This window comes from Streptomyces cyanogenus (genome assembly GCF_017526105.1).
Classification (GTDB): Bacteria; Actinomycetota; Actinomycetes; order Streptomycetales; family Streptomycetaceae; genus Streptomyces; species Streptomyces cyanogenus.
The window spans coordinates 3,478,810-3,594,152 of sequence record NZ_CP071839.1 but is presented as its reverse complement, the minus strand read 5'-3'; the positions used below and the strand labels follow the sequence as shown (position 1 = coordinate 3,594,152).

General features: G+C 71.9%; 101 protein-coding genes, 2 tRNA genes, 1 other RNA gene and 1 pseudogene. 70 read left to right on the top strand and 35 right to left on the bottom strand.

All coding sequences use genetic code 11. The annotated features are described in order from the left end of the window. Positions 1-36: 36 nt before the first annotated feature. The 4 genes from S1361_RS16090 to S1361_RS16075 form a co-directional block, all read right to left on the bottom strand. Positions 37-945, bottom strand: coding sequence for a carbohydrate ABC transporter permease (locus tag S1361_RS16090; protein WP_208032535.1), 909 nt, complete (start codon positions 943-945; stop codon positions 37-39). Further along, the gene (locus tag S1361_RS16085) at positions 942-2,285 is read right to left on the bottom strand and encodes a carbohydrate ABC transporter permease (protein WP_208032534.1); all 1,344 of its coding nucleotides are present in this window, start codon (positions 2,283-2,285) and stop codon (positions 942-944) included. Before S1361_RS16085 ends, S1361_RS16090 begins: the two co-directional genes overlap by 4 nt. Before the next feature lie 7 nt (positions 2,286-2,292). Next, positions 2,293-3,672 carry an ABC transporter substrate-binding protein gene (locus tag S1361_RS16080; RefSeq protein WP_208032533.1) on the bottom strand — a complete coding sequence of 460 codons (1,380 nt, stop codon included), beginning with the start codon at positions 3,670-3,672 and terminating at the stop codon, positions 2,293-2,295. 262 nt (positions 3,673-3,934) lie between these two features. Continuing rightward, positions 3,935-7,735: an FHA domain-containing protein gene (locus S1361_RS16075; RefSeq protein ID WP_208032532.1), complete on the bottom strand. Its 3,801-nt coding sequence runs from the start codon at positions 7,733-7,735 to the stop codon at positions 3,935-3,937. Between the two features lie 421 nt (positions 7,736-8,156). On the opposite strand from S1361_RS16075, the gene S1361_RS16070 reads away from it, so the two are divergent. From S1361_RS16070 to S1361_RS16055, 4 genes are all read left to right on the top strand, one after another. After that, complete coding sequence (locus S1361_RS16070; RefSeq protein WP_208032531.1) at positions 8,157-9,839, top strand: serine/threonine-protein kinase; 1,683 nt, start codon at positions 8,157-8,159, stop codon at positions 9,837-9,839. A gap of 124 nt (positions 9,840-9,963) precedes the next feature. After that, entirely contained in the window at positions 9,964-11,190 is a 1,227-nt protein-coding gene (locus S1361_RS16065) for a serine/threonine-protein kinase (RefSeq protein WP_208032530.1), read from the top strand. Between the two features lie 166 nt (positions 11,191-11,356). Next, on the top strand, positions 11,357-12,463 hold the full coding sequence (gene prfB / locus S1361_RS16060; RefSeq protein WP_208032529.1) for a peptide chain release factor 2: 1,107 nt from the start codon (positions 11,357-11,359) through the stop codon (positions 12,461-12,463). 296 nt (positions 12,464-12,759) lie between these two features. Next, entirely contained in the window at positions 12,760-13,662 is a 903-nt protein-coding gene (locus S1361_RS16055; protein WP_208032528.1) for a hypothetical protein, read from the top strand. Between the two features lie 103 nt (positions 13,663-13,765). On the opposite strand, the gene S1361_RS16050 is transcribed toward S1361_RS16055, so the two are convergent. Beyond that, positions 13,766-13,966, bottom strand: a complete 201-nt coding sequence (locus S1361_RS16050) for a hypothetical protein (protein ID WP_208032527.1) — start codon at positions 13,964-13,966, stop codon at positions 13,766-13,768. Between the two features lie 262 nt (positions 13,967-14,228). Between S1361_RS16050 and ftsE the strand changes: the two genes are divergently transcribed. From ftsE to ssrA, 5 genes are all read left to right on the top strand, one after another. Then, entirely contained in the window at positions 14,229-14,918 is a 690-nt protein-coding gene (gene ftsE / locus S1361_RS16045; RefSeq protein ID WP_030610589.1) for a cell division ATP-binding protein FtsE, read from the top strand. Between the two features lie 40 nt (positions 14,919-14,958). Continuing rightward, positions 14,959-15,876 (top strand): permease-like cell division protein FtsX, encoded by a 918-nt coding sequence (gene ftsX / locus S1361_RS16040; RefSeq protein WP_189813635.1) that lies wholly within the window; start codon positions 14,959-14,961, stop codon positions 15,874-15,876. Between the two features lie 68 nt (positions 15,877-15,944). Further along, positions 15,945-17,114, top strand: coding sequence for a S41 family peptidase (locus S1361_RS16035; RefSeq protein ID WP_208032526.1), 1,170 nt, complete (start codon positions 15,945-15,947; stop codon positions 17,112-17,114). A gap of 94 nt (positions 17,115-17,208) precedes the next feature. Then, entirely contained in the window at positions 17,209-17,751 is a 543-nt protein-coding gene (smpB, locus tag S1361_RS16030; protein ID WP_243769524.1) for an SsrA-binding protein SmpB, read from the top strand. 112 nt (positions 17,752-17,863) lie between these two features. Next, positions 17,864-18,233, top strand: a transfer-messenger RNA (tmRNA) gene (ssrA, locus tag S1361_RS16025). A gap of 64 nt (positions 18,234-18,297) precedes the next feature. Here ssrA and S1361_RS16020 read toward each other — a convergent pair. Beyond that, complete coding sequence (locus S1361_RS16020; RefSeq protein ID WP_243769185.1) at positions 18,298-19,587, bottom strand: MFS transporter; 1,290 nt, start codon at positions 19,585-19,587, stop codon at positions 18,298-18,300. Between the two features lie 84 nt (positions 19,588-19,671). Between S1361_RS16020 and S1361_RS16015 the strand changes: the two genes are divergently transcribed. From S1361_RS16015 to S1361_RS16005, 3 genes are all read left to right on the top strand, one after another. Beyond that, positions 19,672-20,673, top strand: a complete 1,002-nt coding sequence (locus S1361_RS16015) for a LysR family transcriptional regulator (protein WP_208032525.1) — start codon at positions 19,672-19,674, stop codon at positions 20,671-20,673. A 177-nt stretch (positions 20,674-20,850) separates the two neighbouring features. Further along, positions 20,851-22,086 (top strand): hypothetical protein, encoded by a 1,236-nt coding sequence (locus S1361_RS39220; RefSeq protein ID WP_243769184.1) that lies wholly within the window; start codon positions 20,851-20,853, stop codon positions 22,084-22,086. A gap of 19 nt (positions 22,087-22,105) precedes the next feature. Beyond that, positions 22,106-24,247: a bifunctional polysaccharide deacetylase/glycosyltransferase family 2 protein gene (locus S1361_RS16005; RefSeq protein ID WP_208032524.1), complete on the top strand. Its 2,142-nt coding sequence runs from the start codon at positions 22,106-22,108 to the stop codon at positions 24,245-24,247. 13 nt (positions 24,248-24,260) lie between these two features. On the opposite strand, the gene S1361_RS16000 is transcribed toward S1361_RS16005, so the two are convergent. Continuing rightward, positions 24,261-24,596, bottom strand: coding sequence for a hypothetical protein (locus S1361_RS16000; RefSeq protein ID WP_208032523.1), 336 nt, complete (start codon positions 24,594-24,596; stop codon positions 24,261-24,263). Between the two features lie 215 nt (positions 24,597-24,811). Between S1361_RS16000 and S1361_RS15995 the strand changes: the two genes are divergently transcribed. The 8 genes from S1361_RS15995 (at position 24,812) to S1361_RS15960 (ending at position 34,684) form a co-directional block, all read left to right on the top strand. Further along, complete coding sequence (locus S1361_RS15995; protein WP_208032522.1) at positions 24,812-26,185, top strand: nitrate/nitrite transporter; 1,374 nt, start codon at positions 24,812-24,814, stop codon at positions 26,183-26,185. Positions 26,186-26,272: 87 nt separating this feature from the next. Beyond that, the gene (locus S1361_RS15990; protein ID WP_208032521.1) at positions 26,273-27,424 is read left to right on the top strand and encodes a uroporphyrinogen-III synthase; all 1,152 of its coding nucleotides are present in this window, start codon (positions 26,273-26,275) and stop codon (positions 27,422-27,424) included. 178 nt (positions 27,425-27,602) lie between these two features. Then, on the top strand, positions 27,603-28,199 hold the full coding sequence (locus S1361_RS15985) for a CGNR zinc finger domain-containing protein (RefSeq protein WP_208032520.1): 597 nt from the start codon (positions 27,603-27,605) through the stop codon (positions 28,197-28,199). 228 nt (positions 28,200-28,427) lie between these two features. Further along, on the top strand, positions 28,428-29,015 hold the full coding sequence (locus S1361_RS15980) for a sigma-70 family RNA polymerase sigma factor (RefSeq protein ID WP_030348495.1): 588 nt from the start codon (positions 28,428-28,430) through the stop codon (positions 29,013-29,015). Positions 29,016-29,065: 50 nt separating this feature from the next. Beyond that, positions 29,066-29,845, top strand: a complete 780-nt coding sequence (locus tag S1361_RS15975; RefSeq protein ID WP_279577613.1) for an anti-sigma factor family protein — start codon at positions 29,066-29,068, stop codon at positions 29,843-29,845. A gap of 117 nt (positions 29,846-29,962) precedes the next feature. Next, the gene (locus S1361_RS15970) at positions 29,963-32,320 is read left to right on the top strand and encodes a HelD family protein (RefSeq protein WP_208032518.1); all 2,358 of its coding nucleotides are present in this window, start codon (positions 29,963-29,965) and stop codon (positions 32,318-32,320) included. 345 nt (positions 32,321-32,665) lie between these two features. Further along, entirely contained in the window at positions 32,666-34,081 is a 1,416-nt protein-coding gene (locus S1361_RS15965) for an NAD-dependent malic enzyme (protein WP_208032517.1), read from the top strand. Between the two features lie 321 nt (positions 34,082-34,402). Then, a complete protein-coding gene (locus S1361_RS15960) occupies positions 34,403-34,684 on the top strand; it encodes an HU family DNA-binding protein (RefSeq protein WP_023550134.1) in 282 nt (93 codons plus the stop codon). Between the two features lie 180 nt (positions 34,685-34,864). Here the strand turns inward: S1361_RS15960 and murA are convergent, their stop codons facing one another. Continuing rightward, on the bottom strand, positions 34,865-36,205 hold the full coding sequence (gene murA / locus S1361_RS15955) for a UDP-N-acetylglucosamine 1-carboxyvinyltransferase (protein ID WP_208032516.1): 1,341 nt from the start codon (positions 36,203-36,205) through the stop codon (positions 34,865-34,867). A 278-nt stretch (positions 36,206-36,483) separates the two neighbouring features. Between murA and S1361_RS15950 the strand changes: the two genes are divergently transcribed. The 10 genes from S1361_RS15950 to S1361_RS15910 all read left to right on the top strand — a co-directional run bounded on the left by S1361_RS15950 (position 36,484) and on the right by S1361_RS15910 (position 47,370). Then, positions 36,484-37,056, top strand: coding sequence for a YqgE/AlgH family protein (locus S1361_RS15950; RefSeq protein ID WP_208032515.1), 573 nt, complete (start codon positions 36,484-36,486; stop codon positions 37,054-37,056). Between the two features lie 29 nt (positions 37,057-37,085). Next, a complete protein-coding gene (locus S1361_RS15945) occupies positions 37,086-37,370 on the top strand; it encodes a DUF3039 domain-containing protein (protein ID WP_208032514.1) in 285 nt (94 codons plus the stop codon). Between the two features lie 196 nt (positions 37,371-37,566). Beyond that, a complete protein-coding gene (locus S1361_RS15940; RefSeq protein WP_208032513.1) occupies positions 37,567-39,204 on the top strand; it encodes a beta-N-acetylhexosaminidase in 1,638 nt (545 codons plus the stop codon). 252 nt (positions 39,205-39,456) lie between these two features. Then, complete coding sequence (locus S1361_RS15935) at positions 39,457-40,350, top strand: FAD binding domain-containing protein (RefSeq protein WP_208032512.1); 894 nt, start codon at positions 39,457-39,459, stop codon at positions 40,348-40,350. Beyond that, complete coding sequence (locus S1361_RS15930; protein ID WP_208032511.1) at positions 40,347-42,338, top strand: 2Fe-2S iron-sulfur cluster-binding protein; 1,992 nt, start codon at positions 40,347-40,349, stop codon at positions 42,336-42,338. The genes S1361_RS15935 and S1361_RS15930 overlap by 4 nt, the downstream gene beginning before the upstream one ends. After that, positions 42,335-44,644 carry a xanthine dehydrogenase family protein molybdopterin-binding subunit gene (locus tag S1361_RS15925; protein WP_208032510.1) on the top strand — a complete coding sequence of 770 codons (2,310 nt, stop codon included), beginning with the start codon at positions 42,335-42,337 and terminating at the stop codon, positions 44,642-44,644. The genes S1361_RS15930 and S1361_RS15925 overlap by 4 nt, the downstream gene beginning before the upstream one ends. Then, positions 44,641-44,766 carry a hypothetical protein gene (locus S1361_RS39870; RefSeq protein ID WP_279577612.1) on the top strand — a complete coding sequence of 42 codons (126 nt, stop codon included), beginning with the start codon at positions 44,641-44,643 and terminating at the stop codon, positions 44,764-44,766. The genes S1361_RS15925 and S1361_RS39870 overlap by 4 nt, the downstream gene beginning before the upstream one ends. A gap of 258 nt (positions 44,767-45,024) precedes the next feature. Continuing rightward, positions 45,025-46,182 (top strand): SUKH-4 family immunity protein, encoded by a 1,158-nt coding sequence (locus tag S1361_RS15920; protein ID WP_208032509.1) that lies wholly within the window; start codon positions 45,025-45,027, stop codon positions 46,180-46,182. Positions 46,183-46,288: 106 nt separating this feature from the next. Beyond that, positions 46,289-47,164 (top strand): helix-turn-helix domain-containing protein, encoded by an 876-nt coding sequence (locus S1361_RS15915; protein ID WP_208032508.1) that lies wholly within the window; start codon positions 46,289-46,291, stop codon positions 47,162-47,164. Next, positions 47,161-47,370, top strand: coding sequence for a DUF397 domain-containing protein (locus S1361_RS15910; RefSeq protein WP_208032507.1), 210 nt, complete (start codon positions 47,161-47,163; stop codon positions 47,368-47,370). The genes S1361_RS15915 and S1361_RS15910 overlap by 4 nt, the downstream gene beginning before the upstream one ends. Positions 47,371-47,475: 105 nt before the next feature. Here the strand turns inward: S1361_RS15910 and S1361_RS15905 are convergent, their stop codons facing one another. Continuing rightward, on the bottom strand, positions 47,476-48,120 hold the full coding sequence (locus S1361_RS15905; RefSeq protein ID WP_208032506.1) for a LysE family translocator: 645 nt from the start codon (positions 48,118-48,120) through the stop codon (positions 47,476-47,478). A gap of 252 nt (positions 48,121-48,372) precedes the next feature. After that, positions 48,373-48,444: transfer RNA gene (locus S1361_RS15900), tRNA-Cys, on the bottom strand. A gap of 177 nt (positions 48,445-48,621) precedes the next feature. On the opposite strand from S1361_RS15900, the gene S1361_RS15895 reads away from it, so the two are divergent. From S1361_RS15895 to dapE, 5 genes are all read left to right on the top strand, one after another. After that, positions 48,622-50,070, top strand: coding sequence for an MFS transporter (locus tag S1361_RS15895; protein ID WP_208032505.1), 1,449 nt, complete (start codon positions 48,622-48,624; stop codon positions 50,068-50,070). A gap of 151 nt (positions 50,071-50,221) precedes the next feature. Continuing rightward, positions 50,222-52,030 (top strand): DEAD/DEAH box helicase, encoded by a 1,809-nt coding sequence (locus tag S1361_RS15890; protein ID WP_208032504.1) that lies wholly within the window; start codon positions 50,222-50,224, stop codon positions 52,028-52,030. A 627-nt stretch (positions 52,031-52,657) separates the two neighbouring features. Beyond that, a complete protein-coding gene (locus tag S1361_RS15885) occupies positions 52,658-53,299 on the top strand; it encodes an IclR family transcriptional regulator (protein WP_059249803.1) in 642 nt (213 codons plus the stop codon). Positions 53,300-53,501: 202 nt separating this feature from the next. After that, on the top strand, positions 53,502-54,953 hold the full coding sequence (locus S1361_RS15880) for an amino acid permease (RefSeq protein WP_208032503.1): 1,452 nt from the start codon (positions 53,502-53,504) through the stop codon (positions 54,951-54,953). Continuing rightward, positions 54,950-56,005: a succinyl-diaminopimelate desuccinylase gene (gene dapE, locus S1361_RS15875; protein ID WP_208032502.1), complete on the top strand. Its 1,056-nt coding sequence runs from the start codon at positions 54,950-54,952 to the stop codon at positions 56,003-56,005. Before S1361_RS15880 ends, dapE begins: the two co-directional genes overlap by 4 nt. Here the strand turns inward: dapE and S1361_RS15870 are convergent. Then, entirely contained in the window at positions 55,986-57,533 is a 1,548-nt protein-coding gene (locus S1361_RS15870) for a PucR family transcriptional regulator (protein ID WP_208032501.1), read from the bottom strand. The two genes, dapE and S1361_RS15870, sit on opposite strands and share 20 nt — an antisense overlap. Positions 57,534-57,663: 130 nt before the next feature. Here S1361_RS15870 and S1361_RS15865 point away from each other — a divergent pair, with 130 nt between their 5' ends. Genes S1361_RS15865 through S1361_RS15855 form a run of 3 tightly spaced genes read left to right on the top strand, consistent with a single transcriptional unit; the run spans position 57,664 to position 60,365 of the window. Continuing rightward, complete coding sequence (locus S1361_RS15865; protein WP_208032500.1) at positions 57,664-58,413, top strand: chorismate synthase; 750 nt, start codon at positions 57,664-57,666, stop codon at positions 58,411-58,413. Beyond that, complete coding sequence (gene menC, locus S1361_RS15860; protein ID WP_208032499.1) at positions 58,410-59,519, top strand: o-succinylbenzoate synthase; 1,110 nt, start codon at positions 58,410-58,412, stop codon at positions 59,517-59,519. Before S1361_RS15865 ends, menC begins: the two co-directional genes overlap by 4 nt. Before the next feature lie 54 nt (positions 59,520-59,573). Then, positions 59,574-60,365: a YlbL family protein gene (locus tag S1361_RS15855; protein ID WP_208032498.1), complete on the top strand. Its 792-nt coding sequence runs from the start codon at positions 59,574-59,576 to the stop codon at positions 60,363-60,365. Between the two features lie 196 nt (positions 60,366-60,561). On the opposite strand, the gene S1361_RS15850 is transcribed toward S1361_RS15855, so the two are convergent. Continuing rightward, positions 60,562-61,089 (bottom strand): Lrp/AsnC family transcriptional regulator, encoded by a 528-nt coding sequence (locus tag S1361_RS15850; RefSeq protein ID WP_208032497.1) that lies wholly within the window; start codon positions 61,087-61,089, stop codon positions 60,562-60,564. A 122-nt stretch (positions 61,090-61,211) separates the two neighbouring features. On the opposite strand from S1361_RS15850, the gene hppD reads away from it, so the two are divergent. Together hppD and S1361_RS15840 are read left to right on the top strand one after the other, a co-directional pair. After that, positions 61,212-62,360: a 4-hydroxyphenylpyruvate dioxygenase gene (gene hppD, locus S1361_RS15845; protein ID WP_208032496.1), complete on the top strand. Its 1,149-nt coding sequence runs from the start codon at positions 61,212-61,214 to the stop codon at positions 62,358-62,360. Positions 62,361-62,396: 36 nt separating this feature from the next. Beyond that, a complete protein-coding gene (locus tag S1361_RS15840) occupies positions 62,397-63,245 on the top strand; it encodes a phage baseplate protein (RefSeq protein ID WP_208032495.1) in 849 nt (282 codons plus the stop codon). A 4-nt stretch (positions 63,246-63,249) separates the two neighbouring features. Here S1361_RS15840 and S1361_RS15835 read toward each other — a convergent pair whose 3' ends face one another. Beyond that, the gene (locus S1361_RS15835; protein ID WP_208032494.1) at positions 63,250-64,713 is read right to left on the bottom strand and encodes a tetratricopeptide repeat protein; all 1,464 of its coding nucleotides are present in this window, start codon (positions 64,711-64,713) and stop codon (positions 63,250-63,252) included. A 92-nt stretch (positions 64,714-64,805) separates the two neighbouring features. On the opposite strand from S1361_RS15835, the gene S1361_RS15830 reads away from it, so the two are divergent. Beyond that, the gene (locus tag S1361_RS15830; RefSeq protein ID WP_208036618.1) at positions 64,806-66,212 is read left to right on the top strand and encodes an FAD-binding oxidoreductase; all 1,407 of its coding nucleotides are present in this window, start codon (positions 64,806-64,808) and stop codon (positions 66,210-66,212) included. An 8-nt stretch (positions 66,213-66,220) separates the two neighbouring features. Here S1361_RS15830 and S1361_RS15825 read toward each other — a convergent pair whose 3' ends face one another. After that, positions 66,221-66,634, bottom strand: a complete 414-nt coding sequence (locus tag S1361_RS15825; RefSeq protein WP_208032493.1) for an SsgA family sporulation/cell division regulator — start codon at positions 66,632-66,634, stop codon at positions 66,221-66,223. Between the two features lie 233 nt (positions 66,635-66,867). Here S1361_RS15825 and S1361_RS15820 point away from each other — a divergent pair, with 233 nt between their 5' ends. After that, positions 66,868-68,718: an RDD family protein gene (locus S1361_RS15820; protein ID WP_208032492.1), complete on the top strand. Its 1,851-nt coding sequence runs from the start codon at positions 66,868-66,870 to the stop codon at positions 68,716-68,718. A gap of 76 nt (positions 68,719-68,794) precedes the next feature. Further along, positions 68,795-69,499, top strand: a complete 705-nt coding sequence (locus S1361_RS15815; protein ID WP_208032491.1) for an RDD family protein — start codon at positions 68,795-68,797, stop codon at positions 69,497-69,499. 106 nt (positions 69,500-69,605) lie between these two features. On the opposite strand, the gene S1361_RS15810 is transcribed toward S1361_RS15815, so the two are convergent. Further along, a complete protein-coding gene (locus S1361_RS15810) occupies positions 69,606-69,842 on the bottom strand; it encodes a hypothetical protein (RefSeq protein ID WP_208032490.1) in 237 nt (78 codons plus the stop codon). Positions 69,843-70,207: 365 nt separating this feature from the next. On the opposite strand from S1361_RS15810, the gene S1361_RS15805 reads away from it, so the two are divergent. Continuing rightward, entirely contained in the window at positions 70,208-72,565 is a 2,358-nt protein-coding gene (locus S1361_RS15805; protein WP_208032489.1) for an immune inhibitor A domain-containing protein, read from the top strand. Positions 72,566-72,686: 121 nt separating this feature from the next. Further along, positions 72,687-73,007 carry a hypothetical protein gene (locus tag S1361_RS15800; RefSeq protein ID WP_208032488.1) on the top strand — a complete coding sequence of 107 codons (321 nt, stop codon included), beginning with the start codon at positions 72,687-72,689 and terminating at the stop codon, positions 73,005-73,007. A gap of 241 nt (positions 73,008-73,248) precedes the next feature. Here S1361_RS15800 and S1361_RS15795 read toward each other — a convergent pair whose 3' ends face one another. Then, the gene (locus tag S1361_RS15795; protein WP_208032487.1) at positions 73,249-73,842 is read right to left on the bottom strand and encodes an isochorismatase family protein; all 594 of its coding nucleotides are present in this window, start codon (positions 73,840-73,842) and stop codon (positions 73,249-73,251) included. A gap of 95 nt (positions 73,843-73,937) precedes the next feature. Further along, positions 73,938-75,284: a nicotinate phosphoribosyltransferase gene (locus S1361_RS15790; protein WP_208032486.1), complete on the bottom strand. Its 1,347-nt coding sequence runs from the start codon at positions 75,282-75,284 to the stop codon at positions 73,938-73,940. Positions 75,285-75,349: 65 nt separating this feature from the next. On the opposite strand from S1361_RS15790, the gene clpS reads away from it, so the two are divergent. From clpS to S1361_RS15755, 8 genes are all read left to right on the top strand, one after another. Continuing rightward, positions 75,350-75,658 (top strand): ATP-dependent Clp protease adapter ClpS, encoded by a 309-nt coding sequence (gene clpS / locus S1361_RS15785; protein ID WP_189294522.1) that lies wholly within the window; start codon positions 75,350-75,352, stop codon positions 75,656-75,658. 10 nt (positions 75,659-75,668) lie between these two features. Further along, positions 75,669-76,274, top strand: coding sequence for a DUF2017 domain-containing protein (locus tag S1361_RS15780; RefSeq protein WP_208032485.1), 606 nt, complete (start codon positions 75,669-75,671; stop codon positions 76,272-76,274). A 343-nt stretch (positions 76,275-76,617) separates the two neighbouring features. Further along, positions 76,618-78,036, top strand: a complete 1,419-nt coding sequence (locus S1361_RS15775; protein WP_208032484.1) for an amino acid permease — start codon at positions 76,618-76,620, stop codon at positions 78,034-78,036. A 144-nt stretch (positions 78,037-78,180) separates the two neighbouring features. Beyond that, positions 78,181-78,603 (top strand): M67 family metallopeptidase, encoded by a 423-nt coding sequence (locus tag S1361_RS15770; RefSeq protein WP_208032483.1) that lies wholly within the window; start codon positions 78,181-78,183, stop codon positions 78,601-78,603. Positions 78,604-78,682: 79 nt separating this feature from the next. Beyond that, on the top strand, positions 78,683-78,778 hold the full coding sequence (locus tag S1361_RS40055) for a putative leader peptide (protein WP_317774922.1): 96 nt from the start codon (positions 78,683-78,685) through the stop codon (positions 78,776-78,778). A gap of 127 nt (positions 78,779-78,905) precedes the next feature. Beyond that, entirely contained in the window at positions 78,906-79,184 is a 279-nt protein-coding gene (locus tag S1361_RS15765; RefSeq protein ID WP_208032482.1) for a MoaD/ThiS family protein, read from the top strand. A gap of 17 nt (positions 79,185-79,201) precedes the next feature. Continuing rightward, positions 79,202-80,152 carry a PLP-dependent cysteine synthase family protein gene (locus S1361_RS15760; protein ID WP_208032481.1) on the top strand — a complete coding sequence of 317 codons (951 nt, stop codon included), beginning with the start codon at positions 79,202-79,204 and terminating at the stop codon, positions 80,150-80,152. 70 nt (positions 80,153-80,222) lie between these two features. After that, a complete protein-coding gene (locus S1361_RS15755) occupies positions 80,223-80,684 on the top strand; it encodes a hypothetical protein (protein ID WP_208032480.1) in 462 nt (153 codons plus the stop codon). Here S1361_RS15755 and S1361_RS15750 read toward each other — a convergent pair. Next, positions 80,681-81,139 (bottom strand): type II toxin-antitoxin system PemK/MazF family toxin, encoded by a 459-nt coding sequence (locus S1361_RS15750; protein WP_208032479.1) that lies wholly within the window; start codon positions 81,137-81,139, stop codon positions 80,681-80,683. The genes S1361_RS15755 and S1361_RS15750 overlap by 4 nt on opposite strands. A gap of 237 nt (positions 81,140-81,376) precedes the next feature. Between S1361_RS15750 and S1361_RS15745 the strand changes: the two genes are divergently transcribed. After that, on the top strand, positions 81,377-82,129 hold the full coding sequence (locus S1361_RS15745) for an MBL fold metallo-hydrolase (RefSeq protein ID WP_208032478.1): 753 nt from the start codon (positions 81,377-81,379) through the stop codon (positions 82,127-82,129). A gap of 57 nt (positions 82,130-82,186) precedes the next feature. On the opposite strand, the gene S1361_RS15740 is transcribed toward S1361_RS15745, so the two are convergent. Both S1361_RS15740 and S1361_RS15735 read right to left on the bottom strand, forming a co-directional pair. Then, complete coding sequence (locus S1361_RS15740) at positions 82,187-83,452, bottom strand: PTS transporter subunit EIIC (RefSeq protein WP_208032477.1); 1,266 nt, start codon at positions 83,450-83,452, stop codon at positions 82,187-82,189. A 189-nt stretch (positions 83,453-83,641) separates the two neighbouring features. Beyond that, positions 83,642-84,928 carry a PTS transporter subunit EIIC gene (locus S1361_RS15735; protein ID WP_208032476.1) on the bottom strand — a complete coding sequence of 429 codons (1,287 nt, stop codon included), beginning with the start codon at positions 84,926-84,928 and terminating at the stop codon, positions 83,642-83,644. A gap of 155 nt (positions 84,929-85,083) precedes the next feature. Here S1361_RS15735 and S1361_RS15730 point away from each other — a divergent pair, with 155 nt between their 5' ends. The 3 genes from S1361_RS15730 to S1361_RS15720 all read left to right on the top strand — a co-directional run bounded on the left by S1361_RS15730 (position 85,084) and on the right by S1361_RS15720 (position 86,646). Beyond that, positions 85,084-85,317, top strand: a complete 234-nt coding sequence (locus S1361_RS15730; protein ID WP_189813583.1) for a PTS sugar transporter subunit IIB — start codon at positions 85,084-85,086, stop codon at positions 85,315-85,317. A gap of 77 nt (positions 85,318-85,394) precedes the next feature. Beyond that, positions 85,395-86,129, top strand: coding sequence for a ribonuclease PH (gene rph / locus S1361_RS15725; RefSeq protein ID WP_208032475.1), 735 nt, complete (start codon positions 85,395-85,397; stop codon positions 86,127-86,129). A gap of 115 nt (positions 86,130-86,244) precedes the next feature. Further along, positions 86,245-86,646, top strand: coding sequence for a prefoldin domain-containing protein (locus S1361_RS15720; protein ID WP_208032474.1), 402 nt, complete (start codon positions 86,245-86,247; stop codon positions 86,644-86,646). A 61-nt stretch (positions 86,647-86,707) separates the two neighbouring features. Here the strand turns inward: S1361_RS15720 and S1361_RS15715 are convergent. From S1361_RS15715 to S1361_RS15700, 4 genes and pseudogenes are all read right to left on the bottom strand, one after another. Further along, a pseudogene (locus S1361_RS15715) lies at positions 86,708-87,349 on the bottom strand (DUF1707 SHOCT-like domain-containing protein); the annotation flags it as partial. A gap of 9 nt (positions 87,350-87,358) precedes the next feature. After that, on the bottom strand, positions 87,359-88,339 hold the full coding sequence (locus tag S1361_RS15710) for an ABC transporter ATP-binding protein (RefSeq protein WP_208032472.1): 981 nt from the start codon (positions 88,337-88,339) through the stop codon (positions 87,359-87,361). A 1-nt stretch (position 88,340) separates the two neighbouring features. Beyond that, on the bottom strand, positions 88,341-89,168 hold the full coding sequence (locus S1361_RS15705; protein WP_243769183.1) for an ABC transporter permease: 828 nt from the start codon (positions 89,166-89,168) through the stop codon (positions 88,341-88,343). Next, on the bottom strand, positions 89,161-89,961 hold the full coding sequence (locus S1361_RS15700) for an ABC transporter permease (protein ID WP_208032471.1): 801 nt from the start codon (positions 89,959-89,961) through the stop codon (positions 89,161-89,163). Before S1361_RS15700 ends, S1361_RS15705 begins: the two co-directional genes overlap by 8 nt. Positions 89,962-91,143: 1,182 nt before the next feature. Between S1361_RS15700 and S1361_RS15695 the strand changes: the two genes are divergently transcribed. Continuing rightward, entirely contained in the window at positions 91,144-93,972 is a 2,829-nt protein-coding gene (locus S1361_RS15695; RefSeq protein ID WP_208032470.1) for a transglycosylase domain-containing protein, read from the top strand. A gap of 158 nt (positions 93,973-94,130) precedes the next feature. Here S1361_RS15695 and S1361_RS15690 read toward each other — a convergent pair whose 3' ends face one another. Both S1361_RS15690 and S1361_RS15685 read right to left on the bottom strand, forming a co-directional pair. After that, positions 94,131-94,490, bottom strand: coding sequence for a GroES family chaperonin (locus S1361_RS15690; protein ID WP_208032469.1), 360 nt, complete (start codon positions 94,488-94,490; stop codon positions 94,131-94,133). Positions 94,491-94,512: 22 nt separating this feature from the next. Beyond that, positions 94,513-94,842 carry a DUF3618 domain-containing protein gene (locus S1361_RS15685; protein ID WP_208032468.1) on the bottom strand — a complete coding sequence of 110 codons (330 nt, stop codon included), beginning with the start codon at positions 94,840-94,842 and terminating at the stop codon, positions 94,513-94,515. A 93-nt stretch (positions 94,843-94,935) separates the two neighbouring features. Between S1361_RS15685 and bcp the strand changes: the two genes are divergently transcribed. The 4 genes from bcp to S1361_RS15665 all read left to right on the top strand — a co-directional run bounded on the left by bcp (position 94,936) and on the right by S1361_RS15665 (position 96,961). After that, complete coding sequence (gene bcp, locus S1361_RS15680) at positions 94,936-95,403, top strand: thioredoxin-dependent thiol peroxidase (RefSeq protein WP_208032467.1); 468 nt, start codon at positions 94,936-94,938, stop codon at positions 95,401-95,403. Between the two features lie 138 nt (positions 95,404-95,541). After that, positions 95,542-96,204 carry an HNH endonuclease signature motif containing protein gene (locus tag S1361_RS15675; RefSeq protein ID WP_208032466.1) on the top strand — a complete coding sequence of 221 codons (663 nt, stop codon included), beginning with the start codon at positions 95,542-95,544 and terminating at the stop codon, positions 96,202-96,204. Continuing rightward, entirely contained in the window at positions 96,201-96,878 is a 678-nt protein-coding gene (locus S1361_RS15670) for an HNH endonuclease signature motif containing protein (RefSeq protein WP_208032465.1), read from the top strand. Before S1361_RS15675 ends, S1361_RS15670 begins: the two co-directional genes overlap by 4 nt. Further along, positions 96,878-96,961, top strand: a tRNA-Leu gene (locus tag S1361_RS15665). Before S1361_RS15670 ends, S1361_RS15665 begins: the two co-directional genes overlap by 1 nt. Positions 96,962-97,011: 50 nt before the next feature. On the opposite strand, the gene rdgB is transcribed toward S1361_RS15665, so the two are convergent. Together rdgB and S1361_RS15655 are read right to left on the bottom strand one after the other, a co-directional pair. Further along, positions 97,012-97,614 carry an RdgB/HAM1 family non-canonical purine NTP pyrophosphatase gene (gene rdgB / locus S1361_RS15660; RefSeq protein WP_208032464.1) on the bottom strand — a complete coding sequence of 201 codons (603 nt, stop codon included), beginning with the start codon at positions 97,612-97,614 and terminating at the stop codon, positions 97,012-97,014. A 26-nt stretch (positions 97,615-97,640) separates the two neighbouring features. Further along, positions 97,641-98,975, bottom strand: coding sequence for an SGNH/GDSL hydrolase family protein (locus tag S1361_RS15655; RefSeq protein ID WP_208032463.1), 1,335 nt, complete (start codon positions 98,973-98,975; stop codon positions 97,641-97,643). Positions 98,976-99,169: 194 nt separating this feature from the next. On the opposite strand from S1361_RS15655, the gene S1361_RS15650 reads away from it, so the two are divergent. Further along, complete coding sequence (locus S1361_RS15650) at positions 99,170-100,483, top strand: DUF445 domain-containing protein (RefSeq protein ID WP_243769182.1); 1,314 nt, start codon at positions 99,170-99,172, stop codon at positions 100,481-100,483. A gap of 61 nt (positions 100,484-100,544) precedes the next feature. Further along, a complete protein-coding gene (locus tag S1361_RS15645) occupies positions 100,545-102,119 on the top strand; it encodes an MFS transporter (RefSeq protein WP_208032462.1) in 1,575 nt (524 codons plus the stop codon). A gap of 33 nt (positions 102,120-102,152) precedes the next feature. Here the strand turns inward: S1361_RS15645 and S1361_RS15640 are convergent, their stop codons facing one another. Next, positions 102,153-102,623: a hypothetical protein gene (locus tag S1361_RS15640; protein ID WP_208032461.1), complete on the bottom strand. Its 471-nt coding sequence runs from the start codon at positions 102,621-102,623 to the stop codon at positions 102,153-102,155. A 304-nt stretch (positions 102,624-102,927) separates the two neighbouring features. On the opposite strand from S1361_RS15640, the gene S1361_RS15635 reads away from it, so the two are divergent. Beyond that, complete coding sequence (locus S1361_RS15635) at positions 102,928-103,878, top strand: GlxA family transcriptional regulator (RefSeq protein WP_208032460.1); 951 nt, start codon at positions 102,928-102,930, stop codon at positions 103,876-103,878. Between the two features lie 25 nt (positions 103,879-103,903). Here the strand turns inward: S1361_RS15635 and S1361_RS15630 are convergent, their stop codons facing one another. Continuing rightward, entirely contained in the window at positions 103,904-104,209 is a 306-nt protein-coding gene (locus S1361_RS15630) for a hypothetical protein (protein WP_208032459.1), read from the bottom strand. 158 nt (positions 104,210-104,367) lie between these two features. On the opposite strand from S1361_RS15630, the gene S1361_RS15625 reads away from it, so the two are divergent. After that, a complete protein-coding gene (locus tag S1361_RS15625; protein WP_208032458.1) occupies positions 104,368-104,793 on the top strand; it encodes an Hsp20/alpha crystallin family protein in 426 nt (141 codons plus the stop codon). Between the two features lie 695 nt (positions 104,794-105,488). Continuing rightward, positions 105,489-105,974, top strand: a complete 486-nt coding sequence (locus tag S1361_RS15620; protein ID WP_208032457.1) for a DUF2267 domain-containing protein — start codon at positions 105,489-105,491, stop codon at positions 105,972-105,974. 65 nt (positions 105,975-106,039) lie between these two features. Here the strand turns inward: S1361_RS15620 and S1361_RS15615 are convergent, their stop codons facing one another. From S1361_RS15615 to S1361_RS15600, 4 genes are all read right to left on the bottom strand, one after another. Then, positions 106,040-107,005: a hypothetical protein gene (locus tag S1361_RS15615; RefSeq protein WP_208032456.1), complete on the bottom strand. Its 966-nt coding sequence runs from the start codon at positions 107,003-107,005 to the stop codon at positions 106,040-106,042. Between the two features lie 27 nt (positions 107,006-107,032). Continuing rightward, entirely contained in the window at positions 107,033-108,043 is a 1,011-nt protein-coding gene (locus tag S1361_RS15610) for an SRA domain-containing endonuclease (RefSeq protein ID WP_208032455.1), read from the bottom strand. 42 nt (positions 108,044-108,085) lie between these two features. Further along, positions 108,086-111,145 (bottom strand): DEAD/DEAH box helicase, encoded by a 3,060-nt coding sequence (locus tag S1361_RS15605; RefSeq protein WP_208036615.1) that lies wholly within the window; start codon positions 111,143-111,145, stop codon positions 108,086-108,088. Between the two features lie 192 nt (positions 111,146-111,337). Next, positions 111,338-112,348, bottom strand: coding sequence for a tetratricopeptide repeat protein (locus tag S1361_RS15600; RefSeq protein WP_208032454.1), 1,011 nt, complete (start codon positions 112,346-112,348; stop codon positions 111,338-111,340). Positions 112,349-112,464: 116 nt separating this feature from the next. On the opposite strand from S1361_RS15600, the gene S1361_RS15595 reads away from it, so the two are divergent. Then, positions 112,465-113,481, top strand: coding sequence for a permease (locus S1361_RS15595; RefSeq protein WP_208032453.1), 1,017 nt, complete (start codon positions 112,465-112,467; stop codon positions 113,479-113,481). Positions 113,482-113,516: 35 nt separating this feature from the next. Further along, on the top strand, positions 113,517-114,230 hold the full coding sequence (locus tag S1361_RS15590) for a TIGR03943 family putative permease subunit (RefSeq protein WP_208032452.1): 714 nt from the start codon (positions 113,517-113,519) through the stop codon (positions 114,228-114,230). A gap of 9 nt (positions 114,231-114,239) precedes the next feature. On the opposite strand, the gene S1361_RS15585 is transcribed toward S1361_RS15590, so the two are convergent. Beyond that, entirely contained in the window at positions 114,240-114,452 is a 213-nt protein-coding gene (locus tag S1361_RS15585) for a hypothetical protein (RefSeq protein WP_208036977.1), read from the bottom strand. Positions 114,453-114,542: 90 nt separating this feature from the next. On the opposite strand from S1361_RS15585, the gene S1361_RS15580 reads away from it, so the two are divergent. Continuing rightward, positions 114,543-115,334 (top strand): class E sortase, encoded by a 792-nt coding sequence (locus S1361_RS15580; protein WP_208032451.1) that lies wholly within the window; start codon positions 114,543-114,545, stop codon positions 115,332-115,334. Positions 115,335-115,343 lie beyond the last annotated feature (9 nt).

Here is a 115,343-nt window from a genome sequence, read left to right as displayed (position 1 = left end):
CGACGGCCCGCCCCACGCGAGATGTCCCTTCCGTGGCTACTTGACCGCGCCCGCCATCACCCCGGACACGAACTGCCGCTGGAACGCGAAGAACACGGCCAGCGGGATCACCATGGAGATGAACGCGCCGGGCGCCAGCACGTCGATGTTGTTGCCGAACTGCCGTACCTGCGTCTGCAACGCCACCGTGATCGGCTGGGTGCCCGACTTGGTGAACACCAGCGCCACCAGCATGTCGTTCCACACCCACAGGAACTGGAAGATGCCGAGGCTTGCGATGGCCGGCCCGCCGAGCGGCATCACCACCCGGGCGAACAGCCGGAGTTCACCCGCGCCGTCCAGCCGGGCCGCCTCCAGCAGCTCGCGCGGGATCTCCGCGAAGAAGTTCCGCAGCAGGAACACCGCGAACGGCAGGCCGAAGCCGGTGTGGAACAGGATCACCCCGAGGATCGTCCCGAACAGCCCGATCCTGCCGAAGAGTTCGGCGATCGGGATCAGCGCCACCTGCACGGGCACCACCAGCAGGCTCACCACGCCCAGGAACCACCAGTCCCGGCCCGGGAACTCCATCCACGCGAACGCGTACCCGGCCAGCGCCCCGATCACCACGACCAGCACGGTCGCCGGGACCGTGATCAGCACCGTGTTCACCAGGGAGTTGGTGATGTCGGAGTTCTCCAGCAGCTTCTGGTAACTGTCCACGGTCAGCTGGGACGGCTTGGTGAACACCGTCCACCAGCCGCTCGCGCTCATGTCCTGCGGGGTGCGCAGGGACGAGACGAGCAGACCGATGGTCGGCACCAGCCAGAACAGGCCCACCAGGATCAGGACCACCCGGACCAGCCCGCCGCTCAGCCGCTCCGCGATCCGGGACGCGACCGACTGCCCTGCCTTCGCCGTCCGGACCGGTTCGGCCTTGCCGATGCTTCCGGCGGTCGCCGTCATCGCCGTACCTCCCGCCGCAGCCGACGCACGTTGAACAGCATCACCGGGATCACCAGCAGCAGGAGGAACACCGAGATCGCGCTGGCGACGCCCGGCTGGCCCTCCGCGAAGCCCTTGCGGTACAGCTCCAGCGCCAGCACGTTCGCGTCGTCCTGGGAGGAGCCCGGCGCGATGATGAACACCAGGTCGAACACCTTCAGCACGTTGATCATCAGGGTGACGACCACGACCGCCAGCACCGGCGCCAGCAGCGGCACGGTGACCTTGCGGAACACCTGCCACTCGGTGGCGCCGTCCACCCGCGCCGCCTCCAGCAGTTCCCGGGGCACGCCCGCGAGCCCGGCCGCGATCAGCACCATCGCGAAGCCCGCCCACATCCACACGTACGATCCGATGATCGCCGGGGTGACCAGCGCCGGGCCGAGCCAGTCGACACCGTTGTACGGCTCCCTGAAGTTGCTCGCGGGCAGCCGGAGCCGCGCCCCGTCGGCCGCCGCGGGCAGGGTGAAGGTGCCGTCGCCGGACGCCTTCGTGGAAGCGACCACCGTGCCGTCCTTGACCGCCTCGATCCGCATCCCGGCATAGCCCACCTCGGACGGATCGGGCGCGCCGAGCTTGCCGACGCCCTTGCCGCGGGTGAAGTCCTGCCAGGTGGTGCCGGTGACCTTCCCCGGCTCCGGCTGCGCGGCGACGGCCCTCTTCGCGTCGTCCGGCAGCTGGTCCGGCGCGACACCGACCAGCGGCAGGGTCACCGGCCGCCCGGCGTGCACGGCGGCCTTGGTGACGAAGCCTCCGCCTTCGGCCACGAGCGGCGACTCGCGGCCCGGGTGCGCCTTCGGGAACGCCGACGACTGCGCGAACGTGTCGTGCACGCCCACCCACACCGCGTTCGCGACCCCCTTGTCCGGGTCCTGGTCGTACACCAGCCGGAAGATGATCCCGGCGGCCAGCATCGAGATCGCCATCGGCATGAAGACGACCAGCTTGAACGCCGTTCCCCAGCGCACCCGTTCGGTCAGCACCGCGAAGACCAGGCCCAGCGCGGTGGCGATCGTCGGCGCGAAAACCACCCACAGCACGTTGTTCTTCAGGGCGGTGCGGATGCCGTCGTCGGTGAAGAGGGTCGCGTAGTTGTCGAAGCCGGCGAAGCCGTCGCCGGAGGCGTTGTAGAAGCTGCGGACGACCGAGTACCCGATCGGGTAGACCACGAGCGCGCCGAGCAGCACCAGCGCGGGCAGCAGGAACAGCGCTGCCACGATCCTGCGGGTGCCGGTCACGCTCTTGCGACTGCGGGGCGCGGCGGGGCCCGGTGGGGCCCCGGCCGCCGCTGCCGACGCCATGGCCGGATCAGCCCCCGTTCCCGTAGGCCGCTGCCGCGTCCTTCTCCAGCTTCGCCTGGGCGCCCGCGACGTCCGTGGGGTTCTTCAGGAAGTCCTGGAGGTCCTTCCACTCGCCCTTGCCGGGCGTCCCGCCGAAGGCCTGCGGGGCCTGGTCGGACATGTCGAAGCGGAAGTCGTCGCCGGACGCGATCAGCGCCTTGGCGATCTTCTGCTGCACCGCGTTCGGGTACGCCGAGATCGGCACGTTCTTGTTCGGCGAGAGATACCCGCCGAGCTTCGCCTGGATCGTGGCCGCGTCCGGGGAGGCGAGGAACGTGACCAGGGCCTGTGCCGCCTTGGAGTCCTTCAGGATCACCGCCGCGTCACCGCCGGAGACCACCGGCGCGCTCGAACCGACCGCCGGGAACGGGAACACCTTCGCGTCCGTGCCCACCTTCGCCTTGGTCTCCCCGATGTTCACCTGCACGAAGTCGCCCTCGTACACCATCGCGGACTTCGGCTGGTCGCCGCCGGTGAAGGTCTGGGTGACCGACTGCGGGAACTCCGTCTGGAGCGCACCGGTCTGGCCGCCGGCCAGGTAGTCCTTCTTTCCCCAGATCTGGGCGAGTGTGGTCAGCGCCTGTTTCACCGACGGATCGGTCCACTTGATCTTGTGCTGGGCGAGCTGGTCGTACTTCTCCGGGCCCGCCTGCGACAGGTACACGTTCTCGAACCAGTCGGTCAGCGGCCAGCCGTCCGCGCCGGCCACCGAGAACGGGGTGACACCCGAGTCGTACACCGCGCGCGAGGCGGTCAGCAGGTTCTGCCAGGTCTTCGGCTCCTGGGCGCCCGCGTTCTCGAAGACCTTGGCGTTGTACCAGATCAGCGACTTGTTGGCGGCCTTGTAGTAGACGCCGTACGGTTTGCCGCCGACCTTGCCGATGTCCTGCCAGCCCTGCGCGTAGTTCTCGGCCAGCTCCTTGCGCGCCTCCGGTCCGAGGGGTTTGGCCCAGCCCTTCTCGACCGCCTGCTTGATGGCGCCGGGCTGCGGGAGCAGCGCGACGTCCGGCGGCTGACCGCCCGCGATCTTCGAACCGAGGAAGTTGATGATCGGGTCCTGCGCGGGTACGAACGTGACGTGGGCGCCGGTCCGCTTCTCGAACTCGGCGAGCACCTTCTTGAAGTTGGCCTGCTCCCCGCCGGTCCAGACGGCGGCCACCTCCAGACGGGCGCCGTTCAGCTTCGGCAGGGTCACGGTGGAGCCGGTGGCTCCGCTGCTCCTGTCCCCGTTGCCCTTCTTGTCGTTGTCACTGCCGGAGCAGGCGGAGAGCGCGAGCGCTCCCGCGAGCAGTGCGGCGAGTGTGGTGACGGCCCTGTGTGTCCGGAACGTGCTGCTCTTGCTGTGCATCACTTCCCCGTTCGTCGTTCTTCGTTGAACGCTGCTGAACGTCAGAACTCTGTCCCGTGCGCTCCGGTGTACGCCGGGCCGCTCGGGGCGGGCAAGAGCGCCTGCCCTGTCCACCGGCTCATCGTGACCGGCTCGTGACCAGGGGTGTATGCGTGCGGGTTCGCGGGGGCCAGGGGCGGGGCGGTCCCGCCGGGGAGGCGGCAGGTTCACCTGGAGGGATGACGGGCCTCCGCCGACTTCCCCGAGCGCCTTCCCGGAAGCCTCAGAGCAGGGACGGCACCTGCGCCGCCGCGACCTCGCGGGCGGCCCGCTCCACGGCGCTCGCCAGCAGCGCCAGGTCGGTCGGGCCGTTGCCCAGCTCCCGCACGGGCCGGCGGGCCGGCGGATCGCCCATGCGCTGCCAGTCCAGCGGGACGACCGTGGGCCGCTGGGTCGCGGTACGCGGGATACGGCCCGTCACCCGGCCGCCCTGGAAGCCCACGGTCCGCCCGTCCGCGTACGCCAGCGTGCCCCGCCCCGGCGCCGGCTGGTCCGGCCCCGGCTGCGGGGTGTCCAGCGTGACCCGCAGGGACGCCCGGCGCGCCGGCTCGGACTCCGCCGTACGGCCGCCGGTCCCGGCCGCCGCCACCAGGTGCACGCCGAGCCGCTCGCCGTCGCGGGCCACCGCCTCCAGCGCGCGTATCACCGAGCCGGCGGCGGGCCGGCCCGGCGAGCCGAGGGCGGGGGAGACCAGCGCGTCCAGATCGTCGACGACCACCACCAGCCGGGGCAACGGCGGTGCGGCCGCGGCCTGCTGCCGGGACGCCGCGCCCGGCCGCAGCCGCAGGGTGGAGCTGGGCGGCGACTCGATGTCACCGGAGGCGGAACCGGAAACAGAGCCGGATGCGGAACCGGCGTGGCCGGCGGCGGATGCGGTACCGGAGACGGAGCCGGGTGCGGAACCGGCGTGGCCGGATGCGGAACCGGCGTGGCCCGAGGTGGGCGTGCGCTGGGCCACCAGCCGGCCGGACACCTCCTGCCCGGCGTGCCACCGGGCGAAGTCCGTCCGGCCCAGCAACTCCGCCCGGCGCTTCAGCTCGGCGGCCAGCGACTGGGCGAACTCCCGCATGCGCACGGGGTCGTTGGCGATCAGGTGCGTGGTGACATGCGGTATGTCGGTGCACACACGCAGGCCCTCACCACGGCCGGCGCCCGTGCCGACGCCGTCCCGGCCGTCGAGCAGCACCATCGCCAGCCGGTCCGGGCGCTCGGCGGCGGCCAGCGAGGCGACCACGGCCCGCAGCAGTTCGGTACGGCCACTGCCGGCCGGGCCCTCGATCAGCAGGTGCGGGCCCTCGGCCACCAGGTCCGCGGTGACCGGACCGCGCGGCCCGGCGCCCAGCACCGCCCGCGCCCGCCCGCCCAGCGACTCCGTGTCGTCGGCCGCGTCCGCCCAGCGCGCCATCAGCGACGCCGGGGTGGCGCGGGCCAGGCCCAGCTCGTCCAGCAGCCGCGCCGACCGGGGCAGCGGCGTGGTCACGCGCGCGTGCCGCTCATCGGGCGGGCCGTCCGGGCGCAGCGGCGCCAGCGCCCGCGCGAACCGCTCCGCCCAGGCGGCGGAGACCGCGTCGACGGCGGCGCGCGTGCCGGTGCCGACAGGACCGCCCGGCGCCACCCGCAGCAGTTGCAGCGCGGCCGCGACGTCCCCGCTCAGCAGCGCCACGGCACCGCAGTGCCGGAACGTCGGCGTCACCGCGCAGGCGGCCTCGTACGTCCGTGTCACCGGGGAGGCCGGCGAGGCGGTCTCGGTCTCGGCGAGACACACCACGTGGATACCGGCCCGCGGCCCGGCCACGGCCAGCCGCGCGAGCGCGTCCCGCAGCGCCGAGCCGCCCGGATCCCCGTCCACGACGACGATCGTGTAGGGCCCCGCGAAGCCTCGGGCACCGCCGGCACCGGCGTCCTCCTTGGCCCAGGAGGGCCGCCGGGGCGAGGTGGCCTCCCGGTCGGCGGTGCTGCCGGGGGAGGGAGCGCCCTGGGCGGGGGTGCCGGTGTCCGCGGGGCGCGGGGCGTGTCCGGGGGTGACCGGCGTCCCGGCGGGGGTGCCGGAGGGTGCGGTCGGTCCCTGGTGGGCGGGGGCCGGCGTGGGGCCGGTGGCGCGGGCCGGGGCGGGGTGGGCCGCGGTGCGGCCCGTGGCCGCGTGGTCGTCCAGGCGGCGCAGCAGCTCCTCGGTGCGGGCCGCCGCCTGTTCGCGGTCGTAGGCCAGCAGCAGACGGCAGTCCTGGCCGTGCCCCGGCCGGACGTGCGGCAGCCAGCCCAGCCAGGCCCACTCGGCCGTGCGGTCCGCCACAGGCCGCGAGTGGTCCGCGCTGATCAGCACGATTTCGAGCAGGTCGGGGGAGTGCAGCGCGGCGAGCTGGGCCAGCACCGCGCGGGCCAGCCCGGACAGCCGGGGACGCGGGCCGGCCAGGCCCAGCGCGCCCGCCTCGCGCAGCGCGGCGGTCACCGGTACCGCAGGCAGCAGACCCGAGCCGTCCGGGGCGCTGCGGTCGGCCGTGCCGAGGCGCACGGTCAGCGCCTCGGGGTGTCCTGGCCCGCGCTCCCACAGGCGGGGCCCGGGGCCCAGCGCGGTCAGCAGCAGGGCGGCCGGGTCCGGCCAGGCCTCCGGCTGCCTCGGGACACCGGCTGTCGGTGCCGCGCCGGCGCGGGCGGCCGTGCCGGCGTACGTCCCGGGGCCGGCCGGCTGCTCGCCGCGTCCGCCGGCCAGCCGGCGCGCCCAGGCCCCGAGGCCGCGTCGCCGGGCGGCCTGCGGGGCGTCGGTACCCCTGAGGGGCGTCCCCTCGCGCCCGCCCGCCCGCGGATCCTCACCGGCGACCCCGTAGCGCCCCGCGTGGGTGTCCCCGCCGGCCGCCCCGCTCCGGCTCTCCGCACTCGGCGCGCCGGCCTGCCCGGGCACCACCGCAGACGGCCCCCGCCGGTGCTCCTGCGCCCCCGCGTCCCAGCCGGCGGCGCCATCGGGACCGTAGGCATGCTGCGCGGCCGCCCGACCGGAAGGGGCTCCCGCCCCACCGGAAGCGGACGCGTCCCCTCGGGACCGCCCCGCACCGGCCGACGAGACACCTTCCGCCCGGCCGAGGCGCCCCTCACCGGCGAGCGGCGACGCCTCGGTCCCGCCGGTCGGGTGCCCGGCACCGGCCGAAGGGGAAAGCCGTGCCCCGGAGCCTCCCGAGCCGTCCACCGCGGCCGGCCCCTCGCCGAAACCACCGGCACCGGGAGACGCATCCCTCGCGGCAGCACCGGCAGCACCGGCAGCACCGGCAGCACCGGCAGCACCAAGCGCACCGGCAGCACCGGCAGCACCAAGCGCACCGGGAGTACCGGAGGCACCGGACGCTGCAGCTGATCCGCCACCCGCTACGACCCGTATGCAGCCCTCCCCGTCGGCGACCGTCCGCACCCGCATCCCGGGACCCCCGCACGGGGCGACCCGCAGCGCCGACTCCCCTATCCGCAGCAGACCCCCGGCGGGAACCCGCACCGGCTGCTCCGAGACCCGCACGCCGTCGAGCGACGTGCCGTTCGTGGAGCCGAGGTCGGCGACGGAGACCCGGCCGTCCGCGTCGACGGTGACCACGCAGTGCAGGCGGGACACGTCGGGGTCGTCCAGCGGGACGTCCGCGTCGGCGGAGCGTCCGACGGTGATCCGGCCGCCGTGCAGCAGATGCACCCCGCCCGCGTCCGGTCCGGCGACCACGTGCAGCTGGGTCGGGGCCTCGTCCAGCTCGGGGTGGGGCTCGGGGGCGGCCGGCGCGCCGAGGGAGAGCACGGCGCCGTCGGTCAGCGGCGGTTCGCCGAGGGTGCTGCGCCGGGGGTCGAGCCGCTCGGTGCCCGCGTACAGCACCACGGACGCGCCGCCGGCCTCCCGCCCCGCTCCGCCCTCGCCGGTGACCGCCCCGGCCAGCGCCGACGCGACCGCGGCCAGCTCCGTGCCCGCGGGCGCCGTGACCAGCACGTCGCGGCTCACGGCGCGGCCCCGCTGCGGGGCCGGGCCGAGCGGGTCTACGACGGTCAGCCGGATCTGCATCGGCGTCAGCGGTCCCTTCTGCGCGGGTCTGCGCGGGCGCGGACTTCCCCCCACCCCACACGAGCACGTCGGCCAGCAGCCACCGGAGGCGTCCCAGCGGGCTGCTGGCAGCATCCTCGCACCTGCCACCGACAACGCGCCCCGGACCCGGGCACAAGTGATCTTGATTGGTCGGCTCTGCCCCCAAAAGTGCCTGACCAGTGCGCCGACGGCGATCAGTTGAGATCGGTCACGTCCGGTCCCGGCAACCGTGCGACCGCGACGTGCGTCTTCCCGTCCAGCCCGCCGCCGGACCGGTCCGGACCCCTCGAACATCCTCGGGAACGCTTACGTAGTGCCTCCAAGGACCCCACTACAGTGGTGCGGAACACCGGACACCGGAACGCAGGCAAGCAACAGCAAGCAGCAGGGAGCGCGTGACGTGCGGCCAGTCGGCAGCAAGTACCTGCTTGAGGAGCCGCTCGGACGCGGCGCCACAGGCACCGTCTGGCGTGCCCGCCAGCGCGAGACCGCGGGCGCCGAGGCGGCCGTGCCCGGCCAGCCGGGAGAGACGGTCGCGATCAAGGTCCTGAAGGAGGAGCTGGCGAGCGACCCGGACATCGTGATGCGCTTCCTGCGCGAGCGCTCCGTACTGCTCCGGCTCACCCACCCCAACATCGTCCGGGTCCGCGACCTGGTAGTCGAAGGCGATCTGCTGGCGCTGGTCATGGACCTCGTCGAGGGCCCCGACCTGCACCGCTACCTGCGCGAGAACGGCCCCTTCACGCCCGTCGCCGCCGCCCTGCTGACCGCCCAGATCGCCGACGCGCTGGCCGCGAGCCACGCCGACGGGGTCGTCCACCGCGACCTGAAGCCGGCCAACGTGCTGCTCCAGCAGCGCGACGGCCAGATGCACCCGATGCTGACCGACTTCGGCATCGCCCGCCTGGCCGACTCCCCGGGCCTGACCCGCACCAGCGAGTTCGTCGGCACGCCCGCCTACGTCGCCCCGGAGTCCGCCGAGGGCCGCCCGCAGACCTCCGCCGTCGACGTCTACGGCGCCGGCATCCTGCTGTACGAGCTGGTCACCGGCCGTCCGCCGTTCGCCGGCGGCTCCGCCCTCGAAGTGCTGCACCAGCACCTGAGCGCCGAGCCGCGCCGCCCCTCCACCGTTCCGGACCCGCTGTGGACGGTCATAGAGCGCTGCCTGCGCAAGAACCCCGACGAGCGGCCGAGCGCGGAGAACCTCGCGCGCGGGCTGCGGGTCGTCGCCGAGGGCGTCGGCGTGCACGCGAACGCCGCGCAGATCGCCGCCGCCGAGGGCGTCGGCGCGCTGCTCGCCCCGGACCCGGACCCGACCGCCGTCCCGGGCGTGCCCGGCGCCGCCGACCCCACCCAGGTGCTGCCGACGAACGCGCCGCAGGGGGCGTACGGCCAGCACGATCCCAATGCGGCGACCAGCGTGCTCCCGCACACCGGCGGCCCGGCCGGCGCCGCCGACCCCACCGCCGTCCTGCCCCCCGTCGGACCGGGACAGTACGGTCGGCAGGACCAGCAGCAGGACCAGCAGCCCGAGCAGCCGCACCCCTGGCAGACGCAGCTGCGGGCCGCGCGCGACCGCAACGAGCAGACCCAGATCCAGTACCTGGACCCGGACGAGGACCCGCTGCGCCGCCGCCCCCAGCGGCAGGTCGCCCGGCCCCAGCAGCAGCCCCGCCCGGCCCCGCAGCCCCGGCCCCAGCAGCCGCAGCCGCGCGGCCGGCAGCGGGCGCCGCAGGCCCCCGGCTACGGCTATCCGCAACAGCAGCCCCAGCAGTACGCCCCGCCGCAGCCGCAGCAGTACGCGCCGCCCGCCCGGCCAGAGCCGCAGCGGCCCGTACGAGAGCCCCGCGCGCCGCGGCAGCGCAGCGCCAACCCGATGAAGATCCCCGGTCTCGGCTGTCTGAAGGGCTGCCTGTTCACGATCGTCATCCTGATCGTGGCGAGCTGGCTGATCTGGGAGCTGACCCCGCTGCAGGACTGGATCGGCACCGGCAAGGGCTACTGGGACCAGATGAGCGACTGGGTCGGCAAGGTGGGCGGCTGGGTCAAGGATCTCGGCGGTTCGTCCGGCAGCGGGAACTGATCGCCGATTCAGGCGCCTGGTTCGGAGATTTGTCGACATCTGCCGGGTGATTTCCGTCTCCGCGGTGAAGGTTGGCTCGGCGGACGCGTAGTTTTGGCGACAACACGCGTCTGTAGGAGCAGTCTTGGCACGGAAGATCGGCAGCCGGTACACCGCGAACCAGATCCTGGGGCGGGGGAGCGCCGGCACGGTGTGGCTGGGCGAGGGACCGGACGGCCCCGTCGCCATCAAGCTGCTGCGCGAGGACCTCGCCTGCGACCAGGAACTCGTCGGACGCTTCGTGCAGGAGCGCACCGCGCTGCTCGGGCTGGAGCACCCGAACATCGTCACCGTGCGCGACCTCGTGGTCGACGGCAACGACCTGGCCCTGGTCATGGACCTCGTGCGCGGCACCGACCTGCGCACCCGGCTGGAGCGGGAGCGGCGGCTCGCCCCCGAGGCGGCCGTGGCGATCGTCGCCGACGTCGCCGACGCGCTGGCCGCGGCCCACGCGGCCGGGGTCGTCCACCGGGACGTCAAGCCCGAGAACGTCCTGCTCGACATGCAGGGCCCGCTCGGGCCGGGCGGCGCCCACCCGGCACTGCTCACCGACTTCGGCGTCGCCAAGCTGATCGACTCGCCGCGGCGGACCCGCGCCACGAAGATCATCGGTACGCCGGACTACCTGGCCCCGGAGATCGTGGAGGGCCTGCCGCCCCGGGCCGCCGTGGACATCTACGCGCTGGCGACCGTCCTGTACGAGCTGCTGGCCGGCTTCACGCCCTTCGGCGGCGGGCACCCCGGCGCGGTCCTGCGGCGGCACGTGACCGAGACCGTCGTACCGCTGCCCGGCATCCCCGAGGAGCTGTGGCAGCTGCTCGTGCAGTGCCTGGCCAAGGCCCCCGCCTCCCGGCTGCGCGCCTCGGAGCTGGCGGCGCGGCTGCGTGAGCAGCTGCCCATGCTGGCCGGGATGCCGCCGCTGGACGTGGACGAGCCGGACCTCTCCGAGGAAGCCGCCGAGGAGTCCGTGCCGTCGGCCCCGCAGGACGAGCCGGTACGGCGGCGGGGGGCGGTGTCCCTCGTCCCGGGAGCCAAGCCCGACTCCAACCGGGACACGCACACCTCGATGCGGGTGCCGGGGCCGGACGAGCTGGCCGGCGGGGCGCACGGGACCGCCCGCGTCCCCCGGGCCCCCGGTACGCCCCGCCCCGGCTCGGCCCGCCACAAGGCCGCGGTGCGGCGGCGCAGGGTGACGCTGGGGGTGGCCGGTGTGGTGGTGGCCGCCGTCGTGGCCGTCGGCGCGTGGCTCGCTTCCTCCGGCGGGGACGAGGACCGGCCGGCGCCGGCCACCCACAGCACGTCGGCCCCCTGACCCACCCGGGGGCTCCGCCCCTGACCCACCCGGGGGCTCCGCCCTCCTGGACCCCCGTTTTCCACCCACCCGCATCTTGCGGCCGGGCGGGCACGGCGGGAGGGGGCGTGCAGCGCCGGGCACCGTTCGGCCGAGGTCGCTTGCCACAGCCGTTACGCTGGAAGGCGTGGCAGTCGTCGATGTATCCGAAGAGCTGAAGTCCCTCTCCTCGACCATGGAGTCGATCGAGGCCGTCCTGGACCTCGACAGGATGAGGGCAGACATCGCCGTGCTCGAGGAGCAGGCGGCCGCGCCGTCCCTCTGGGACAACCCGGACGAGGCGCAGAAGATCACCAGCAAGCTCTCCCACCTCCAGGCCGAGGTCAGGAAGGCGGAGGCGCTGCGCGGCCGGATCGACGACCTCGCGGTCCTCTTCGAGATGGCCGAGGAGGAGAACGACCCGGACACCCGTGCCGAGGCCGAGTCGGAGCTGGCCGCCGTGCGCAAGGCGCTGGACGAGATGGAGGTCCGGACCCTCCTGTCCGGCGAGTACGACTCCCGTGAGGCGCTCGTCAACATCCGCGCCGAGGCCGGCGGCGTCGACGCCGCCGACTTCGCCGAGAAGCTCCAGCGCATGTACCTGCGCTGGGCCGAGCAGCGCGGCTACAAGACGGAGCTGATCGAGACCTCGTACGCCGAAGAGGCCGGCATCAAGTCGACCACCTTCGCCGTGCACTCGCCGTACGCCTACGGCACCCTCTCCGTCGAGCAGGGCACCCACCGCCTCGTGCGCATCTCGCCCTTCGACAACCAGGGCCGCCGGCAGACCTCCTTCGCCGGCGTCGAGGTGCTCCCCGTCGTCGAGCAGTCCGACCACGTCGACATCGACGAGTCCGAGCTGCGCATCGACGTCTACCGGTCCTCCGGCCCCGGCGGCCAGGGCGTGAACACGACCGACTCCGCGGTCCGCATCACGCACCTCCCGACCGGCATCGTGGTCTCCTGCCAGAACGAGCGCTCGCAGATCCAGAACAAGGCCACCGCGATGAACGTCCTCCAGGCCAAGCTGCTGGAGCGGCGCCGGCAGGAGGAGCAGGCCAAGATGGACGCCCTCAAGGGCGACGGCGGCAACTCCTGGGGCAACCAGATGCGTTCGTACGTGCTGCACCCGTACCAGATGGTCAAGGACCTGCGCACCGAGTACGAGGTGGGCAACCCGGAGGCCGTGTTCAACGGCGAGATCGACGGGTTCCTGGAGGCCGGGATTCGCTGGCGCAAGCAGCAGGAGAAGTAACTTTGTCGACATGACAACTGCCGCCTGAAGGGCGGCAGTTGTCTTATGTCTGGGTTTTACATCACACTCACAGGCTTCAACTCGCCGCAAAAACCGCCTCATTGGACATTGCGCCCGCAACGGCCTTGACGTTGCTTTGAAAAATGGGGAAGGGTGAGGCGCGGCATGCGTACTCGAGGGGCGCATGTGAACCGGGGGATCGAGTTGACGCGCTTCGTCACCAGCTGCCTCCGTCGATCACGGCACGCCCCATCGCGCCGCCTCATTGACGAACAGCTACTGGGGGTAGCAACCATATGACGAAGAAGACGCGGATCCGGGTCGCGCGGATAGCCGCCGGCGCCGTGATCGCGGCCGGTGCGTCGCTGACCGCCGCCGGCGCGGCTTCCGCGCTGGACCTCGATGTCCAGGCGGGTCCGATCAGCCTGGGCGTGAGCGGTGTCGGCGCCGACGGCGGCAACACCGACGGCGGCGGTGGCTGCCCGATCGGCATCTGCACCGACGGCGGCACCGACGGCGGTTCCACCACGACCGACGGTGGTTCCACTACCACTGACGGCGGCACCACCGACGGCGGCACGACCGACGGTGGGACCACCACGACCGACGGCGGCACCACCGACGGCGGCACGACCGACGGTGGGACCACCACGACCGACGGCGGCACCACCGACGGCGGCACCACCGACGGCGGCACGACCGACGGTGGGACCACCACGACCGACGGCGGCACCACCGACGGCGGCACGACCGATGGTGGGACCACCACCACGACCGACGGTGGCAACGGCAACTCGGGCGGCAACGGCAACTCCGGCGGCAACGGCAACTCGGGGGGCAACGGCAACTCGGGCGGCCACAGCACCGGCGGCGACAACGGCAACTCGGGCGGCAACGGCAACTCGGGTGGCAACGGCACCTCCGGCGGCGGCTCCACCGACGGCGGCTCCGGCAGCACCGGCGGCAACAACACCTCTCCCGAGGGCGGCAACAACAACGTCCCCCAGAACGAGGGCTCCTCGGCGCTGACCGCGACCGGCTCCGACGACTCGGCCCAGGGCGGCGGCAAGCAGCTCGCCGAGACCGGTGCCGGCCAGACCGCGTTCCTGCTCGTCGGTGCCGCGACCATGATCGCCGGCGGTATCGGCTTCCGTATCCTGCCCCGCCTGGTGAGCGGCCGGGGCGGCGCCGCCGCCTGACCGTAGCCACACGGTCACGCACGGCACGCGTACAGCACACGTAAGGGCCCGGAGCTTGGCGCTCCGGGCCCTTACGACGCTTTGTGCGGGCTCTTCCGCCCGGTCACACCGTCTGGTGCGCCAGCAGCGCCACAGCGGCGATCAGTACCGCGAGCAGCGCGATCAGCGCCATGGGGTTCAGTCCGTTCAGGCCTCCGAGGAGGCCCTCCTGCTGCAGTCGCTCGCGATTGGCACGGCACACCGGGCACCGGCCCTCACTCACAGGCGACGCGCAGTTCGCGCACACCAACCGGTCGTACGTCATGCGCTCGCCCTCCTTGCACCGGCCATCACATGTACAACGTTCGCCGGAACGAGAACGTTCCCCTTCGCTCCCGTTCTCCTTCGCTTCCCTCCCACTGTGCCAGGTTCCAGCGGAGCGTGCGCGGGACCCCGGAGAACGGGGCACGGGAAGGGGCCGGTACAAAAACGTACAAGTCTTGCCCAACCTCAACCTGCGACTGCACTTGCACACCGGGTTCGCGTATGGTCACGCTCATCTACCCCCGGCGACCCGTGGTGCATCCGTGATCCGATTCGACAACGTCTCCAAGGTCTACCCCAAGCAGACCCGCCCCGCACTCAGGGATGTCTCCCTGGAGGTGGAGAAGGGCGAGTTCGTCTTCCTCGTGGGGTCCTCCGGCTCCGGAAAGTCCACCTTCCTGCGGCTCATCCTCCGCGAGGAGCGGTGCAGCCACGGGCAGGTGCACGTGCTGGGCAAGGACCTCGCGCGGCTGTCCAACTGGAAGGTGCCGCAGATGCGCCGCCAGCTGGGCACCGTCTTCCAGGACTTCCGGCTGCTGCCGAACAAGACGGTCGCGGAGAACGTGGCCTTCGCCCAGGAGGTCATCGGCAAGTCCCGCGGCGAGATCCGCAAGTCCGTGCCGCAGGTGCTCGACCTCGTCGGGCTCGGCGGCAAGGAGGACCGCAGGCCCGGCGAGCTGTCCGGTGGTGAGCAGCAGCGCGTCGCCATCGCGCGCGCGTTCGTCAACCGCCCCAAGCTGCTCATCGCCGACGAGCCCACCGGCAACCTCGACCCGCAGACCTCCGTCGGCATCATGAAGCTGCTCGACCGCATCAACCGGACGGGCACCACCGTCATCATGGCGACGCACGACCAGAACATCGTGGACCAGATGCGCAAGCGCGTCATCGAGCTGGAGAAGGGCCGCCTCGTCCGCGACCAGGCCCGCGGCGTCTACGGCTACCAGCACTGACCGCAAGCACCCAGTTCCCGAAAGGCCTGAAGACCCCGCCATGCGCGCCCAGTTCGTCCTGTCGGAGATCGGTGTCGGTCTCCGCCGCAATCTGACGATGACCTTCGCCGTCATCGTCTCCGTCGCCCTGTCCCTGGCCCTGTTCGGCGGCTCGCTGCTGATGAGCGACCAGGTGAGCACCATGAAGGGCTACTGGTACGACAAGGTCAACGTCTCGATCTTCCTGTGCAACAAGCACGACGCGGAGAACGACGTGCACTGCGCCAAGGGCGCGGTCACCGAGGACCAGAAGAAGCAGATCCTCGTCGACCTCGACAAGATGCCGGTCGTCGAGAAGGTGACCTACGAGTCGCAGGACGAGGCGTACAAGCACTACAAGGAGCAGTTCGGCAACTCCCCGCTGGCCGGCTCGCTCACGCCGGACCAGATGCAGGAGTCGTACCGGATCAAGCTCAAGGACCCGCAGAAGTACCAGGTGATCGCGTCCGCGTTCAACGGGCGTGACGGCGTGCAGTCGGTGCAGGACCAGAAGGGCATCCTGGACAACCTCTTCCAGCTGCTGAACCTGATGAACCGGGGCGCGCTCGGCGTGATGGCGATGATGCTGATCGTCGCCCTGCTGCTGATCGTCAACACCGTGCGCGTCTCGGCGTTCAGCCGACGGCGCGAAACCGGCATCATGCGCCTGGTCGGTGCCTCGGGCTTCTACATCCAGGCGCCGTTCATCGCCGAGGCCGCGGTCGCCGGACTCATCGGCGGCGGCCTCGCCTGCGTCGCCCTCGTCGTCGGCCGGTACTTCACCATCGACCACGGCATGGAGCTGTCCCACAAGCTCACGCTGATCAACTTCGTCGGCTGGGACGCGGTGTTGACCAAGCTGCCGCTGATCCTGGCCACCAGTGTGCTGATGCCGTCGCTTGCCGCGTTCTTCGCGCTGCGCAAGTACCTGAAGGTGTGACGCATACCAAGGGGGCCGCACCGGCATCCGGCCGTACGGCCCCTTCGCGTTGCCCTAGACTCGCCGCCATGTCAGGCCGTGACCTGTTCTGTCAGCCCCGCCGCATCCGCCGTGGGGCCGCCCTGACATTGATCTTCGCCGGGGTGCTGGTCGCCGGTGCCGCCACCGGCTTCTTCCCGGAGTCCGACGGACCCGCGCGCCGGACCGCCGTCGGCCCGGCGGGTACGGCCACCCGCCACGAGGCCGTCGAGAAGGCCGCCGCCGAGGCGATGGCCGACGGCAAGTCCCCCATGGAGGCCGCCGAACGGGCCGTCAGCCGCAGCGGGGACCGCTGGGCCGCGGTCTACTCCGAGGGCGAGTACGAGGAGTTCCGGGACGCGCTCGACGGCCGCTACACCGGCGTCGGCCTGTGGGCGCGGCAGGAGCCGGACGGCCGGATCGTGGTGACCCGGGTGCAGCCCGGCTCGCCCGCCGCGGACGCCGGGATCCGCACCGGCGACCGGCTGCGCAGCGTCGACGGCGGCAAGGTCGACGGGCGGCCGGTCACCGAGGTGGTCGCCTTACTGCGCGGCGACGCCGAGGACGCCCCGGCCGGTACGACGGTCACCCTCGGTCTGGAGCGCGGTACGCGCGCGTGGACCGAGAAGCTGCACCGGGCCCGGCTGTCGACCGACTCCGTGACCGTGCGCCGGCTGCCCGACGGGGTCACCGTCCTCAAGATCGCCGCCTTCACCAAGGGTTCCGCCGACGCGGTCCGCGAGGCCCTGCGCACGGCACCGGCCGACGGCCGGACCGTCCTCGACCTGCGCGGCAACTCCGGCGGCCTGGTCACCGAGGCGGTGGACACCGCCTCCGCGTTCCTGGACGGCGGCCTGGTCGCCACCTACGACGTCGACGGCGTCCAGCGCCCCTTGCACGCCGCGCCAGGCGGCGACACCACCCGGCCCCTGGTCGTCCTCGTGGACGGCGGCACCATGAGCGCGGCCGAGCTGCTCACCGGCGCCCTGCAGGACCGGGGACGCGCGGTGGTGATCGGCTCGCGCACCTTCGGCAAGGGCTCCGTCCAGATGCCGACGAAGCTGCCCGACGGCTCGGTGGCCGAGCTGACCGTCGGCCACTACCGCACCCCCTCCGGGCACACGGTCGACGGCCGCGGCATCACCCCCGACCTGGAGGCGGGCGCGCACGCCCTGGAGCGGGCCGAGACGGTCCTCGCCGGCCTGGGGGACCCCTCGTAGCCACGGCTCGTGGCCACGCCACGTGGCCCCGCGTAATCGGCTGTACTCAGACCCCCTCTGTGGTGCGAAAATGGTCGGCACTATGAGCAAGGGAATGTACGTACCGAAGGAGTCCCAGCCCAAGCAGGGCGGCGGGGCCGCCAAGGCCAGGGACGGCGAGAAGGGCGGCAAGCGCAAGATCGTCGCCCAGAACAAGAAGGCCCGGCACGACTACGCGATCATCGACACCTACGAGGCCGGGCTCGTGCTCATGGGCACGGAGGTCAAGTCGCTGCGCGAGGGACGGACCTCGCTGACCGACGGCTTCGTCCAGATCGACCGGGGCGAGGCGTGGCTGCACAACGCCCACATCCCCGAGTATCACCAGGGCAGCTGGACCAACCACTCCGCGCGCCGCAAGCGCAAGCTGCTCCTGCACCGCGAGGAGATCGACAAGCTGGAGTCGAAGTCCCAGGAGACGGGACACACGATCGTGCCCCTCGCCATCTACTTCAAGGACGGCCGGGCGAAGGCCGAGATCGCTCTCGCACGGGGCAAGAAGGAGTACGACAAGCGGCAGACGCTGCGGGAGAAGCAGGACCGCCGGGAGTCGGAGCGGGCGATCGCGGCGGCGAAGCGCAGGCAGCGCGGTCTCTAGGCGGCCCGGCCGCCGGGAATAGGCTGGCATCGTCGGGCGTTGGTCACGTACGATGGCAGTGCACTCCACAGAGGGTGCGCGCCCCGCTCAGGCGGGATTGAAAAAACAACATGGGGATGATCGGTTTCGACAGCGGCTGTCGAAGCAGGGGAAGCGTGTCGAGGAAGCGGCAATGATCTCGTAAACCATATGTCGCAAAAAATAATCGCCAACACCAAGCGCGATTCCTTCGCCCTCGCTGCCTAAGTAGCGACTCGCGAAGTGTCAGCCCGGGGCTGTTCCCGACCCGGATCCTGGCATCAGCTAGGGAACTAAACCTCTAGACCCGGTCACGGGGTGTAGAGGGAAATCAAACAGTGACTGAGCCCGTCGGAGACTTGTCCGCGTGATCTCCGGGGCCGAGAAAATCGCAGCGGACTGCACACGGAGAAGCCCTGATTCCGCACCGTTGGACGCGGGTTCGATTCCCGCCATCTCCACGAGGCCCCTCCGGGGGTCGACCCCATGTGGGCGAAGGCCCCGTCGCTGGAAGCGACGGGGCCTTCGTCATGGGGTGGCGCCCCGTGGGTGCGGGTCAGGGGTCGGCTGCGGGTGCGTCGTGGCTGGTCGCGCCTTTTCCCGCGCCCCTTCGGGGCCGGTGAGCGTGGCCAACCCCAGGGCGAGGGCAGCGGCGGCGACCGGTGCGGCGTACGCGCCGGTGGGGGAGAGGTGTTCCGCCGCCCAGCCGCCCGTCGCCGAACCGCACGCGATGCCGGTGAGCAGTCCCGTCACCATCAGGCTCATCCCCTCGTTGAGCCGGCCGGCCGGGGTGCGCCGCTGTACCAGCGTCATGGCCGTCACCATGGTCGGCGCCGTCGCCATCCCGGCCACCAGCAGCGCTCCCGCCAGCACCGGAAGGGACCCGGTGGTGGCCGCGGCCCAGGGAAGGGCCATGAGCCCGGCCATGGCTGCCAGACACCAGGTGAAGCGCACCCTCGCCGGCCTCAGCGCGCCGTACGCCAGGCCCGCCGCGCACGACCCCGCCGCCTGGAGCGCGAGCACGGCACCGGCCGCCGCGCGATGCCCCTGCGCGTCGGCGTACGCGATCGTGACGACCTCCATCGAGCCGAACACCGCGCCGGTCGCGAGGAAGCAGGCCAGCAGCGGCGGGATGCCCGGGCTGCGCAGCGGCGAGGGCGCCAGCGAACGGGCCGTCGGCGGCGGCTCGGTCGCCCGCTGGGCGGTGAACAGCAGCATGCCCGCCAGGAGCAGCGCCGCCGCCGCGAGCGTGCCCGCCTCCGGGAAGAACGTGCCGGTCAGAAAGGACGCCAGCACCGGCCCGAGCATGAAGCACAGCTCGTCCGCGGCCTGCTCGAAGGCGTTCGCGGTGTGCAGCGCGCCGGGCTCGTCGCGCAGCAGATGGGCCCAGCGGGCGCGGGACAGACCGCCGATGTTGGGGGTGGCCGCGGTGCCGGCGTAGGCGGCGAACAGGGTCCAGTCGGGGGCGTCGTAGCGGACACACAGCAGCAACGCGAGGCTGCCCAGCACCGCGACGACCGTGGCCGGCAGCGCGACCCGGGCCTGCCCGTGCCGGTCCACCAGCCGGGCGAGCCAGGGCCCGGCCACCCCGGTCGCCGCGAGCCCGGTCGCCGAGACGGCACCGGCGAGGGCGTACGAGCCACGGGAACCGGCGATCATCACGACCGCGCTCACGCTGAACATGCCCATGGGCAGGCGGGCGAGCAGGTTGCCGGTGGTGAAGGCGCGGGCGCCGGGCAGGGCGAACAGGCGGCGGTATCCAGTGGAGCGCGGGGCTTTGGCGGCTATCGGGCTGTCTTCGGTGGTCTGTTGCGGCATGGCTCCACGGTCACCCGGAGTGGATCACCGGGTCCAACACCTTCCGCGTGCCGATTCACGCGCCGGCGTTGTAAGTTCGCGGCCATGTCCGCTCCCGTCCACTTGGACCCCCGCCTGCTGCGCGCCTTCGTCGCCGTCGCCGAGGAACTGCACTTCACCCGGGCCGCGGCCCGGCTGTACGTCGCCCAGCAGGCGCTCAGCCGGGACGTACGGCGGCTGGAGCGGGAGCTGGGTGCCGAGCTGTTCGTACGGACCACCCGGCAGGTCACGCTGACCCCCGACGGCGAGCGCCTGCTGCCCCACGCCCGCCGCGTCCTCGCCGCCCAGGACGACCTGCTGAGCGTGTTCGCCGCCGGCCAGGCCCGTCCGCTGCTGGTCGACATCAACACGCCGGGCCTGGTCACCGGCCGCCGGGTGCTGTACCGGGCCCGCGAACTCGCCCCCGACTGCGAGCTGATGGCCCGCTACGAGAGCGGCCTCACCGGAGCCGCGGCCGAACTGCTGGCCGGCCGCCTCGACGCGTCCTTCGGCCGGTTCGCCGGCCTCGACCCGGCGCTCCGCTCCGGCCTGGAGCAGCAGCCGGTGCGGTACGAGCCGATGGCTGTGGTCCTGCCCGAGGACCATCCGCTGGCCGGGTCGGCCCGGGTGCCGCTGTCCGCGCTCGCCGGGGAGACGGTGTACGCCGGGGCCGGCAACCCGCGGACCCGGGAGTGGACCGACCTGGCCCTGCGCCTGTTCACGGACCACGCCATCCGGCTCGCCCCGCCGCTCCCGCTGGCCGTCGGGGACGAGGAGTTCGGCCGCATCATGGCGAAGACGCGGACGCCGGTGCTGGCCGTCGTGGACTTCCCGCCCCTGCCCGGCACGGTACGGCGTCCCCTCGTCGACCCCGTTCCGCTGTCGCCCGTCTCCCTGGTGTGGCGGAAGGGGCTGGTCCATCCCGGACTGACCGCGCTGCGGACGGCGGTGGCCGAGATCGCGCGGGGGGAGGGGTGGCTGCGGCGGCCTGCCGGTGGATGGATTCCGGCCATGGATACGGAGGTGATGAACCAGGGCGTGCCGGACGGGACCGGCGCCCGCCCGTGACGACCCGGCGAACGGCACCCCTCCGCGTGCGCTACATTCATGGCCCGGGCACAGGTGGCAATGGATCGTGAGCGCGCCCGGAACTGTCCCGTGGGGGGATGCAAGCGCGTGAAAGAGTGGCCGGAAGGCGCCCAACCCGAAGAGCAGACAGCGGCGTCCGCGGGGCGAGGTGTGCCGGTGGACGAGGGCGACGAGCAGATGAATCCGGACGCGGCTGCGGACGTGGACGAGACGGCGGCCTCCGCGGAGCCCACCGACACCACCGAGCCCGACCCCTCCCAGCCGGCCGACCCTGCTGACGCCGAGCCCGCGCAGTCCGGGTCCCCGGAACCCGTCGCTTCCACGGAGTCCGCCGCGCCCGCCGAGCCTGCTGACGCCGTGGAGTCCTCCGAGGTGGCTGAGCCCGCGCAGTCCGGGTCCCCGGAATCCGGTGCTTCGGCGGAGTCCGCCGCGCCTGCTGACGGCGTGGAGTCCTCGCAGGTGCCCGGGCCTGCGCAGTGCGAGGCCGTGGAATCCGGTGCTTCGGTGGAGTCCGCCGGGCCTGCTGAGCCTGCTGACGTGGAGTTCTCCGAGGTGGCTGAGCCTGCGCAGTCCGGGGCCCCGGAATCCGGTGCTTCCGCGGAGTCCGCCGGGCCCGCTGAGCCTGCTGGCGCCGTGGAGTCCTCCGAGGCGCCCGGCCCCGCGCAGTCCGAGGGCGGGGAATCCGGTGCTTCGGCGGAGTCCGCCGCGCCCGTCGAGCCGGAGGGCTCCTCCGGGAGCGTCGGCGATTCGGTGGTGCCCGTAGCGGGGCCGGACGACGCGACCGTCCAGTTGGACGACGTACGGCTCGGTGCGCCGCGCGCGGGGGCGGCCGTGGGCGATCCGCGGGCCTCCGACGGGCCGGTCTTCGTGGACGAGTCGGGCCGTCGCAGCCGCCGTTTCCGCCGGCTCGGCCAGGCCGTGGCCGTCGCCTGCGCGGCCTACGCCGCCGTCATCGTGGCCACCTTGCTGTCCGGCAACTCCGCCGCCCCCTGGCTGCCCGTGCCGGGCCAGCACGAGGACAAGCCGGCCGGCAAGGTGGAGACCTCCCCGCTGCCCAGCGCCTCCACGACCCAGGTCCCGCCGGGTACCGGCGCGGTGACCGGGCCGGCCGCGGGCACCGTGGCGACCGGCACCGCCGTACCGGGCAGCGCGGCGCCCGCCGACGCCCCGGCCGACGTCTCCGCCTCGGGCGAGCCGTCGGCCGGCACCGCCTCCGCGCCCGGCACCTCGGCCGCCCCGTCCCCGTCCCCGGCCGTGCCCTCCACCGGCGAGAGCCCGGCACCGTCCGCCTCGGGCACCGCGACCGCTCCGGCGCCCACGCCGACCCCGCCGGGCCCCGCCCACACCCCGCCCGGCCGAACCCGGCACCCGCACCCCAAGCTCTCCCTCTGACCAGGCGGAACACCCTCAGATGGCTTCACACCCCCGGCGCCGTGCCCGGCTGCCGCTGCGCTACCTGCTGCCCCTCCTGGTCCTGGGCGCGACCCTGGCGATGCTGATGCTGCGCGGCTACGTGCACAACGAGATCCTCGCCGACCACCGGGTCCGGCCCGCCGCGGCCAACGACGAGGTGCCGCGGCGGATCCTCGACGGCGGCCCGGTCATCGACACCCGCCACGGCCGCAGCACCAGCCTGCGCATCCCCGACCACCGCATCGTCCTCACCTTCGACGACGGCCCCGACCCGACCTGGACCCCGAAGGTGCTCGACGTCCTGAGGAAGCACCACGCGCACGCGGTCTTCTTCGTCACCGGCACCATGACCTCCCGCCACCCCGAGCTGGTCCGGCGCATGGTCGCCGAGGGCCACGAGGTCGGCCTGCACACCTTCGACCACCCCGACCTGTCGTACCACTCCACGAAGCGCATCGACTGGGAGCTGTCCCAGAACCAGCTGGCGCTCGCCGGCGCGGCCGGCATCCGCAGCTCGCTGTTCCGGCCGCCGTACTCCTCCTCCGCCGACGCCCTCGACAACCGCTCCTGGCCCGTCACCCGGTACATCGGCGGCCGTGGCTACCTCACCGTCGTGGACGACGCCGACAGCGAGGACTGGCGCAGGCCGGGCGTCGCGCGGATCATCCGGAACGCCACCCCGCACGGCGGCCGGGGCGCGGTCGTCCTCATGCACGACTCGGGCGGTGACCGGCACCAGACCGTGCAGGCCCTGGACACGCTCCTGCCCCGCCTCCAGCAGCAGGGCTACACCTTCCAGACGCTCACCGGCGCGCTGCGGGCGCCGAGCGCGGACACCCCCGTCACCGGCCTCGACCTGTGGAAGGGGAAGGCCTGGGTCCTGCTGGTGAAGGGCGCCGACAACCTCACCGCCGTCCTGGTGGTGGGCCTCGCGGTCGTCGGCTGCCTCGTCCTCGCCCGCTTCGGGCTGATGCTGCTGCTTTCCGGCGTGCACGCCCGCCGCACCCGGCGCCCCGGCTTCCGCTGGGGCGAGGGGCCGGTCACCGAACCGGTGTCGGTGCTGGTGCCGGCGTACAACGAGGCCAAGTGCATCGAGAACACCGTCCGGTCACTGACCCGCAGCGAGCACCCCGTCGAGGTGCTCGTCATCGACGACGGCTCCGGCGACGGCACGGCGGACCTCGTCGAGGCACTCGGCCTGCCCGAGGTCCGGGTGATCCGCCAGGCCAACGCGGGCAAGCCGGCCGCCCTCAACCGGGGCCTGGCGAACGCCCGGTACGACCTGGTCGTGATGATGGACGGCGACACCGTCTTCGAACCGGCCACCGTCCGCGAACTCGTCCAGCCCTTCGCCGACCCGCGCGTCGGCGCCGTCGCCGGCAACGCCAAGGTCGGCAACAAGAACCGGCTCATCGGCTCCTGGCAGCACATCGAGTACGTGATGGGCTTCAACCTCGACCGGCGGATGTACGACGTCCTGCGGTGCATGCCGACCATCCCCGGCGCGGTCGGCGCGTTCCGGAAGTCCGCGCTGCAGCGCGTCGGCGGCATGAGTGACGACACGCTCGCCGAGGACACCGACGTCACGATGGCCCTCCACCGCGACGGCTGGCGCGTGGTGTACGCCGAGAAGGCCCGCGCGTGGACGGAGGCGCCGGAGTCGGTCCAGCAGCTGTGGTCCCAGCGCTACCGCTGGTCGTACGGCACCATGCAGGCGATCTGGAAGCACCGCCGCGCCCTGTTCGAACGGGGCCCGTCGGGCCGCTTCGGCCGGGTCGGCCTGCCCCTGGTCTCCCTGTTCATGGTCGTCGCCCCGCTGCTGGCCCCGCTGATCGACCTGTTCCTCGTCTACGGCCTGGTCTTCGGCCCGACCGGGAAGACGATCGCGGCCTGGTTCGCCGTCCTCGCCGTCCAGGCGGTCTGCGCGGCCTACGCCTTCCGCCTGGACCGCGAACCCCTCACCCCGCTCCTGTCCCTCCCGCTCCAGCAGATCCTCTACCGCCAGCTCATGTACGTCGTCCTGCTCCAGTCCTGGATCACCGCCCTGACCGGCGGACGGCTGCGCTGGCAGAAACTCCGCCGCACGGGAGGGGTGGCGGCACCGCCCGCCGAGCACCGGTCCGCGGCCCCGGTGGGATGACGGCGGGCCCGCCCTACTCGGGGTGGGTCACCGCTTCCTTCTGCAACTGGACGGCAGCCAGCAGGCTCAGCCCCGGTTCGGCCTGGCGCAGCGCCCTCACCGCGGCGACCGAGGCGATGTCCCCGGTGAAGCCGACACCGGCCAGTCTGGCGCGGACCCACTCGGCACGCAGCCGCCCCTCACTGGCGCCGGCGGTGGCCCCGACGAGCGCGACCGCCCGCTCCAGCCCCGGCCGCTCCTCCTCCGGGGCCCCGGCCAGCGCCTCCCGCAGCGCCGCCGCGACCAGGTCGGAGTCTCGGATGACCAGCACGTGGTCCTGCTTCCTGCCCAGCCCTGTCAATCCCTTCATACGGATCATGCTGACGCCCCCGCCCCGCCCGCTCCAAACGACTTGAGGAGATCCAGAGGCTTGTCGGCGGTGGGCCTCACCGGCCGGTTCCCGGCCGAGTGAGAGCAAAGTTCCCTTCCGGTCACCCACAGCCACAGGGCCGAAACCCGGCCTCCCTACCTTCGGGCTCAGTCAGTGGTTGGCAGACCGAGCAGCCGGAGCCCCGTGGAGGCGTGATGACACCCCCAGCCCCAACCCGTCGCAGTGGCCGCTGGATCGAGCGCTGGGATCCGGAGGACGAGGGATTCTGGAAGTCGACCGGGGAACGGATCGCCCGCCGGAACCTGTGGTTCTCCGTGCTCTCCGAGCACATCGGTTTCTCCGTCTGGACCCTGTGGTCCGTGCTGGTCCTGTTCATGGGCCCGGAGTACGGCCTCACCCCGGCCGACAAGTTCCTGCTGACCTCGGTGGTCACCCTGGTCGGCGCGGTGGTCCGGGTGCCGTACACCTTCGCCGTGGCCGTCTTCGGCGGCCGCAACTGGACGATCGTCTCGGCCGGCCTGCTGCTGGTCCCGACCACCGCCGCGTTCGTGGTGATGGAGCCCGGGACGTCGTACTCCACCTTCCTCCTGGTGGGCCTGCTCGCCGGCATCGGCGGCGGCAACTTCGCGTCCTCCATGACCAACATCAACGCCTTCTTCCCGCTGCGGAAGAAGGGCTGGGCGCTCGGGCTCAACGCGGGCGGCGGCAACATCGGCGTGCCCGTCATCCAGCTCATCGCGCTCGCCATCATCGGCGCGAGCGGCGGCCCGCGCGTGCTGCTCGGGATCTACATCCCGCTGATCGTCGTGGCCGCGGTGCTGGCCGCGCTGTTCATGGACAACCTGGCCTCGGTGAAGAACGACACCGGCGCGGCCAAGGACGCCGCCCGGGACGCCCACACCTGGATCATGGCCTTCCTCTACATCGGCACCTTCGGCTCGTTCATCGGCTACAGCTTCGCCTTCGGCCAGGTCCTGACGAACGGGTTCGGCCGGACCCCGCTGCAGGCCGCGTACCTCACCTTCATCGGCCCGCTGCTCGGCTCCCTCATCCGCCCGCTCGGCGGCTGGCTCGCCGACCGCTACGGCGGCGCCCGCATCACCCTGTGGAACTACGTCGGCATGGCCGCGGCCACCGCCGTACTCGTCGTCGCCAGCATGCAGAAGTCGCTGCCGCTGTTCGTGTCCGTCTTCGTCGTCCTGTTCGTGCTGAGCGGGCTCGGCAACGGCTCGACGTTCAAGATGATCCCCGGCATCTTCCAGGCCAAGGCGCTGGCCAAGGGCCTGGAGGGCGAGGCGGCCGTCGCCCACGGCCGGCGGCTGTCCGGCGCGTCGATGGGCCTGATCGGCGCGGTCGGCGCGCTCGGCGGTGTCGGCATCAACCTCGCCTTCCGCCAGTCCTTCCTCTCCTACGGCTCCGGGACCGGCGCGTTCGTCGCCTTCCTCGCCTACTACGGTGTCTGCTTCGCGGTCACCTGGGCCGTATACCTTCGCCGCCCGGTCGGCCGGATTCCGGCGACGGCGGCCACCTCCCCGGAGAAGGCCGAGCTCAACTACGCCGAGGTGTGACGTAACACCGGTGACATCAAGTCGAACCGAGCCTGTCACGCATCGTTGACAGGCTCGTTCGGCGCGCCGGTCAGCTAGGAGAGCCCCATGTACGACGAAGAGCAGCAACCCGAGCACGGCCCCCTCGCCGGGTTCACGGTGGGTGTCACCGCCGCGCGCCGGGCCGAGGAACTGGGCGCCCTGCTCCAGCGGCGCGGTGCCACCGTCCTGCACGCTCCCGCGCTGCGGATCGTGCCGCTCGCGGACGACGGCGAACTGCTCGCCGCCACGAAGGAGATCATCGACCAGGTGCCGGACGTGGTCGTGGCCACCACCGCGATCGGCTTCCGGGGCTGGGTCGAGGCCGCCGACGGCTGGGGTCTCGGCGAGCAGCTCCTCGGCCGGCTGCGCGGGGTACGGCTGCTGGCGCGCGGCCCGAAGGTCAAGGGCGCGATCCGCGCGGCGGGCCTCACCGAGGAGTGGTCGCCCTCCTCGGAATCGCTGGCCGAAGTTCTCGACCGGCTCCTGGAGGAGGGCGTCGACGGCGACCGCATCGCCGTACAGCTCCACGGCGAACCGCTCCCCGGCTTCGTCGAGTCGCTGCGGGCCGCCGGGGCGGAGGTCGTTCCGGTCCCGGTCTACCGCTGGATGCCGCCCGAGGACATCAGCCCGCTGGACCGCCTCCTGGACGCGGCCGTCACCCGCGGCCTGGACGCCCTCACCTTCACCAGCGCCCCCGCCGCGGCCTCGCTCCTGTCCCGCGCGGAGGACCGGGGGCTGCTGGACGAGCTGCTGGCGGCCCTGGCCCACGACGTCCTGCCGGCCTGCGTCGGCCCCGTCACCGCGATCCCCCTCCAGGCCGTCGGGGTGGACACGGTCCAGCCGGAGCGCTTCCGCCTCGGCCCCCTGGTCCAGCTCCTGTGCCAGGAACTCCCGGCCCGCGCACGGTCGTTGCCCGTCGCAGGCCACATGGTGGAGATCCGCGGCCACGCTGTCCTGGTCGACGGCGAGCTCAAGCCGGTCCCGCCGGCCGGCATGTCCCTGCTGCGCGCCCTCTCCCGCCGCCCCGGCTGGGTGGTGGCCCGTGCCGACCTGCTCCGCGCGCTGCCGGGCGCGGGCCGCGACGAGCACGCCGTCGAGACGGCGATGGCCCGCCTCCGCACGGCACTCGGCGCGCCGAAGCTGATCCAGACGGTGGTCAAGCGGGGGTACCGCCTGGCCCTGGACCCGGCGGCGGACGCGAAGTACGCGGACGCCTGAGGCGGGGCCCGGTCCACGCTCCGGACACCGAAGTCCCCGCCGGGGGCGGGCCGGACGGGCCGGCGCGGCGGCGAGCGGTGCCTCGTGCGGTACGGGGGGTTCCGGAGACGTGTGCGGGAGGGCACTGTGAGAGGGGGAGACGGCTCCCACCCTGGTGACCCTAGGCGGTGACAGGCACATGGCGCTGGGTACGGCCTCCAAGCCCTCGTACGAGCCGCGGTTCGACGCCGGACGGATCTGTCTGGACCTGCTCGCGACCAGCCATCCGGCGGAACGGCTGGACGGGATCGGGGCGTTGCGCGCCTGGATCGCCGGTGCGGGGCTCGTGCCGGCCGCGGTGCACCTGGCGCATGCCGACGACTCGTGGCTGCTCGGGTTCCGGGAACTGCGGGGGCACGTGGGGCTGTTGGTGCGCGGGATGCAAGGCGTGGAGACGCCGTCGTACGGACGTGCGCTGGCCCGGGTGAACGAGGCCGCGCGGGCCGCGACCCCGGCGCCCCTCGCCGTACGCGGGGAGGACGGCCGCCTCGTACGGGAGTTGGCCGGGCCGCCCGGCTGTGCCGCGCTGCTCGCGGTGGTCGCCCGGGACGCCGTCGAGCTGCTCACCGATCCCGTCGCGCGGGCCGCCGTACGCGAGTGCGAGGGGGACCACTGTCCGCTCGTCTACCTCGACACCTCCCGTGGCCGGCGCCGCCGCTGGTGCTCCAGCGAGGTGTGCGGCAACCGGGAGCGGGTGGCCCGGCACCGGCGGCGGGCGGCGCTGGCGCGAGCCTGAGACGGAAGTGATTTCCGTAACACCGGGTTTGGGTGGCCCGTACACGGGGATCGCGCACCGGCTCCGGCGATGTGTCGGAAATGTAAAGATCATGCGGTGGGAATGTGCGCCCATGTCCCGCTCGTCACGTCACCTCGGAGAAATCTGTCACTCCGGTTTGAACGCTCGCGCACCGGGGTCCGTACAGGTGGGCGAGCGACCGACTGGGGGAACCCCCGGACACCGGAGGTGGGCGTGCGCAAGGATGCGGCCGTGGCCAATGAACGTGGAGCGAGGGCCCGACATCGCATGTCCTCATCGCAGCCTTCCGAACCCGACGAGGAGCTGATGCGTGCCCTGTACCGGGAGCACGCGGGGCCCCTGCTCGCGTATGTCCTGCGGCTGGTCGCCGGTGACCGGCAGCGTGCCGAGGACGTCGTACAGGAAACGCTCATCCGTGCCTGGAAGAACGCCGGTCAGCTCAATCGGGCGACCGGTTCGGTACGCCCCTGGCTGGTGACGGTCGCGCGCCGCATCGTCATCGACGGCCACCGCAGCCGGCAGGCCCGGCCGCAGGAGGTCGATCCGTCGCCGCTGGAGGTCATCCCCGCGGAGGACGAGATCGACAAGGCGCTGTGGCTGATGACGCTGTCGGACGCGCTCGACGACCTGACCCCGGCCCACCGGGAGGTGCTCGTCGAGACGTACTTCAAGGGGCGTACCGTCAATGAGGCGGCCGAAACACTGGGCATACCGAGCGGAACCGTCCGTTCCCGGGTGTTCTACGCCCTGCGATCGATGAAGCTGGCACTGGAGGAGCGGGGGGTGACGGCGTGATGAGCAACGGGTACGGGGGGATGCAGGGATTCGGACCGACTGGTCCGGGTATGTCTGGGCCCATGAACCCCAGTCAGGGATCTTCGGTGCCGAGTGAGCACGAGACCGTCGGCGCCTACGCCCTCGGGATTCTCGACGACGCCGAGGCAACCGCTTTCGAAGCGCATCTCGCCGGCTGCGAGTGGTGCGCCCAGCAGCTGGACGAGCTGGCCGGGATGGAGCCGATGCTCGCCGCGCTCGCCGACCTGCCCGGCTCCGGCAGCACGCCCGCGATCGGCGAGTCGCTGTCCGCCAAGCCCAGCCCGCGGCTGGTGGAGAAGCTGGTCGACGAGGTCGCCGAGAAGCGCGCCCAGAAGCGCCGGCGCAGCTTCTACATGATCGCTGCTGCGGCCGCGCTGATCATCGCCGGACCGCTGGCCGCGGTCGCGGTGAACGGCGGCTCGGACGGCGGGCAGCAGGTCGCGGCGACGCCCGCCCAGCAGACCTTCCGGACCATGGCCGACAAGAAGTCCGCCACGGACGCGTCGACCCAGGTCAGCGCGACCGTCGGCATGGCGTCGAAGGAGTGGGGGACCCAGGCCGTTCTGGAGCTGAAGAACGTCAAGGGGCCGCTCAAGTGCTCCCTGGTCCTGGTCGCCAAGAACGGGCAGCGCGTGACCATGTCGTCCTGGTCCGTGCCGAACTGGGGATACGGCATCCCGGACGCCAAGACCGAGGACGCCAAGAAGCCGCTGTACATCGGTGGTGCCGCGGCCTTCCAGCCGAACGAGATCGACCACTTCGAGGTCGTGACGTTCGAGGGGAAGAAGCTCGTGCAGGTACAGGCGTAGCGCGACCCGCCTCGCCTCCCGGGGCGTTGCAGCCTCCGCGGCTGCGGCGCCCCGTAGCTTTGACGGGTCCCCTTCGCGTACGGTTGACGGCTGCCCAGCACGTCAGAAGGGGGCCAGGTGGCCGCTCAGGTTCAGCAGTCCGCGGTCGGCTCGGTACACGACGCACACGATTCCGTCCGTGACCGGGAGATCAGCGTCGAGCAGGAACACCTGGACCGGGTGTACCGGCGGCTGGAGGAGAAGATCCACGAGGCCGAGTTCCTGATGCACGACGCGGCCAAGCGCGGTCAGGTCGGCACCCCGGGCGCACTCGCCGAGCGGGACGCGCAGGTCTTCCGGGCCGGCGTCCACCTCAACCGGCTGAACAACGAGTTCGAGGACTTCCTCTTCGGACGGATCGACCTGCTCCACGGCAAGGACGGCAGGAAGGGGCCGGACGGGGCCTACACCGCGGTGGAGCCGGCCGAGGGGGCGGTGCGGCCGGACAACACCGCCGACATCGCCGAGACCCTGCACATCGGCCGTATCGGCGTCCTCGACGAGGACTACTCCCCGCTGGTCATCGACTGGCGCGCCCCCGCCGCCGCCCCCTTCTACCGGGCCACGCCCGTGGACCCGGGGCGGGTGGTGCGGCGCCGGGTCATCCGTTCCAAGGGACGCCGGGTGCTGGGCGTCGAGGACGATCTGATGCGGCCGGAACTGACGGCCTTCCTCGACGGCCGCGAGCTGCCCGTCATCGGCGACGGCGCCCTGATGGCCGCCCTCGGCCAGGCCCGCAGCCACACCATGCGGGACATCGTCTCGTCCATCCAGGCCGAGCAGGACCTGGTCATCCGGGCCCCCGCCGCCTCCGTCACCTACGTGGAGGGCGGTCCGGGCACCGGGAAGACCGCCGTCGCCCTGCACCGCGCCGCCTACCTGCTCTACCAGGACCGCAGACGCTACGCCGGCGGCATCCTGATCGTCTCGCCGACCCCGCTGCTCGTCGCCTACACCGAGGGCGTGCTGCCCTCGCTGGGCGAGGAGGGCCAGGTCGCGATCCGCGCGATCGGCTCGCTGGTCGACGGCGCGGAGGCCACCCTGTACGACTCCCCGGCCGTGGCCCGCGCCAAGGGCTCGTACCGGATGCTGAAGGTGCTGCGCAAGGCCGCCCGGGGAGCCCTGGAGCTGGGCCCGGCCGCCGCGGAGGGGGACACGGTCACCGGTCCGCCGGCCCGGCTGCGGGTCGTCGCCTTCGGGCGCCGGATCGAACTGGAGGCCGACGAGCTGGAACGTATCCGCCGTACCGCCCTCGGCGGCACCGCGCCCGTCAACCTGCTCCGCCCGCGCGCCCGCAAACTGCTGCTGGACGCCCTGTGGGCCAAGTCCGGCGGTGCCGCCCGGCACACCGACCCGGAGCTGGCCGCCGAGCTGCGCTCGTCCTTCGACGAGGACGTCACCGGCGAGGACTCCTTCCTCGCGTTCCTGGACGCCTGGTGGCCGGAGCTGACCCCGAGGGCCGTGCTCGCCGCGATGGCCGACGAGAGGCGGCTGGGCCGCTGGGCCCGGCGGATCCTCAACCCCGGCGAGGTCCGCAGGGTCGCCCGCTCGCTCAGGCGGGACGGTCACTCCGTGCACGACATCGCCATGCTCGACGAGCTCCAGGCGATCCTCGGCGCCCCGGCCCGCCCCCGGAAGAAGCGCGAACTCGACCCGCTGGACCAGCTCACCGGACTGGAGGAGCTGATGCCGGTGCGCGAGGAGACCCAGCGCGAGCGGGCCGAGCGGCTGGCGCAGGAGCGCACCGAGTACGCACACGTCATCGTGGACGAGGCGCAGGACCTCACGCCGATGCAGTGGCGCATGGTCGGCCGCCGCGGCCGGCACGCCACCTGGACGGTCGTCGGGGACCCGGCGCAGTCCTCCTGGTCCGACCCGGACGAGGCGGCCGAGGCCCGCGACGAGGCCCTCGGCACCCGGCCCCGGCGCCGCTTCCAGCTCACCGTGAACTACCGCAACCCTGCCGAGATCGCCGAGCTGGCCGCGAAGGTGCTCGCGCTCGCCATGCCCGGCTCCGAGGCGCCGTCCGCCGTGCGGTCCACCGGGGTCGAGCCGCGTTTCGTGAGAACGAACGCCGAACACGGCGCGGTCCTGCGGGACTCCCTGGAGCGGACCGTGCGCGCCGAGGCCGAGCGGCTGCTGGACCTGGTGGACGGCACGGTCGGCGTGGTCGTGGCGATGAACCGGCGCGAGGAGGCCCGGCGCTGGCTGGCCGGGCTCGGCGACCGTGTGGTGGCCCTGGGCAGCCTGGAGGCCAAGGGCCTGGAGTACGACGCCACGGTCGTCGTCTCGCCCGCGGAGATCGCCGACGAGTCGCCGGCCGGCCTGCGCGTGCTGTACGTGGCGCTGACCCGGGCCACGCAGCAGCTCACGGTGGTGTCGGGCGAGCGGGACGAGCCGGACGCCGCGGGGGTTCCGGACCTGCTGCGGGACTGAGTCCCCGTTGGGGAATGGCCTTACGGGATCCGTTTGTTAGCCTGGGTGTGGCACCGGCCCGATCCAAGCCCCCGGGCCCAACCTTCGTCCCTCAGAGGGACCACTTGCCGCGAGGCGAGCATGGCGGGTCGGTGTCATGAACGGAGGAGAGACCCACGTCACGACCGTGACGTGGGTCTCTTTCTTTGCCTGATCGGTTCTCGTATGGTGGAAGTGGTTTTCCGAAATCAGGCACCGCTCATGAACACAACGTCCGCAATCCAGGGCGACTACCGCGTACTCCGCGGTAGGTGCGACGATCGGACGGCACAACTCGCACCACGGTGAAAGCAGAGGAAGTCGGCCATGGCAACGGCGCCCAGCGTCTCCTACTCGATGACGATCCGGCTGGAGGTGCCCGCGAGCGGAACCGCCGTCTCGCAGCTCACCACCGCCGTGGAGTCCTCCGGAGGCTCGGTGACCGGCCTCGACGTCACCGCGTCCGGTCACGAGAAGCTCCGTATCGACGTCACCATCGCGGCCAGCTCCACGGCCCACGCCGAGGAGATCGTCGAGGAGCTGCGCGGCATCGAGGGCGTCACGCTGGGCAAGGTCTCGGACCGTACCTTCCTGATGCACCTCGGCGGCAAGATCGAGATGGCGTCGAAGCACCCCATCCGCAACCGTGACGACCTCTCCATGGTCTACACGCCCGGTGTGGCCCGCGTCTGCATGGCCATCGCCGAGAACCCCGAGGACGCCCGCCGCCTCACCATCAAGCGCAACTCCGTTGCGGTCGTGACGGACGGCTCCGCCGTGCTCGGCCTCGGCAACATCGGCCCCAAGGCCGCGCTGCCCGTCATGGAGGGCAAGGCGGCCCTCTTCAAGCGCTTCGCCGGCATCGACGCCTGGCCGATCTGCCTGGACACCCAGGACACCGACGCCATCGTGGAGATCGTCAAGGCGATCGCCCCCGGCTTCGCCGGCATCAACCTGGAGGACATCTCCGCGCCGCGCTGCTTCGAGATCGAGGCCCGGCTGCGCGAGGCCCTCGACATCCCCGTCTTCCACGACGACCAGCACGGCACCGCCATCGTCGTGCTCGCCGCCCTGACCAACGCCCTGCGCGTCACGGGCAAGGCCATCGAGAACATCCGGGTCGTCATGTCCGGCGCCGGTGCGGCCGGCACGGCCATCCTCAAGCTGCTGATCGCCGCCGGCGTGAAGAACGCCGTCGTCGCCGACATCCACGGTGTCGTGCACGCCGGCCGCGAGGACCTTGTGAACGCCCCGGCCGACTCGCCGCTGCGCTGGATCGCCGACAACACCAACCCCGAGGGCCTGACCGGCACCCTGAAGGAGGCCGTGCGCGAGGCCGACGTCTTCATCGGCGTCTCCGCCCCGAACGTCCTGGACGGGGCCGACGTGGCCGCCATGGCCGACGGCGCCATCGTGTTCGCGCTCGCGAACCCGGACCCCGAGGTCGACCCGGCGATCGCCCGGCAGACGGCGGCCGTCGTGGCCACCGGCCGCTCGGACTTCCCGAACCAGATCAACAACGTGCTGGTGTTCCCGGGTGTCTTCCGCGGCCTGCTGGACGCCCAGTCCCGCACGGTGAACACCGAGATGATGCTCGCCGCCGCGAAGGCCCTCGCCGACGTGGTCACCGAGGACGAGCTGAACCCGAACTACATCATCCCCAGCGTCTTCAACGACAAGGTCGCGGGCGCGGTCGCCGGGGCGGTCCGGGAGGCCGCCAAGGCGGCCGGCGCGACGGCCTGAGCACGGCGTGTCGTAGTGTGCTGGGGGCTGTGAACATCACCACGGCAGCCCCCGCACCGGCGCGTCGTGGAACGGCCTGATGCCGGGCGCACTCTAGGGTGACGGCCGAGCGGGCGCTTTTCGTGTGACTCCCCAGGGTGTTCTCACGACTCCTACGGGTGCCGGATTGGCTTTCCCGCCGCAGGTAGGGGCAGGATGCTCCCCCAGGGACTCCGTCCCCGGGGGCACCCCAAAGGGCGCGAGCGCATCGGCATCGCAGTGCCTCGGGCGGCTCCGCCGCGTGGCACACCCCAACGGCAAGAAATACACGGGAGTAACAACATGAACCGCAGTGAGCTGGTGGCCGCGCTGGCCGACCGCGCCGAGGTGACCCGCAAGGACGCCGACGCCGTGCTGGCCGCGTTCGCCGAGACCGTCGGCGAGATCGTCGCCAAGGGCGACGAGAAGGTCACCATCCCCGGCTTCCTGACCTTCGAGCGCACCCACCGTGCCGCTCGCACCGCGCGCAACCCGCAGACCGGCGAGCCCATCAACATCCCGGCCGGCTACAGCGTGAAGGTCACCGCGGGCAGCAAGCTCAAGGAAGCCGCCAAGGGCAAGTAACCGCTCCGCCTGGAGGCGCCGTCCCACTGACGCGCCGTGGCATGGAGCGCCGTGGGTGACTGCGGGCCGGTTGTGGCTGGCCGCGCAGTTCCCCGCGCTTTTTCGGGCACGAACCGGCCGAAGACGTCGAAAGGGCGGCCCCCCGTCGAGGGGGGCCGCCCTTCTCGGTGTCCGTGGTGCCTAGCCGAGCGCCTTGCCGGGCAGCTCGACCTTCGCCCCCAGCTCCATGAGCTTCTCCATGAAGTTCTCGTAGCCGCGGTTGATCAGGTCGATGCCGTGGACGCGGGACGTGCCCTCGGCGGCCAGGGCCGCGATGAGGTACGAGAAGCCGCCGCGCAGGTCGGGGATGACCAGGTCGGAGCCCTGGAGCCGGGTGGGGCCCGAGACGACCGCGGAGTGCAGGAAGTTGCGCGCGCCGAAGCGGCAGGCGGAGCCGCCCAGGCACTCGCGGTAGAGCTGGATGTGCGCGCCCATCTGGTTCAGCGCGGAGGTGAAGCCCAGCCGGGACTCGTAGACCGTCTCGTGGATGATGGACAGCCCCGTGGCCTGGGTGAGGGCCACCACCAGCGGCTGCTGCCAGTCGGTCTGGAAACCGGGGTGCACGTCGGTCTCCAGCGCGATGGACTTCAGCTGCCCGCCGGGGTGCCAGAAGCGGATGCCCTCGTCGTCGATCTCGAAGGCACCGCCCACCTTCCGGTAGGTGTTCAGGAACGTCATCATCGAGCGCTGCTGGGCGCCGCGCACGTAGATGTTGCCGTTGGTCGCGAGGGCCGCGGAGGCCCAGGAGGCGGCCTCCAGGCGGTCGGGAAGGGCGCGGTGGGTGTAACCGCCGAGCTTGTCCACACCCGTGATGCGGATCGTGCGGTCGGTGTCCATCGCGATGATCGCGCCCATCTTCTGCAGCACGCAGATGAGGTCCTCGATCTCCGGCTCGACGGCCGCGTTGGACAACTCCGTGACGCCTTCGGCCAGTACGGCCGTCAGCAGCACCTGCTCGGTCGCGCCGACGGACGGGTACGGCAGCCGGATCTTCGTACCGCGCAGCCGCTGCGGGGCCTCCAGGTACTGGCCGTCCGCCCGCTTCTCGATGACCGCGCCGAACTGCCGCAGCACGTCGAAGTGGAAGTCGATGGGGCGGCCGCCGATGTCGCAGCCGCCGAGACCCGGGATGAACGCGTGGCCGAGGCGGTGCAGCAGCGGACCGCAGAAGAGGATCGGGATCCGGCTGGAACCCGCGTGGGCATCGATGTCGGCCACGTTGGCGCTCTCGACCCGCGTCGGGTCCAGCACCAGCTCGCCGGGCTCCTCGCCCGGACGGACCGTCACCCCGTGCAGCTGGAGCAGGCCGCGGACGACCCGCACGTCACGGATGTCCGGAACATTGCGCAGTCGGCTCGGCTCGCCGCCCAGCAGGGCGGCGACCATGGCCTTCGGTACGAGGTTCTTCGCACCGCGGACACGGATCTCGCCCTCCAGCGGGGTTCCGCCGTGGACAAGCAGGACATCGTCGTTGACGGTCATGAATCTCGCGTTCCGATGAGTTGGTCAGGGGCCGGCCGATCACTGTGCGCAGGGGCCGGGAAGACAGGGTAATCGCCGATCACCCCCCGCCCGTAAGTCCAAGGACCGCCCAGATGCGTCACCGGTGTGTCACAACACGAACCGTTCCCAATCGGGCACATGGGGTCACCGGAGCCGGGGATGTGCGCCCCCCGGCTTCGATGCGCCCTGAGCAGCCTTCACTCCGGTGCGCCCGATTGGGTCCCCACACCGGGGGAAGATGCGGGATCATGTCTGGCATGACCGAGGTGTCCTCGCTCACAGGGCGGCTGCTCGTGGCCACCCCCGCCCTGGCGGACCCGAACTTCGACCGTGCGGTGGTGCTCCTTCTCGACCACGACGAGGAGGGTTCCCTCGGTGTCGTCCTCAACCGGCCCACCCCGGTGGTCGTCGGCGACATCCTGGAGGACTGGGCCGACCTCGCCGGCGAGCCCGGTGTGGTCTTCCAGGGCGGCCCGGTGTCGCTGGACTCGGCGCTGGGCGTGGCGGTCATCCCGGGCGGCGTCAACGGCGACCGGGCTCCCCTCGGCTGGCGGCGGGTGTACGGCGCGATCGGCCTGGTCGACCTGGAGGCACCGCCGGAACTGCTCGCCTCGGCCGTGGGCAGCCTGCGGATCTTCGCCGGGTACGCCGGCTGGGGCCCCGGCCAGCTGGAGGACGAGCTGGTGGAGGGCGCCTGGTACGTCGTGGAGTCCGAGCCGGGTGACGTGTCCTCGCCGGCCCCGGAGAGACTCTGGCGCGAGGTGCTGCGCCGCCAGCGCAACGAGCTGGCGATGGTGGCCACGTATCCGGACGACCCTTCGCTCAACTGATGCGTGTGAGCTTCAGTACCCTTGGCGATATGAGCACTCTCGAGCCCGAGCGCGGGACTGGTACGGGGACCCTCGTAGAGCCGACGCCACAGGTGTCCCACGGCGACGGCGACCACGAGCGCTTCGCCCACTACGTCCAGAAGGACAAGATCATGGCGAGCGCCCTCGACGGCACCCCCGTCGTGGCGCTCTGCGGCAAGGTCTGGGTGCCGGGCCGCGACCCGAAGAAGTACCCCGTCTGTCCCATGTGCAAGGAGATCTACGAGTCCATGGGCAGCGGCGGCGACGAGGGCAAGGGCGGCGACAAGAAGTAGGTCACCGGCCCGCCCGCCGGCGGTGAGGTCCCCGGTACGTGTGTCCGGCACGTACCGGGGATCTCTGCGTTTCCCGGCCGACCACTGGTCCAGACCTCTTGTGGGGCCACCGCCCGGTCCCTAGCCTTCGAGGCGTTGTGTTGTGCAGGGCGCTAGGGGCGTTGCATATGGTGCAACGCGGTGAGGGGCTGATGTCGTGGAACTGATTCCGGCGCCGTACGCCGTCGAGGGGCCGGCGGGGCCCGAGGTGCCGCTGGGCGACGGCACCACCCTGTGGGCCGGCCCTGGCGCGCAGCGCACCGAACGCTGGCTGCGCGCCACCCTGGGTGCCGCCCTGGGCCTGCCGCTGCACCCCGGGCCGCGGGACGCCCGCGACGGCGTACGGCTGCTGCTGGACGACACGCTCGCGCCGGAGGCGTACCGGCTGAGCGCGGTCGCCGGGCAGGGCGTGGAGATCCGCGGCGGCGGGCCCGCGGGCGTGTTCTGGGGCGCGCAGACCCTGCGCCAGCTGCTCGGCCCCGACGCCTTCCGGCGCGCCCCCGTCCGCCGGGGCGCCGCCCTCGGCGTCCCGCACCAGGTCATCGAGGACGCCCCCCGGTTCCGCTGGCGCGGCCTCCTGCTCGACGTCGCCCGGCACTTCATGCCCAAGGAGGGCGTGCTGCGCTATCTGGACCTGATGGCCGCGCACAAACTCAACGTCCTGCACCTGCACCTGACGGACGACCAGGGCTGGCGCATCGAGATCGAGCGGTACCCGAAACTGACCGAGATCGCCTCCTGGCGCACGCGGACGAAATTCGGCCACCGGGCCTCACCGCTGTGGGACGACAGGCCCCACGGCGGCTTCTACACCCAGGACGACATCCGGGAGATCGTCGCCTACGCCGCCGAGCGGCATGTCAGCGTCGTCCCCGAGATCGACGTACCGGGCCACTCGCAGGCCGCCATCGCCGCGTACCCGGAACTCGGCAACACCGACGTCGTCGACACCACGGCCCTCTCCGTCTGGGACACCTGGGGCATCTCCGCCAACGTACTGGCTCCCACCGACACCACCCTGCGTTTCTACGAAGGGGTGTTCGAGGAGGTCCTGGAGCTGTTCCCCGCGGACGCCGCCGAGTTCTCGGCGTTCGTGCACGTCGGCGGCGACGAGTGCCGCAAGGAGCAGTGGACCGAGTCCGTGACCGCCAAGACCCGCATCACCGACCTCGGCCTCGCCGGCGAGGACGAGCTGCAGTCCTGGTTCATCGGGCACTTCGACGCCTGGCTCTCCGCGCGCGGGCGCCGCCTCATCGGCTGGGACGAGATCCTGGAGGGCGGACTCGCGCCCGGTGCGGCCGTCTCCTCCTGGCGCGGCTACGCGGGCGGGATCGCCGCCGCGCGGGCCGGCCACGACGTGGTCATGTGCCCGGAGCAGTACGTGTACCTGGACCACCGTCAGGCCCCCGGCCAGGACGAGCCCGTACCGATCGGCTTCGTGCGCACCCTGGAGGACGTCTACCGGTTCGAGCCCGTCCCGGACGGACTCACCGAGGCGGAGGCCCGGCACGTGCTGGGCACCCAGGCCAACGTGTGGACCGAGGCGCTGGAGGACGCCGCGCGCGTGGACTACCAGACCTTCCCCCGCCTCGCGGCCTTCGCCGAGGTCGCCTGGAGCCCGCTGCCCGCACCGGCCGAACGCGACTACGCGGACTTCGAACGCCGGATGACGGCCCACTACCGGCGACTCGACGCCCTCGGTGTCGCCTACCGCCCGCCCACCGGACCCCGCCCCTGGCAGCGCCGCCCCGGCGTCCTCGGCCGCCCGCTCGACGGGCCGCCCCCGAACCGGTGACCGCGCCGGGCCGCCCCGAACAGGTAATGGAAAATAACCCGCCAGGACCGCTGAAGAGAGGCAATCCGCGCGCACCGGTGATGCCGTACGAAAACGGACCATCTCCCCGATGGGGTGGGCGAACGCCTCCTGGCGGACCCCCACGTTCGGGTGTTGCGAAGATGTGCCAGAGTTGCGTCGTCCGCCCTGTCAGCACGTACCGTACGGCAACACAGGCGGGACCAGGTGGGGCAGCGGGAAGGGGCAGCCGGTTTGACCACGCACGCACCGCAGGCGGCGCAGGCCGTCACCTTGCCCACGACACTGGACGAGGCCGTGGCGGCTCTCACCGCCATGCCCACCGCCGTCCCCGTGTCGGGCGGCACCGACCTGATGGCCGCCGTCAACTCCGGCCAGCTCAGGCCCGCCGCACTGGTCGGCCTCGGCCGGATCAGCGAGATCCGCAGCTGGCAGTACCAGGACGGCCACGCGCTGCTCGGCGCCGGCCTCACACACGCGCGCATGGGCCGCCCCGACTTCGCGGCCCTGATCCCGGCGCTCGCCGCCGCCGCGCGCGCCGCGGGCCCGCCGCACATCCGCAACGCGGGCACGCTCGGCGGCAACATCGCCTCGGCCGCCCCCACCGGGGACGCGCTGCCGGTGCTGGCCGCCCTGGAAGCGACGCTGATCATCGCGGGCCCGGGCGGGGCCCGCCGGGAGATCCCGGTGTCGCACCTGCTGGCCGGCGTGGAGATGCTGCGCGGCGGCGAACTCATCGGCTACGTGCGCGTACCGCTGCTGCACGCCCCGCAGGTCTTCCTGAAGGCGACCGGACGCACCGGCCCGGGCCGCGCGCTGGCCTCCGTGGCGCTCGTCCTCGACCCCGCCCGGCGCGGCGTGCGCTGCGCCGTGGGAGCCATAGCGCCGATGCCGCTCAGGCCACTGGAGGCCGAGCAGTGGGTCGCCCAGCTGATCGACTGGGACAACGACCGCGCCCTCGTCCCGGAGGCCCTGCACGCCTTCGGGGAGTACGTCGCCGCGGCCTGCATCCCCGATCCGGCCCCCGAGCCCGACGGCTCGGTGACCCCGCTTCCGCCCGCCGTACTGCACCTGCGGCGCACCGTCGCCGCGCTGGCCCGACGAGCACTGGGGAGGGCACTGTCGTGACCGACGACCAGCACGGAGAGGGCACCCCCCAGGGCGGCGGACGCTGGGACCCGCTGCCCCAGGGCGACTACGACGACGGCGCCACCGCCTTCGTCCAGCTCCCCGAGGGCGGCATCGACGCCCTGCTGTCCGGCGACAGCCCGCTGGCCGCGCCCGGCCACGGCTACGTGCCGCCGCGGATAACGGCCACGCACGCCGACGGCGCCACCGGTACGTGGCCGGCGCCCGACGGCGGCGCCCAGTGGCCCGACCCGAACGTCACGCCGGCCGAGCCGCAGTCCGCGGACGACCGGTTCACCTACCAGCCCGGTGCCACCCAGCACTGGACCTACGAGGAGCCCGCGGCACCGGCCGCCCCGGGGCACGACGTCACCGGGCAGTGGTCCATCCCCGTCGCCGGCGGCGAGCTGCCGGACGAGTCGGGCGAGTTCACCACGTCCTCGCTGGTCGAGCAGTGGGGCGGCACCCCGCCGGCCACGCTCCCCGGCGGCGCGCCGGCGCCCTGGGCGACGGACGGTGCGGGCCACGCCTGGGACCGGCCCGAGGACCGGCCGGCCACCCCCGTGCCGGACCACGACGACCCCGCCGGCCACCACCCCCTGCCCGAGCACACCGGCGCCCACCCGGGGGGCGGCGCGCCGGACGCGTACGGTCCGGAGGAGGGGTACGGCTCGGCGGACGGGTACGTGCCCGAGGACCGGTACGTGCCGGAGTCCGGGCACGGCCAGGGCCCGTCCGGCCACGCGGAGGGCGGCCACGGCGACTACGCGGGGGACGCCGGGGACACCGGTGAGGCCCAAGAGGCCGACACGCCCGGCGGTACGGGGCTGTCCGCGACCGCCGCACCGGTTCCGCCGGCCGGGGACGGCGCCGCGCCGGAAGCCGAGGACGCCGAGACCACCGACGCCGGCGAGGCCCACGGCCTCGCCGAAGCCCCTGAGCGCCCCGCTGACGTCCCCGCGGGCCACGAGCAGCCGGCAGACCCGTCCGACGCGTCCCGGCCCGCCACAGCGGCGGCCACGGCCGAGCCGGCCGCCTCCCCGAACGCCCCCGGCGGCGACGCGGCGGACCCCGAACCCGCGGCCGAAGCGGACGTACCCGGGCACCCCGCCGACGCGCCCGCCCCGGACGGCCCCGCCGAAGAGGACACCCCGCGCGCGCGGGAGGACGCCTCCGAGGACGCCGGGGAGCAGGCAGCCGTACCGCTGCCGCCGCACGACGACCACCCGCTCGCCTCCTACGTGCTGCGCGTCAACGGCGCCGACCGCCCGGTCACCGACGCCTGGATCGGCGAGTCACTGCTGTACGTGCTGCGCGAACGGCTCGGCCTCGCCGGCGCCAAGGACGGCTGCTCGCAGGGCGAGTGCGGGGCCTGCAACGTGCAGGTCGACGGCCGCCTGGTGGCCTCCTGCCTGGTCCCGGCGGCCACCGCGGCCGGCAGCGAGGTCCGTACGGTCGAGGGCCTGGCCGCCGACGGGCAGCCCTCCGACGTCCAGCGCGCGCTCGCCCGGTGCGGTGCCGTGCAGTGCGGTTTCTGCGTGCCCGGCATGGCGATGACCGTGCACGACCTGCTGGAGGGCAACCCGGCGCCGAGCGAGCTGGAGACCCGGCAGGCCCTGTGCGGCAACCTGTGCCGGTGCTCGGGCTACCGGGGCGTCCTGGAGGCCGTCAAGGAGGTCGTCGCCGAGCGCGAGACGTCCCACGAGGGCGGCGAGCCGGACGCGGACGAGGCCCGCATTCCGCACCAGGCGGGCCCCGGCTCCGGCGGCGTCCACCCGTCGGCGTTCGAGGCACCGGGCGCGTTCGACACCCCGCGGGCACCCCAGCCGCACGACCGGCCGGACCCGTACGACCAGTACGACCCGTCGCATCCGTACGACCCGTCGGATCCGTACGACCCGTCGGATCCGTACGACCCGTCGGACCCGTACGGCACGCCGCCGGGACCGCAGGACCAGCACTACGGCCAGGACGGAGGCCAGGCGTGAGCAACGAAGCCGGCACCGCGACCACCGCCGCGGAACCCGCCCCCGAGGCCGAGCCGCTGCCGCACGGCATCGGCGCCTCCCTGCCGCACGCCGACGCCCGGGCCAAGACCGAGGGCACCTTCCCGTACGCGGCCGACCTGTGGGCCGAGGGCCTGCTGTGGGCGGCCGTGCTGCGCTCCCCGCACGCGCACGCGCGCATCGTCTCCATCGACACCACCCACGCGCGCGAGATGCCCGGCGTCCGCGCCGTCATCACCCACGAGGACGTGCCCGGCACGCCGCGCCACGGCCGCGGCACGCCCGACCGGCCGGTGTTCGCCTCCGAGGTCGTACGCCACCACGGCGAGCCCATCGCCGCCGTCGCCGCCGACCACCCGGACACCGCGCGGATGGCCGCCGCCGCCGTCATCGTCGAGTACGAGGTGCTCGACCCGGTCACCGACCCCGAGCAGGCCTTCGAGGCCGAGCCGCTGCACCCCGACGGCAACCTGATCCGGCACATCCCGCTGCACCACGGCGACCCGGGCGCGGTCGGCGAGATCGTCGTCGAGGGCCAGTACCGCATCGGCCGCGCGGACCCGGCCCCGATCGGCGCCGAGGCCGGTCTGGCCGTACCGCGCCCCGACGGCGGGGTGGAGCTGTACCTGGCCTCCACCGATCCGCACACCGACCGCAACACGGCCGCCGCCTGCTACGGCCTGTCCCCCGATCGAGTGAAGATCGTCGTCACCGGGGTGCCCGGTGCCACGGCCGACCGCGAGGACCAGGGCTTCCAGCTCCCGCTCGGCCTGCTCGCCCTGAAGACCGGCTGCCCGGTGAAGCTGACGGCGAGCCGCGAGGAGTCCTTCCTCGGCCACGCCCACCGCCACCCCACCCTGCTGCGCTACCGCCACCACGCCGACGCCGAGGGCAGGCTGGTGAAGGTCGAGGCGCAGATCCTGCTGGACGCGGGCGCGTACGCCGACACCTCCGCCGACGCGCTCGCCGCCGCCGTCTCCTTCGCGTGCGGCCCGTACGTCGTCCCCAACGCCTTCATCGAGGGCTGGGCGGTGCGCACCAACAACCCGCCCTCCGGGCACGTGCGCGGCGAGGGCGCCATGCAGGTGTGCGCCGCCTACGAGGCGCAGATGGACAAGCTGGCGAAGAAGCTGGGCCTGGACCCGGCCGAAGTGCGCCTGCGCAACGTCCTCGCCACCGGTGACGTCCTGCCGATCGGCCAGACCGTGACCTGCCCGGCCCCGGTCGCCGAACTGCTCCAGGCGGTACGGGACTTCCCGCTCCCGGCGCTGCCCAAGGACACCCCCGAGGAGGAGTGGCTGCTGCCCGGCGGCCCCGAGGGCGCGGGCGAGCCGGGCGCGGTGCGCCGGGGCGTCGGCTACGGCCTGGGCATGGTGCACATGCTCGGCGCGGAGGGCGCCGACGAGGTGTCGACCGCGACCGTCAAGGTCCACGACGGCATCGCGACCGTGCTGTGCGCGGCCGTCGAGACCGGCCAGGGCTTCACCACGCTGGCCCGGCAGATCGTCCAGGAGACCCTCGGCGTCGAGGAGGTCCACGTCGCCCCGGTCGACACCGACCAGCCGCCGGCCGGCGCGGGCTGCCGGGGCCGGCACACCTGGGTGTCCGGCGGCGCGGTCGAACGGGCGGCCAAGATGGTCCGCACGCAACTGCTGCAGCCGCTCGCGCACAAGTTCGGCATGTCCACCGAGCTGCTCCAGATCACGGACGGCAAGATCACCTCGTACGACGGCGTCCTCTCGACCACCGTCACCGAGGCGATGGAGGGCAAGGAGCTGTGGGCCACCGCCCAGTGCCGCCCGCACCCCACCGAGCCGCTGGACGCCTCCGGCCAGGGCGACGCCTTCGTGGGCCTCGCGTTCTGCGCGATCCGCGCGGTGGTGGACGTCGACGTCGAGCTGGGCTCGGTCCGGGTGGTGGAACTGGCGGTCGCCCAGGACGTGGGCCGGGTGCTGAACCCGGCGCAGCTGGCGGCGCGCATCGAGGCGGGCGTCACCCAGGGCGTGGGCATCGCCCTCACCGAGAACCTCCGTACGCCCCGCGGCCTGATCCGCCACCCCGACCTCACCGGTTACGCCCTGCCGACCGCCCTGGACGCCCCCGACATCCGGATCGTGAAACTGGTCGAGGAACGGGACGTGGTGGCTCCGTTCGGCGCCAAGTCGGTCAGCGCGGTCCCGGTGGTGACGGCCCCCGCGGCGATCGCCTCCGCCGTCCGCGCGGCCACCGGCCGCCCGGTCAACCGCCTGCCGATCCGCCCGCAGGCGGCCGTGGTGACGGACCGGTGAGCACACCGCCGCCCGGGGACCTGCGGGACGAACCCGCGCCCGGCGTGGGCGGGTTGTCCCGGTGGATCCTGCTGTCCGCGGCGGCGTCGGCCGGCGTCCTGGGCGGGATCCACTTCACCTGAGGAACGGCGCCGTCCTGGTCACCGGCGTGAGGGGTTCCGCCGGACGATGGTTCCGGACGCGTCCGGCTGGGCGCCGGACGAGACGGCCGAGACGATCCCCGCGGACGCGCAACGAGCCCGGGTTTCCTGACGTCTTCCCTGGTGAGGGCCGTTGTCAGTGGGGCGGCGTAGTGTGCTGAGCGGTGGGGCACCTGCCCGGGGGCCGCGTACGACGGTGTGCGCCGGCCTGTCACGCACAGGGGAGATCGCGGGGGAGCGATGAGCACGACCGACGCCGGAGCACCGGTGATCACGCTGACCGAGGCGGAGTTGGACCGGCTCGTCACGCACACGCCGACGCGCGGCCTGCTCACGGGCACCGGCCTGCCCGCCGAGACCGACCTGCTCACCTTCTCCCCGCTGCGCACCCACGGCCTGCGCACGGTCGCCGACGCCGCCGAGAGTTCCTTCGGCCTGGCCGAGGAGCTGCGCGGCCGCCTGGTGATAGGCGAACTCCTCACCCCGGCGGGCATGGAGCCCGAGTCGATCCTGCTCGACGGTGCCACGGGCGAGCTGACCACCGCCCACCTCTTCGACCCGTCCGACGTCCGCCCCTTCGCGCCCTCCCTGGCCACGCTGCTGCGTTTCGCCGCGGTCACCGAGGAACTGGCGGGCCTGCGCGGCCGGTTCGCCTCGCTGGCGGGCCAGTACGGCCCCAGGACGGCGACCGAGGCCTCCCGCCGCCTCCTCACCCTCTTCGAGGAGGGAACGGGCGGCGAGGTCCCGCCGTACTGGAAGGCGGCGGCCCTGATCCGTCCGCTCTCCCTCGTCGCCGGCCCCGGTACGGCCTCGGGCCTCACCCTCGACGTCCCCGCGCGCATCCTGGACCAGGAGTTCGGCCAGGGCCGGGTGGCCCGCTTCGAGGAGGTCGACTTCCCGGCGACGCTCACCCACGAGCCGACCCGCCGCTTCCTGCGCGAGACGGGGCTGCCGGAGGAGGCGGTCTTCTTCCACGCCGACACGGACGTCCCGCTGCCGACGCTCCGCGAATACTTCGCCGAGGAGCGCCCCGACTACCCCCTCTCCGAACTCCCGGCCCACTGCGACCACCTGATCCGCCTGGGCCGCCTGCTGGAGGAGACCAGCCTGGTGGTCGACGGCCGAACGGGCGCGGTCCTCACCTTCAACGAGCCCGAGGCGGCCCTCTACCCCCTCAACACCGACGTCTCCACCCTGGCCTTCACGCTCTGGCTCATCCACCACGAGCGCACGATCGACACCCACCTGGGCCACGAACTGGCGACCCACGCCTACGACCACCTGGTCGCCGCCATGATCCACACCCTGAACACCCTGGACCCCACGGGCGCCCTCCCCGACACCACCTGGCACTACTGGACGGAACTCTTCCAGGACGAGGCGGGCGGGGTCTTCTGAGGCGCCCCGTCCCGGTGCATTTCCGCCTTCTGGTCACTCAGCGTGGCCGCTCCGCCCTACCGTGAGAGGTGATGGAGTCGGCACGCACGGTGACGGAGGGGCGCGAATGACGGTCGGCGTGGACGCGGAGCCGCTCAAGGACGAGGTGAGCGAGCGCGGCTGGGAGGTGGACCCGGACGACGAGTGGGGCGTCGCCGTCATCGCCACGGTGGGACGGCAGTTGAAACTGCGCCGGGAAGCGGTGGGGATGAGGGCCGGTGACTTCGCCAAGGCCGTCGGCTACGGCGAGGACATGGTCTACAAGATCGAGAGGGGGCAGCGGATTCCCAGGCCCGAGTATCTGGACAAGGCCGATGACGTCCTGGGGGCCGGCGGCCTGCTCTCGGCGATGAAGGAGGACGTGGAGAAGGTCCGCTACCCGAAGAAGGTCCGGGCCTTGGCGGAGATGGAGGCCAAGGCGGTGGAGATCGGCGTCTACGAGTGCAACATCATCGCCGGGCTCCTGCAGACGGCGGAGCACGCGCGAGCCGTGATCGGGGCGGCGCAGCCGCCGTACTCGCCGGACGACGTGGAACGCATGGTGGCTGCTCGGCTGGCCCGGCGGTCGGTCTTCGAACGCGCTCCGGCCCCGTCGATCCACTTCGTGCTGGAAGAGGCGCCGCTGCACCGCCAGGTCGGGGGCACAATGGTGTGGCGTCGGCAGCTCGAACATCTACTGGAGGTGGGGCAGTTGAACAACGTCTCGCTCCAGGTCATGCCGACGAACGCCGACGCCCATCCTGGGCTGGACGGCAGGATCGAGTTACTGAAGTTCTCCGACGGCAAGGCCGTGGGCCGCTCCGACGGCCTGTTCAACGGCCGGCCCGTCTCCGATCCGAAGCAGCTCCGCATCCTGGAGTTGCAGTACGGCACCATCCGGGCGCAGGCCCTCCCGCCGCGGGAGTCGCTTGCCTTCATCCAGAAACTGCTGGGAGAGACATGATGCGCGAGGCCTCCGCCGGGCACTCCTGCGAACTGGCGTGGTTCAAGAGCAGCTACAGCGGCGGCACCAACGGCGAGTCCTGCGTCGAGGTGGCCGTCACTCTCCGCAAAGTGCACGTCCGTGACTCGAAGTCCCTCGGCGGCCCGCAGCTCGCGGTTGCGTCGGACACCTGGGCGGACTTCGTGTCGTACGCGTCCAGGAGCTGAGGCGCCAGAAGGAAAGGGCGGCATCCCGCACGGGGTGCCGCCCTTTGGTTTCGCTGGCTCAGGCCTCAGAGGCCGTGGCGGGATTCGAACCCACGTAACTCGGGCTCAGGTGGAGACGGGGGTGCGGGACAGTGCGGTGCGCAGAGCGAAGATACCGAGCAGGCCGCCTGCCGTGAACCGCTGGGCGGTCATGACGCGGGGCCGGGCGGCCAGAAACCCGGACACCCGTGCTGCGCCCAACATGATCACAGCGTTCACGGTGATCCCCACAATGATCTGTACACCGCCGAGCTGGAGCAGTTGCTTCCAGGCCGGACCCGCCTGAGGGTTCAGGAACTGCGGAAGCAGGGCGGCGTACAGCAGAGCGATCTTGGGGTTGAGCAGGTTGGTCAGCAGCCCCATCGAGAACAGTCGGGCGTCGGAGACCGGGGGCAGGTCCTGGGCCGGGGCGAAGGGCGAACGGCCGCCGGGCCTGAGCATGCCCCAGGCTAGGTAGGCCAGGTAGACGGCCCCGGCAAGCTTGACCACTGTGTAGGCCACCGGCACGGCAGTGAACAGCGCGGAAAGGCCCGCCGCCGCGGCCAGCAGGTAGCACAGGAAGCCCACGGCGGTCCCACTGAGGCTGACCAGACCCGCCCTGCGACCTTGGGTGATTGCGCGGGATGCGAGGTGGATCATGTTCGGTCCCGGAGTCAGGGCCATGCCCAGTTCGACCAGAGCCACTCCTCCCACTGCGGACAGAGTGATCACCGGTCGACCTCCTGGTAGTTCGCCGGGTGCCTGGTACCCCGGAATGGGGATGCGCCCACTGCAACAACCCTACTGGGACTGCTGGGAGACGCTGTCCACAGACCGCCGTTCGCGGCCGGCGCGTCAGACGAGACGGCCGAACCGGGCTGCTCGTCCCCGGGGCAACTGAGACGGGAACTGAGCCGGACGACCAAAACGGCGGCACCCCCCGCATGGGGTGCCGCCGTTTTCTTCGCCTGGACGGGCGGGTAGAGGCCGTGGCGGGATTCGAACCCACGTAACTCGCTTTGCAGGCGAGTCCCTGAACCACTCGGGCACACGGCCGTGTTCGTGAGAAGAACGTACGGGGCGGGCCGCGAGGGGCTCAAGGGGAGCGGGGGTGCTGCAACGGGACTGCCATACGCCGTTCATGAAGCGGGGCGTGTGTACGACCAAGGGCGTACTCCGGGGTCGGACTTCCGACAGGGGTCAAATGGGAGAACGGGACTTACTCTGGCGGGCATGAGTGCCCTCGAGTCCCGTGAGCCCGGTGTCCTTGATCCACTCGCCGAGAAGAGCGAGGGGGTGCTGAGCAGGGCGTACCGGGCGCTGAGTGTCGGCATCGTGTCCGTCGTGGTCCTCATCGCCTTCGAGGCGACCGCCGTGGGGACGGCGATGCCGGTGGCCGCGCGGGAGCTGGACGGCCTGGCGCTGTACGCGTTCGCCTTCTCCGGGTACTTCACGACCAGCCTGTTCGGGATGGTGCTCGCCGGGCAGTGGTCCGACCGGCGGGGCCCACTGGGCGCGCTCACCACGGGTATCGGCGCCTTCGCGGCGGGCCTCGTCGTCGCCGGGACCGCGCAGGTCATGTGGGTGTTCATCCTCGGGCGGGCCGTGCAGGGGCTGGGCGGCGGACTGGTCATCGTGGCGTTGTACGTCGTCGTCGGCCGCGCCTACCCCGAGCGGCTGCGCCCCGCGATCATGGCGTCCTTCGCGGCCGGCTGGGTCGTACCGTCCATCGTCGGCCCGCTCGCCGCCGGTGCCGTCACCGAACACCTCGGCTGGCGCTGGGTGTTCCTCGGCATCCCGGTCCTCGTCGTGTTCCCGCTCGCCCTCGCCCTGCCCCGGATACGGAGCAGGGCGTCGGGCCCGGTGGACGAGGAGGCCGGCGCCGGCTCCTTCGACCGGCGGCGGATCCGGCTCGCGCTCGGCATCTCGCTCGGTGCCGGGCTCCTCCAGTACGCCGCCCAGGACCTGCGCCCGCTCTCCCTGGTCCCGGGGCTGGCCGGTGCCGCCTTCCTGGTGCCCGCCGTCCTCGGACTGCTGCCCCGCGGCACCTACCGGGCCGCCCGCGGCCTGCCCTCCGTGGTGCTGCTGCGCGGCCTGGCCGCCGGTTCCTTCGTCGCCGCCGAGTCCTTCGTGCCGCTGATGCTGGTGACCCAGCGCGGGCTGTCGCCGACCCTCGCCGGTTTCTCGCTGGCGGCCGGCGGCGGGGCCTGGGCGCTGGGGTCGTTCGTGCAGTCCCGGGCGCGCGTGACGCCGTACCGGGAGCGGCTGATGACCCTGGGGATGGTGCTGGTCGCCGCCGCGATCGTCACCGCGCCGAGTGTGCTCGTGCACTCCGTGCCGGTGTGGACCGTGGCGGTCGCCTGGGGAGTCGGCTGCTTCGGCATGGGGCTGGTGATCTCCTCCACCAGCGTGCTGCTGCTCCAGCTGTCCGCCCCGGAGGAGGCCGGCGCGAACTCCGCCGCGCTCCAGATCTCCGACGCCCTCGCCAACGTCGTCCTGCTGGCGGCGACCGGCGCGGCCTTCGCGGCCCTGGGCGGCGGCAGCACGGCGGCCCCCACGGCCACGGCGGCCGGCAGCGGGCATCCCGCCGCCTTCGTCGTCGTCTTCCTGCCGATGGCCGGGGTCGCCCTGGTGGGGGCCTGGGTGACACGGCGGCTGCGGGAACGCACGCCTGCGCGCTGAGTGACGGCCGGGGACGGCGGGGCGCTTGCTGCTGCTGTGACGTGGCTCCCACCCGCGGGCGACCCGGCCTTGTTCGCGCGTTGACGGCACGGCGGCGCCGGTAGGGTGGCCCGGTTGTCATACGTAGCCGCCGACCCAATGCACGGAGACCGTGACTACCACCGCCGCTTCCGCAGCTTCCGCCGCTCACTCGCATCACCTCTCGCCCGCCTTCCCGGGCCGGGCCCCGTGGGGGACCGCCAGCAAGCTGCGTGCCTGGCAGCAGGGCGCGATGGAGCAGTACATCCAGGAGCAGCCACGTGACTTCCTCGCCGTCGCCACGCCCGGCGCCGGCAAGACGACCTTCGCCCTGACGCTGGCCTCCTGGCTGCTGCACCACCACGTCGTGCAGCAGGTCACCGTGGTCGCGCCCACCGAGCACCTGAAGAAGCAGTGGGCGGAGGCGGCCGCCCGGATCGGGATCAAGCTCGACCCCGAGTACAGCGCGGGGCCGCTCGGCCGGGAGTACGACGGGGTCGCCGTGACCTACGCCGGTGTGGGTGTGCGGCCGATGCTGCACCGCAACCGGGTCGAGCAGCGCAAGACCCTCGTGATCCTGGACGAGATCCACCACGCCGGTGACTCCAAGTCCTGGGGTGAGGCGTGCCTGGAGGCCTTCGAACCGGCCACCCGGCGGCTCGCGCTGACCGGTACGCCGTTCCGGTCCGACACCAACCCCATCCCCTTCGTGACGTACGAGGAGGACAACGCCGGGATCCGGCGGTCCGCCGCCGACTACACCTACGGCTACGGGTCCGCCCTCGCGGACGGGGTCGTCCGGCCCGTCATCTTCCTCTCCTACAGCGGCAACATGCGCTGGCGGACCAAGGCCGGTGACGAGGTCGCCGCGCGGCTCGGCGAGCCGATGACCAAGGACGCGATCAGCCAGGCCTGGCGTACGGCCCTCGACCCGCGCGGCGACTGGATGCCGAGCGTGCTGCGCGCCGCCGACCAGCGGCTGACCGAGGTCCGCAAGGCCATCCCGGACGCGGGGGCGCTCGTCATCGCCTCCGACCAGGATTCCGCGCGCGCGTACGCCAAGCTGATCCGGGAGATCACCGGTACGAAGGCGACGCTCGTGCTCTCCGACGACGTCGGCGCCTCGAAGAGGATCGACGAGTTCAGCGCGAGCGACGACCGGTGGATGGTCGCGGTGCGCATGGTGTCGGAGGGTGTCGACGTACCGCGGCTGGCGGTCGGCGTGTACGCCACCACCATCTCGACCCCCCTCTTCTTCGCGCAGGCCGTGGGGCGTTTCGTACGGTCCCGGCGGCGCGGCGAGACCGCGTCCGTGTTCCTGCCGACCGTGCCCGACCTGCTGACCTTCGCCAACGAGATGGAGAAGGAGCGGGACCACGCCCTCGACAAGCCGAAGGAGGAGGGCGAGGAGGACCCGTACGCCGAATCCGAGAAGGAGATGGAGGAGGCGAACAAGCAGCAGGACGAGGACACCGGCGAGCAGGACATGCTGCCGTTCGAGGCGCTGGAGTCCGACGCCGTGTTCGACCGGGTGCTGTACGACGGCGCCGAGTTCGGCATGCAGGCGCACCCCGGGAGCGAGGAGGAGCAGGACTACCTCGGCATCCCCGGGCTGCTGGAGCCGGAGCAGGTGCAGTTGCTGCTGCAGAAGCGGCAGGCCCGGCAGATCGCGCACAGCCGGAAGAAGCCGGACAGCGAGGCGGACCTGCTGGAGCTGCCGGCCGAGCGGCGGCCGGTGGTCAGCCACAAGGAGATGATGGAGCTGCGGAAGCGGCTCAACACGCTGGTCAGCGCGTACGTCCACCAGAGCGGCAAGCCGCACGGGGTGATCCACACCGAGCTGCGGCGGGTGTGCGGGGGGCCGCCCAGTGCGGAGGCCACGGCGGGGCAGTTGCGGCAGCGCATCGCCAAGGTGCAGGAGTGGGCGACTCGCATGCGGTGAGGCTCCGCTGGTTCGGCGGTTCCTGCCCACCCGCCCACCCGTCTCGGTAGGCGGAGAGGACCCGCCACGGGGCTCCGCCCCGGACCCCGCCGCGGGCGGCCGCGGGTGGGTGAGGTGGCTCGGGTGGGGCGGGAGGTAACCGCCACGGGGCTGTGCCCCGGGCCCCGCCGCGGGCGGCCGCGGGTGGGTGGGGTGGTGGCTCGGGTGGGGCCGGAATTAACCGCCGCGGGGCTGTGCCCCGGGCCCCGCCGCGGGTGGGTGGGCCGGCTCGGTCGGGCGGCTCGTCGTCGCCGTCGGGCTGCGCCCGGACCCCCGTTCTTCGAACGTGTTTTCTCGGCTTCGGCCCCGTGTGCCGTGTGCGTATCCGGACGAATGCAGGCAGGCCGGATCTGCCCTTGCCCGGATTCTGGACGAAGACTTCCGCTCAGCGAACCCGCTTCGCTACTGTCCCGCTACGCACACGCCCCGTGGCAGCGCCGCCGCGGAGCGCAGCCGTGAAGCGACTCGGCCCGGGAGCCACCGGGCCGTTCTGCCGATCGGCGGCCTCTGAAGCGCGTCGCCGACGGGACTCGGTGACGCATCCCTCGCTCAGGGGCTGCCGACCTCACCGCCGAAGGAGTGGGCGTCGTGACCGCGGAGACCTCTCAGACGCTCGACCGGGGACTGCGTGTCCTCAAACTGCTGGCCGACACGGACCACGGGCTGACCGTCACCGAATTGTCCACCAAACTGGGCGTCAACCGGACCGTGGTGTACCGGTTGCTCGCCACACTCGAACAGCATGCGCTCGTACGACGTGACCTGGGCGGCCGAGCCCGGGTCGGGCTCGGGGTGCTGCGGCTCGGGCGCCAGGTGCATCCGCTGGTGCGCGAGGCCGCGCTGCCCGCGCTGCGATCGCTGGCCGAGGACATAGGGGCGACGGCGCACCTGACGCTCGTGGACGGGTCCGAGGCGCTGGCCGTCGCGGTCGTCGAACCGACCTGGACGGACTACCACGTGGCCTACCGGGCCGGGTTCCGGCATCCGCTGGACCGCGGCGCGGCCGGCAAGGCGATCCTCGCCGCGCGGCAGTCGCCGTCGGCCGATCCCGGGTACACGCTCACGCACGGCGAGCTGGAGGCCGGGGCGAGCGGGGCCGCCGCGCCGCTGGTCGGCGTGACCGGCGTGGAGGGCAGCGTCGGCGTGGTGATGCTGGCGGACGCCGTACCCGAGCGGGTCGGCGCACGGGTGGTGGAGGCGGCCCGGGAGGTCGCGGAAGCACTGCGCTGAGTCCGTCCCGCGCCCCGGAAGGGGCGCGGGGCACGGCGCGGCCGGTCACGGCGAACACCCGTCCGCGCAGACGACCGACCGCGCCCTCTTGGCCGCCTCGACAAACCCACGCATCCACCTTTGGCCGATCCGCACACCTCCGGGTCTTCCCTGCTCCGCATCATCAAGGGCCAGGCAACCCCGAGGCGGAGGGAACGGCGCGGTGGACAGAGTGGGGACGGTTCCGGCACCCGGCCGGCGGACAACAGGTACACGGCTCACCCGGCGGCAGGCCGTCCGGACACTCGTCGGTGAGGCCGCCGGCAGCCCGCTCAGGCGGACGATGGGCGTGGCCCAGCTGACGCTGCTGAGCGTGGGCGCCACGCTCGGCACCGGAATCTTCGTGGTGCTGGGCCAGGCGGTGCCGGAGGCCGGCCCGGCGGTCGTCGTCTCCTTCGTGCTGGCCGGCGTCACCGCCCTGTTCTCCGCGCTGTCGTACGCCGAGCTGGCCGGCATGATCCCCGGCTCGGGGTCCTCGTACAGCTACGCCTACGCCACCCTCGGCGAGCTGGTCGCCTGGGTCTGCGGCTGGTGTCTGATCCTGGAGTACGGGGTGTCGGTGGCCGCCGTCGCCGTGGGATGGGGGCAGTACGTCAACGAGCTGCTGGAGCTGACCCTCGGCGTGAGCCTGCCCGAGTCGCTCAGCGCGCCGCCCGGCGCCGGAGGCGTGCTCAACGTCCCGGCCGCCCTGATCGTCGTCCTCGCGATGGTCGTGCTGCTGCGCGGGGCCAAGGAGAGCGCCGTCGCCAACACGGTCATGGTCGCGGTGAAGATCGCGGCGCTCGTGCTGTTCTGCGCCGTCGCCTTCACCGCCTTCCGCGCCGGCAACTTCCACCCCCTCTTCCCGCTCGGCGCCGCGGGCATGAGCGCCGGGGCGGCCTCCCTCTTCTTCTCCTACATCGGGTTCGACGCCGCCTCCACCGCGGGCGAGGAGGCACGCGACCCGCAGAAGGACCTGCCCCGCGCGATCATCCTGTCCCTCGTCCTGGTCACCGCCCTCTACGTCCTCGTCGCCGTGGCCGCGCTCGGCGCGATGCCGTGGCAGCGGTTCGCGGGGACCGAGGCCACGCTCAGCGAGGTGCTCGTGCACGCTGTCGGCGGCGGGAACCTGTGGCCGGTCCTGCTGTCCGTCGGGGCGGTCGTCGCCACCACCAGCGTCGTGCTCACCGTGCAGTACGGGCAGATCCGCATCCTGTTCGCCATGGCCCGGGACGGACTCGTGCCGCCGCTGTTCGCGAAGGTCCACCCGCGCACCGGGGTGCCCCGCGCGGGCACCGTCATCGTCTCCGGCTTCATCGCCGTCCTCGCAGCCCTGGTCCCGCTCGGCAGCCTCGCCGACGCCACCAGCATCGGCACGCTCTTCGCCTTCATGCTGGTCAACCTCGCGGTGGTGCTGCTGCGCCGGCGCGACCCGGGTGCACCCCGATCCTTCCGGGTGCCGTTCTCTCCGGTCACCCCCCTGCTCGGCGTCGCCTTCTGCGGCTACATGCTGTGCAGCCTCGGCGCCGACACCTGGATCGCGTTCGGGGCGTGGATGGCGGCCGGACTCGTCGTCTACGGCCTCTACGGCATCCGGCACTCCAAGCTCGCCCACCCCCAGGAAGACCCCGCATGAGCGCCCTCGATCCCACCGCCGACGTCGTCACCCTCACCCGCGCCCTCGTCGACCTGCCCTCCGAGAGCGGCCAGGAGGAGCGGATCGCCGACGCCGTCGAAGACGCCCTGCACCGCCTGCCGCACCTCGCCGTGGACCGGGTCGGCAACTCCGTGATCGCGCGGACCGGTCCCGGGCACGGGGAGCGCGTGCTGATCGCCGGGCACCTGGACACCGTGCCGGCCGCCGGGAACCTGCCCTCCCGGCTCGCCGACGGTCGGATCCACGGGCTCGGCGCCTGCGACATGAAGGGCGGGGTGGCCGTCGCGCTGCGGCTCGCGGCCACCGTGCCGGAGCCGGTGCGCGATGTCACCTACGTCTTCTACGAGTGCGAGGAGGTGGAAGGGGAGCGCAACGGGCTCGGCCGCATCGCCGCCGCCCGGCCCGGACTCCTGGAGGAGGCCGGTCTCGCGATCCTCATGGAACCCTCGGACGCCGGTGTCGAGGCCGGCTGCCAGGGCATCCTCACCGCCGACATCGTGGTCAGGGGCGCCCGCGCGCACACCGCCCGCGCCTGGCAGGGCACCAACGCCGCGCACAAGGCGGGGGAGGTGCTCCAGCGGCTCGACGCGCACGTCCCGCAGCGGGTCGTGATCGACGGGCTGGAGTTCCGGGAGGGGCTGAGCGCGGTCGCCGTACGTGCCGGGGTCGCCGGCAACGTCGTGCCGGACGAGTGTGTCGTCACCGTCAACTGCCGCTTCGCTCCCAGCCGTTCGGCGCAGCAGGCGGAGGCGTACGTGCGCGGGCTGTTCCCGGAGTACGAGGTGCGGGTCACCGAGGTGGTCGGCGGCGCCCTGCCGCACCTGGACCGGGTGGGCTCCCTCGTAGCCGCGCTCGGGTGTAAGCCCCGCGCCAAGCTGGGCTGGACCGACGTGGCCCGGTTCGCCGCGCTGGGGGTGCCCGCGCTCAACTACGGCCCCGGCGACCCCTCGCTGGCGCACACGGCGGGGGAGTACGTCCCCGTGGCGCACCTTCTGCGGTGCGAGGAGCGGCTCAGGGCGTGGCTGCGCTGAGCCCCGCCAGCGTCCGCAACTGCAGCCACAGCACCAGCCGTTCGTCGGGGTCGTCCAGGTCGACCCCGGCGTGCTGCTGGAGCTGCCTGAGCCGGTAGCGGCAGGTGTTCGGGTGCACGGCCAGCAGCCTGGCCGCGCCCGCCATGTCGCAGCCCGCGTCGAACCAGCAGACCAGGGTGCGGGCGTACTCGGTGCCGTGCGCGGCGTCGTACGCCAGCACCCGCCGCCAGGCGCCCGCGTTCAACTCCCGCTGCCCGGGCATCACTTCGGCCAGCCGCAGCAGCGTCACCCGGGCCCGCAGCTCGTCCGCCGTGGCCACCGGCAGCTCCGTGTCCAGCAGCCGCAGCACCAGGTCGGCGTCCGCCCGCGAGTCCGCGAGCCCCTCCGCGCCCGGCACCACCTCGCCCAGCGCGGCCCGCACCGGCACCCGCAGCGCCTGCCCGGCCCGCGCCACGATGTCCTCGGCGAGCTTCCGGTGCCGTTCACCGGGGCCCGGCAGCACCGCGTACACCACCCCGTCCAGCAGCACGCACGCGTGCCGGCCGTAGCGGGCCTCGCACTGCAGGCGTACGACGTCCAGCAGGCGCAGCGCGGTGCGTTCGGCGTCCGGGACGCTCGCGGCGGAGTCCAGGACGAAGGCCGCCACCCGGGCCGGACCCGTGACACCGAGCCGCCCGGCAGCCGTCGGCGCGTCCGCCGTGCCGTCCAGCAGGCGGCGCAGCAGGTCGCTGTTGCGGTGCCGGGCCAGTTCGCGTGCCGCGCGGGCCCGGAGCAGGAGCAGGGCGGCCGTGGAGGCGCCCTGGACGAGGGTGTCCGCGGCGTCCAGGGCGAGCGAGCCGGCGTCGACCACCCACACCGAGCCGAGCGTCTCGCCGCCGGCCCGCACCGGCATCGCCAGCCGGGGCAGGCCCGAGCCGGACAGCGCGGGCAGCCGGACCGGCCGGTCGGCGGCGAACAACCGCCGGTACTGCTCGGTGTTCTCCGCGCTGGCCGGCACCTGGAGCCCGAGGATGCCCTGCCGCCGGTCCTCGTCCACCGGCTGCCCGGGCACCGTCGAGTAGGCGAGGATCCGCTGCCGGGGGTCCTCGATGGCGGTGGCCCCGCCGGTCGCCGCCGCGATCGCGTCGGCCAGCGCGAACAGGTCGCCGAGCCCGGTGTCGGAGGAGGCGGCGGGCCGGGCGCCGATGGCGGAGGCCAGCAGCAGGTGCACCTGGTGCCAGGCCGCGTCCTCGGCGACCGACAGCAGCGCGACGCCGTGCGCCCGCGCCTCCTCGACCGGCCCGTCGGCGCCGCGCACCACGACCCCGGACAGCTCCGCCTCGGCCGCCGCCCGCACCAGCGGCCCCGCCTCCGACGCCCGTACCCCGACCGCCAGCAGCAGCGCGCCGGGCAGCCGGGGCAGCGGGGCGTGGCCGTCGTACAGCACCGCCTCGGTGACCGGCACGGCCTGTCCCGCCGGGGCGGTGTGCAGGCGCAGGGCGGGGCCGCCGACGACGTCCAGGAGGTCGCCGAGAGTGCACGTTTCCATGGGGAGTCCTCGTGGGGCGGCTCGGCTGATGCCGAACCGGGGCGGGCTTGGCTGATGCTGAAACGAACGTACGCATCCATTGGCCGCTCGCACAACACACGCTGCTCCGGGGAATCCGAGACTCGGTCCCATGACAGCAGGCACCACCATCCGTACCGTCCACGACGTCGCCGGGCTCGCGGCCGTCGCGGACCACTTCAGCGACGTCTGGCAGACGCCCCGCACCGCCCCGCCGTACCCGGCCGAGGTCCTGCACAGCCTGGTGCACGCCGGCGGCGCGGTGCACGCCGTGTACACCGGTGGGCGGCTCGCCGGCGCGGCCGTCGCCGTCCTCGGCCCGGAGCACAGCACGTACTCGCTGGTGGCCGCCGCCGAGCGCGGGCTCGGGCCCGCGCTGAAGCTGGCCCAGCGCGACTGGGCCCGCGCCCTGGGCGCGCGCACCATGCGCTGGACCTTCGACCCGCTGGTCGGCCGCAACGCCCGCTTCAACCTGGTCAAGCTGGGTGCCGTCGGCACGGAGTACCTGGTCGACTTCTACGGCCCCATGACCGACGGAGTGAACGACGGCGACGAGAGCGACCGGCTGACGGTGACCTGGGACCTGGCGGCGGCGGGGCGGTCGTCCGAGGCGGAGCCGCACGGGCCCGTCCTGCGCAGCGCCCCCGACGGCGGGCCGCTCGTGCGGCGCGCCGGACGGCACGTCTGGTGCCGGGTCCCGGACGACGTCGTCACCCTGCGCGCCACCGATCCGGCCCTGGCGCTGCGCTGGCGGCACGCCGTGCGCGAGGTGTTCCAGGAGGCCTTCCTGGAGGGGTTCCGGGCCACCGGGATGTCCCGCGACGGCTGGTACACCCTCACCGGGACGGAGGCGACCGCATGAAGCTGGAACGCGTCGAGATCGTGCACGTGGCGATCCCGCTGGTCACCCCGTTCCGTACGTCCTTCGGGACCATGACGGCGAAGGACACCTTCCTGCTGCGCGTCGTCACCGACCGTGCCGAGGGCTGGTCGGAGTTCGCCGCCGACCCCGAACCCCTGTACTGCTCGGAGTTCGTCGCCGGCGCCGAGATCGTGCTGCGCGACTTCCTGCTGCCCCGCGTGGCCGCGCTCCCGCACCTCACCACGGCCGCGCTGGCCCCGGCCATGGCGAAGATCAAGGGGCACGAGCTGGCGAAGGCGGCCCTGGAGACGGCCGTCCTCGACGCCGAGCTGCGCTCCTACGGCATGCCGCTCGCCGCCTACCTGGGCGCGGTACGGGACCGGGTGCCCGCCGGGGTCTCCGTCGGCATCAAGAACTCGCTGCCCGAGCTGCTGGACGACGTCGAGCGCTACCTCGCCGAGGGGTACGTCCGCATCAAGCTGAAGATAGAGCCCGGCTGGGACGTGGAGCCGGTCCGGGCGGTCCGCGAGCGCTTCGGCGACGGCCTGCCCCTCCAGGTCGACGCCAACACCGCCTACACCCTCGCCGACGCCGAGCACCTGCGGCGGCTGGACGCGTTCGGGCTGCTGCTGATCGAGGAGCCGCTGGAGGAGGACAACCTGCACGCCCACGCCCTCCTCCAGCAGCGCCTGGCCACCCCCGTCTGCCTGGACGAGTCCCTGCACCACGCGCGCGACACCGCGTCCGCGATCGCCATGGACGCCTGCCGGGTGGTGAACGTCAAACCCGCCCGGGTCGGCGGCTACCTGGAGGCCCGCCGGGTCCACGACGTGGCCCACGCGCACGGCGTGCCCGTGTGGTGCGGCGGTATGCTGGAGACCGGCATCGGACGGGCACCGAACCTCGCCCTGGCCGCGCTGCCCGGCTTCACCCTGCCGGGGGACACCTCGGCCTCCAGCCGCTACTTCGCCGAGGACCTCACCGAGCCGTTCGTCCTCAGGGACGGCCACCTGCCCGTCCCCACCGGCCCCGGCATCGGCGTCGAGCCCCGGCCGGACGCCCTGCGCCGGTTCACCCGGGAGCGGCGGGACCTGTACACGGCATAGGGGGCACCCCGTACCAGGGCAAAGGGGCACCTGGCTGTCACGTAGATTGATCCCGTGCTCTCACGTCTCACACGCCCCCAGGCCCTCGCCGTCTGCGCGCTGCCCGTCGTGGCCCTGCTGGGCACGGCGGTGTTCGCGCCGCTGCCGTTCTCGGTGGCGCAGCCCGGCATGACGGCGAACGTGCTCGGCGAGAACAAGGGCACCCCGGTGATCACCGTCTCCGGCGCGGCGACCCGGAACACCAGCGGGCAGCTGCGCATGACCACCATCGAGGCGACCGGTCCCGACGCCCGGGTCTCCCTCGGCGACGTGCTCGGCAACTGGTTCCGCACCGACCGGGCCGTCATGCCGCGCGACGCGGTCTACCCGAGCGGCGACACCGTCAAGGAGATCGAGAAGCACAACGAGGCCCAGATGCAGCAGTCCCAGGACGCGGCGACCCAGGCGGCGCTGAAGTACCTGGGGCTGAACCCCGCCAAGGTCAAGGTCACGCTGAAGCTCGCCGACGTCGGCGGGCCCAGCGCGGGGCTGCTGTTCACCCTGGGCATCATCGACAGGCTCGACGGCGACGGCAGCGGCGGCGACCTCACGGGGGGCCGCACCATCGCGGGGACGGGGACCATCGACGCCGCCGGCAAGGTCGGCGCGGTCGGCGGGGTGGCCCTGAAGACCCAGGCCGCGCGCCGGGACGGGGCCACCGTCTTCCTGGTGCCGAAGGCGGAGTGCGCCGACGCCCGGGCCGAACTGCCGAAGGGGCTGCGGCTCGTGCCGGTGACCACGCTGAAGGGCGCGGTCGACTCCCTGGTGGCGCTGGAGAAGGGCAAGGGCGAGGTCCCCAGCTGCTAGGGCCTGTCTGACAATTCCCGTCTGCCGCGCGACGCCATGCACGCGCTCTCGCCGCACCGGCCCCAGACCCAAGTACGTCCAGTACGAGGGCCTGGGGCCGGCACTCCCCCAGCCTCCGGCCGGGGGGACCCCGAGAGCACGCACCTGACGCCGCGCGGCCGCCCTTCGGGCGACGACGCGAATTGTCAGACAGGCCCTAGGGGGCTTCCTTGGGGCCCTGCCGGCCCGATCCGGACGCACGCCCCGCGCCCGGGTGCCGGTCCTCCGCGGCCTGCTGCACGAGCGGGATGATCCGCAGCGGCACGGCGTTCTCCATGACGATCGCCGTGGAGGCCCGGACGATGCCGTCGAAACCGACGACCCGGTCGATCACCCGCTGGAGATCGGCGTTCGAGCGGGCCACCAGCCGGCACAGCATGTCCCCGCTGCCCGTGGTGGTCAGCAGCTCCAGCACCTCCGGCACGGTCGCCAGGTACGCCCGTACGTCGGCCCCCTGGCCCTGCCGGATCTGCAGGGTGGCGAACGCGGTGACCGGGTAGCCGAGGGCCACCGGGTCCACCTGCGGACCGAATCCGCGGATGACCCCGTTCGACTGCAGCCGGTCCAGGCGCGCCTGCACCGTGCCCCGCGCGACACCCAGCCGCCGGGACATCTCCAGCACCCCGATGCGCGGTTCCTCGGCCAGCAGCACGATGATCCGGCCGTCCAGATGATCGATCGCCACGGGACCCCCTGAGATGGTCATCCTGTACAGAAAGACCGGCGACACCGGCGTTCCGCTGGTCGGATTGCCCAGCGATGAAGCGAACTATTGCGCACCTTGCAGAGCAGAGCCACCCTTCCGCTATGACGCAGACCACACAGCACACTCCCGTCACGACCGCCCGGCAGGACGACCCCTTCCCGGTCAAGGGAATGGACGCGGTCGTCTTCGCCGTGGGCAACGCCAAGCAGGCGGCGCACTACTACTCCACCGCCTTCGGCATGCGGCTGGTGGCCTACTCCGGACCGGAGAACGGCAGCCGCGAGACCGCCAGTTACGTGCTCGAGAACGGCTCCGCCCGCTTCGTGTTCACCTCGGTGATCAAGCCCAGCAGCACCTGGGGCCACTTCCTCGCCCGGCACGTGGCCGAGCACGGCGACGGCGTCGTCGACCTGGCCATCGAGGTCCCGGACGCCCGCCGTGCGTACGCCTACGCGATCGAGCACGGGGCGCGGAGCGTCGCCGAGCCGTACGAGATGAAGGACGAGCACGGCACGGTCGTCCTCGCCGCGATCGCCACCTACGGCGAGACCCGCCACACCCTGGTCGAGCGCACCGGCTACGACGGCCCCTACCTGCCCGGCTACACCGCCGCCCGGCCGATCGTCGAGCCGCCCGCCCAGCGCACCTTCCAGGCCGTCGACCACTGCGTCGGCAACGTCGAACTCGGCCGGATGAACGAGTGGGTGGCCTTCTACAACAAGGTCATGGGCTTCACGAACATGAAGGAGTTCGTGGGCGACGACATCGCCACCGAGTACAGCGCGCTGATGTCGAAGGTCGTCGCGGACGGCACCCTCAAGGTCAAGTTCCCGATCAACGAGCCCGCCATCGCCAAGAAGAAGTCCCAGATCGACGAGTACCTGGAGTTCTACGGCGGCGCGGGCGTGCAGCACATCGCGCTCAACACCAACGACATCGTGCAGACGGTCCGCACGATGCGCGCGGCCGGCGTGGAGTTCCTCGACACCCCCGACTCGTACTACGACACCCTCGGCGAGTGGGTCGGCGACACCCGCGTACCGATCGAGACGCTGCGCGAACTGAAGATCCTGGCCGACCGCGACGAGGACGGCTACCTGCTGCAGATCTTCACCAAGCCGGTCCAGGACCGGCCGACCGTGTTCTTCGAACTCATCGAGCGGCACGGTTCGATGGGCTTCGGCAAGGGCAACTTCAAGGCACTGTTCGAGGCGATCGAACGCGAGCAGGCCAAGCGGGGCAACCTGTAGCCGACGGGTCCCCCGCCGGACGTCCGAGGGGGGACCGTGGCGGAACGCATCGACCTCGCCGCACCGGCCGTCCGCTGGCTGCGGGAGAAGGGCACCCTGCGCGAACCCACGGTCCTCCAGTCCTTCGCCTTCGACGAGGTCCACCACCACCTCTACGTCCTCCAGCTCACCCCGGGCGGCCGGGCCGCCGGCGACCTGTGCCTCAACCGCCTGGACCTGACGGGCAGACGCCTCGGCCACATGTACCTCAGGGGCTTCGGGCACGGCGTGAGCATGGGCGTCCAGCACGACGCCGACGGCACGGTGTGGATCTGGACCGAGACGGACGCCGTGGACGGCTACGGCCGGGGCGTCACCCGCTTCCGGTTCGCCGCCGGAGCCACCCGCACCACCGGGGACGTCAAGGTCCGCCACCCCGTCGAGGGCTCCCGCGCCAACCAGCCCGCCCTCTGCCCGGCCACCGGCCGCATCGCCGTCCGCCACCACCTGCACGGCACCCCCCGCTACCGCGTGTGGGACCTGGCCGCCTTCATCGCCCGCGACTACGCCGCCCCGCTGGCCGACCTCCCCCAGACCGGCGCCCACCCCGACCCCGGCGCCCCCTTCCAGGGCTTCGCCCTGCACGGCGACCACCTCTACCAGCTCGCGGGCTCCGCCTACGACCCGCGCCGCAACCCGCCCGCCGGCCACGGCGACACCCACCTGTCCTGCCTGGACATCCGGACCGGCGAACTCCTCGCCCGGCACCGCACCGAGGCCGCGTACTCCCTCGACCACCGCGAACCGGAGGGCCTGGCCGTCCGCGCCACGGGCACCCCGCGCCTGTACATCGGGTTCGCGTCCGGGGCGGAGGGCGCACGGAAGTTCTCGATCTACTACAAGTGACCCCTCAGGACTCGGGCGGCTCCTCGGCCGGCGGCTCGCCCAGCCTCTCCAGCGCCTCCCGGGCCACCGGCACGCTGAGCGGCGAGAAATAGGGATTGATCCGCAGCGCCTCCTCCAGATACCGCCGCGCGGGCCCGTACCGCTCCAGCTCCGCCTCGATCACCCCCCGGTGGAACGAGTACAGCGCGCTGCGCACCCCGCCGCCCTTCGCCTCGTCCGTCGCGGCGGTCGCGTAGGGCAGCGCCTCCTGGTCCTCGCCGGCCCGGTGCAGCGCCCAGCCCAGCGCGTCGGCCACCTCGATCCCCGGCTGCCGCCGCCACTCCTCCCGCAGCCGGTCCACGGCGTCCCACGGATCCCCGTGGTCCGCCTCGAACCGCCCGATCAGCAGCTCCTCGTCGACCCCGCCTGCCACCGACTGCCGTACCGCCGCCTTCAGCCGCGCGTACTGCTCCTCGGCGGCCTGGGGCTGCTCCAGCGACTCGTACAGCTCGCCCAGCTCCAGCAGGACCTCCGGGTCCGGCCGCTGCGCGACGGCGGCCCGGTACGCGGCCAGCGCCTGCGCCGTACGCCCCAGCCCGGCCAGCGTCCGCGCCCGCCCGGCCCGCGCCGCCCGCTGGTCGGGATCGAGCCGCAGCGCCGCCTCGAAGTGCCGGAGCGCGTCCGGCAGATCCCCGCGCTCCCACGCCAGCTGCCCCAGCCCGGCCAGCCAGGCGGCCTGCTCGGCAGGGGTGCGGGCGGCGGCCGCCGCGTCGGTCAGCTGGGCCACCGCGTCCTCGCGCCAGCCCCGGTCCCGGTACACCGCCGCGGCCCGCGCCATCACCGCCGGCCGCTCCGCCGGACCGGTGCGCAGCTCCATCAGCTTGTCCAGGGTGGCGCGGGCCTTCGTGTAGTCGCCGAGCCCGTTGTACGCGTCGATCAGCGGCGGATACGCCGACCACCGTTTCGGCGTCGCCTTCAGCGCCTGCTCGCCGTACCGTTTCGCCACCGGGAAGTCCCGGCGCGCGAGCGCCAGCGCGGTCAGCCCGTCCAGCGCCTCGGTGTTCTTCGCGCCGCGCACGTCCAGCGAGGTCCGCAGCGCCCGCTCGGCCCGCGGATAGTCCCCGGGGTCGCCCGCCCGGCGCCCCCGTGCCACGTACGCCGATCCCAGCACCGCCCACGCCCGCGCGTCCCGCGGCTGCGCCCGCACCCGCTGCTCCTGCCGCCCGATCAGCGCCGTCAGCCCGGGCAGCGCGGCCGGCACCGCGTACGTCACCGCCGTCAGCGTCTGGGGCTGTGCCTGCGGACCGGCGGCGGCCGGCCGCACCGACCGGTGCGGCCGGCGCTCCTCCGGCAGCAGCACCAGCACCGAGCCGGCGACGACACCGCCCGCCAGCGCGGCGACCAGCACCCGGCGCAGCACCCGCCGGGACCGGCGCGGCGCCGGCGGCTGCGAGATCAGGGACGTACCCCCGCACTGTCGGTTGTCCATGGCGCTCACTGTGCGTCAATACGACGAACACATCCGGGTGGCCCAAGCGCGGCACGGGCGGGGTTCACACCGATGGCCGCGAGTGCCACGCTCTGATCATGAGCCGTATCGAAGCACCGCGCGACGAGCACACGGGGAACCTCACCGACCGGCTCCTGGCCGGCCTTCCGCCCGAGGCCGTCCTCACCGACCCCGACGTCACGGCCTCCTACGGACACGACATGGCGAGCTTCTGCCCCGCGGGCAGCCCGGCCGTCGTCGTCCTGCCGCGCACCGTCGAGCAGGTCCAGCACGTCATGCGCACCGCCACCGAGCTGCGCGTACCCGTCGTCCCGCAGGGCGCCCGCACCGGCCTGTCCGGCGGCGCCAACGCCACCGACGGCTGCATCGTGCTGTCCCTCACCAGGATGGACCGCATCCTGGAGATCAGCCCCGTCGACCGGATCGCCGTGGTGGAACCGGGCGTGGTCAACGCGGCCCTCTCCCGCGCGGTCGGGGAACACGGCCTGTACTACCCGCCGGACCCCTCCAGCTGGGAGACGTGCACCATCGGCGGCAACATCGGCACCGCCTCCGGCGGCCTGTGCTGCGTCAAGTACGGCGTGACCGCCGAGTACGTCCTCGGCCTGGACGTCGTCCTCGCCGACGGCCGCCTGATGTCCACCGGCCGCCGCACCGCGAAGGGCGTCGCCGGCTACGACCTCACCCGGCTCTTCGTCGGCTCCGAGGGCTCACTCGGCATCGTCGTCCGGGCCGTCCTCGCGCTCCGGCCCAAGCCGCCCCGGCAGCTCGTCCTGGCCGCCGAGTTCGCCTCCGCGGCCGCCGCCTGCGACGCCGTCTGCCGCATCATGGCGGGCGGTCACGTCCCCTCCCTCCTCGAACTGATGGACCGTACGACGGTCAAGGCGGTCAACGACCTCGCCCACATGGGACTGCCCGAGACCACCGAGGCCCTGCTGCTGGCCGCCTTCGACACCCCGGACCCTGCCGCCGACCTCGCCGCCGTCGGCGCCCTGTGCGAGGCCGCCGGCGCCACCCAGGTCGTGCCCGCCGAGGACGCCGCCGAGTCCGAGATGCTGTTGCAGGCCCGGCGGCTCTCGCTGACCGCGCTGGAGGCGGTCAAGGGCACGACGATGATCGACGACGTGTGCGTGCCCCGCTCCCGGCTCGGCGCCATGCTGGAGGGCGTGGAGCGGATCGCCGCCGAGTACGGCCTCACGATCGGCGTCTGCGCCCACGCGGGCGACGGCAACACGCACCCCACCGTCTGCTTCGACGCCCGAGACCCGGAGGAGTCCCGGCGGGCCCGCGAGTCCTTCGACGAGATCATGGCCCTCGGCCTGGAGCTGGGCGGCACCATCACCGGCGAACACGGTGTCGGCGTGCTGAAGAAGGAATGGCTGGCCCGCGAGATCGGCCCGGTCGGGCTGGAGATGCAGCGGGCGGTGAAGCAGGTCTTCGACCCGCTGGGCATCCTCAACCCGGGCAAGCTCTTCTGACGTCGGGCTCACCGGGCGAGCAGGTGGTCGAGCGCGTCGTCGATGCCCAGCCGCCCGCCCTCCGTGCCCGGCGGCACCACCCGCAGCGTCCGCTCCAGCCAGGCCGACACCTGCGGGACCGGTGCCTCCAGCAGCGCGTCGCCGTCCGGCGAGCTGAGCGCCATCAGGACGACGCTCCGGCCGTCCACCTTCGCCGGCCACACCCGCACGTCCCCCTGCCCGCACGGCCGGAACACCCCCTCGACCAGCAGGTCGCGGGCGAACGTCCAGTGGACGGGGTGCTCGGAGGTGATGTGGAAGGCGACGTGGACGGCGTACGGGTCGTCGGAGCGGTAGCCGAGCCGGGCGGGGACCGGGACGCTCCGCTCCGGGGACAGGACGAGCCTCAGCTCCAGCTCGCGCTCCACCACGGTGTGCTGCATGACCTGCGTTTCCTTTCCGACCGGGGCCGCTCGGAGTCGGGCCCGTACCGGGGGAGAGGGGGCGGGGGCCGGGGCATTACGCGGGTTCGGGTGAATTCCTCTTCGCGGACCCGTGAGAGTCCGGTACGGCGTTGCCCGGAAAGGGGTGGGTCACGCGGGACTGGCGTTGCGGGCTGCCGCGGTCTGATAGATGTGGAGGCCCCCATCCCACGAGCAGATACGGGACGACGGACATGAGCGCCCCAACCCCGGCCCCAGGTGACGACCGGCCCCGCGAGGGCTACTACCCGGACCCGTCCATCCCCGGCTACGTCCGGTACTGGAACGGCGCCTCCTGGGTGCCCGGCACCAGCCGCCCGGCGCCGAAGGACGGCGAACCGCTCACCCCACCCCCGGGCGTCCGCCCGGCAGCACCCCCGGCCGTCGAGGAGACGGGCCCCCACTTCTTCGACGAGGACCCGCCAGAGCTGTCCCAGGGAGAGCCGGGTCAGCAGGACGGCCCGGGCGGGCAGTGGGCTCAGGCCGGTCAGGGCGCGCCGTGGGGCGAGCCGGGCGTGCCGGGACAGGTGGGTCGCGCCGGCCGAGGCGCGCAGGCCGGCCCAGCGGCGCAGGGAGCGCCTGCCGCGCAGTGGGGCGAACCCGGCGTGCCGGGCCAGGCGGGCCCCGCCGGTCAGGCGGGCCGGGTGGCGCAGGGCGCGCAGTGGAGCCAGTCCGGGCAGGCTCAGCCGGGACTGCCGGCGCAGTCCGGTGGACCCGCGCAGTGGGGCGGTTCCGGTCAGCCGGGTCGGACCGCGCAGCCCGGTCTGCCCGCCCAGTCCGGTCAGTCCGCGCAGGGTGCCCAGTCGGCCGGGTTCGGCGGCGACGGCGGACGCGGGGGTGCCCGGGCCGCCGATCCCCGGGTGCCGGCCGAGTCCTCCGACGCGTCCGACGGCCGTGCCACCGCCGGTACCGACGGCACCCCCGCGGTCCCTCCGCCGGGGGACGACGCCCCGGACCCCGGCACCTTCGTCTTCCGCCGCCCCGTCCCCGGACCGGCGGCGGCCCGCACCGACGACGGCACCATGACGTTCCGCCCGGCACCGTCCGGCCCCGGCACCGGCGGCCCCGCCACCGGGAGCACTCCGAGCAGCGCCGGCACCCCCGGCACCGCCGGTCCGGCCGGCACCCCGGGTCCCGTCGCCACTCCGGGCACCGCCGGTCCGGCCGGCACCCCGGCTCCCGCTGTCGCTCCCGGCACTCCCGGCCCGGCCCTCACCCCCGCCGAAAGCGGTCCCCCTGCTTTCGGCGCCCAGGGGCCCGTCGGTGCGCCCGGCGGCTCCGGGTTCGGTGCCGGGAAGGCCGCCGCGGCCCGGGCCGCCGGCGGGCAGGCGCCTCCCGCCCAGGGGGCCCAGGCGCCGCAGCCCGCTCCCGCGATGCCGCAACAGGTCGGCCCCGGGCAGCCCGCCGCCTCCGGCACCCCGTTGACCAGCGGCCCCGGTGGCGGACAGGCCTCCTGGGCGCAGCAGGTGCATCAGCTGGCCGGGGGCGGGGACGAGCAGCAGGTCGCACCGTGGAAGCCGCCGGTGGAGGACCTCTTCCAGGCAGCCGCCCGCCGGCAGGCCTCCGCCCGTCCCGCCGGACTCGGCAAGCGGTTCGTGGCGCGGCTGATCGACCTGCTGGCCGTGGCCGCGGTGACGTCCGCCGCCGCGGTCCCGCTCGGCATCCGGGCCGTGGACCACGTCCAGGAGAAGATCGACGCGGCCCGGCTGTCCGGCCGCGAGGTCACCGTCTGGCTGCTCGACGGCACGACCGGGACCGGCCTCGGCATCGTCCTGGCCGTCCTGCTCCTGGCCGGCGTCCTGTACGAGGTGCTGCCCACCGTCAAGTGGGGCCGCACCCTGGGCAAGAAGCTGTGCGGTCTGGAGGTGCGGGACATCGAGGGGCACGAGCCCCCGACGTTCGGCCCGGCGCTGCGCCGCTGGCTGGTCCTGAGCGTGCCGGGCCTGCTGCTGATCGGGATCGTGGGCGTGCTGTGGTGCCTGTTCGACCGGCCCTGGCGCCAGGGCTGGCACGACAAGGCGGCCCACACGTTCGTCGCGGGCTGACACCGGCGCCGGGGCCGTACCCCCGTACGGCCCCGCGCCGGATGCGGAACCGGGATCTTCGGGTTCCACTCGGGCCATGAGCACCGAACCGCCCCCCGGCTCCGGAGAGCAGCCCCCCGAGGACGACCCCTTCAGGAAGCGGCCCCCGTCGGACCAGGGGTCGGGCTCGCCGTACGACGCCCCGTACGGCGGTGCCCAGCAGCCCCCACCCCCCGGCGGCGGCCAGCCACCTCCCTACGGTGGCGGCCCGTACGGCGGCTCCCCCTACGGTGACGGCCCGGGCGATGGCCCGACCGGCCCCTACGGCGGCTACCCCGCCGACCCGCTGGCCGGCATGCCCCCGCTCGCCGACAGCGGCAAACGGACGCTCGCACGGATCATCGACATGATCATGGTCGGCATCGTGGTGTGGCTGCTCACCCTGGCGTTCGGGGTGCGCGAGTACACCGTCAGCGGCGACCGCGTCGAAGTCGGCAGATCCGTCGCCCAGTCCGTCATCGCGGCCGTGCTCTATGTCGCCTACGACACCTTCATGATCAGAAAATCCGGGCAGACCCTCGGCAAGAAGTGGCTCGGCATGCGCGTGGCCAACCTGGAGGACGGCGCCACCCCCTCCGTCCAGTCCTCGCTGCTCCGCGCCCTGGTGCTGTGGCTGCCGTTCGCCTTCTGCTGCGCCTGCATCTGGACGGCCATCTCGGGTGGTTGGAGCTTCTTCGACAAGCCCTACAAGCAGGGTCTGCACGACAAGGCGGCCAAGACGGTGGTGGTCAGCACCGGTTGAGCGAACCGCGAGGGGTGCTCGCACGACGGCGGCGGTCCCGGGACGTACCCGGACCCGCCGCCGTGTCCCCGTGTCCATGGGTGTTCTCGCCGGGCGTGCCGCCCGGTCACAGGGTCGTGGGAACCCGCTCCTCGTCCGCCACGGGCTCGGCGGACGGCTGCGCCGTGCCCGTCCCGGGGGAGGGGACCGTCAGGGCGACCAGCAGGCCCAGCGCGAGTGCCGCGAGGGCGATGACGGTGATCCCTGGGCCGGAACTCGTCTGGGACAGCAGCAGCATGGCGAGCGTCGAGAAGATCACGGTGCAGGAACCGTAGGCGAGCTGTGCGGGGGTCGGACGAGGCATGGCAATCGTGTCCTCGGCAGTCTTCGGAAGTTCGGGGGTGCCGTTCGACTCTCTTGGCCTGCATGCCCGAGCGGGACGCCCGGTAAGCGTGACCTAACCCACGGTACCGGTGCACGGGGGGCGCACGGAGTCATCCGTCCCATCAAACGGACGTTCTCCTGCGCCGGTCGGCCGGTCGACACGTGTCCGCAAAGCGAACGTCACCTCCGCATAGTGCACTTGTCCTGCTCAAGTCAAGGACTGTCTTTTCTTCTAAACCTCTAGTCAAATGTCGTCACTTGATACACGCGTTGATCGTGCGCGCACGGATTCCTCCATGACCCGGAACCCCCTGTCCGTGTGCGCGGCGCGGGGGAGGAACTCAAGTGACCAGCAGATCCTGGACGTTCAGAGCGGCCGCGATCGGCGTGACGCTCGCGGCGGCTTCCGCCACGTTCGCCACCTTCGCCGTAGCGGAGGCGAGCACCCAGACCAGGAGCGCCGCCGCCAACCGGCACGACCCGGCTCCGGTCAAGCAGCAGAAGCACGACCTGGACGGTCCGCTCAGCAAGACCCAGGACGCCCAGCGTGAAGAGGCCCTGAACCAGCTCATAGCGGGCAAGGCCACCGCGCAGGAGCGCAACGGCTCCAAGGTCGTCAAGCTCAAGAGCCGCAAGGGCCAGAGCAAGTACGTCGAGCTGAGCCGCGAGAAGACCGACAAGATCTTCACGATCCTGGTGGAGTTCGGCGACCAGACCGATCCCAAGTTCGGCGGGACACCCGGCCCGCTGCACAACAAGATCGCCGCGCCGGACCGCAAGAAGGACAACTCGACGGCCTGGCAGAAGGACTACAACCGCAAGCACTACCAGGACCTCTACTTCGGCACCGGCAAGAAGACCGAGTCGCTGAAGAAGTACTACGAGAAGCAGTCCTCGGGCCGCTACTCGGTCTCCGGTGAGGTGACCGACTGGGTCAAGGTCCCCTACAACGAGGCCCGTTACGGCAACAACGCCTGCGGCCAGACCAACTGCCCGAGCGTGTGGAACGTCGTCAGCGACGGCCTGGGCGCCTGGGTCGCCCAGCAGAAGAAGGCCGGCAGGACCGACGCCGACATCAAGAAGACCCTCGCCAAGTACGACCAGTGGGACCGCTACGACTTCGACGGCGACGGCAACTTCAACGAGCCGGACGGCTACGTCGACCACTTCCAGATCGTGCACGCCGGTGAGGACGAGTCCGCCGGCGGCGGCGCGCAGGGCAAGGACGCGATCTGGGCCCACCGCTGGTACGCCTTCGGCACCGACGCCGGCGCCACCGGCCCCGAGAACAACAAGCTCGGCGGCACGCAGGTCGGCAGCACCGGCATCTGGGTCGGCGACTACACCATCCAGCCGGAGAACGGCGGCCTCGGCGTCTTCGCCCACGAGTACGGCCACGACCTCGGTCTGCCGGACGAGTACGACACCGCCGGCGGCGACAACTCCACCGGTTTCTGGACCCTGATGTCCTCCGGCTCCTGGCTCGGCACGGGCAAGGAGTCCATCGGTGACCTGCCCGGTGACATGAACGCCTGGGACAAGCTCCAGCTGGGCTGGCTCAACTACGACACCGCCAAGGCCGGCAAGCAGTCCACGCACAAGCTGGGCGTCGCCGAGTACAACACCTGGGACAAGCAGGCGCTCCTGGTGACCCTGCCGGACAAGGCGGTCACCACCACCATCACCGAGCCGGCGCAGGGCTCGACCCAGTGGTGGAGCGGCAGCGGCAACGACCTGAAGAACACGCTGACCCGCTCCGTGGACCTGACCGGCAAGTCCTCGGCGAGCCTCACCCTGGACGGCTGGTGGGCCACCGAGGAGGGCTACGACTACGTCTACACCGAGGTGTCGACCGACGGCGGCGCCAACTGGACCGCCCTGGACGGCACGGCGGACGGCCAGGCCCTGCCGAAGGACGCCAGCGGCAAGCCGGCGCTGAGCGGCTTCTCGCAGACGCACAAGAAGCTGTCGTTCCCGCTCGACGCCTACGCGGGCAAGAAGATCGACCTCCGCTTCCGTTACGCCACCGACGGCGGTGTCGCGGAGAACGGCTTCACGGCCGACGAGATCACCGTGACCGCCGACGGCACCCCGCTGTTCTCGGACAACGCCGAGACCGCGGACGCCGGTTGGACCGCGGCGGGCTTCTCCCGTATCGGCGCGTCCTTCACCAAGGACTACAAGCAGTACTACATCGCCGAGAACCGGCAGTACGTGTCGTACGACAAGACCCTCAAGGTCGGCCCGTACAACTTCGGCTTCGCGTCGCGCCCGGACTGGGTGGAGCACTACCCGTACCAGAACGGCCTGCTGATCTGGAAGTGGGACACCTCCCAGGCGGACGACAACACGAACGAGACCAACGGCCACCCGGGCACCGGTCTGATCCTGCCGGTCGACTCGCACTGGAAGGCGCTGAAGTGGGCCGACGGCACGCTGCTGCGCAACCGCGTCCAGGCGTACGACTCGCCGTTCAGCCTCTACGGCACGGACGGCATCACCCTGCACAAGGCCGACGTCGCGCTGAAGATCAAGGGCTCGAAGGGTGTCCCGGTCTTCAACGACCACACGAGCACCTACTACGACCCGAAGAACCCCACCGGCGGCGTCAAGGTCACTGACACCAACACCAAGATCACGATCGTCAAGGAGGCCAAGGACGGCTCCACGATCCAGCTCAAGGTCGGTCCCGCGGTGAAGTAGTCCGCGAAACCGCAGGTCAGACGCGTATCGGCGGCAACCCCTTGGCGGGTTGCCGCCGATCGTGTTTAGGTGCGTCCTGTGGACCGCTTATTGACACCGACCGGAACGGGGATGTGACCGCATGGCCGCTGGAGGCTTCTGCAAGCTGCCGAACGGCACCGTGGTGGTGGCGCTGAACCTGCCCTACGGCCCCGCCGGGGTGCGGGTGCTGGTGCATGCCCAGAACCGGGCCCGGGCCCTGACCAGGCTGCGCAACCTGGGGCTGCGGGCGATCTATCTCCGGGGCAACGCCGAGCCGCCGACGCCGGACGAGATCACGGCGGTGCTGCACCATCCGGACGGCCTGATATGGCGCACGGCTCCCGCGGACAACGGTGTCACCGTGACCGAGCTGTGGCACCCGATCCGGGCGCTGCTGCGCAGGTCGGCGGTGGTGCAGTAGCAGGTTCGGGGCGCGCGAGGTCGGGCGCGGGCGCATCCTGGCTGCTCGCGCCCGCGCGGCGGAGCCGCACGTCGACACAGCCCGGCGCGCCCCTTCAGGCCGGCCGCCAGGCCCGGCGCCTGCAGCCACCCCTGCCCCTCGGGCGCGCTGCCGTGCACCTTCTTCCCGCCGCCACGGCGATCGGCCACGACGGCCCGGGGCCGGCGGTGCCGGACCGGCCGCAAACCCCCGCTCGGCGGTCCTACCCGCTGACCACCGGCTTGCCCGTCAGCTCCACGCCCGCCTGCCGGAGCTCTTCCAGGGCCCGCTCGGTGGTCTCGCCCGCCACCCCTGCCGTCAGGTCCAGGAGGACATGCGTGCGGAAGCCCTCCCGCACCGCGTCCAGGGCGGTGGCCCGTACGCAGTGGTCCGTGGCGATGCCGACCACGTCCACCTCGGTGATCTCGCGGGCGCGCAGCCAGTCGGCCAGCGGGACGCCGTTCTCGTCGGTGCCTTCGAAGCCGCTGTAGGCCGCCGAGTACGCGCCCTTGTCGAACACGGCGTCCACCGCGCCGGAGGCGACCGCGGGGGCGAAGTTCGGGTGGAAGCCCACGCCCTCCGTGCCCGCCACGCAGTGCGCGGGCCAGGAGCGGACGTAGTCGGGGTTGTCCGCGAAGTGGCCACCGGGCGCGATGTGGTGGTCGCGGGTGGCCACCACGTGCCGGTATCCGGTGCCCGCCGCCTGGCCGATCAGCTCGGTGACGGCGGCGGCCACGTCGGCACCGCCGGCCACCGCGAGACTGCCCCCCTCGCAGAAGTCGTTCTGCACGTCTACGACGATCAAGGCGCGGCGCATGGTGGGTGTCCTTCGACTGAGAGTGAAGTAACTGAGCCTAGAGACTTCCGGGCCCGTGCGGGAGGGGGCGTTCGAGGGCGGACGGCGGTCCGCCTCTAGCTACCCGAGCGCCCGTGTACGTACTCCGTCGGAATGACGGGTTCCCCCCTGGACAGCTGCGTAGCGGAGAGCGGCAGGTTCGCGCGGGCCGCGATGTGCCGGTCGCGGGGCACGTCCAGCGGCTCCCGGGCGACCACCTCTCCGCCCTTGATCAGCTGCACCAGCAGCTGCCGGTCGGCCAGCTCGGCCGGGACCGGCCCGGTGCCGACGACCTCGGCCTCCGCGACGCCGTCCGCGTCCAGCCGGCGCGCGGCCCACTTGCGCCCGCCGACGGAGGTCTTGCCGCTGCTGGACTTCTTCGCGACCGGCACCAGCGGCGCCTTCGGGTCGGCGGACTCGGCGCGCGCGACCAGCTTGTAGACCATGGAGGAGGTCGGGTGCCCGGATCCGGTCACCAGCTGGGTGCCGACGCCGTACGCGTCCACGGGCGCGGCGGCCAGCGAGGCGATGGCGTACTCGTCCAGGTCGGAAGTGACGATGATCTTCGTGCGGGTCGCACCCAGCTCGTCCAGCTGCTGCCGCACCCGGTGCGCCACCAGCAGCAGGTCGCCGGAGTCGATGCGGACCGCGCCCAGCTCGGGGCCGGCCACCTCCACCGCCGTGCGGACGGCCTCGGTGACGTCGTAGGTGTCCACCAGGAGCGTCGTGCCCCGGCCGAGGGTGTCCACCTGGGCCTGGAAGGCGTCCCGCTCGCGGTCGTGCAGCAGTGTGAAGGCGTGGGCCGAGGTGCCGACGGTGGGGATGCCGTAGCGGAAGCCGGCCGCCAGGTCCGAGGTGGTCGCGAAGCCGCCGACGTAGGCGGCGCGGGCGGCGGCCACCGCCGACAGCTCGTGGGTGCGGCGGGCGCCCATCTCGATCAGCGGGCGGTCACCGGCGGCGGAGGACATCCGGGAGGCGGCCGCGGCGATCGCGGAGTCGTGGTTGAGGATGGAGAGGATCACCGTCTCCAGCAGGACGCACTCGGCGAAGCTGCCCTCGACGCGCATGATCGGCGAGCCCGGGAAGTACACCTCGCCCTCGGGGTAGCCCCAGATGTCGCCGCTGAAGCGGTAGTCGGCGAGCCACTGCAGCGTCTCCTCGTCGACGATCTCCCGCTCGCGCAGGAAGCCGAGCACGCCGGAGTCGAAGCGGAAGTTCTCCACCGCGTCCAGGACGCGGCCGGTGCCGGCCACCACGCCGTAGCGACGCCCGTCCGGCAGCCGCCGGGTGAAGACCTCGAACACACTCCGCCGTCCGGCCGTACCGGCCTTCAGGGCGGCGCGCAGCATGGTCAGCTCGTACTGGTCCGTGAAGAGCGCCGTCGAGGGAACGTCCACCGGCAGCCCAAGGTCCGCTGTGTTCATGACGAGGAATCGTACTCCCTTTTCGTCGGTGTGACGATTTATGGAGGCCGTGGCAGCATGGCTGTGTGACGTCACCCGCGCCCGTAGAGATCGAACGCACCGAGTCGGCGGAGGAGGTCTTCGCCGTACCCGAGCCCGACGTCCCCTGGGTCACGATCGTGCACAACGACCCGGTCAACCTCATGAGCTATGTGACGTACGTCTTCCAGACGTACTTCGGCTACTCCAAGGACAAGGCCACCAAGCTCATGCTCGACGTCCACCACAAGGGCCGGGCGGTCGTCTCCAGCGGCAGTCGCGAGGAGATGGAGCGCGACGTGCAGGCGATGCACGGCTACGGTCTGTGGGCCACTCTCCAGCAGGACCGGAAGTAAACGCACTCAGATGCCCGGACACTTCGAACCGCTCCCCGGCGGCGGCGCGGCCGTCGCGCTCGACGACGTCGAGATCTCCATCATCCGGTCGCTGGCCGTCCAGCTCCTGGAACTCATCGGTCCCGGCCCCGGCGCCGACGCCCCGGAGGACCCGCTCGCCGAGCTGTTCGCCGAGGGCCCCAGCGAGCCGCCCGCCGACCCGGTGCTCAGAAGGCTCTTCCCCGACGCCTACAGCGACCCCGAGGAGACGCCCTCCTCGTCGGCGGAGGCCGAGGAGCGGCGGGCGCACTCGGCGGAGTTCCGCCGCTACACCGAGAACGACCTGCGGGCCGGCAAGCGGGAGAACGCGCTCGGCGTGATCCGCAGCCTGGACGCGCTCGCCCCGGTGGACGAGGGCGGGGCGGTGCTCAAGCTGACCCCGGAGGAGTCCCGGCAGTGGCTCGGCGCCCTCAACGACCTCCGGCTGGCGATCGGCGCCCGGCTGGAGATCACCGACGAGGACGACACCGACCTGCTCTACCGGCTCCCCGAGGAGGACCCGCGCAAGCCGATGGTGCTGGCCTACCTGTGGCTGGGCGGTCTCCAGGAGACCCTGGTGACGACCCTGCTGCCGTAGCCCTTCGTCCCGGATCGCGCGGTTTGCCCCCGCTCTGGTGTTCGCTCAGAGGACGCTCAAATCCGGATAACGATCCCGTCACCTTTGTGGCCGTGTTTGCCGCATTCGGGCGCTCTTTGTCCACTTTTACCTGTGCGATGCGCCACAACGCGCCTCTGTGATCAATATTGCGGCCGTGATAAATCTTCACGACCGCCCGGCCGACACCACCCATGTCCGGCCGGGTGCGCCACCGAGCCGACGACCGTCGGCCAGGCAGACAGCTCCATCATCCGGGGGGATCGAGACCCGATCCGAGGCCGACGAAAGGCCCGGGTCGGCATGGAGAAAGGCGCACCACAACATGACCTCTGAGAAGGTCACCGAAGCCCCCGAGGAGGGGTACGAGCGCGGGCTCGGCAGCCGTCAGGTCCAGATGATCGCCATCGGCGGGGCCATCGGCGTGGGTCTGTTCCTGGGAGCCGGGGCGAACATCGCCAAGGCCGGTCCCAGCCTCATCCTGATGTACGCCCTCGCGGGCCTGATCATCTTCTTCATCATGCGGGCGCTCGGCGAGCTCCTGCTCTACCGCCCGGTGTCGGGTTCCTTCGCGGAGTACTCCCGCGAGTTCCTGGGCCCGTTCTTCGGCTACTTCACCGGCTGGACGTACTGGCTGATGTGGGTCGTCACCGGTATGGCCGAGCTGACGGCCGCCGCGATCTACGTCAACTACTGGTTCCCGGCCGTTCCTCAGTGGGTCACCGCGCTGGTGTTCCTGGTGATCCTTTTCGGTGTGAACCTGATCTCCGTGAAGCTCTTCGGCGAGCTGGAGTTCTGGTTCTCGATGGTCAAGGTCACCGCCCTGATCGGCATGATCGTCATCGGCCTGGGCGTGCTCACCTTCGGCTTCTCCGCCGCCGGTGACACCGCCGCGGTCTCCAACCTGTGGCAGTTCGACGGCTTCTTCCCCAAGGGCATCGGCTCGTCCCTGATGACCCTCCAGGGCGTGATGTTCGCCTACCTCGCCGTCGAACTCGTCGGCGTCACCGCGGGGGAGTCCGAGAACCCGGAGAAGACCCTCCCGAAGGCGATCAACACGCTGCCGTGGCGCATCGCCCTGTTCTACGTCGGCGCCCTCACCGTCATCCTGTGCGTGGTGAAGTGGACGGAGTTCGCCCCCGGTGTCAGCCCCTTCGTGAAGGCGTTCGCGATGATCGGCATCCCGGCCGGCGCGGGCATCGTCAACTTCGTCGTGCTCACCGCGGCCCTGTCGTCCTGCAACTCCGGCATGTACTCCACGGGCCGCATGCTGCGCACCCTGGCCGACAACGGCGAGGCCCCCAGGGTCTTCACCAAGCTGTCCTCCACCAAGACCCCGGCGCTCGGCATCACCGTCTCGGTCGCCTTCATGGGTATCGGCGTCGTGCTGAACTACATCGTCCCGGAGAAGGCGTTCGGCTACGTCACCTCCGTCGCCACCGCGGCCGGCATCTGGACCTGGATGATGATCCTGGTCAGCCACATCCTCTACCGCCGCAAGGTGGAACGGGGGCTGGCGCCCGTCTCGGCCTTCCCGGCGCCCGGCGGCGCGGTGTGCAGTTGGATCGCCCTGGTCTTCCTGGTCTTCGTCACCGGTCTGATCGCGTACGACGCCGAGTCCCGCGTCTGCCTGTACGTGATGGCCGGCTGGGCCGCCGCCCTCGGCGTCGGCTGGGCCGTGCTGAAGGCGCGCAACCCGGAGGTCGCCCAGCGCCGTGAGCCGGAGCTGGAAAAGATCGGCTGAGCCGCCCTACGGGCCACCCCAGGACGTCCGGCCGCCGGGAGCACTCGTGGCGCCCCCGGCGGCCGCCGCTCAGGACGTCCGCCATGTGGGCCGTCCCGTACCACCCCTCGGTACGGGACGGCCCCTCTGCTTATCCTGACCCCCATGCTGACCATCACCCAGGCCCTGTACGACCAGATCGTCGCCCACGCGCGCAAGGACCACCCCGACGAGGCGTGCGGCGTGGTGGCGGGCCCGGCGGGCTCGGACCGCCCCGAGCGCTTCATCCCCATGCTGAACGCGGCGATGTCGCCCACCTTCTACGAGTTCGACTCGGGCGACCTGCTCAGGCTCTACCGCGAGCTGGACGACCGGGACGAGGACCCGGTGGTCATCTACCACTCCCACACCGCCACCGAGGCCTACCCCTCGCGCACCGACATCTCCTACGCCAACGAACCCGGCGCCCACTACGTCCTGGTCTCCACCGCCGACACCGACGGCCTCGGCGAATTCCAGTTCCGCTCCTACCGGATCGTGGACGGCGAGGTCACCGAGGAGGAGGTCAAGGTCGTGCAGGCCTACTGATCTCGACCACCGGACGAAATCCGTCCGGCATGCGGAATCACACTCCGGGACGCGGGCCGGGAATCGATACGATGAGCCCATGGTTCTTCTCGACGTGAGCGACAAGGCGCCGGGCATGCTGCTCGTGGCGCGGCTGCACGTCGACCTGTGCAGGCTGAACAGCGCCATCTGTTGATCCACCCCGCTGCCGCCGTCCGGCCGTGAGCCGCGGCGCTCCCTCAGTGCCGACAGCCCGGGGGGACCCCCAGGCTGCGCGCGCGCCTGACCGAACCGACGACACCTTCCGACAGGAGCCCTGAGCCATGGCCATCGAGGTCCGCATCCCGACCATCCTCCGCCAGTACACCGACGGTCAGAAGGCGGTGGAGGGCAACGGCGAGACCCTCGCCGAGCTGTTCGCCGACCTCGAGACCCGGCACGCCGGCATCCAGGCCCGCATCGTGGACGGCGAGCAGCTGCGCCGCTTCGTCAACGTGTACCTGAACGACGAGGACGTCCGTTTCCTGGACGGCATCAACACCAAGCTGTCCGACGGCGACAGCGTCACGATCCTGCCGGCCGTGGCCGGCGGCATGCGCTGATCGGCCGCTGACCAGCGATGCGCTACGACTCCCCGCTGGCCGCGGTGGGCAACACCCCTCTGGTGCGCCTGCCGCGGCTGTCGCCGTCCCCGGAGGTCCGGATCTGGGCCAAGCTGGAGGACCGCAACCCCACCGGCTCGGTCAAGGACCGTCCCGCCCTGCACATGATCGAGCAGGCGGAGAAGGACGGCCGGCTCACCCCGGGCTGCACCATCCTGGAGCCCACCTCCGGGAACACCGGCATCTCCCTCGCCATGGCGGCCAAGCTCAAGGGCTACCGCATGGTGTGCGTGATGCCGGAGAACACCTCGCAGGAACGCCGGGACCTGCTCGGCATGTGGGGCGCCGAGATCATCTCCTCACCGGCCGCGGGCGGCTCCAACACCGCCGTGCGCGTGGCCAAGGAGCTGTCCGCCGAGCACCCCGACTGGGTGATGCTCTACCAGTACGGCAATCCGGACAACGCGGGCGCCCACTACGCGACCACCGGCCCGGAGATCCTCGCCGACCTGCCCTCGATCACCCACTTCGTGGCGGGCCTCGGCACCACCGGCACCCTCATGGGCGTCGGCCGCTATCTGCGCGAGCACAAGCCGGACGTGAAGATCGTCGCCGCTGAACCGCGCTACGACGACCTGGTCTACGGCCTGCGCAACCTCGACGAGGGCTTCGTACCCGAGCTGTACGACGCCTCCGTCCTCACCACCCGCTTCTCGGTGGGCTCCGCCGACGCGGTCACCCGCACCCGTGAACTCCTCCGGCAGGAGGGCATCTTCGCGGGCGTCTCCACCGGCGCCGCCCTGCACGCGGCGATCGGCGTCGGAAAGAAGGCCGTCAAGGCGGGCGAGAGCGCCGACATCGTCTTCATCGTGGCCGACGGTGGCTGGAAGTACCTCTCCACCGGCGTCTACACCGCGGCCACCACGGAGGAGGCCATCGCGACGCTGCAGGGTCAGCTCTGGGCGTGACGGCGGGGGATCCGGGCGCGTCGGTGGTACGTCACATCTGCACCAGGACATCTGCAGAAAGGCGGACCCCATGCGCCGTACCACGCCCCTCGCCCTCGCGGCGGCCGCGCTGATCCTCGCGGGCTGCGGTTCCCAGCAGGGCACCGGGAGCAGCGACAAGGTGTCGGCGCCGCCCCGCGGCGGGACGCCGTCGCCCACCCGGCCCGCCGGCGACTGCACCGGCCACGCGGAGCTGACGGCCGCCGATCACGGCCGTACCGTCTGCGTGGCCGAGGGCGGCGAGGTCCGGCTGACCCTGGACGGCACCCGGGCCCGCCCCTGGAAGCCGGTCACCGCGAGCGGTACGGCGCTGAAGGCCGTCAACGCGGGCTTCGTACTCCAGCCGGGTGATGCCACGGCCGCGTACCAGGCGGTGGCCGCCGGCACGGTGAAGCTCACGTCGTCCCGTCCCCTGTGCGCCCAGCCCACCGCACCGGGCCGGATGTCGTGCAAGGGCATCGAGGAATGGTCGGTCACCGTCCGGGTGGGCTAGCCCGCCAAGTGCCGTACCTGGTCCCACAGGACCGGGTCGACCACGCCCACCCGGCGGCGGAAGCCCGCCACCGGGACCTCGCGCAGCTCGTCGGTCTCCAGGAAGCTGGGCCGGCCCTGGGCGTCGCCGACCGCGCCGGGCGGCAGCGGGATCACCCCGGACCGCTCGTCGTGGTACTTGCTGGTGATCTTCGCGACCGTGGCCCGGTCCCCGCGCACGGCCAGCACCAGGCAGGGCCGGTCCTTGACCCCGCTGCGGTCCTCGAAGGGGACGTCCGCCCACCAGATGTCCCCGGGGGACGGCCGTACGGCGTGCGCGGTCCGGGTACCCGGCCGGCCAGGGGGCCGCAGCCGCCGTCCGCCGGGCCGGCGGCCCCCGCCCCAGCCGTCGACGAGCGTGGCGACCAGCGCGAGCAGCACCACCGCCGCGAGCGCGAGCCACCAGGACGTGTCCATACGACGACGTTACCGGCGCGCGCCGCACATCGCGCGCCCTCTTCCGATCCTTGTGCGCCCTAGGTCCAGCCGAACCGGTGACAGCACAGGTGAGTTCGCCCACAACGGCCCCTGGCGGAGGAGCGACCCGTGCTTTTGCGCCTTACGCTCGACAAACCGCACGACCCCCGACAGCCCTCACCCCGAGGGGTCCCTCGTCCCGCCCACAGCGTTCCCGCCAACGGAGGTTTCTGCTTCATGAAGCTCACCGTCGTCGGCTGCTCGGGGTCGTTCCCGTCCGCGGAATCGGCCTGTTCGAGCTACCTCGTCGAGGCCGACGGCTTCCGGCTGCTCCTCGACATGGGCAACGGCGCCCTTGGCGAGCTGCAGCGCCACTGCGGTCTCTACGACCTCGACGCGATCTTCCTCAGCCACCTGCACGCCGATCACTGCATCGACATGCTCGCGTACTTCGTGGCGCGCTACTACCGCCATGACGGCGGCCGGTGCGCTCCCCTCCCGGTCTACGGCCCCGAGGGCACCGAACACCGTCTCACCACGGCCTACGCGGACACGCCCTCCGCCTCCTCCATGAGCGAGGTCTTCGACTTCCACACGGTCAAGCCGTCCACCTTCGAGATCGGCCCCTTCACCGTGCACACCGAACGGGTGCGCCACCCAGTGGAGGCCTACGCCATCCGGATCGAACACGGCGGGAAGTCCCTGACGTACTCCGGCGACACGGGTGTCACCGAGGTGCTGGACGAGCTGGCCCGGGACGCCGACCTGTTCCTGTGCGAGGCCGCGTTCACGCACGGCAAGGAGAGCATCCCCGACCTGCATCTCAACGGGCGCGAGGCGGGGGAGACGGCCGCGCGCGCGGGGGTGCGCCGCCTGGTGCTCACCCACATCCCGCCGTGGACCGACCCCCAGGTGAACCTGCGGGACGCCCGTGAGGTGTTCGCGGGGCCGGTGGAACTGGCCGCGCCGCGGGGCACGTACGAGATCTGACGCCGGACAGACGAAAGGGCCCCGGAACTCCGGTTCCGGGGCCCTCGCGGTGCCTGGCTACTTCGCCTCGGCCTTCTGCAGGTCCGCCAGCTCCTCGTCGGACTCGCGGCCCGGTGTCGGCAGGTTGAACCTGGTGATCGCGAAGCGGAAGACCACGTAGTAGACCACCGCGAAGCACAGGCCGACCAGGACCAGCCCCCACGGGTTGCTGGCGATGCCCAGGTTCAGCCCGAAGTCGACCGCGCCCGCCGAGAAGCCGAAGCCGTCCTTCATGCCCAGAGCCCAGGTCAGCGCCAGCGAGACACCGGTGAGGACCGCGTGGATCGCGTACAGGACCGGCGCGATGAACATGAAGGTGAACTCGATGGGCTCGGTGACGCCGGTGACGAAGGACGTCAGCGCGAGCGAGAACATCATGCCGCCGACGACCTGCCGGCGCTCGGGCCGGGCGCAGTGGACGATGGCCAGGCACGCGGCCGGCAGCGCGAACATCATGATCGGGAAGAAGCCGGTCATGAACTGGCCCGCGTGCGGGTCGCCGGCCAGGAAGCGCGCGATGTCACCGCTCTTGCCGTGGTACTCGCCCGCCTGGAACCACGGGAACGAGTTGAGCAGGTGGTGCATGCCGATCGGGATCAGCGCGCGGTTGGCGACACCGAAGATGCCGGCGCCGACCGCGCCCGACTTGACCAGCCACTCGCCGAAGCTGTGCAGGCCCGTGCCGAGGACCGGCCAGATGTAACCGAGGACGATGCCGATGAGCAGGCCGGCGAAGGCCGACAGGATCGGGACGAGCCGGCGGCCGCCGAAGAAGCCCGCCCAGTCGGGCAGCTTGGTGCGGTAGAAGCGCTGGTAGAGCAGGGCCACCACGATGCCCATCACCACACCGCCGAGGACCTTGGCGTCCACCGGGGCGCTCTGCATGACGATCTTGCCGTCGACGACGGTCGCGACCTTCGGCAGGTTCTTGTCGGTGAAGGTGCCGAGCACGTTCTTGAAGACGAGATAGCCGACGACCGCCGCGAGGGCCGTGGAACCGTCCGACTTCTTCGCGAAGCCGATCGCGATGCCCACGGCGAACAGCAGCGCCATGTTGTCGAGGATCGCGTTGCCGCCGGCCGCCATGAAGGAGGCGATCTTGGTCAGGAACGTGGGGAAGGAGGGGCGGCCCAGCATGTCGGTGTTGCCGAGGCGCACCAGCAGGGCGGCGGCCGGCAGGACGGCCACCGGCAGCATCAGGCTGCGACCGATGCGCTGCAGCACCGCCATCGCGCCGGCGCCCTTCTTCTTCTCGGCCGCGGGAGCGGCGCTGGCCGTGGTCACAACTTCCTCCATAGGCAAGGCGCCGCCCGGGAACCATGGAAGGGGACGGCAGCGTCTGTGGTCTACACCACCAGTGGTGTAGACCTGTTTTAGCACGGTGAAGGCGGCGTAAGGAACCCGCGAATCCGCTACCGCCGCGCTACGCGCTGTACGCCCCCGGGCCCCCGGCCGGCGCGCGGTCGGTGCCGGTCAGGCCTTGGTGACGTCCTCGACCTCGTCCACCGGCTCCCGCCCCGGTGTCCTCAGGTCGAACCTCGTGATCGCGAGCCGGAACACGGCGTAGTAGACGGCCGCGAAGCACAGGCCGATCGGGATGATCGCCCACGGTTTCGTCGCCAGCTTCCAGTTGATCACGTAGTCGATCAGCCCCGCCGAGAAGCTGAAGCCGTCGTGCACCCCGAGCGCCCAGGTCACCGCCATCGAGGCACCGGTGAGCAGTGCGTGGACGGCGTACAGGGCGGGCGCGATGAAGAGGAACGCGTACTCCAGCGGCTCGGTGATGCCGGTGACGAACGAGGTCAGCGCCACCGACAGCATCAGGCCGCCGACCTCCTTGCGGCGCTCCGGCCGCGCGCAGTGCGTGATGGCCAGCGCGGCGGCCGGCAGCGCGAACATCATGATCGGGAAGAAGCCCGAGGTGAACTGGCCGGCGTTCGGATCGCCCTGCAGGAACATGTTGATGTCGCCGTGCACCACCGTGCCGTCGGGCTTGGTGTAGCTGCCGAACTGGAACCAGATGGGCACGTTCAGGAACTGGTGCAGACCCACCACCAGCAGCGCCCGGTTCGCGACCCCGAAGAGGCCCGCGCCCCAGGCACCCGCGTCCCGCAGCCATCCGCTGAAGCTCTCCAGGGCGGCACCGATCGGCGGCCAGACGAACAGGCACACCACCGCGAACGCGATCGCGACGAAGGCCATGATGATCGGCACGAGCCGGCGCCCGTTGAAGAAGCCCAGCCAGTCCACCAGCCGGGTGCGGTGGTACCGGGCCCAGAAGAAGGCCGCCAGCAGGCCCATGACGATGCCGCCGAAGACGCCCGGGTTCTGGTAGGTGAACGCGGCCACCGTGCCGTCGGGCGCCTGGCAGCCCGTCACCACCACCTTCGCGCCCGCCGGGCAGGTCTCCGGGAACTGGCGCAGCACGCCGTTGTAGACGAGGAAACCCGCCACCGCCGCGAGCGCCGTCGAACCGTCGGACTTCTTCGCCATGCCGATCGCCACGCCCACGCAGAACAGCAGCGGCAGCCCCAACTGCCCGTCGAGCAGGGCGCCGCCCGCCCCGCTCATCACCCTGGAGACGTCCGTCCAGCCCAGGCCGTCGTCGCCGAACACGTCCGGCTGCCCCAGCCGGTTCAGGATCCCTGCCGCCGGCAGGACGGCGATGGGCAGCTGGAGGCTGCGGCCCATCTTCTGCATGGCCTGGAACAGGCGGTTCCAGCGGGTCCCGGCGGCGCTTGCCGTGCTCTCGGCACTCATGGGTTTGGCGACCTTCCCCACGGTGGTGTAGACCAGTCGGCGGACGGTTCCGCTGTCGTGATCGCCATCATCGGGCACGGACGGCATGACCGCTCGCGAAGATGGGCCAACTGTGGGTTACTGCGACAAAGCGGTTCGGAGCAGGGAGAAGGAACATGGCCAGCAAGGCTGAGAAGATCGTCGCCGGGCTCGGCGGCATCGACAACATCGAGGAGATCGAGGGCTGCATCACCCGGCTGCGCACCGAGGTGTCCGACCCCGCCCTGGTCGACGACGCCGCTCTGAAAGCCGCCGGCGCCCACGGCGTCGTCAAGATGGGCACCGCCATCCAGGTCGTCATCGGCACCGACGCCGACCCGATCGCCGCGGAGATCGAAGACATGATGTGAGCCGGCGGGTTCACCGGCCGGGGGCTCTTCCCGACGCGGGAGGAGCCCCTTCGCCGTGTACGGCTAGGCTCGTCGGCATGTCTCGCATCGACGGCCGTACTCCCGAACAACTCCGCCCGGTCACCATCGAACGCGGCTGGAGCAAGCACGCCGAGGGCTCCGTCCTCGTCTCCTTCGGCGACACCAGGGTCCTCTGCACCGCCTCCGTCACCGAAGGCGTCCCGCGCTGGCGCAAGGGCAGCGGCGAGGGCTGGGTCACCGCGGAGTACGCCATGCTGCCCCGCGCCACCAACACCCGCGGCGACCGCGAGTCCGTCAAGGGCAAGATCGGCGGCCGCACCCACGAGATCTCCCGGCTCATCGGCCGCTCCCTGCGCGCCGTCATCGACTACAAGGCGCTCGGCGAGAACACCGTCGTCCTCGACTGCGACGTCCTCCAGGCCGACGGCGGCACCCGCACGGCCGCCATCACCGGCGCCTACGTCGCCCTGGCCGACGCCGTCGCCTGGGCGCAGGGGCGCAAGCTCGTCAAGGCCGGCCGGCAGCCGCTCACCGGCACCGTCAGCGCCGTCTCCGTGGGCATCGTCGGCGGCGTCCCGCTGCTCGACCTTTGCTACGAGGAGGACGTCCGCGCCGAGACCGACATGAACGTCGTCTGCACCGGCGACGGCCGCTTCGTCGAGGTCCAGGGCACCGCCGAGGCCACGCCGTTCGCCCGCGAGGAGCTCGACGCCCTGCTCGACCTCGCCGTCACCGGCTGCGCCGAACTCACCGCGGCCCAGCAGGCGGCCCTCGCGGCCACCCGCGCGTAAAGAAACCTTCAAGGCCCGGGGCAACCCGCCGGGCCCTCCCGTCGTCCCTCTGGGTACGGGCGCACCGCTCACCGGCGTGCGCCCGGACAGCCGTACCAGGGGAGGGAACACCACCATGGCCGCCAGCCGACGCCGAGGCAGGCTCACCGCCGTCGCCGCCGCCGTAGCGACCGCCGCGCTCACCGCCGGCCTCACGGCCGGCTGCGACGCCATGAACAGGGCGCTGGACTGTGTGCAGACCGCCGACACCATCGCCGACAGCGTCACCGATCTCCAGCAGGCCGTGGAGAACGCCGCGAACGACCCCACCCAGGTGGACTCCTCGCTCGACTCCATCGACAAGAGCCTGCGCAAGATCGGCGACAAGACGGACGACGCCGATGTCAACAAGGCTGTGGACGACCTGCGCAAGGCCGTCGGCAACGTGCGGACGGCCGTGAAGAACGGGGACACCACGCCGGATGTGAGCCCGGTGACGGACGCGGCCGGGGAACTCACCAAGGTGTGCACGCCGTAACGGGCACCCGAGGCTCCGTCGCGCAGGATCCCTGCGGGCGCGGTCAGCGGCCCCCGTCGAGCCGGCGCTGTTCCTTCAGGCGCCTGCGTTCGGCGCGCGGCAGCTTGCGTTCCACGGCCACACCGCCCCAGAAGGCGAAACCGCCGATGACCACCCGGGGGGCGCCCGGCTCGGGCGGGGCGTCGTCCCTGGGGTGGTCGAAGGCACCCATCACACCGATGCCCCGTACGACGACCTCGACACCGGGCGGTACGACGACCTGCACCCCGCCCATGACCGCCACACAGTTGATCACGACCTCGCGGCCGGCGAAGTCCGCCTCGCGCAGGTCGAGTTCGCCGCCGCCCATGAAGGCGAGGCAGGAGAACCGCCGCGGCACCGTCCAGCGGCCCTTGCGCTCGAACCCCGACAGGATCGCCACCGCCCCCGTCGAGGACCCCTCGCCCCCGGTGATCCGGCCCGCCCAACCCCCGTCCCGCACCGGCTCCTTGACGAAGGACACCGCCGCGGAACCGGACGCCGGCAGATCGCGGGTCAGCGGCGCCAGCTCACCGTACGTGCGCGCCGTGTAGGCCGCCTCCAGGCGCTCGTCGAACTCCGCCATGTCGAGCCGCCCCTCGGCCAGGGCGTCCCGCAGGACCTCGGCGACCCGCTCACGGTCGGCGTCGGACGCCCTCAGATCCGGGGCTGCGTCGTCGCTCATGGCAGCAGCCTACGAGACCGCCTTCTCGGCGTACATCCTGGCGATGACCGCCTCGATGTCCGGCTCCCGCACCGACAGGTCCACCAGCGGGTACCGGGCCGCCAGATGGGCCACCAGCGGCGCCGCCGACTGCCCCGCCGGGAACGCCAGCCACTGCCGCGGCCCCTCCACCCGCACCACCCGCGCCGACGGCACCTCGACCGGCGGCAGCTCCCGCTCCAGGTCCACCACCAGCGTCCGCTCGCCCTCCCCGGCCTCGTGCAGCCCCGCGAGCGGACCGTCGTAGACCAGCCGCCCGTGGTCGATCACCATCACCCGCGAGCACAACTGCTCGATGTCCTGCAGGTCGTGCGTGGTCAGCAGCACCGTCGTACCGCGCTCGGCGTTCACCTCCCGCAGGAACTCCCGCACCCTGGCCTTCGACACGACGTCCAGGCCGATCGTCGGCTCGTCCAGGTACAGCACGTCCGGATCGTGCAGCAGCGCCGCCGCGACGTCCCCGCGCATCCGCTGCCCCAGCGACAACTGCCGCACCGGCACGTCCAACAGGTCGCCCAGCTCCAGCAGTTCCACCAGACGGTCCAGGTTCTCCCGGTAACGGGCGTCCGGAATGCGGTACATGCGGTGCGCCAGCCGGTAGGAGTCGATCAGCGGCAGGTCCCACCACAGCGTGGTCCGCTGCCCGAACACCACCCCGATCCGGTGCGCCAGCCGCGCCCGCTCCCGCGCCGGATCGATGCCCGCCACCCGCAGCCGCCCGGCACTCGGTGTGAGGATCCCGGTCAGCATCTTGATCGTCGTCGACTTCCCGGCGCCGTTCGGCCCGATGTACCCGACCATCTCCCCGCGCGCCACGGTGAACGAGATCGAGTCCACCGCCCGCACCTCGCGCCGCTCCCGCCGGAGGAACCCGGCCTTCCGGCGCACCTCGAAGACCTTCCCGACCTGCTCCAGGACGATGAAGCCGTCCCCTGCGGTGACGTCACCCACGCTAACTCCCCGTGCTGCGGTACGAACGAAGACCCGTCCGCCAGGCCAGCCCCGCCAGCGCACAGCACCCCACCGCCACCAGCGGCGGAGCCCACGCCAGCCAGAGCGGCAGCCCCAGCGGATACGGCCGCCCCAGCACGTACGTGGCGGGCAGCCAGTTGACGAAGGCCAGCGGCAGCACGAAGGTCACCCCGCGCACCAGCTCCTTCGCGAACACCGTCGGCGGATACTGCAACAGCGTCGTACCGCCGTACGTGAAGGCGTTCTGCACCTCCGAGGCGTCCTGCGCCACGAACTGGAACGCCGCCCCGGCCACGAACACCGCGCAGAAGATCCCGCAGCCGCTCACCACCATCACCGGCATCAGCAGCAGCCGCTCCGCCGTCCAGCCGACGTCCACCCGGGTCAGCGACCAGCCCAGGACCAGCGCCCCCTGGACCACCCGCCCCAGCCGGCGCAGCGCGAACCGGTCGGCCGCCACCTGCGCCAGCACCGGCGCCGGCCGCACCAGCAGGGTGTCCAGCGTGCCGTCCCTCACCCGCCGGCCCAGCCGCTCCATCGACCCGATCAGCAGGTCGGCCAGCCCGAAGGAGGCCGCGGACAGCCCGTACAGGAACGCCACCTCGGGCAGCGGATAGCCGCCCAGCGCGTCCACCCGGGAGAACATCAGCATGATCGCGACGAAGTCGAGGAAGGTCGCCGCGAAGTTCCCGAACGTCGTCATCGCGAACGACGCGCGGTACGCCATCGTGGACCGCACCCACATCCCCGCGATCAGCCGGTACGCCCGCACGCCCTCGGCCAGCCGTTCGGCCCGCCCCTCAGCCACCCTGCACCACCACCCGGCGCGTCGCCGCCGCCTGCACCAGCCGCCCCGCCCCCAGCAGCGCCGCCGCCCACGCGGCCTGGAAGAGATAGGCGGGGAACGGGTCCGCGTGCCCCAGCAGGATGTCCGCCGGCGCCTGCAGCAGCGAGGACCAGGGCAGGGCGCGTACGACCTCGCCGAGCGCGCCCGGGAACACGTTCAGCGGCAGCAGCATGCCCGAGCAGAAGAAGCCCAGCAGCCACGCCATCTGCACCACACCGGTGCCGTCCAGCAGCCAGAACGCGCTCAGCGCCACCAGGTAGCGGATGCCGAAGCCGACCAGCATGGCCAGCACGACGGCGACCAGGAAGGCCGCCCAGGTGCCCGCGTCGGCCGGCAGGTACACCGGGAAGCACAGCGCGCCGAACACGAACGGAAGCAGCCCCCGGCCCAGCAGTTGGAAGAACGCCCGGCCGAGATCCGCCGCCAGCCACCACAACTGGAGATCGGCCGGCCGGTACAGGTCGATCGCCACGTCCCCTGTCCGGATGCGTTCCATCAACTCGTCCTCGACCCCGCCACCCCCGATCGCGAGCGTCGACAGGAACGCCTGCCCCAGCCACACGTAGGTCACGGCCTGCGCTTGGTCGTATCCCCCGAGATGCGGCCTCGCGTCCCACAGCGCGCGATACGTGTAGACGAGGATCAGACCGAAGACGGTGTTCGTGAACACCCCTGCCGCAGTGGCGGCCCGATAGGTCGCGTACCGTCTGAACCCCCCTGCCGCGACGGCCGCGTACAACCGTCCCGCGCCCACGCCAGTCGACCTCCTCGGACTGCTCGACACCGAAGCGCAGGAGCCTAGTCCGGAGGCCCGGTGGCCGGCCACGCGTTTTCCGGCCGGAAGGGTGCCGGAATCCGGGAACGGAACGCCAGGTGCGAGAGTCTTCCAACAGGGGGAGCGCAGAAGCGTACGAGGCGTACGGGAACGTACGACGCGAAACAGGAGTCCGTGCACGAGATGAGCGACGAGCCGCAGCCGCAGCAGCCGAACGACGGCGGGGCACCGAAACGGCCGCTGCCGGCTGAAGGGCCCGGCACCCCGGGGGGCCGCAAGCCGCACACGCCAGCCCCCGACGACGGGAGGCGCGAGACCACCGGGGACCGCCCCCGGCGGGCCGACGCCGACCGCACCGCACGCCCCGTGCAGCCCGACGACACCGAACCCCCCGCGACCCCCCGGCCGGCATCCCGCGCCGGCTCCTCCGGCCCGGACGCGCCGTCCGACGGCCCGGCGGCCACGACGTCCCGGGACGGTTCCGGGGCGAGGGGCTCGGGGTCCGGCGACCGGTCCGGTGGGACGGGTTCCGGGCCGGTGGACTCGGGGGAGCAGGACCGCACGGCTTCCATGGCCCGGGCCCGCCAGGCGGCGCGCGGCGGCCGGACGGACCAGACGGGCGCCGCGGGACCCACCGCGGACAAGGCCACCGGCAGCGCTTCGGCGTCCGGCGGGGGGCTGACTGCCGGCGGTGCTTCGCCGTCCGGTGGTGGTCCGGCGTCCGGGCGTGGGTCGGTGTCCGGGCGTGGTGCGTCGGTGTCCGGTGAGGGCGCGGGCTCCAAGGGGGCTTCGGCGGCTGGCCGTGGTCCGGGTTCCGGTGAGGGTCCGGCGTCTGGCCGTGGTCCGGCTTCCGGTGGGGCTTCGGCGTCTGGCCGTGGTCCGGCTTCCGGCGGTGCTTCGCCGTCCGGTGGTGGTGCGGCGTCCGGTGGTGGTCCGGCGTCCGGGCGTGGCGCGTCGGTGTCCGGTGAGGGCGCGGACTCCAAGGGGGCTTCGGCGTCCGGGCGTGGATCGGGGCCCGGTGGTGCTTCCGGTGACGGTGGTGCCGCGGTCAGCGGTGCGGCTTCGGCCGCCGGTGACGCCCCGGCCGCTGCCAAGGGACCCCGCGGCAAGAAGCCGGCCGCTCCCGGGGCCCCGGCCGAGCAGCCGGCCGAGAGTACGCAGGTGCTTCGGCGGGTCACCCCGCCGAAGGGGCCGAAGGCCGGTGAGGCGGGCGGTGCCGAGCAGGCGCCCGAGACCACGCAGGTGCTCCGGCGGATCGGCGCGCCCCGCGCCGGCGCGGACTCGGACTCCGACAGCCGTACCCCTCGCCCCACCGTTCCCCGCCCCGCCGGCCAGAACCGCGAGACTGGTGCTGGTGCTGGTGCCGCCGTCTCCTCCCCGGCCGCCGCCCGTGCCGCCCGCGCCGCACGCGCTGCCGGTACCGCCGGTACCGCCGCCGGAGCCGCCGGTGCCGCGGCCGCCGCCCAGGCCGCCGCCGGACGCACCGCCGCTGCCGCCGCGGGCGCCGGTGCCCAGGCCGCCAAGGGCGCCGCGCCCGCAGCCGGTGCTGCCGCCGCCGCGCCCGGCGCCCCCTCCACCGAGGCGAAGACCACCGCTCTTGCCGCCGCTGACGGTGACACGCCCGGAGGCACCGGCAACGGCAACGGCAAGGCCAAGGCCAAGAAGGGCAAGCGGCCCAAGCGGACCGGATGGCGGCGGATACTGCCCACGTGGCGCATGGTGCTCGGCACCTTCGTCATCGGCGTACTGCTGCTCGTCGGACTGTTCTTCCTCGGCTACTCCCTCGTGAAGATCCCGCCGGCCAACGCCTTCGCGACCAAGCAGAGCAACGTCTACCTTTACGCCGACGGCTCCCAGCTCGCCCGCGACGGCGAGGTCAACCGCGAGAACGTCAGCCTCGCCCAGGTCTCCAAGGACGCCCAGCACGCCGTACTGGCCGCGGAGGACCGCGACTTCTACACCGAGTCGGCCGTCGACCCGAAGGCCATGCTCCGCGCCGCGTGGAACACCGCGACCGGCAAGGGCAAGCAGTCCGGCTCGACAATCACCCAGCAGTACGTGAAGAACTACTACCTGGCCCAGGAACAGACGGTCACCCGCAAGGCCAAGGAGTTCTTCATCTCGATCAAGCTCGACCAGAACAAGTCCAAGGACGAGATCCTGGAGGGCTACCTCAACACCAGCTACTTCGGCCGCAACGCCTACGGCATCCAGGCCGCCGCCCAGGCCTACTACGGCATGGACGCCGCCGACCTCGACCCGGCCCGCGCCGCCTACCTCGCCGCGCTCGTCAACGCGCCGAGCGAGTACGACGTCGTGGCCCACCCCGAGAACAAGAAGGCCGCCGTCGCCCGCTGGAACTACGTCCTCAACGGCATGGTCACCAAGGACTGGCTGAGCGAGTCCGAGCGCGCCGGCATGAAGTTCCCCATGCCGAAGGAGCAGACGATCTCCACCGGCATGTCCGGCCAGCGCGGCTACCTCGTGGAGGCGGTCAAGCACTATCTGACCACCAACAACATCATCGACTCCGACCACCTCGCGGCCGGCGGCTACCGCATCACCACCACCATCCAGAAGAAGCGGCAGGACGCCTTCGTCAAGGCGGTCGACGACCAGCTGATGTCCAAGCTGGACAAGAAGAACCGCAAGGCCGACACCTACGTCCGGGCCGGCGGCGCCTCCGTCGACCCCAAGACGGGCAAGGTCGTCGCGATGTACGGCGGCATCGACTACGTGAAGCAGTACACCAACGGCGCCACCCGCGGTGACTTCCAGGTCGGCTCCACGTTCAAGCCGTTCGTGTTCACCTCCGCCGTGCAGAACGGGTCCACCACCCAGGACGGCCGCACCATCACCCCGAACACGGTCTACGACGGCACCAACCAGCGCCCCGTCCAGGGCTGGAGCGGCGGCGCCTACGCCCCCGAGAACGAGGACCAGCGGTCGTACGGCCCGATCACCGTCCGCAAGGCCACCGACCTGTCGGTGAACTCGGTGTACGCGCAGATGGCCGTCGACGTCGGCCCCGCCAAGGTCAAGCAGACCGCGATCGACCTCGGCGTCCCCTCCGACACCCCGGACCTCCAGCCGTACCCGTCCATCGCCCTCGGCACCGCCACCGCCAGCGTCCTGGACATGGCCGAGGCCTACGCCACCCTCGCCAACCACGGCAAGCACGGCACGTACACGCTGGTCGAGAAGATCACCAAGGAGGGCACCGAGGAGGTCAGGCTGCCCGACCAGCCGGCCGAGCAGGCCGTCAGCCGGGAGGCCGCCGACACCACCACCGCCGTCCTGCAGAGCGTGGTGCAGAGCGGTACCGCCACCGCCGCACAGAACGCGGGCCGCCCCGCGGCCGGCAAGACCGGTACCGCCGAGAGCGACACCGCCGCCTGGTTCGCCGGCTACACCCCCGACCTGGCCACCGTGGTCTCCGTCATGGGCCAGGACCCGGTGACGGCCAAGCACCAGCCGCTGTACGGGGCCCTCGGCCAGGCCCGGATGAACGGTGGCGGCCCGCCCACCGAGATCTGGGCGCAGTACACCCGCGACGCGCTGAAGGGCAAGCCGGCCAGCGACTTCGACCTCCAGCTCGAACAGGGCGCCGACCAGATCCAGGAGCCGCCCGCCAGCAGCACCGCCCAGCCCGGCACCGACGGCGGCCGGACCGACGGCGGCGCGACCGCCACCCCGACCGACGGCGGCGCGACGGCCACCCCCACCCCCGGCGGCACCACCGGCACCCCGACCCACGGCGGCACCACCACCGACGGGGGCGCCACCACCGGCGGTGACACGACCACGGGCGGCGGCGCGACCACCGGCGGCGACACCACCGGCGGCGACACGACCGGCGGAGGCGCGACCACCGGCGGCGGCACGACCGGGGGCGGTACGACCACCGGCGGCGGCACCCCGGGCGGCGGCACGACAGGGGGCGACAACTCCGGTACCGACGCGGGCACCGGAGGCTTCCCCGGCACCTGACGCCTCACCCACGCAGTGGATCAGTGACCGCTGGTCGCCTTCGGCCCCACGACGGCGACCAGCGGCCGCACCCGGCAACCCGGCAACCCGGCAACCCGGTAAAGACACGACGAAGAGGGCCGGTGACGATGGTCACCGGCCCTCTTCGCTGCGCGTTGCTAGAGGTACAGGCCCGTGGAGTCCTCCGACCCCTCGAACCGGTCCGCGGCGACGGCATGCAGGTCACGCTCGCGCATCAGCACATACGCCACGCCCCGCACCTCGACCTCCGCCCGGTCCTCCGGGTCGAACAGGACGCGGTCGCCGGGCTCCACCGTCCGTACGTTCTGACCGACGGCGACGACCTCGGCCCAGGCCAGCCGCCGCCCCACCGCCGCGGTGGCGGGAATCAGAATGCCGCCCCCCGACCGCCGCTCGCCCTCACCGGTCTCCTGCCGCACGAGAACCCGGTCGTGCAGCATCCGGATGGGGAGCTTGTCGTGGTGGGGAGTGCTGTGCTCGTTTCTCTTGGCGCTCACGGCTCGAACCTACCTGCCCCGGTCAGTCCCTGCGCCGCCGGGCCCCGAGGGCGAGCAGCCCCACGACCCCCACGACGACCAGCGCGACGGGCACGACCCGCTCCAGGCGAGGCGCCCCGTCCTCATCCACGAACCGGGCCCGCACCTCGCTGACAGCCCGGTTGACCTGCACATACGCCCGGCCGACCGTGTGATCGACGTTGGCGATCACCTTGGCCTTGGCATCGCCGACGATGGTCTTCGGATGCACCCGCACCCCGATCTCGTCGAGCGTCTCGGCCAGCACTTCACGGCGGCGCCTGATGTCCGCCTCGATCTGCGCCGGGGTTCTGGTGTCCGACGTGTCCGCCACCGTACGGCCTCCGAAGTCTCCTGATGCTGTTCGGAACAGTCTGTCAGCTCCGGGCCGCGCCGCACCGCAAGGCCCCCCGGTTACGCTGGCCCGATGAGCGAGCGACTCCAGCCGGGGGACGTGGCCCCCGCCTTCACCCTCCCCGACGCCGACGGCACCGAGGTGTCCCTCTCGGACCACAAGGGCCGCAAGGTCATCGTCTACTTCTACCCCGCCGCCCTGACCCCCGGCTGCACCAAGCAGGCCTGCGACTTCACGGACAACCTGGACCTCCTGGCCGGCGCCGGCTACGACGTCATCGGCATCTCCCCCGACGCCCCGGAGAAGCTGGCGAAGTTCCGCGAGAAGGAGTCCCTGAAGGTCACCCTGCTGGCCGACCCCGACAAGAAGGTCACCGAGGCCTACGGCGCGTACGGCGAGAAGAAGAACTACGGCAAGACCTACCTGGGCGTCATCCGCTCCACGATCGTCGTGGACGAGGAGGGCAAGGTGGAACGGGCCCTGTACAACGTCCGCGCCACCGGCCACGTGGCCAAGATCATCAAGGATCTGGGCATCTGACCCGCCCCCACCGCGACAACGGCCCGCACCGGAAGCCCCGGCGCGGGCCGTTTTCCGTGATGCCGGGCGTGACTGTCCGATAACCGGTTCGTTACTCCGTACGAGCAAGGAACGTGTGCCCGGAACGGAGGGGGCTCGATGGGGGCCAGCCCATACACGAGGGAACGGCTGGAGGCGGCGGCTCGCGGGGCGAGGACGTTGTCGGAGGCGCTGGAGAGGCTGGGGGTGGATCCGCGGAGTTCGAGGCGGGACTACATCAGGCGGCGGATGAAGAAGCTCGGGGTCGACACGTCGCACTTCGCGCCGGAGGGGGTGAAGTGGACGCGCGAGGTTCTCGAGCCGGTTGTCGCGGTTTCCACGAGCACCAATGAGGTCGTGCGTCGGCTCGGGCTCGACTCCGTGGGCGGTCACCAGGCCAACATTGCCCGGCGGATCAAGGCGTACGGCATCGACACCTCCCACTTCACGCCTGCCGTCCGAACCGAGCGGATGCGGCACAACCAGCGCCGGCGAACGCCCGAGGAGATCCTTGTCGAGAACACGTCGGCGGATGCCCCACGCATCCCGAGCCAGCGACTCAAACGGGCCATGCGCGAGCTGGGCTTGGAGGAGCGCTGTGCCCTGTGCGGTACCGAGCCGCTCTGGCTCGGCGAGCGACTCCCACTCGAAGTCGACCACGCCGACGGCAACTGGCGGAACAACCGCGTAGAGAACCTCCGGTTCCTCTGCCCCAACTGCCACTCGACCACCGACACGTACCGAGGGCGCGGCAAGAGCCGTGCCCGGGCGGGTGCCGTATGAGCAGCGGAGCGCCGCAGTACACACGCGAGCGGTTGGCCCAGGCAGCCGCGCAGTGCTCGAACCTGGACGAGGTCATCGCCTTCTTCGGCACCCGGCCGTACGGCCACCTGCGGGGATACCTCGTGAAGCGATTCGCCCACTTCGGCATCGACATCTCGCACTTCTCACCCACCGGCAGGCAGGCGCGACCCGCGCCGGAGGAGCTGCGGGCGGTGGTCGATGTGTCGGCATCCGTCGCCGAGGTCCTTCGCCGCCTCGGTCGTGCGAACAACGGCGGCCAACGCACGATGCTCGGCAAGTGGATCGCCGAAGACGGTCTCGACACCGCGCACTTTCTCGGCCAGGCACATCAGCGAGGGAAGCCGGGTACGAATGCCAAGCGGCCGGAAGCCGTCCTGGTGCGGCACGAAGGCGGACACCGGATCGCGACCGAACGCCTCCGGCGGGCGCTCCGCGAAGTGGGCGTTCCCGAGCGGTGCGCGAGGTGTGGGGTCGGCCCCGAGTGGCGCGGCAAGCCGATGACGCTGGAGATCGACCACGTCGACGGCGACTGGCGCGACAACAGGCGGGAGAACCTGCGGCTGCTGTGCCCCAACTGCCATGCGATCACGAGTACCTGGTGCAGGGGCGGCGGAAGGCGGCGAGCAACTCCCGGTACGATGGCAGGCGGCTAGCGGCGGTGGCGCAATGGCGACGCAGCAGACTTAGGATCTGTGGCCCTTGATCGGGCTTGAGGGTTCGAATCCCTTCCGCCGCACCTGGACGGCCTGCGAATCCAAGGCGAATCGCAGGCCGTTTTTAGTGCACTCAGCCCAGCAACTCCCGCACCACCGGCACCAGCGCCCGGAACGCCTTCCCCCGGTGGCTGATCGCGTTCTTCTCCTCGGGGGTCAGCTGCGCGCACGTCCGGGTCTCGCCCTCCGGCTGGAGGATCGGGTCGTAGCCGAAGCCGTTCGTGCCGGCGGGGGCGTGCCGGAGGGTGCCGCGCAGCCGGCCCTCGACCACCCGTTCCGTGCCGTCCGGGAGGGCCAGGGCCGCCGCGCAGGCGAAGTGGGCGCCGCGGTGTTCCTCGGCGATGTCGGACAGCTGGGCCAGCAGCAGCTCCAGGTTGGCCCGGTCGTCGCCGTGCCGGCCGGCCCAGCGGGCGGAGAAGATGCCGGGGGCGCCGTTCAGGACGTCCACGCAGAGGCCGGAGTCGTCGGCGACGGCGGGGAGCCCGGTGGCCTGGGCGAGCGCGTGGGCCTTGAGCAGGGCGTTCTCGGCGAAGGTGACACCGGTCTCCTTGACGTCGGGAACGTCGGGGTAGGCGTCCGCTCCGACGAGCTCGTGGGGGAGTCCGGCGTCGGCCAGGATGGCCCTCAGCTCGGTGATCTTTCCGGCGTTGCGGGTGGCGAGGATCAGGCGGGTCATGCCCGCCAGTATTCCTCGCCGCCCGGCTAGAGCTCCGCCTGCCCCGCGCCCCGCAGCGTGCGCAGGTCGAACACCTCGCCCATGGTGCGGTAGCCCAGGTCGCTGGGGTGCAGGTGGTCGCCGGAGTCGTACTCGGGGCGCAGCCGGCGCGGGTCGTAGGGGTCCCGGAGGGCCTTGTCGAAGTCGACGACCGCGTCGTACACGCCGCCGGCCCGGATCTGGGCGTTGACCTGCTGCCGTACCGCCTCCCGGGCCGGGGTGTAGCCCCGGTGGCCCTGGAAGGGCATCAGGGTGGCGCCGACGACCTTCAGGCCGCGGGCGTGGGCCTGGCGGACCAGGGTGCGCAGTCCGGTGAGGATGCGGTCGGGGTCGGCGAGGCGGGGGTTGCGCAGGATGTCGTTGACGCCGAGGTCGACGACGACGACCTTGACGTTGGTCCGGGAGAGCGCGTCGCGGCCGAAGCGGCCGAGGCCGCTCTGGTTCTCGGCGGGCCGGCCGAGGCCGTCGGCGAGGACCTGGTTGCCGCTGATGCCCTCGTTGACGACGCTGTAGCGCGGCAGTTGCTGCCCGTCCTCCAGGGCGCTGCGCAGCCGGCCGGAGAGGATGTCGGGCCAGCGGCGGTTGGTGCCGGTGGTGGAGGTGATGCCGTCGGTGATGGAGTCGCCGAAGGCGACGACGGTGCCGGCGGCCTCGTTGCTGAGCAGGTCGAGGGCCGTCACGTAGCGCCAGTACGGGGTCTGTTCGGTGTACGGGGTGCCGGTCGCGTCCTCGGTGCGGTCGCCGGTGGCGAGGTACGACACCTGGCGGGCGTGCGGGTGGTAGGTGACCGGTCCGGAGGGGGTGGGGGAGTAGGTGGTGACCAGGACGTCGGCGCCGTTCGGGACGGTGATGCGGACGGCGTCGCTGACGGCCTGTCCGCCGGCGGGTATGACGACGCCGGTGCTGCCGTCGAAGGTGAGGCGCCGCATCGTTTCCGCGTCGGCGGCCGCGGTGCCGTCGCCGCTGGAGAGGGCGAGGGACGCGTGGGTGACGGCGAGGGGGGACTGGCCGTAGAGATTGGACAGCGTGACCCGGGCACTCGTACCGCCGGTGCTGGTGTGTACGACGTTGCGGACCGAGCGGCCCGCCAGGCCGGCGGTCTCGGTGCCGGGTTCGCCGGCGACGGGGGCGGTGGCCCAGGCGCCGACCCAGGTGCCGGTGGAGGCGGGGGCGGCGTGCGAGTCGCGGTGCGGGCGGTTGTCGCCGAGGGTGCTGCGGGGGGTGCCGTCATCGGCCGCGACGGTGACGTAGATGCCGGCGGACAGTGCGATGACCAGGGCGATCAGCGCACCGAGCACGGCATAACCATGACGCTTGGCCACTCTTGTGTTGTTCTCCTCGACAGATGGGAGCCCGAGGCTCCGATCTTGCTCACCCATGATGCGTCATGGGCCGGGGAGGTCTGACAGGACCCTGCCACTACTCCCTTCAGACAGACGCGGGGAACTCCTGTTGCGTTCCGGGAGTCGGTCAGGAAGGGACAATTGTGGGCGGGATCACCGAACGGGTGGAGCTGATGGAACCTACCGAGACGGGAACACCGGGGCGGGTCGCGTCGTACAAGACGATGACGGCGTTCACCCCGGCCGACGAGGAGCGCCGGCGCGGAGTGCGCCGGATGAAGCTCACGGCGACGGGCATGCTGCTGTTCGTCGCGGTGGTCTACGTCCTGGCGAAGACGGCCGGGCACGCGGGCGCCGGGGCCTGGACGGACTATCTGGCGGCGGCGGCCGAGGCGGGCATGGTGGGCGCGCTCGCCGACTGGTTCGCGGTCACGGCGCTCTTCCGGCATCCGCTGGGGCTGCCCATTCCGCACACCGCGATCATCCCCACCAAGAAGGACCAGCTGGGTGTCTCGCTCGGTGAGTTCGTCGGGGAGAACTTCCTCTCCGAGGACGTCGTGCGGCAGCGGCTGCGCGCGGTCGGTATCGGCAGCAGGCTCGGGGCCTGGCTTGCGGAGCCGGAGCACGCGGACCGGGTCACGGCGGAACTGGCCACCGCCCTGCGCGGGGCGCTGACCGTGCTGCGCGACTCGGACGTGCAGGCGGTCGTCGGCGAGGCGATCACCCGGCGGGCCGAGGCGCAGGAGATCGCGCCGGGGCTCGGCAAGACGCTGGAGAGGATCGTCGCCGACGGCGGGCACCGGCGGGTGGTGGACCTGGTGGTGGCCCGCGCGCACGACTGGCTGGTGCTGCACCGGGACGACGTGATGGTGGCCGTGGAGGGCGGTGCGCCGGGCTGGACCCCGCGGTTCGTGGACCGGAAGGTCGGCGAGCGGGTCTACAAGGAGCTGCTGCGGTTCGTCACCGAGATGCGGGACATGCCCTCGCACCCGGCGCGTGGCGCCCTGGACCGCTTCCTCACCGACTTCGCCTCCGACCTGCAGTCCGACACCGAGACCCGGGTGCGGGTGGAGCGGCTGAAGGGCGAGGTGCTGGGCCGTGGCGAGGTGCAGGACCTGATCGCGTCGGTGTGGACGGCCGTACGGTCGATGATCGTGGCGGCCGCCGAGGACGAGCGCAGCGAGCTGCGGACGCGGGTGCGGGCCGCGCTGCTGTCCCTGGGGTCGCGGATGGCGACCGAGCCGAAGGTGCAGAACAAGGTCGACTCCTGGGTGGAGGGTGCGGCGGTGCACGTGGTGACGACGTACCGCGCGGAGATCACCTCGCTGATCACGGACACGGTGGCCGGCTGGGACGCCGAGCACACCACCCGGAAGATCGAGGCGCACATCGGCCGTGACCTGCAGTTCATCCGGATCAACGGCACGGTGGTGGGATCCCTGGCGGGTCTGGTGATCTACGCGGTGTCGCGTGGGCTGGGGGCCTGACCGGACTGTTCCGGTGCGCTCCGGGCACCCGGTATCCCGCCTCGACACGGAGGGAGCCCCCATGAGCGCAGCAGCCGAAGCGCCGTCACCGGAGACCGGCCGGACCATCACCACGAACATCCCCGCCCGACTCGACCGTCTGCCGTGGTCCCGCTGGCACTGGACGATCGTGATCGGTCTGGGCACCGTGTGGATCCTCGACGGCCTGGAGGTCACGGTCGTCGGCAACATCGCCGGCCGGCTGTCGGAGCCCGGCAGCGGACTGTCCATCTCCTCCGGGCAGATCACCGGCATCGCCGCCGCCCTGTACGTGGCGGGCGCCTGCCTGGGTGCGCTGTTCTGGGGGCGGCTGACCGACCGCTTCGGCCGGAAGCACCTCTTCATGATCACGCTGGCGGTGTATCTCGCGGCGACGGCGCTGACGGCGGTCTCCTGGGAGGCCTGGTGGTTCTTCCTGTTCCGCTTCCTGACCGGTTTCGGCATCGGCGGCGAGTACGCGGCGATCAACTCCGCGATCGACGAGCTGATCCCGGCGGACTACCGGGGCCGGGTCGACCTGGTCATCAACGGCAGCTTCTGGCTCGGCGCGGTCGGCGGTTCGCTGCTGTCGATCGTCGCCCTCGACACCGACCTGCTGGCCGCGAACGTCGGCTGGCGCCTGACCTTCGCGCTGGGCGCCGTCCTGGCCCTGGTCATCCTGCTGGTACGACGGCACGTCCCGGAGAGCCCGCGCTGGCTGCTGATCCACGGCAGGGACCGGGAGGCGGAGGAGATCGTCTCGGGCATCGAGCGCCGGGTGGAGGCGGAGAGGGGCGAGCGGCTCCCGGAGCCCGAGGGTGAGCTGGAGATCCACCAGCGCAAGAACGTGACCTTCCTGGAGATCGCCCGCACGGTCTTCGGCCGCTACCGCAAGCGGGCGGTGCTGGGTTTCTCCCTCTTCATCGGCCAGGCGTTCCTGTACAACGCGATCACCTTCGGCTTCGGCGCCATCCTGACGAAGTTCTTCGACGTGCCCGCCGACCACACCGGCTACTACTTCGCGGTGATCGCGGTGGGCAACTTCTGCGGCCCGCTGCTGCTGGGCAAGCTGTTCGACACGGTCGGCCGCCGCGTGATGATCTCCTCGACCTATCTGCTCTCCGGCCTGCTGCTGTTCGCCACGGCGTGGCTGTTCGACCGGGGTTCGCTCGGCGCGGGCACGCTGACGGCCTGCTGGTGCGCGGTGCTGTTCTTCGCCTCGGCGGGCGCCTCCAGCGCCTACCTCACGGTGTCGGAGATCTTCCCGATGGAGACGCGGGCGATGTCGATCGCCTTCTTCTACGCCCTCGGCACCGCGGCCGGCGGCATCAGCGGCCCCCTGCTCTTCGCCGACCTCACGGGCACCGGCCGGGTCGGCGACACGGTCCTGGCCTTCTGCATCGGCGCCACGCTGATGTGCGCGGCCGGTCTGGTCGCGGCGGCCCTGGCGGTACGGGCCGAGCGCCGCTCCCTGGAGGACATCGCCCGCCCGCTGACGGCGGTGGCGGGCCGGACCAGGGCGGCGGCGCAGGGGGCGCGGTCGTCCCGGGGGACGCGCGGTTCGCGCGGTACCGAGGGGCGCGGTCCGACGGCACCGCCGGCGGCGAGCAGGCCGTGACGGTCGCCGCCGCGGCGGTGGGTTCCTTCGCTGTCAGGCGCCGGTTGTGGAGCCGGGCCGTACGATCATCAGCACCGTCACGGCCGCCCACAGCAGGTTGAACAGCCCGGTGAACATGGCGAGCCGCACGGCCCGTTCGGGCCCGGCACCGCCTTCGAGGAACGCGGTCTGGGTCGGCAGCACCAGCGCGACGAGCACGAGGGCGGCGAGCGCGGTCAGGGCGATCGACACGATCAGCCAGGCACTGTCGAGCACGCCCATCCGGCCCGCGGTGGCGAACCCGAACACCGGGACGACGACACCGACGACGGCGTAGACCCTGCAGATCCGGTGCAGCAGGTGCAGCGTCCCCACGGCGCCGGAGCCGCGGGGGTCGTCGAGGTCATCGGCTGCGGTGGCCAGGGCCCGGCGGGCGGCGGGCGGGAACATGCTGGCGGCGACGGCGACGGGGCCGACGGCGAGGATCGCGGCGATGACGTGGACGGCGAGGAGGAACTTGGTCACAGGAGGACGGTAGGGGCGGCGTGGATCTTGGAGGAGTGGCAGGAGTGCCAGGGTTCGACGGATTCTCGCCAACGGGGGGGCTGCTGAAAGGTGCCTCACCAGGGAGCCGACGGCAGAGGCCGGTTGCGCCTCGGTGCGTCCGCTCCGGTAGCGGCTCTGCGTTCGCCGCGTCCCTTTCCCGTGACGCCTCCGCCTTCTCGCGTCCGTCCCCGTAGGGCTCTGCCTTCGGGTCTGCCCGCTCCCGGACCCCTCTTGACGACGAACCCTTGTCGGCGACAACTCGTCGTACCCCTACGCTCTCGCCATGCACACCGTGGCCGTACTGGCGCTGGACGGCGTCATCCCGTTCGACCTCTCCGCCCCCATCGACACCTTCGGCTGGGCCCGGCTGCCCGACGGCCGGGAGCCGTACCGGGTACGGGTGTGTTCGGTGCGGGAGGAGGTGAGCGCGGGTGCCTTCACGGTCCGGGCGCCGTACGGCCTGGACGCGCTCGCGGAGGCCGACACGATCATCCTGCCCGGGGTCGCGGAACCACCGCGGACGCTGCCGCCGGGGATCGCCGAGGCGCTGCGCGCGGCGGCGGCGAACGGCACCCGGATCGCGTCCATCTGTGTCGGCGCGTTCCTCCTCGCGGCGACGGGCCTGCTGGACGGGCTGCGCGCGACGACCCACTGGTTCGCGGCCGCGGAGCTGGCCCGGCGCCACCCGGAGGTGACGGTCGACCCGAACGTCCTGTACGTCGACAACGGCCGGTTCCTGACGTCGGCGGGTGCCGCGGCCGCCCTGGACATGTGCCTGCACATGATCCGCAAGGACTTCGGCTCGGCGGTCGCCGCGCACGTGGCCCGGATGTCGGTGATGCCGCTGGAACGGGAGGGCGGGCAGGCCCAGTTCATCGTCCACGACCTGCCCCCGGCCCCGGCCGGCACCACCCTGGAGCCCCTGCTGGCCTGGCTGGAGGACCACTGCGACCGCGATCTGACGCTGGCCGGGATCGCGGCGCAGGCCGGCATGAGCACCCGTACCCTCAATCGCCGCTTCCGGGAGCAGACCGGTACGACGCCGCTGCAGTGGCTGCACCGGGCGCGGGTGCGGCGGGCCCAGTATCTGCTGGAGACCACCGGGCACCCCGTGGAACGCATCGCCGTGCAGACGGGTTTCGGCTCACCGACGGCCTTCCGGGAACGCTTCCGGAAGGTGGTGGGGACGAGCCCGCAGGCGTACCGGAGGGCGTTCCGGGCGGGGGTGTCGTGAAGGTGAGTGCCGTGAAGGTGTGGGCTCAGGCGGCCTTGCGGTCGGCGACGGCCCAGGAGGCGACGGCGACGGCACCGGCGACGCCGAGCACGGACGGCCAGGCGCCGACCTTCTTGGCGAGCGGGTGGGATCCGGCGAACGCGGCGACGTAGGCGGCGGTCAGCGCACCGGCCGCCTTCCCGCCGGCCCGGCTGCGCCACTGCTGGGCCGCCGCGGCACCGGCGACGGCCAGGACGGCCCCGCCGAGCTGCCGCTTCCTGGTCCAGCGGGCGACGCCGTAGCCGCCGATGAGCCCGGTGGCGGCGACGACCGCGCTGGGAACCCTGGCCATGAGTGCCTCCTCGTATCCCGGATGTCCGTCCCGAGGCTAACGCGCAGGCGAGCGGCGCCCGCGAACCTGAGTCGAGGCTTGTCAAGTTTCCAGCGGAGAGTTATATAAGAAGCCGTAGGGCATCGCACAACAGCCCCTGACGAGAGGAGTGACCTGTGATGCTCATGCGCACCGACCCCTTCCGTGAACTCGACCGACTCGCGCAGCAGGTCCTGGGCCCGAACGCCCGTCCGTCCGCGATGCCGATGGACGCCTACCGGTCCGGTGACGAGTTCCTCGTCCACTTCGACCTGCCCGGCATCGACCCCGAGACGATCGAACTCGACGTCGAGCGCAACGTCCTCAACGTCCGCGCCGAGCGCCGCAACCCCGCTCCCGAGGACGCGGAGATGCTGGTCGCCGAACGGCCCACGGGCACCTTCACCCGCCAGCTGTTCCTGGGCGAAACCCTCGACACCGAGCGCATCGACGCCTCGTACGACGCCGGCGTCCTGACCCTGCGCATCCCGGTGGCCGAACAGGCCAAGCCACGCCGCATCCAGATCACCGGCGGAGGCGGCGACCGCAAGCAGATCAGCGGCTGATGACCGACGGGGCCGTTTGGCGGGAGCCGGCGGGGCTTGGTGTCGCCGGGGACGGATTGCCTGGTGGCGCCGGTGGCGGATGGTCAGGAGCGATGCCGGGTCTGCGGGTGACCGACAGGGCCGGTCTGGCCGGTGACCCATGGGACCGGCGCGATCCGGGTTTGCCGGTGACCGACAGGCCCGGTCTCGCCGACCAGCGATGAAGCCGGCGACCTCGTTTCGCCGACGACCGCCAGATCCGCACTCGTCGGCCACCGACGGCCCCGGCGCACCCAGGACGCGTCGGCAAACAGCGGCCCCCCGGCGGCCTCGCCCGCGCCGGTCACCTCCGGTCGTACCGGCGCGGCGGTCCTGTGTCCGCAGCAGGTACCGGCCCAGTGGCCTGTCCGGTGCCGGACCCGTGCGGCTCCCGCCACCGCCCGCCGCGATCTCACCCCCCGACGGAAACCCTCCACGATCCCCTCGTACGGAGACCCACCACAACCCCGAAGACCGCGCGGCCCCTACAGCCCACACGCCCCCGAACACTCCCTACAGCCCACACACCCCACACAGCCCCGAACACTTCCGAAAGGCGGCACACACCGCAGAACCCCCACCAGTCCCACATTGGCCGAACTGCCGCCCATGCCCGCTGCATTACGGGGTACCGGGCTTCCGGTGCCCCGAAGTGTCCCGGAGGAGGAGCCACCACGATGACCGTGACGACCCCGCAGCCGAGAATCGCCATCCCCGCCCCGACCACGACCCCGCGCCCGCGTGCCAAGGGCGCGGTGGAGGACGCCGACTGGCTGGAGTTGACCGAGGCGGTACGCGAAGCGGGCCAGTACCCGACACGGGCGGAGGCGGAACGCGTCACCCGGATCGTCCTCTCGGCCCTGGGCGGACACGTCACCGGCGACGAACGCGTGGCCCTGGCCCAGGCCCTCCCCCGGGAGGCGGGCCGCGTCATCGCTTCCCAGATCCCCGCGACCCACCCCCTGACGGCCCGCGAGTTCGTCGAGTCGGTGGCCACGCGCATCGAGGGCTCGACCCCGGCGACGGCCCGCTGGGACGTCAGCTCGGTCCTGAGCGTCCTGTCGAACCACATCGGCGAACCCCTGACCAGCCGAGTCCTCACCCAACTCCCCCCGGGCTACGCCCTCCTCTTCGGCCGCGCGGACCTGGCGCCGACGGCATAACGACCACAAGTGCCCCGGGCGCCGCCCCAGAAGGCGCGGCGCCCGCCGCTTCTCACCGTGCCCCGCTAAAAGAGCGTTGAGGCCGCAGGCAACGCGAAGTACGGCCCGGGCCAGCGCACCGAACCGTCTCGGTCGGCTTGTGCCACGTGTTGCAACAGCAGAGCCGTTGGATCCTGTAGGTCTACTTCAGCGTCCTTGCCCAGCAAGCGAGTTGTGAGGGGTATGGAGGGGTAGGCTATTCCGAGCAGGCTGCAAATATGCTCGAACTCGGCGTTTCTGTTGTCCTGGCCAAGGTTGCCGTTGAGGTAGTCGCGCAGTCGTGAGCAGATATCAAGCATCGCGTTGCCGCTATCGGTAACGTCATAGATGCCGCCTTGGAGGCTCTCGCTTTCCAGAAAGCCGATGATGAAGAGTCGCTCGGTCTCGTAGCGCAGTGCGTCCAGGCTGACGTCCAGGGATTTCGCCGTATGTCTGTGGTTGCGATAACCGTTCTGCTTGACGTGGGAGAGTATTGCAAGAGGGAGGCCGGGACGTCTTGAGGCGGCGAAGCGTTTCACATCCTGAGGGGTCAGCCCGCCGAGAGCCACATGCATGAGTAGATCCCTCGTTATCTCCTCGCGCAGGGAGTCGTACGTGGACTTCTCGGTCTTCTCGTCGCCTGTCTTGAAATCCGCCGGCACCCAGAAGACCCGCAACCGAGCCAGTCGGTCCCGTAAGGGCGTGTCGAGATGTGACTGAGTTACTTCAGCGAATCGGGTGCGGAGCCGACTCTCATGGCGGGCAATGTAGACCGCGGCAGCGATATCGCGCTCATTGAGGAGCGTCCTGAGGTCTTTATCAATTCCGTCGCCGCCGTGCTGCCACAAGGTCTGTCCAACGACTACCTTCGACCAGTCCTTCTTGAGGTCACAGGAGAAGTCGAAGAGCTTGCGCTGTCCCTCCGTGTAGCCGAAGAGTCCCGATCTCGAAGCGCTCTCCATGATGCGAAGGGCTGCGTGTGAGAGAAAGTCGTGCTCCGGCGATGTTGCCATGGTGACTCCAAGGGTGCGGGCAGGCAGTTACCTTGCGGTGTTTCTGACGTATCCGTGGTCACCCTGATAGATGACGCTGATTCCCTCCGTGTGGAGAAGGTCTAGCAAGTCATCTTGCGGTCTTTCCGGAAGGAGTGCGGCGAGCTTGGGGCGCGGCTCGATGTGCCGCACATAGTCTTTGAGCTGACCTATAGCTATGCGCACTTCCTCGCGGCTGCCTTCGCCGCGTACCGAATAAAGCTCGTGCTCGGTGGCGTCATAGAGGTCGGTGGTGAGGATGGTTGTGGTGCCTGCGATCTTTATTTGATACGCGAAGACTTCATGTCCTCTGTGGATGAGTTCCTGAAGGTACTCGTTGCGAAGCGTCGACTGGCGGAGTTCGGCGATCAGGCTCGGCTGAGCTGCGCGTCTGCTCTCTGCTGCGCGCTTCTGCCGTGGTGCGACCTTCTTTGCGGTGGTCGTCTTAGGCTCGGGTAGCTTGGTCGTAGCGACCCTTGCCAAGACTCGTTGTGCCTTGGTCTTTTCCGCGGGTCTGACCAGGTCCTGGGGCAGGCGCTGGTATTCTCCCGTGGGGCGCAGTCGGAAAACGATGATGCGGCGCGGCTTGTGATGCTGGTCCTTCGCCTCGCGCACGGTGTACGGCTGCTTAAGGTCCAATGCGAACTCGCCGACGTAACGTTGCTGCTTGGCGCCGGACTTGGAGCCAGGAACCTTGCCCTCTGCCATGAACACGCGAAGAGATCTCCCGGCTTCCGCGTGGTACAGGACAGCCGCGTTGCGGGAGCCCTTCGTTCCCAGAAACGTCTGGTCTCCGCTGGTCCCCTGACCCGTGTACTCAAATATCGGCCCGAGGTCGTCCTCCTCCGCCAGCCAGCCGTCCTCGTAGCCGTACTGCTTGCCACTGTCGTGATCTACGTAAATCAGGATGTTTGGGGTGATCGTCGAGGGGAGGATCCCGCCCTGGCTCCCTCCGCCGAACAGCTCATCCATGTCCGCGCGCGTGGTCAGGAGCCCAGGGGTGATCGAAGGTATGCCCATACCTTGACGTTAGCTGACCGCACTGACACCAAAGTTGCTCAACTAGCCTGCGTTGACAGCCGCGTAGCTCCAGGCATCGGCCGGCAACTCATGCTCCAGTCGCCATGTGATCGCCATCGGCTTGCTGCCGGTGTGGTGCTCATAGGTGGCCGGCCCGAGGAACATCCACGGCTGCGACTTGCCTATGTCGGTGCTCTTGTAGCGGCGCATGAAGAGGAGAACGTGACTGCCTCGGCGGACGTGGTGCTGGTAGCGCAAGCCGGTGGGGGAGCTCTCCGACGTGGCGTTCTGTGACTCCCAGTGGAAGAGCGTCGGGCTCAGCGCGTAGTCCTTGTAGCGGATCGTGGGAGAGAAGTCCTTCTCGTTCTTTTCCAGCGTGATGAGGAGTGCGTCGGTCTTCAGCTCTTCGACCCACTGCACGCCCTGGGCAAACGACCTGGGCATCTGGCCACCGAAGCGAGCGACGCCGAGCGCCGCGAGGATCTCTGAACGGTTGTAGGCGCTGTGCACCTTCAACGGGAGTGCGCGGTGGGGGCCCGAGAGGTCGATCGGGTAGTGATCGGTCTGCTCACTGACCCACTTCAGTACCTGCCGCAGCTCGTCGCGGACTGCCCGTTGGGTCCGCAGCGCTTCCAGCCCTTCCTGGAAGCTTGTGAACCCCCCAGCGTCGTCCCACAAGTTGAAGAAGAGCATGCGGGCGTACGCCTGCTCCCTTGTCCCTAGGCTGTCGTAATCAGAGGCATCATCGGCCAATAGTCTGAGATAGGCATGCGCCCGCTCAGGATCGTCTACGTGTAGAAAGGCGTGAACCCGCTTGAGGAGTACTGCTTCTCCCGCGGGTGCTGGCTCTTGTACCAGACCCGCCTTACGCAAGGTGGCTGTCCAGGAGTTGCCGCTCTTGTAGAGCTCCTTGATCTCACGTCGACTCTCCCGGAGATAGTCCGCGAGGCGCGGGGTGCGGTACTCCTTTATCTCCTTCACGAGCGTCTTGATCGTGGCACCTAGTTGCGAACGGATGTTCCCCAGGACGAGGTCCTTCGCCTTGCCTTCCAGGATGACCTGGCATCCGGAGGGGAGTTGCGGGAAGTCGTGCTCGATGTGGTCGACCAACCGGTTGCGTGAGAGGTTGGTTAGAGCGCGGAACTGCTCTTCAAACCGGAACTCAGCTCGGTGCTGACCGATGAAATCAAGAACAGTGACCACCGGCTTGGTTTCCGTTCGGCGAAGACCCCGGCCCAATTGTTGGAGGAAGACGGTCGCGCTGTTGGTAGGGCGCAGCAACAACAACGTGTCGATGTCGGGGATGTCGAGGCCTTCGTTAAACAGGTCGACGGAGAAGATGACCTGAAGCTCACCGCTTCGAAGGCCGGCCAGGGCTTGTGCCCGGGCCTCAGTGGTTGAGTCGCTGTCGAGTGCTACGGCTTGGAAGCCGGCTGAACGGAAGAACTCGGCCATGAAGTGCGCATGAGCCTTGGTCACGCAAAAGCCGAGCGCGCGCATGACGCCGGGGTTGGACACCTTGTCGCGGATCTGCTTGACGACAATGCGGGCGCGGGCGTGGTTTCCGGTGAAGACCCCGTCCAGGTCTCGATCGCTGTAGGAGCCCTTCTGCCAAGTGACGTTGGTGAGGTCGGTTCCGTCGGGGATGCCAAAGTAGTGGAAGGGGCACAGGAGATCGTTTTCGAGGGCTTCCCACAGACGTAGCTCGGCCGCGATGCGACCGTCGAAGAACTCATCTTGCACATTGAGGCCGTCCATGCGCTCAGGAGTCGCCGTGAGACCCAGGAGCTCCTTAGGCTTGAAGTGCTCGATGATGCGACGGTACGTGGCTGCCGTGGCGTGGTGAAACTCATCGATCACAATGATGTCGAAGTGCTCAGGTGCAAGCTGCTCCAACCGCTGGACGCTGAGTGACTGCACACTGGCGAACACGTGGTTCCAGTGAACTGGGTCTTGCCCTCCGTAGAGCGGTTCACCGAAGGATGCGTTGTCGAGGACCTCGCGGTACTTGCGGAGGGATTGGTCGAGGATCTCCTTACGGTGGGCTACGAAGAGCAGCCGCGGATATCCATCGCCCAGTTTCTTGCGCAGGTCGCGGTAGTCCAGCGCGGCCATCACGGTCTTTCCGGTGCCCGTTGCCGCTACGAGGAGATTGCGGTTGCGGCCGCGGATCTCTCGCTCGACGCGGAGGCGTTCCAGCATGTCCCGCTGGTGCGGGTAGGGGCGTACCTCAAGGCCGGACAGACTGATTCTTAGGTCGGCGGTAGGACTGGACCCACCGGCCTGAGCCAAGGCTCGGTCAAGGCGTTCGCCATCGGAGTCTGGGTCGTACCTCTCGAACGCGTTGTCGTTCCAGTACGCGTCGAAGGTCGCCTCAAACTTGTTGAGCACCGCTGGCGTGGCTACCGAGGACAGTCGAACGTTCCACTCCAAGCCGTCGAGGAGCGCCGCCTTTGAGAGGTTCGAACTGCCGACGTAGGCCGTGTCAAAGCCGCTGTTACGTCGGAAGAGCCAAGCCTTGGCATGCAGCCGGGTCGAGCGGAGTTCGTAGTTGACCTTCACTTGCGCGCCGAAATCGCGGACAAGGCGATCCAAGGCATGCCGGTCGGTTGCACCGATGTAGGTGGTCGTGATGACACGTATGGGCACCTTACGGTCCCGGGCGGCGCGTAGTGCGTCTTCCAACACCCGCAGGCCGTACCACTTGACGAACGCGCACAGCAGGTCGATCCGGTCAGCCGTCGCCAGTTCCGCTCGCAGCTCGCTGCCCAAGCTCGGATCATCCGGCGAGTTGGTGATCAGGGCTGTTTCCGACAGCGGGGTGAGCGGACGCACGGCATACACGCCGGGTGCTTCCTGTTCCGCCAGAGCGAGCAGTTGGCGCGGTCCCTCCGCGATGGCACTCGTGGCCTCATCTGCGGAGGGGACGCTCGACAACGCCTGCAACACCCGATTGACGAGGGAGACTTGCTGGTCCGGCGGGACTTGACTGAGCCTTCGCCCCACAACCTCACCGACGTAGCGCGCCAGCACGTGCGGGGTGGACTCGGGGCTGACCTCGACGTCGATGGCCTTCCAGCCGGCGGCCTCCAGACCTTTCATCCGCTCCTGGACAGCTTCGGTGATGAGCTGCTCATAGATGCCCGCGACTGGCTTGCTCAGGCCCCCCGATTGCGTCACGCCGGCTCCTTCATCAGTGTCGCTGTCCCGCACGGTTACTCGTGCCGGTTCTGATCCGTTCTAACAGCAGACACTGACAAGCGTGGGCGGACTGGGCGCGAGGCCCTTAGCTGCCTAGGCTCCGTGGCAGCTCTCGTAGCTCTCACCCGCCCCACACCAACACCCCGCCCCCCGCCCCGGAGGCCAGGCCACAGCCCTCCCCCGGGCCGCCAGAGTCGTCGCGTACTGCGGCAGCAGGGTGGGGTCCGCCGGGGAGGTGCCCTCCGAGGCTGCGAAGGCCTCGTACGAGGGGACCGTGCCGGTGACGATGCCCAGGTTGGCCGTGCCGGAGGCGGAGAGTTCGCGGAGGGAGGACTCTATGGTCGACAGGTGCTCGGCGTGGGACGGGTACTCCGTGCTCAGCGTCGGGTACGCCGACAGCAGCTCCGACAGTTCCGGGGCCGGCCAGTGCAGGACCGCCACCGGGAACGGGCGGGACAGGGCCTCGCGGTAGGCGCCGAGTTCGGCTCGGAGGCGGGAGATCTCCGCCACCAGTTCCGCGGGGTTGTCCGAGCCCAGGGACCACACGCGCTTGGGGTCGTGGAGTTCGTCCAGGGAGACCGGGGAGGTGTGCAGGGTGTCCGCGAGGGTGTCCCAGTCGTCGTGCGGGAGGCCCAGCATGCGGCGGACCCGGTGGCGGCCGTAGAGGAGGGGGTGGGTGGTGGCGGGGGGCTCGTCCGAGGACCCCAGCAGGAGGCGGGCGGCCTCACCGAACGTCTCCGCCGCCGCCTCCAGTTCGTCGTGCGATTCGAGGGCCTCGGCCACGATCACCCAGGGAGCCGGGTCCCGGGGAGCCGCGGTGCGGATGCCCTCGATGATCGCCCTCGCCTCCGCCTCATGGCCGTACTCCCACAGGTTCGACGCCTTCAGGGCGCGGACCAGGGCCGGGTTGTCCAGCGTCTCGGCGGACGCGAGCAGGCGGTCGTACAGGGTCGTCGCCGCGGGGCGGTCGCCGGACAGTTCCAAGTGGGCCGCCGCCCGCAGGAGGAGGGTCTCGGCGTCCTCCGGGTACAGGCCGGCGGTCCGCTCCAGGCGTGCCGCTTCGGCGGTGTGGTCGACGTTCTCGGCAGGCGTGTCGGGGCGCATGGGGGACACCGTACTGCCGGGCGGTGACAAAAGTGAGGTGCCCCCAGGGGGGTGTGCATCCCGGTATGGATATATGGATATCTTCGGTGCCGACATCTACACGGGGTGGAGCCGGCATGCAGAAGACGGGTGCGCTGGTCGTGGACGATCAAGCGGCTGTCCTGGACGACGGGCGTGAGCCGCCCCGGCACTGGCCCCTCCTTCTCGTCGGCGCCGCCGTCGTCCCCGGTACCCTCCTCTTCCTCCTCGGGCGCTGGGGGGACGCCCCGGCCGTGCAGGCCTGGCGGACCGTGTGCCTGGCCGTGACCGTGCAGGCCCTGCCGTTCCTCCTGCTCGGTACGGCCCTGTCCGGAGCGATCAACGCCTTCGTGCCGGAGGGGGTGTTCAACAGGATCCTGCCCCGGCGGCCCGTGCTCGCCGTACCCGTGGCCGGGGTCGCCGGAGCCGTCCTGCCGGGGTGCGAGTGCGCCTCGGTGCCGGTCGCGGGGAGCCTGATCGGGCGCGGGGTGCCACCGGCCGCCGCCTTCGCGTTCCTGCTGTCCGCGCCCGCCATCAACCCCGTGGTGCTCACCGCCACCGCGATCGCGTTCCCCGGGAACCCCGCCATGGTGCTCGCCCGGCTGCTCGCCTCCCTCGCCACCGCCCTCGTCATGGGGTGGCTGTGGCTCCGGTTCGGGCGGGCCGAGTGGCTCAAGCCCGTCGTACGGCACACCGGGCACCGGCCGGGGCGCAGCCGCCTCGACGAGTTCCGGCGCGGGTTCCAGCACGACTTCCTGCACGCCGGCGGGTTCCTGGTGCTCGGTGCCATCGCCGCGGCCACCTTCAACGTCGCCGTCCCGCGCTCCGTGCTCGACACCTTCGCCGCGGCGCCCTGGCTGTCCGTGCTGTTCCTCGCCGGGCTGGCCGTACTGCTCGCGGTGTGCTCCGAGGCGGACGCCTTCCTGGCCGCCTCGCTGACCGGGTTCCCGCCGGTGGCGCGGCTGGCGTTCATGGTGGTGGGGCCCATGGTCGACCTGAAGCTGATCGCCCTGCAGGCGGGCACCTTCGGGCGGGCCTTCGCGGTGCGGTTCTCCGCCGCCACCGTCGTCGTCGCCGTCGCGTGCAGCGCGCTGACCGGATGGGGGCTGCTGTGAAGCCGACAAGTGACGCCGGACTGCCGGGGGCCGCCGTGAAACGTTCGCTCCAGGCGGGCCTCCTCGTCCTCTGCGGGCTCGGGCTGCTGCACGTCTCCCTCTTCACGGACCTGTGCCTGCGCTACGTCAAGGAGGGCATGCGGCTCCCGCTCATCGCCTCCGGGGTCGTCCTGCTCGTGCTCGGGATCGCGAGCGTCGTACTCGACAGGGCGGAGGAGGCCGATGAGCACCACCACCACGGCCACTCCGGTGTGCCCCGCGTCACCTGGCTGCTCCTGCTGCCCGCCCTCAGCCTGCTCGTCTACGCCCCGCCCGCCCTCGGCGCCTACACCGCCGCCCGGCAGCCGGCGAAGGCCGTCGTCCACGACAGCGACTTCGATCCGCTGCCGCGCACCTCGCCACTGCCCATGACCCTCTCCGACTTCACCAGCCGGGTACGGCAGGACCGGGGACAGGCCATCAAGGGGCGCACGATCCGGATGACCGGGTTCGTCACCCCCGGGGACGGCGGGAGCTGGGAGCTGACCCGGATCATCCTCAACTGCTGTGCCGCCGACGCCCAGTCCGTGAAGGTGCGGATCCACGGCGGGCCCGCCCTGCCCGCGAACACCTGGGTGACGGTCACCGGGACCTGGCACCCGGGCGGAACGCTGGGCACGGGCTCCGCGCAGGTCGGGCTGGACGCCCGTACCGTCACGAAGGTGCCCCGGCCGGCGAACGGCTACCAGGACGCCCTGCCGCTCGGCTGAACCGGCCCGTCACACGGTGACGCCGTCGACCTGCAGCGTCTGCACCGACTTCGCCGCGCATGGCACGGACACCGACGCGCCGTTCAGGTACGCGTCCGAGCGGGCGGTGTAGCGGTCGCCGCAGGGCGACCGCGGCGAGGCGGGAGGCGTGCCGGCCGTGGTCCAGGACCGGAGGTTGTTGCCGCCGTCGGCCGTGCCGGGCGGGTTGTGGTCGGAGCACATCCACCACATCCCGGCGCGTGCCCGTCTGTCTCTGGCCAGTTGGGGACGCCGCGCCTATGGTGCGGGCGGTTCCGGTGGAGGTGGGCGCGGATGCGGGCTGTGGCGGGCGTGCGGGTCGTGGGGCACGGCGATCGGCGCAGGGGCGCCCGGCGCAGGCGGGTGCTGTGGAGCGGGGGCGAGGTGCTCGTGACGGCCGGGCTGGTCCTCCTGCTGCTGGTGGTGCACCAGCTGTGGTGGACCAACCGCGAGGCCCGGCGCGGGGCCGCGCGCGAGGTGGCGGCGCTGGAACGGGAGTGGGGCAGCGGTACGACGGCCGGCCCCGGCGCACCTCCCGGCGGTTCCGGTACGGCCTCGGCCCCCGGATCCGCCGCCCCCGCCCCCGGCACGTCCCGCGCGCCGCGGCGGGACGTACCCGCGTCCCCGCCCCGGCGGTCCCGGGCGTACGCCGTGCTCAGCATCCCCCGGCTGCACCTGCGCGTCCCCGTCGCCGAGGGAGTCGGCAAGGCGGACGTGCTGAACAAGGGGTACGTCGGTCACTACCGCGGGACCCAGCAGCCGGGCCAGGCCGGGAACTTCGCGCTCGCCGGGCACCGGAACACGCACGGCGAGCCCTTCCGGTACCTGCCCCGGCTGCGGCGGGGCGACGCCGTCGAGGTGGAGACGCGGACGGCGACGTACACCTACGGCGTCGACCGGATCCTGCCGCGCACGTCGGCGCTGGACTCGGGGGTCGTCCGGCCCGTCCCGCGCTCGCTGGTCCGGCCCGGATACGGCTACCACGAGCCGGGGCACTACCTCACCCTGACCACCTGCACCCCCGAGTTCACCTCCCGGTACCGGCTGGTGGTGTGGGCCGAGCTGGTGTCCGTGCGGCCCAGGTGAGCCACCGGC

Bases quoted from the DNA above. Each gene is read 5' to 3' on its own strand.
- S1361_RS16090 (WP_208032535.1), bottom strand. From the start codon at position 945: ATGACGGCGACCGCCGGAAGCATCGGCAAGGCCGAACCGGTCCGGACG.
- S1361_RS16085 (WP_208032534.1), bottom strand. From the start codon at position 2,285: ATGGCGTCGGCAGCGGCGGCCGGGGCCCCACCGGGCCCCGCCGCGCCC.
- S1361_RS16080 (WP_208032533.1), bottom strand. From the start codon at position 3,672: ATGCACAGCAAGAGCAGCACGTTCCGGACACACAGGGCCGTCACCACA.
- S1361_RS16075 (WP_208032532.1), bottom strand. From the start codon at position 7,735: ATGCAGATCCGGCTGACCGTCGTAGACCCGCTCGGCCCGGCCCCGCAG.
- S1361_RS16055 (WP_208032528.1), top strand. From the start codon at position 12,760: ATGACGAAGAAGACGCGGATCCGGGTCGCGCGGATAGCCGCCGGCGCC.
- S1361_RS16050 (WP_208032527.1), bottom strand. From the start codon at position 13,966: ATGACGTACGACCGGTTGGTGTGCGCGAACTGCGCGTCGCCTGTGAGT.
- ftsX (WP_189813635.1), top strand. From the start codon at position 14,959: ATGCGCGCCCAGTTCGTCCTGTCGGAGATCGGTGTCGGTCTCCGCCGC.
- S1361_RS16035 (WP_208032526.1), top strand. From the start codon at position 15,945: ATGTCAGGCCGTGACCTGTTCTGTCAGCCCCGCCGCATCCGCCGTGGG.
- smpB (WP_243769524.1), top strand. From the start codon at position 17,209: ATGTACGTACCGAAGGAGTCCCAGCCCAAGCAGGGCGGCGGGGCCGCC.
- S1361_RS16020 (WP_243769185.1), bottom strand. From the start codon at position 19,587: ATGCCGCAACAGACCACCGAAGACAGCCCGATAGCCGCCAAAGCCCCG.
- S1361_RS16015 (WP_208032525.1), top strand. From the start codon at position 19,672: ATGTCCGCTCCCGTCCACTTGGACCCCCGCCTGCTGCGCGCCTTCGTC.
- S1361_RS16005 (WP_208032524.1), top strand. From the start codon at position 22,106: ATGGCTTCACACCCCCGGCGCCGTGCCCGGCTGCCGCTGCGCTACCTG.
- S1361_RS16000 (WP_208032523.1), bottom strand. From the start codon at position 24,596: ATGAAGGGATTGACAGGGCTGGGCAGGAAGCAGGACCACGTGCTGGTC.
- S1361_RS15995 (WP_208032522.1), top strand. From the start codon at position 24,812: ATGACACCCCCAGCCCCAACCCGTCGCAGTGGCCGCTGGATCGAGCGC.
- S1361_RS15990 (WP_208032521.1), top strand. From the start codon at position 26,273: ATGTACGACGAAGAGCAGCAACCCGAGCACGGCCCCCTCGCCGGGTTC.
- S1361_RS15985 (WP_208032520.1), top strand. From the start codon at position 27,603: ATGGCGCTGGGTACGGCCTCCAAGCCCTCGTACGAGCCGCGGTTCGAC.
- S1361_RS15975 (WP_279577613.1), top strand. From the start codon at position 29,066: ATGTCTGGGCCCATGAACCCCAGTCAGGGATCTTCGGTGCCGAGTGAG.
- S1361_RS15965 (WP_208032517.1), top strand. From the start codon at position 32,666: ATGGCAACGGCGCCCAGCGTCTCCTACTCGATGACGATCCGGCTGGAG.
- S1361_RS15960 (WP_023550134.1), top strand. From the start codon at position 34,403: ATGAACCGCAGTGAGCTGGTGGCCGCGCTGGCCGACCGCGCCGAGGTG.
- murA (WP_208032516.1), bottom strand. From the start codon at position 36,205: ATGACCGTCAACGACGATGTCCTGCTTGTCCACGGCGGAACCCCGCTG.
- S1361_RS15950 (WP_208032515.1), top strand. From the start codon at position 36,484: ATGACCGAGGTGTCCTCGCTCACAGGGCGGCTGCTCGTGGCCACCCCC.
- S1361_RS15945 (WP_208032514.1), top strand. From the start codon at position 37,086: ATGAGCACTCTCGAGCCCGAGCGCGGGACTGGTACGGGGACCCTCGTA.
- S1361_RS15920 (WP_208032509.1), top strand. From the start codon at position 45,025: ATGAGCACGACCGACGCCGGAGCACCGGTGATCACGCTGACCGAGGCG.
- S1361_RS15915 (WP_208032508.1), top strand. From the start codon at position 46,289: ATGACGGTCGGCGTGGACGCGGAGCCGCTCAAGGACGAGGTGAGCGAG.
- S1361_RS15910 (WP_208032507.1), top strand. From the start codon at position 47,161: ATGATGCGCGAGGCCTCCGCCGGGCACTCCTGCGAACTGGCGTGGTTC.
- S1361_RS15895 (WP_208032505.1), top strand. From the start codon at position 48,622: ATGAGTGCCCTCGAGTCCCGTGAGCCCGGTGTCCTTGATCCACTCGCC.
- dapE (WP_208032502.1), top strand. From the start codon at position 54,950: ATGAGCGCCCTCGATCCCACCGCCGACGTCGTCACCCTCACCCGCGCC.
- S1361_RS15870 (WP_208032501.1), bottom strand. From the start codon at position 57,533: ATGGAAACGTGCACTCTCGGCGACCTCCTGGACGTCGTCGGCGGCCCC.
- S1361_RS15865 (WP_208032500.1), top strand. From the start codon at position 57,664: ATGACAGCAGGCACCACCATCCGTACCGTCCACGACGTCGCCGGGCTC.
- menC (WP_208032499.1), top strand. From the start codon at position 58,410: ATGAAGCTGGAACGCGTCGAGATCGTGCACGTGGCGATCCCGCTGGTC.
- hppD (WP_208032496.1), top strand. From the start codon at position 61,212: ATGACGCAGACCACACAGCACACTCCCGTCACGACCGCCCGGCAGGAC.
- S1361_RS15835 (WP_208032494.1), bottom strand. From the start codon at position 64,713: ATGGACAACCGACAGTGCGGGGGTACGTCCCTGATCTCGCAGCCGCCG.
- S1361_RS15825 (WP_208032493.1), bottom strand. From the start codon at position 66,634: ATGCAGCACACCGTGGTGGAGCGCGAGCTGGAGCTGAGGCTCGTCCTG.
- S1361_RS15820 (WP_208032492.1), top strand. From the start codon at position 66,868: ATGAGCGCCCCAACCCCGGCCCCAGGTGACGACCGGCCCCGCGAGGGC.
- S1361_RS15815 (WP_208032491.1), top strand. From the start codon at position 68,795: ATGAGCACCGAACCGCCCCCCGGCTCCGGAGAGCAGCCCCCCGAGGAC.
- S1361_RS15810 (WP_208032490.1), bottom strand. From the start codon at position 69,842: ATGCCTCGTCCGACCCCCGCACAGCTCGCCTACGGTTCCTGCACCGTG.
- S1361_RS15800 (WP_208032488.1), top strand. From the start codon at position 72,687: ATGGCCGCTGGAGGCTTCTGCAAGCTGCCGAACGGCACCGTGGTGGTG.
- S1361_RS15795 (WP_208032487.1), bottom strand. From the start codon at position 73,842: ATGCGCCGCGCCTTGATCGTCGTAGACGTGCAGAACGACTTCTGCGAG.
- S1361_RS15790 (WP_208032486.1), bottom strand. From the start codon at position 75,284: ATGAACACAGCGGACCTTGGGCTGCCGGTGGACGTTCCCTCGACGGCG.
- S1361_RS15780 (WP_208032485.1), top strand. From the start codon at position 75,669: ATGCCCGGACACTTCGAACCGCTCCCCGGCGGCGGCGCGGCCGTCGCG.
- S1361_RS15775 (WP_208032484.1), top strand. From the start codon at position 76,618: ATGACCTCTGAGAAGGTCACCGAAGCCCCCGAGGAGGGGTACGAGCGC.
- S1361_RS15770 (WP_208032483.1), top strand. From the start codon at position 78,181: ATGCTGACCATCACCCAGGCCCTGTACGACCAGATCGTCGCCCACGCG.
- S1361_RS40055 (WP_317774922.1), top strand. From the start codon at position 78,683: ATGGTTCTTCTCGACGTGAGCGACAAGGCGCCGGGCATGCTGCTCGTG.
- S1361_RS15765 (WP_208032482.1), top strand. From the start codon at position 78,906: ATGGCCATCGAGGTCCGCATCCCGACCATCCTCCGCCAGTACACCGAC.
- S1361_RS15760 (WP_208032481.1), top strand. From the start codon at position 79,202: ATGCGCTACGACTCCCCGCTGGCCGCGGTGGGCAACACCCCTCTGGTG.
- S1361_RS15755 (WP_208032480.1), top strand. From the start codon at position 80,223: ATGCGCCGTACCACGCCCCTCGCCCTCGCGGCGGCCGCGCTGATCCTC.
- S1361_RS15750 (WP_208032479.1), bottom strand. From the start codon at position 81,139: ATGGACACGTCCTGGTGGCTCGCGCTCGCGGCGGTGGTGCTGCTCGCG.
- S1361_RS15745 (WP_208032478.1), top strand. From the start codon at position 81,377: ATGAAGCTCACCGTCGTCGGCTGCTCGGGGTCGTTCCCGTCCGCGGAA.
- S1361_RS15735 (WP_208032476.1), bottom strand. From the start codon at position 84,928: ATGAGTGCCGAGAGCACGGCAAGCGCCGCCGGGACCCGCTGGAACCGC.
- S1361_RS15730 (WP_189813583.1), top strand. From the start codon at position 85,084: ATGGCCAGCAAGGCTGAGAAGATCGTCGCCGGGCTCGGCGGCATCGAC.
- rph (WP_208032475.1), top strand. From the start codon at position 85,395: ATGTCTCGCATCGACGGCCGTACTCCCGAACAACTCCGCCCGGTCACC.
- S1361_RS15720 (WP_208032474.1), top strand. From the start codon at position 86,245: ATGGCCGCCAGCCGACGCCGAGGCAGGCTCACCGCCGTCGCCGCCGCC.
- bcp (WP_208032467.1), top strand. From the start codon at position 94,936: ATGAGCGAGCGACTCCAGCCGGGGGACGTGGCCCCCGCCTTCACCCTC.
- S1361_RS15675 (WP_208032466.1), top strand. From the start codon at position 95,542: ATGGGGGCCAGCCCATACACGAGGGAACGGCTGGAGGCGGCGGCTCGC.
- S1361_RS15670 (WP_208032465.1), top strand. From the start codon at position 96,201: ATGAGCAGCGGAGCGCCGCAGTACACACGCGAGCGGTTGGCCCAGGCA.
- rdgB (WP_208032464.1), bottom strand. From the start codon at position 97,614: ATGACCCGCCTGATCCTCGCCACCCGCAACGCCGGAAAGATCACCGAG.
- S1361_RS15650 (WP_243769182.1), top strand. From the start codon at position 99,170: ATGGAACCTACCGAGACGGGAACACCGGGGCGGGTCGCGTCGTACAAG.
- S1361_RS15645 (WP_208032462.1), top strand. From the start codon at position 100,545: ATGAGCGCAGCAGCCGAAGCGCCGTCACCGGAGACCGGCCGGACCATC.
- S1361_RS15635 (WP_208032460.1), top strand. From the start codon at position 102,928: ATGCACACCGTGGCCGTACTGGCGCTGGACGGCGTCATCCCGTTCGAC.
- S1361_RS15630 (WP_208032459.1), bottom strand. From the start codon at position 104,209: ATGGCCAGGGTTCCCAGCGCGGTCGTCGCCGCCACCGGGCTCATCGGC.
- S1361_RS15625 (WP_208032458.1), top strand. From the start codon at position 104,368: ATGCTCATGCGCACCGACCCCTTCCGTGAACTCGACCGACTCGCGCAG.
- S1361_RS15620 (WP_208032457.1), top strand. From the start codon at position 105,489: ATGACCGTGACGACCCCGCAGCCGAGAATCGCCATCCCCGCCCCGACC.
- S1361_RS15615 (WP_208032456.1), bottom strand. From the start codon at position 107,005: ATGGCAACATCGCCGGAGCACGACTTTCTCTCACACGCAGCCCTTCGC.
- S1361_RS15610 (WP_208032455.1), bottom strand. From the start codon at position 108,043: ATGGGCATACCTTCGATCACCCCTGGGCTCCTGACCACGCGCGCGGAC.
- S1361_RS15605 (WP_208036615.1), bottom strand. From the start codon at position 111,145: ATGAAAGGTCTGGAGGCCGCCGGCTGGAAGGCCATCGACGTCGAGGTC.
- S1361_RS15600 (WP_208032454.1), bottom strand. From the start codon at position 112,348: ATGCGCCCCGACACGCCTGCCGAGAACGTCGACCACACCGCCGAAGCG.
- S1361_RS15595 (WP_208032453.1), top strand. From the start codon at position 112,465: ATGCAGAAGACGGGTGCGCTGGTCGTGGACGATCAAGCGGCTGTCCTG.
- S1361_RS15585 (WP_208036977.1), bottom strand. From the start codon at position 114,452: ATGTGCTCCGACCACAACCCGCCCGGCACGGCCGACGGCGGCAACAAC.
- S1361_RS15580 (WP_208032451.1), top strand. From the start codon at position 114,543: ATGCGGGCTGTGGCGGGCGTGCGGGTCGTGGGGCACGGCGATCGGCGC.